The following is a 112,457-nucleotide window of genomic DNA, read 5'->3' on the forward strand; positions in this document are numbered from 1 at the left end:
CCCTCACCGCCCTCCTCATCGGCTCCGGCCTCCTCATGCTCTCCGCCTTCTGGACCTCGCTGCGGCGGGTGGTGGTGGGGCGGCTTCCGGCCGATTTGCAGGCGCGACTGCCGGCGTTGGATCGGCCACTGGTGGTGCGGCCGGCGTAAGTTCTCGTGCTGACGGAACGGGTGGAAGTGGTAGATTCCGGACGTTGCATAACAGCTCTTGTGCTGCTCTGATCCTCCCCTGGAAGGGGAGGGGGACCGCCGCCGCAGGCGGTGGTGGAGGGGTAGCGCGCCGCATGCTGCACGGTCCGAAGATCACGCAAAAGCGTGCAGCGGTGCTCCGCCGCACCATGACCTTGCCAGAGGTTCTTTTGTGGCAGGCATTGCGTGGACGACCGGCCGCTTTGCGGTTCCGGCGTCAGCATCCGGCAGGACGCTATGTTCTGGATTTCTACTGCCCAACCGTTCGCCTGTGCGTCGAAGTGGATGGCGAGGCGCATGGCCGGGGCGATCAGCCCACCCGAGACAAGGAGCGCGATGCGTGGTTGCGATCACAGTCCGTTCGCGTCCTTCGTATTCCTGCATCCCACGTGCTGCGGGATGTTGATACCTGCGTGCTTCACATCGTGCGCGTCGCTCGTGGAGACTACCCCTCCACCGCCTTCGGCGGTCCCCCTCCCCCTCCGGGGGAGGAATAGAAGCGTCCGCAACTGGGCGATTGCGCCGCGCGCACTCCCGTCATCCAAGACTTGACTCGGGATCCAGTCGCGCTCGCTTGTAGATCGAAGCGTAGCGCCGAATGGACCCTGACTTTCGTCAGATGACGGCGAGACAGTTCGCGCTGTCCTACACCCCTCCGCCTGCGATACATGGCCGGTCCCCTGATCGGAGGACATCGTGCGGCCGCGACACCATCGCAACTTAACGACTCTGCATGTGCATGGCCAGGCAGCCGCAACTTATGCCGCGCGCGGACCCGCTGCGAGCCGCAACTTACGCAACTTAGCGGTCTGCGATCATCCTCCCCCGCAAGGGGGAGGTGGCAGGCGCAGCCTGACGGAGGGGGAGGATGGGGCTTCCTTCGTATGGAGAGGGCACCGCCGTCCTCCCCCTCCGACGCCTTCGGCGCCACCTCCCCCTGGCGGGGGAGGATGGAAAGAGGTCGCCACCCTTCACCAGCCGCAACTTCCGCAACTTTACATTTCTGCAATCAGGCCTCAGCCGCCCACTCCGCCTTCGGAACCCCCATCGCGTACAACAGCACCGACAAATCCCCCGCGTCGATCCGCGCCGCCGCCGCCTCGGCCGTCTTCGGCTTGGCATGATAGGCCACGCCCAGCCCCGCCTCGCGGATCATCGGGATGTCGTTTGCCCCGTCGCCGATCGCAATCGTAGCGGCGCGCGGCACCGCGCCCCTCGCCATCTCCTCCAGCAGCACCTGCCGCTTGGTCTCGGCCCCGACGATCGGCCGCGCCACCGTGCCGGTCAGCGTGCCACCTGCGATCCCCAGCGTGTTGGACAGCGCCCGGTCGAACCCGATCTCGGCCGCGACCTTGTCTGCGAAGACGGTGAACCCGCCCGACACCAGCACGCAGCGTCCACCCCGCGCCTTCACCGTCCGCACCAGGGCCTTGGCACCCGGCATGATCCGCACCCGCTCCTTCAAACAGCGGTCGATCGCGCCCTCCTCCAGCCCCTTCAGCAGCGCGACCCGCGCATCCAGCGCCGCCTCGAAATCCAGCTCGCCGCGCATCGCCCGCTCGGTCACCTCGGCGATCTCCGCCTTGATGCCGGCGTAGTCGGCCAGCTCGTCGATGCACTCGACGGTGATCATGGTGGAATCCATGTCGGCGACCAGCAGGCGCTTGGCGCGATCCGCCTCACGCTGCACGACAACGTCGATGCCGGCATTCAGCGGCTCCAGCGCCGCCCGCGCCACGACGGCGTGACCGTCGAAGCAGAGGTCGCTCGCCTTTCCCGCCTCGACATCGCGTACCGTGGCGGACAGCCCCGCGTCCGACAACGCATCGAGCGCCGCCGAAATGTCGGACGGGTTGAGCCGATCGGCTGCTATCAGCGTGGCGATGAACACAGGAACCCCCTCGAAATCGCCAGAGAAACCGGCGGTCGCGCTTATTGCCGGGCCGACCGCATCGGGCAAGTCGGCGCTGGCGCTGGCGATCGCCGAGCGGACCGGCGGCGTGATCGTCAATGCCGATGCCAGCCAGGTCTATGCCGACCTCCGCATCCTCACCGCCCGCCCCGCGCCCGAGGAAGAGGCTCGCGCCGAGCACCGCCTGTTCGGCCATGTCGACGGCGCCACCGCCTGCTCGGCGGCGGACTGGGCGGAAGAGGCCAGGGCGGTCGTCGCGCAGGTGACGGCGGCGGGGCGCCTGCCGATCCTCGTCGGCGGCACGGGCCTCTATATCCGCACCCTGCTCGACGGTATCGCGCCCATACCGGACATCGACCCTGATATCCGCGCCTTCGTCCGTGCCTTGCCCCTGCCAGAGGCGCGAGCCCTGCTGGAGGCGGCGGACCCGGAGGCGGCGGCACGGCTCAACCCCAACGACACCACCCGCACACAGCGCGCGCTGGAGGTCGTGCGCGCGACGGGCCGCACCCTCGCCGCCTGGCAGGCGGACCGCGGCGGCGGCATCGGCGGGCAGATCGACCTCCGCCCGATCGTCATCACCCCTCCCCGCGACCTGCTCTACGCCCGCTGCGACGCCCGCGTCGGCCAGATGATCGAAACAGGCGCAGTGGAGGAGGTCGCGCAACTCCGCGCCCGCCACCTCGACCCCGCACTTCCTGTCATGCGCGCCATCGGCGTACGGCCGATCATGGCCCATCTCGACGGCACGCTCACCCTCTCGGAAGCCGCCGATCAGATCAGGGCCGAAACGAGGAAATATGCCAAGCGACAGGTGACCTGGTCCCGCCACCAGTTCAACGCGGCATGGCCGAGATACGAGGACATCGAAGAAGCGTTAACCGCGTTCTTTCAGAACCCTCTAACCATCTCTGGCCACGGTTAGTTTCCGATCCGCAACGTAAATACCTGCCGTTCTTTGAGGATACGGCGATGAAGGCAGCTTCTCTCACGTTCACGATCGCTCTTGCGCTGACCGCGGGCGCGGCGCGTGCCGCCACGACCTTCGACTACAATCTCTTCGTCCTCGGCGACATGACCGCGAGCGGCAGCGACGTGGAGGGCCGTGTCGCCGTCCGGGGCAACGCCAATCTCGGAGGCTACAGCGTCGGGCTGAAGGCGCCGGCCGGCGACAACCTGGTCGTCGGCAGGAACTTCACCGCGATCGGCGGATCGACCAGCGGCAACGTCGTCGCGGGCGGCTCGATCAACACCTGGAGCTACGGCTTCGGCGGCAGCAAGACGGCGAACGCCACGACCCTGCCCGTCGACTTCGCTGCCGAATCCACCCGCCTGTCCAACCTTTCGACCACGCTGAAGGGCTACAGCGCCAACGGCAGCACCGAATACAAGTGGGGCCAGCTTTTCTTCACCGGCACCAGCGACACGCTGAACGTCTTCACCGTCACCGCCGATCAGATGCGGAACAGCAATACCTTCCACGTCAACGTGAAGAACGGCTCGCAGGTCCTGTTCAACATCAGCGGCGCCAATGCGGCGATGCAGTACGCCGGCTTCGATCTCGTCGGCGTCGATGCCAGCAAGATCCTCTACAACTTCCATGACGCGACCAGCCTGTCGTTCAGCGGCATCGGCGTCCAGGGCAGCGTCCTCGCCACCAAGGCGGCTTATAATGGCGGCTATGGCAATGTGGACGGCCAGATGATCGTCGGCAGCTTCAACGGTCCGACGCAGATCAACTACAAACTCTATAGCGGCACGCTGCTGAACTACGCGCCCGCCACGCCGACGCCCCCGGGAGCAGGCGCGATCCCGGAGGCGTCTACCTGGGCGCAGATGATCGCCGGCTTCGGCTTGCTCGGCGGCGCGCTCAGGCGGCGCCGGTCCGCGCTGCGGACGGCCTGATCGGCTGAATGGAAAGGAAGGACCGGCGGCGCGCGCCGGCCCCCCGGTTACGCCAAGCTACATACGATGGAGCGGTTACGCTCGCGGCGTGTTATAGGAGGGAGATGCCGGCCGTCCTTGTCGAATGGCAACTTGGGTCGTCTTCGTTGCGTATCGGCTAGGACGCGGTAGCCTTCAGGAACGCGATGCCAGATGCGACGCCCTTCGGTGATGTCTCGCCAGAGACCTCGGCATTGCTCGGGGGTGTGTGCGTACGCCGCCGCTTCGCGCGGGGGGAGACGCTCTACGATCAGGGTTGCCCCGCCCACGAACTGATGATGATCGAAACCGGGCGGGTGAAGGTCACCCGTCTCACCGAAGCCGGCGATGCCCACACCCTCATCGTGGTCGGCGCGGGGGAGGTCATCGGCAGCATCGCGGTCGTGCAGGACAAGCCGCACCGCATCTCCGCCGTCGCCGCAACTGCGGTCACCGCTCTCGGCTGGAACGCGCGGGTGGTCCGGCAGGCGCTGGTCCAGGATCGCGCTATCTCCGCCCAATTCCTTCAGTTCGTCTCCCGCCGCTCCGACGAATTGATCGAACTGCTCGACGAAACGGTCTCCCTCTCGGTCGAGGAACGGCTGGCCCGCGCCCTGCTCCGCCTCGCGGGGAAGTTCGGACGGCACACCGAGGAGTTGTCCATCGCGGTGGCGGTCGGACAAGCCGATCTGGCGGAGATGGTGCGCACCACCGTGCCGACGATCAGCCGGATCATCACCCGCTGGCGACACGACCAGATCGTCGGCGGCAGACGGGGCGAGGTCGTGATCCGCGACATCGCTCGGCTCGCTGAACGGGGCCGGCTGGTACTCGACTGAAGATCGTCACAAAATAATTCTCGATCGGCCTGACGCGGAATAATGTTTTTGCGAGCTATCATTTGTTGTTATTTAAGTACGATCTTGTCGTTGACTCCAGCAACGTCGCTCGGTAAGGCCGCCGCCTCATCAAGGACGAAGATGATGCAGAGCGAGACGAGCGGCGCGGAAATCCTGGTTCAGGCCCTGGTTGATTGCGGGGTCGAGGTCGTGTTCGGCTATCCCGGCGGGGCGGTGCTGCCGATCTACGATGCGATCTTCCGCTCCAAGGCGATCCGCCACATCCTCGTCCGGCAGGAGGGTGGCGCTGCCCATGCGGCGGAGGGCTATGCCCGCGCCACGGGCAAGCCGGGCGTCATCCTTGTCACCTCCGGCCCCGGTGCCACCAACGTCGTTACCGGCATCGCCGACGCGATGATGGACTCGATCCCGCTCGTTATCCTGACGGGACAGGTCCCCACCAACCTGATCGGCAGCGACGCGTTCCAGGAATGCGACACGGTCGGCATCACGCGGCATTGTTCGAAGCACAATTACCTGGTGAAGGACCCCGCAAAGCTCGGCGACATCGTCCACGAGGCGTTCCACATCGCGACCTCAGGTCGGCCCGGGCCCGTTGTCATCAACCTGCCCAAGGACGTGCAGGTCGCAAAGGCACGCTACACGGGCAAGCCTACCGAGATCAGGCACAAGAGCTACCAGCCGCAGACCAAGGCCGACCCTAAGCTGATCGAGGCCGCGGTCGAGATGCTGGCGGCGGCGGAGCGACCGATCCTCTACACCGGCGGCGGCATCATCAACTCCGGCCCTCACGCGACGGCGGCGTTGCGGGAACTGGCGGCGCTGACCGGCGCGCCGGTCACCTCGACGCTGATGGGTCTCGGCGCCTACCCCGCCTCCGGCCCGCAATGGCTCGGCATGCTCGGCATGCACGGCACCTATGAGGCGAACCACGCCATGCACGGCGCGGACCTGATCCTCGCGCTCGGCAGCCGCTTCGACGATCGCGTGACGGGGCGGCTCGACGCCTTCAGCCCGAAGTCGAAGAAGATCCACGTCGATATCGACCGCTCCTCGATCAACAAGACCGTTCGCGCTGACCTCGGCATCGTCGCCGATGTCGGCTCCGCCATCGAGGACATCATCGCGCTGTGGAAGGCGCGCGGCTACGGCAAGCAGAACCTGCAGGAATGGTGGGCGCGGATCGACGGCTGGCGCGCGGTCGACTGCCTCGCCTTCACGCAGGCGGGCAGCGAGATCATGCCGCAGCACGCGATCAAGGCGCTGTACGAGGCAACGAAGCATCGCGCGCCAATCATCTCGACCGAGGTGGGGCAGCACCAGATGTGGGCGGCCCAGCATTTCGGCTTTGAAGCGCCGAACAAGTGGCTGACGTCGGGCGGTCTCGGCACGATGGGCTACGGCCTGCCCGCCGCGATCGGCGCGCAGCTGGCGTTCCCCGACGAACTGGTCATCGACATCGCGGGCGAGGCCTCGATCCAGATGAACATCCAGGAGCTGGGAACGGCGGTGCAGTACCGCCTGCCGGTCAAGATCTTCATCCTCAACAACGAGTATATGGGCATGGTCCGCCAGTGGCAGGAACTGACCTATGCCAGCCGCTATGCGGAAAGCTATTCGGACGCCCTGCCCGATTTCGTGAAACTGGCGGAGGCCTATGGCTGGAAGGGCATCCGCATCGAGACTGCGGGCGAGCTGGAGGACGGAATTGCCGCCATGCTGGCTCATGACGGGCCGGTGATGGTCGACTGTCGCGTGACGAAGCTCGCCAATTGCTTCCCGATGATCCCGAGCGGTGCCGCCCATACCGACATGATCCTGCAGGCGAACGAGGTCTCCGGCGAGATGGATGATGAGGCGAAGGCGCTCGTCTGATGGCGCGGCTGGCGTTGCGCATCCATGTCAGTGAGCCCTGGACGTTCGAGCGGGAGAACGAGAGCGCGGATCTGACCGGCTGGACGGCCGATCACCGCTTCCTCGACAAGCCCGACTGGCTCGTCCATCTCGACAAGCCGATCACAATCGCCAAAGAGGCGTTCGGGGCGGTACAGATCTCGCCCCGCTATGTCGGCGAGGATTTCTGGGCGGTGATGGACAACCCGTTGGTCAACCTGACCGTGAACATCGTGCCGCACGATCCCGAAAGGCCGCGCGACGACGATCGCCCGTCACCCCTGGTGGGGCTGGTGGCGCAAGGCTTCGCCGATCAACCCTCTTCCAGGCAGTAGTTTCATGCAGATCAAGCAGCAGGCGACCGAGCGGCACACGCTCTCGGTCACGGTCGAGAACGAGCCCGGCATCCTTGCCCGTATAGCCGGCATGTTTTCGGCACGCGGGTACAATATCGAGAGCCTGACGGTCGCCGACGTGACGGCTGACGAGTCGATCAGCCGCATCACCATCGTCACCAACGGCACGCCGCAGGTGATCGAGCAGGTGGTGGCGCAGCTCGACCGGCTGGTGCCCGTTCACAAGGTCATCGACCTGACCGCGCTCGGCCCGCATGTCGAGCGGGAACTGGCGTTGGTGAAGGTCGCCGGCACCGGCGATCACCGCATCGAGGCGCTGCGCCTCGCCGAGGTCTACCGCGCCCGCGTGGTCGATGCGACCATCGGCAGCTTCGTCTTCGAGGTGACCGGCGGCACCGAGAAGATCGACAAGTTTATCGAACTGATGCGCGAAGTCGGCCTCGTCGAGATCGCCCGCACCGGAGTCGCCGCCATCGCCCGGGGGCATGAGGCGGTCTGAGTTTCCACCAAGTCTCGTCACCCCAGCGAAGATCGGAGTCGCTCCGACTTTGAGCGATGCCAGCCTTCGCTGACATGACGGAAAGTTCGAAAGGAAGATCAATGCGCGTTTATTACGATCGTGACGCCGATATCGGCCTGATCAAGACCAAGAAGATCGCCATCATCGGCTATGGCAGCCAGGGCCACGCCCATGCCCAGAACCTGCGCGACAGCGGTGTGGCGGAGGTTGCGATCGCGCTCCGCTCCGGCTCCGCCACCGCGAAGAAGGCCGAGGACGCCGGCTTCAAGGTGCTGTCGAATGCCGAGGCGGCGAAATGGGCCGACATCATCATGATCCTGGCGCCCGACGAGCATCAGGCAGCGATCTACAACGACGACCTCGCGCCCAACCTCAAGCAGGGGGCCGCCCTCGCCTTCGCTCACGGCCTGAACGTGCATTTCGGCCTGATCGAGCCGCGGGCCGACCTGGACGTGTTCATGATCGCGCCGAAGGGGCCGGGCCACACCGTACGCTCCGAGTACCAGCGCGGCGGCGGCGTTCCCTGCCTGATCGCCATCGCACAGGACGCGTCCGGCAACGCGCATGACGTCGCCCTTTCCTATGCCAGCGCGGTCGGCGGCGGCCGTTCGGGCGTGATCGAGACGACCTTCAAGGAAGAGTGCGAGACCGACCTGTTCGGCGAGCAGGTCGTGCTCTGCGGCGGCGTGACCCACCTGATCCAGGCGGGCTTCGAGACACTGGTCGAGGCCGGCTATGCGCCGGAAATGGCCTATTTCGAGTGCCTGCACGAGACCAAGTTGATCGTCGATCTGCTGTATGAGGGCGGCATCGCCAATATGCGCTACTCGATCAGCAACACCGCCGAATATGGCGACATCACCATCGGGCCGCGCATCATCACCGAAGAGACCAAGAAGGAGATGAAGCGCGTGCTCGCCGACATCCAGTCGGGTCGCTTCGTCAAGAACTTCGTCCTCGACAACCGCGCCGGCCAGCCCGAGCTGAAGGCAGCCCGGAAAGCGGCGGCCGCGCACCAGATCGAGCAGGTCGGCGGCGAACTCCGCGCGATGATGCCATGGATCGCCAAGAACAAGCTGGTGGACAAGGCGAAGAACTAGGCTCCGTTGTCGTCGCCTCGGAGCCGATCCGGGGCGACGACCACCTCTTTTCAATTCCCTCGAACAGCCCCTTCGATGCTATGCGTGTAGACGGAGAGGTGTGACCGATCGAAGGTCCGCCGTCCGTCAACAAGGAGACGATCCTGATGCGCGCAGCCTTCCTCGCTCTTGGCATTGCAATCGCCAGCCCCCTCCCCGCTCTCGCCCAGATGCCGACGGAGGCGCCCGGCAAGGCGGATCCGGCGCGTGTCGAGGCCGGGACTTACAAGGTCGACCCGCATCACACGCAGGTGATCTGGAAGGTCGACCATATGGGGGTCAGCCCGCTCTGGGGCGCGTTCGGCGATCCCGCGGGCAGCCTGACGCTCGACCCGAAGAACCCGGCGGCGGCGAAGCTGTCGCTGACCTTCCCGCTGACCGGCCTGACCGTCACCTCCGCGCCGTTCCTGAAGCACCTGTCCGGCACCGACTTCTTCGACGTGGCGAAGTTCCCCCAGGCGACCTTCGTCTCCACCTCGGTCAAGGCGAGCGGAACGAAGGCGACGGTGACCGGCAACCTGACGATCAAGGGGATCACCAAGCCCGTCGTGATCGAGGCCGAGTTCTACGGTGCCGGGCCGAACCCGATGTCGAAGAAGCTGAACATCGGCTTCAAGGGCATGGCGAAGGTGAAGCGCAGCGACTTCGGCCTGGGTTACGGCGTGCCGATGGTGGGCGACGAGGTCGAACTCAAGATCGCGGGCGCCTTCGAGAAGGAGTGAGGCTGCACATCCTCCCCATCTTTGATGGGGAGGATGTTTTATGCCGCGTGACGCACCCTTGCGAAGCTTCTGAAGCGTTCGCGGGCGGTCGCGTTGGGGACCTCGGCGGTGAGGGCGTCCACCAGTTCCGGGATGGTATCGTGGTCCGTGGCAGCGACCGCGCTGTCGGACGCCATCGCCCAGGGGCCGAATTCCCGTTCCTCCACCTGGCGGCGGGAGAGGATGACCACGGCGCGGTGGCGGCCGTCCTCCACGATGCGGTCGAAGGTGGTCTCCACCTCCTCCTGCTCCCCCTCGAGCGCCTGGAGGAAGCGCTTGCCGTCATGAACCAGAAGGCCGGTGATCCCGCGCTCGGCATTGTTCCGGCGGGAGGTCGCCAGGATGCCGTCCACCGCATCCGCTGGGAGGTCGTAGGCCGCGGTACTGATGTAAGTTAGTTGAAACACTGACTTTTCTCCACCGAAACGAATTTCCCTACCCTCTGGACGCGAACGCTTGAGACAAGGTAAAGGCGAGCGCGTGACACACGGTCGTTCCTTCGCGGTTCTCCTCCTTCGACTTACGCGCCCTTAGGCGCGCGGTTCGGCTTGCCCGGTTTCCGGGCGGACAGTCACGGCGCCTAAGGGCCTCTTCGAAACACCCGAGAGCCAAGGCCTTCGACTGGAACATCACGATGCCGATGCTGAAAGACCCCTCCACCAAGTACCGCCCCTTCCCGCAGATCGACCTGCCCGACCGGCAATGGCCGTCGCGGACGATCACGAGGGCGCCACGCTGGCTGTCCACCGACATGCGCGACGGCAACCAGGCGCTGATCGACCCGATGGACAGCGAGAAAAAGCAGCGATTCTTCGACCTCCTGTGCAAGGTCGGCGTCAAGGAGATCGAGGTCGGTTTTCCCTCCGCCGGGGCGACCGAGTTCGACTTCATTCGTGGGCTGGTCGACAATGGCCGCATTCCCGACGGCGTGATGATCCAGGGGCTGACCCAGTCCCGCCGCGACCTGATCGAGAAGACGTTCGAGAGCATGGCGGGGGCGAAGACCGCCTGCGTCCACGTCTACAATGCCGTGTCGCCCGCCTGGCGCCGCATCGTGTTCGGCATGGACAAGGCGGAGATCCGACAGATCGCCATCGAGGGCGCGAAGCTGCTGGCCGAACAGGCGGCGCGCTTCCCGGAGACCGACTGGCGCTTCCAATACTCGCCGGAGACCTTCTCGACCGCCGAGCTGGATTTCAGCCTGGACGTCTGCGAGGCGGTGATCGAGGTGCTGCGCCCGACGCCGGAGAAGCCGCTGATCCTCAACCTGCCGGCGACGGTGGAAGCGGCGACCCCGAACATCTACGCCGACCAGATCGAATGGTTCTGCCGCCACATCTCCGACCGGGAGAGCGTGGTCATCTCTCTGCACACGCATAACGACCGGGGCACCGGCGTCGCGGCGGCGGAGCTGGGCCTGATGGCGGGCGCGGACCGGGTCGAAGGCTGCCTGCTCGGCAATGGCGAGCGGACGGGGAACTGCGACCTCGTGACCGTGGCGCTGAACATGTACACACAGGGGGTCGACCCGGAACTCGACCTGTCGGACATCGACGCGGTGGTGAAGACGGTCGAATACTGCACCAACATCCCGGTCCACCCGCGCACCGCCTATGCCGGCGACCTGGTGTTCACGGCGTTCTCCGGCAGCCATCAGGATGCGATCAAAAAGGGCTTCGCGGCGCAGGCGCAGCGCAACGACCAGTTCTGGGACGTGCCTTACCTGCCGATCGACCCCGCCGATCTCGGCCGCAGCTATGAGGCGGTGATCCGCGTCAATTCGCAGTCGGGCAAAGGCGGCGTCGCCTGGGTGCTGGAACAGGACAAGGGCCTGAAGCTGCCGAAGCGGATGCAGGCCGATTTCAGCCGCCATGTGCAGGCGATGGCCGACCGGACGAGCCGCGAGCTGAACGCCGCCGACATCTGGGGCGCGTTCGAGGCGGCCTATCACCTCGACGGCGAAGGGCGGTTCACCCTGGTCGACTATCACGAGAGCGCGTCACCCGGCGGCGGGGCGGAGCGGCGCTTCGCCGGGCGGATCGGGGTGGACGGACAGGTCCGGTCGGTCGGCGGCAAGGGCAACGGCCTGCTCTCCTCGGTGCTCGCCGCCTTGCGCGAGGAACTGGGCGTCGAGATGGACATCGCCGATTATCAGGAACATGCGATCGGCACCGGCGGCGACGTGCAGGCGGCCGCCTATGTCGAGGCGCGGACGGAGGATGGTCGCACCGTCTTCGGTGTCGGCATCGACAGCGACGTGGCGACCGCCTCGGTGCGCGCGCTCCTCAGCGCCGCAAACGGGCTGGGGAGCGTGGCGGCATGAGGCCGGCCGCGCTCATCATGGCGGCAGCGGCGGGCCTCGCGCTCGCCGGCTGCGTCCGGACGGTGGCGAACGTCGTCACCGCGCCGGTGCGCGCCGGATCGCAGGTGGTGGACTGGACCACGACCAGCCAGGACGAGGCCGACCGCAACCGGGGCCGCAAGATCCGCAAGCAGGAAGAGCGCGAGGCCAAGGAGCGCCGCAAGCGCGAGAAGGAAGAGCGCCGCCGCTGGGAGCGGGAGAACGGCTGACCGGCCGCCGATCGCGCCGGAAAGTCGCAAAGGTCTTCCCTCAACGCGCGAGCGCACGCACGCCCACATGCGTGCGCGCGAGATCGGATTATAAACGAATCAAAGAGCCGACCTTTGGCTCGCAAATATTTTCCTACATTGGAAGCGTGATCGACGATCGGGCGCTGATGCCCGCCCTGCCGGAACCGGTCTGCTGGACGATGCCCGTCGCGGGCTTCGGCCTGACCGGTGCCGTGGCAGGTGCGGCCTCGATGCCGCGCCTGCCGCTCGCGCTCACACCTGCGCTTGGCCGCCGTCCACGAACACCTCGCTGCCGGTCATGAAGCTGCTGTCGCCGGAGGCCAGGAACGCCGCCACCGCCGCCGTCTCCGCCGGATCGCCCAGCCGGCCCAGGGGCGTAAGCGCGCCGAAGGCCTCGAACTCTTCGCGTCCGATCGCATCCACCGCCAATTCCGTCAGGGTTGGCCCCGGCGACAGCACGTTCACGCGAATGCCCGTGCCCCGCAGATCCTGCGCCCAGCTTCGCGCCAGGTTCCGCACCGCCGCCTTGCTGGCGCTATAGACGCTGAAGCTCGGTGTGCCGACTTCGCCCGTGGTCGATCCCGTCAGGATGATCGATCCGCCCGCTGCCATCAGTTTCAGACCCTTCTGCACGGTGAAGATCAGGCCTTTCACGTTGACGTCGAAGGTGTCGGCATAATGCTCGTCGGTGATCTCGCCCAGCGGCACCAGCGCGCCGGTGCCGGCATTGGCGAAGAGGATGTCGATGCTGCCCCGCTCCGCCTTCACCGTGTCGAACAGCCGGTCGAGGTCGGCAGGATCGGCGACCGATCCGGCCACCGCACGCGCGTTCGGGCCGAGTTCCGCCAGCGCTTCATCCAGCCGCACCTGCCGCCGACCGAAGATGTAGACGAACGCACCTTCTTCTATGAACCTCTTGGCCGAGGCGAGGCCGATACCCGTGCCGCCGCCCGTCACCACCGCCGTCTTGCCGTCCAGTCTCTTCACGATAACCTCCATGTGCGATTGCCCATTGTCTGGTTGCGGAAAGCTGGCCCGGCACCCACCTATCGACAAGTATGCACCTTTTGGTAAGTATCAAAAATGAGCGCACACCCGTCGCCTTCACCCACTCGCTCGGCTGCCTGCGACGCGGCCTTCACCTGCGGCCTCGATGCCACGCTCCGCGTCATCGCCGGCAAGTGGAAGCCGCTGATCATCTACTTCCTGTCGCAGGAACCCAATCGCTACGGCGCCCTCAAGCGCGCGATCCGTGGCGTCAGCGACAAGGTCCTGATCCAGCAGCTGAAGGAGCTGGAGGCCGACGGCATCGTCATCCGCCGCGACTACAAGGAGGTCCCGCCCCGCGTGGACTACAGCCTCACGCCCCTGGGTCGCGGCCTGGCGGAGGCGCTCATTCCGCTCTGCACCTGGGGTACCACGAACATGGCCAAGGTCCGCGATCTGATGGATCAGCGCGCGGCATAGCGATCCTCCCCCAGAGGGGAGGTGGCAGCCCACGCGAAAGCGGGGGCTGACGGACGGGTAGGTGCCGCAAGGACCACCGCCTGCTCCTGCGGCACCTACCCCTCCACCGCCTTCGGCGGTCCCCCTCCCCTTCCAGGGGAGGATAAGCGTGTCACCCCCGCGCGACGAAGGCGCGCCAGCTGCCGAGCGCGGTGATATCCTCCGCCCCCACGATCGCCCGCGGCTCCGCGACGAAGCCCTTCACGCTTGTGCCGTCCGCAAGCGTCACCGTCCCGATCGCCAGCGGCGCGGGCACGTCCACGACGAAGCTGCCGAAGGCCGCGACGTCCAGCTCATAGACCTCGACCTTGATCGCCGCGCCGTTATCACCGCTGTGGATCAAGGCGGGCTTCGGCGGCACGCTGTCCGCCATCGCATAGAGGCGGTAGGCAGGCGCGGTCTCCGTTGCCTCCACGAACACCGCGTCGCGGCTGGTCAGCTGCCAGTGGAGCGGCATGTCCTTCAGATGCGCGCCGACGACGGCCAGCTTAACAGTCTGCACTCGACCCTCCATGTCCAGAGATGGCGGCGGCGGCAGGTCCGCCGCGCCCAGATAGTTCTCGGCGATCCCGATCAGCGCCCGGTCGGTATCGGCAGGACCGATCAGGGTGATGCCGAACCCCGTTCCGTTCGCCCGCACGCCCGCCGGCACGGCGATCGCCGCCATGTCGAGCAGGTTCACGAAGTTGGTGTAGAAGCCGAGATTGCTGTTCAGCGCCACAGGAGCCGCCAGCATCTCCCTGACCCGGTATGTCGTGCCGGTGGTCGGGAAGGCGAGCAGGTCCACCCCCTCCCACATCAAATCCGCCTCTCGCTTCAGCGCGGCCATGCGGTAGATGCCGTTCCACAGCGCCACCGCGCCGATCCCCAGCCCCGGCTCGATCACCGCCCGCACGGTCGCGTCGATGGCGTCCGGATTGCTGGCCAGCAGGTCCGCGACAGCAGCCGTCCGCTCCGCCACCCAAGGTCCGCCGTAGAGCAGCTGCGCGGCCTCCAATAGCGGCGCGATGTCGATTTCCACGATCTCCGCCGTTGCCGCCAGCCGCTCGACTGCGCGGTCGTAGAGGAACTCGGCCTCGCCATCGCCGAACCAGACCCGCTGATCCCGGCGCGGCACCCCGATCCGCCGCGCCTGCACCGGGCGATCAGCCAGCGGCTTGGAGAACGGATCGCCCGCATCGAACCCGGCGATCACCCCGTCGACCAGCGCCGCATCGCCGGTCTCGCCGGTGAACACCGTGATGCAGTCGATCGAACGGCATGCGGGGACAAGGCCGCTGGTGCTCCAGCGCCCCTTGCTCGGCTTGAACCCGATCAGGTGGTTGAACGCGGCCGGCACACGCCCCGACCCTGCCGTGTCGGTGCCGAGCGCGAAGCCCACCAGCCCCGCCGCCACGGCCACAGCCGACCCCGAACTCGATCCCCCGCTGACATAGCCGAGGTTGTAGGCGTTGCGCGGGATGCCATAGGGGCTCCGCGTCCCGTTCAGCCCGGTCGCGAACTGGTCGAGATTGGTCTTGCCGACGCACAAAGCCCCCGCCGCCAGCAGCCGTTCGACCACATTGGCCGAGGCATCCGGCTGGTATGCAAAGGCCGGGCAAGCCGCTGTCGTCTCGAACCCGGCGACATCGATATTGTCCTTCACCGCAAAGGGCACGCCCGCCAGCGGCAGGCTCTCCCCCGCCGCGACCCGCGCATCCACCGCCCGCGCCGCCGCCCGCAGATCGTCGGGCGACGCCCGGCTGATCCAGACCTGCGGCTGCACCCGGTCATAGGCGGCAGCCCTCGCGATCGTCTCCTCGGCCACGGTCAGCGCGCTGGTCTCGCCCGCATTGACGGCAGCTGCGATCGCCCCAGCGCTGAGCCGGTCCAGCGCCGTCACGCGGCGGGCTTCAGCGCCAGGATCGGCGAGCCCGGCTGCACCGACTGCCGCTCCTGAATGTAGAGCTGCGCGATCGTCCCGTCGCCGGGGCTCTCCAGCGGGCACTCCATCTTCATCGCCTCGATCACCGCGATGACATCGCCCGCCTTCACCGCGTCGCCCGGCGAGACCAGCAGCTTCCACACGCTGCCCCCGAACGGCGCCTCGATCAGGTCCGCGCCCTCGGGGACCTCAACCGCGACCTCGGCCGCGCCGCCGCCCGCCTCTTCGGTCAAGCTCGACACGCGGTCGAACTCACCCGAGCGCTGCCACTCCGCGCGCTCCTCGTCGAAGGCCGCGCCCCGGCTCGCCTGGAAGGCCGCGATCAATTCCGCATTCTCGGCCAGGAACTTGCGGTAATCCGAAAGCCGGAACTCCGACTCCTCGACCTCGATCGACCGCCGCCCGCTCGGGAAGTCGCGCCGCCAGTCCGCCAGCTCCTCCGCGCTCACCTTGAAGAAGCGAATCTGGTCGAAGAAGCGCAGCAGCCACGGCTTGCCGTCCACGAAGGCGTCGGTCTGGCGGTGGGTGTTCCACACCTGGATGGTGCGCCCGAACAGCTGGTAGCCGCCCGGCCCCTCCATGCCGTAGATGCACATATACGCGCCGCCGATCCCGACCACATTCGGCGGCGTCCAGGTCCTCGCCGGGTTGTACTTGGTGGTAACCAGCCGGTGCCGGGGGTCGACCGGCGTCGCGACCGGCGCGCCGAGATAGACGTCGCCGAGGCCGAGCACGAGGTAGCTCGCGTCGAAGATCACCTCCTCGACCGCGCCGGCATCGGGCAAGCCGTTGATGCGTCGGATGAACTCGATATTGTCCGGGCACCAGGGCGCGTCGTCGCGGACGGCGGCCATATACTTCTCGATCGTCTCGATCGTCGCCGGGTCGCGCCAGCTGAGCGGCAGGTGGACGATGCGGGAGGGAGCGACGAACTCCTCGAGGTCGCCCAGCCGCTCCTCGGCAGCGGTCAGCGCCGCCAGCGCTCCGGCTTGATCCAGCACACGTCCGTCGAAGTGGAGCTGCAGTGAGCGAATGCCGGGCACGATGTCGATCACGCCGGGCAGCGCCATCCGCTCCAGCTCGGTCATCAGCGCATGGACGCGGATGCGCAGCTCGATGTCGAGGACGATCGGTCCGTATTCGACCAGGATGTTGCGGTCGCCCTGCTGCCGATAAACCGCGCGCGGCCGCAGGCCCTGTGCGGGCAGGTCGGCCAGGATCGGCGACAGGTCCGCGATCTTGCGCGCCTGGTGCTCCACCAGCGGCGTCGCATCGGCCGCTGCCGCATCCTCGGCCGTCACCGGCACGAAGCGCAGCCGGTCACCCGGAGAAAGCTGGCCGATCTTCCACCGGTCGGCGGCGATGATCACGAACGGACACACGAACCCGCCTAGCGATGGTCCATCGGGGCCGAGAATGATCGGCATGTCCCCGGTGAAATCCACCGCACCGATCGCATAGGGATTGTCGTGGATGTTCGACGGGTGCAGCCCCGCCTCGCCCCCATCCGTCCGCGCCCAATGCGGCTTCGGCCCGATCAGGCGGACGCCGGTGCGGTTGCTGTTGTAGTGCACCTGCCAGTCGGCCGCGACGATCTCCTCGATGTCGCCGGCCGTGAAGAAGTCCGGCGCGCCATGCGGCCCATAGAGCACCCGGATCGTCCAGCTGGTGCCGAGCGAAGGCAGCGCTTCGGGCACCACCGCCGTGCCGGTCTCCGCACCGCCGAGATGGAGCGTGTCACCCGCCAGCAGCCGCCGCGCGGCATGGCCGCCGAACTGACCCAGTTCGAACGTGCTATGGCTGCCCAGATAGGGCGCGATGTCGAGTCCACCCGCGAACAGGATATACCCGCGCATCCCGCCGCCCGAAACGCGACCGAGCGCCAGCGTCTGCCCCGCCGCCACGTCGATCGGCACGCCGCGCTCGACTGCCACGCCGTCCAGCTTCGCCCCGAAATCCGCGCCCATCAGGCACAGCCGCGCGGGCGCGTTGAAGGAGAGCGTGGGCCCGGTGACGGTGACCTCTAGGCCCGCCGTCCCCTCCGGGTTGCCGAGCAGCAGATTGCCCAGCCGGAAGGATCGGTCGTCCATCGGCCCGGACGGCGGCACGCCGATCGCCCAAAGGCCCTGACGCCCCGGCCAGTCCTGCACCGTCGTCGCGGTGCCGCCGGCGACCACGCGGATGCTCTTGGGATGATAGGCGATCGTGTCGAGCAGCTTGGTCGAGACCTCGCCGCTCGCGAACCCCTCGTTCCGCACCACCTCGCGCAGCCAGCGCAGGTTGGTCTCGATCCCGTCCACGCGGGCCTCGTCCAGCGCCGCCTGCATGGCCGCGATCCCCGCCTCGCGCGTGTCGGCATGGACGATCAGCTTGGCCAGCATCGGGTCGTACCAGGCGCTGACCGTACTGCCCGCCATCACCCAGGTCTCGGCGCGGATGTCCTCCGGGAAGGTGACGCCGGTCAGCGTGCCTGAGGTGGGCCGGTAATCCAGCGCCGGGTCCTCGGCATAGAGCCGCACCTGCACCGAATGGCCCTTCGGCGCGGATGGCGCGGCATCGAGGAACGCGAAGTCGCCCGCCGCACCCCGGATCATCCACTCGACCAGATCGACGCCCATCACCTCTTCGGTGACGCCATGCTCGACCTGCAGCCGGGTGTTCACCTCCAGGAAGAAGAACTCCCGCCGCTCGGCATCGTAGAGATACTCGACCGTGCCGGCGGACCGGTAACCCGCCGCCTCGCCCAGCCGCACCGCCGATGCGATCAGCTCGGCCCGCACCTCGGCCGGCAGCAACGGCGCGGGTGCCTCCTCGACGACCTTCTGGTTGCGCCGCTGGAGCGAGCAATCGCGCTCGCCCAGCGCCACCACCCGACCCTTCCCGTCACCGAAGATCTGCACCTCGACATGCCGGGCGCGGCCGACATAGCGTTCCAGGAACACGCCCGCGTCGCCGAAATTGCTGCCACCCAGCCGGGCCACTCCGGCGAAGCCCTCGCGCACCGCCGCCTCGTCGGCGCAGATGCGCATGCCGATCCCGCCGCCGCCGGCGGTCGCCTTCAGGATGACCGGATAGCCGATCTCCCCCGCCGCTTTTGCCGCTTCCTCTTCGTCGGTCAGCAGCTCGGTGCCGGGCGCCAGCGGCACACCGTTCGCCGCCGCCAGCGCGCGGGCGCTGTGCTTCAACCCGAAGGCGCGCATGTTCTGCGGCGTCGGCCCGATGAACACGACGCCCGCCGCCGCGCAGGCCTCGGCAAATTCAGCGTTCTCCGCCAGGAACCCGTAGCCGGGGTGGATCGCGCCCGCCCCGGTGTCCGCCGCTGCCTTCAGGATTGCGGCGACGTTCAGGTAGCTTTCGGTCGCGGGTGCCGCGCCGATGCACACCGCCACATCGGCCTGCGCGACATGAAGCGAGTCCACGTCGGCCTCCGAATAGACCGCGACGGAGCGCAGCCCCATCTTGCGGAGGGTGCGGATGATCCGGGTGGCGATCGCCCCGCGATTGGCGACCAGGACTGTGTCGAAGCTCATGCCGACACGATCATCCGGACCGGCGTCGGGTTGAACGCGTTGCAGGGATTGTTGATCTGCGGGCAGTTGGACACGACCACCACCACGTCCATCTCGGCGCGCAGATCCACGGTCAGGCCGGGCGCGGAGATGCCGTCCACGATGCCCAACGATCCGTCCGCCTCGACCGGCACGTTCATGAAGAAGTTGATGTTGGACACCATGTCCCGCTTGCCGCGACCCTCGGTCAGGTTCGCCTCAAGGAAGTTGTCGACGCAGGCGTGCTGCGCCTTGGTGTGGTGGCCGTAGCGGAGCGTGTTGCTCTCGCAGGAGCACGCCCCGCCGATCGTGTCGTGATATTCGACCGAGGTGCCGGTGATCGTCATCATCGGCCGTCCCTCGTTGGACCGCAGCACGCTGCCCTGTCGCAGGAACAGATTGCCCTGCGCCGAGACGGTGTCCTGCGCGCTGTACCGCTCGGCATCGTCGGCGGCGGAATAGATCAGGAAGTCGACGGCCTGGTTCCCTTCCAGATCGACGATGCGAAGCGTCTGCCCGGCCGCGACATGATGCAGCCAGGGTGCGCGCGCGGGCACCACCTCGTCATGGACGATCGCGCCGGGCAAGCCGGTAACGTGCGGATCAGCAGTCATTCGCCCCCTCTTCGGTTCTTATCGGCGGTAGTAGTCTTCGACGTTCTGGAAGGCGCGCAGTCCCTCCGGCGTCGCATTGCGGATGGGATCATCCTCGGGCGTCACGTCTCCGCGCCAGGCGGTCGCGCGGAGCGGCGTCACCGTCCACGCTTCGCGCGGATCGAGAACATGCGGGACGTTCGCGATCACCACGATCACGTCCATCTCGGCGCGCAGCACGATCTGCCGCCCGCCCTCGAACGGCCCGACGATCGGCGTGATCGTCCCGTCCTCTTCGATCCGCGCGCCCTTGAACAGGTTGACGCAGGGGTGGACGTCGCGGCGGACGAGCCCGTGCTTGGACGCACCCAGAAGCAGCCGGTCGCGTCCGTTCGGGTAAGGGCCGCTGTTCCGTCCCTCCCCGTATTTGGCGAGGTTGGTGGACGCGTTCGACGTGCCGCAGAACGTGTCGTTGGTCCCGCCCGCATCCTCCAGGATGCTCATCAGCACCCGACCCATATCCGACAGCAGGAACTTGCCCGCGCCGAGATAGCCGTTCCACTGGATCTTAACCGTGTCGGCGACATTCAGCCGCTCGGTCGGCATCTCCGCATTGAAGATTAGGAGGGAGGCGCAGGCGTCCCCCTCCAGGTCGATCAGCCGCAGCCGCGACCCGCGTGACAGCCGGCGACTGGCATAACCGCCCGCCGCGATCGTCTCCTCCCACAGCAGTTCGCCTGCGCCTTCGGGCAAGTCGTCCGCGACCGGGGGCACCTTCGGCATCGCCTCCACGACGGTCCCCGCCATTGCCCGCGCATGATCCCGCGCGGCGGATGGGTTGGCGAGTGCGCCGCTCATGCCGCATCCTTGCCGGATGCAGGCGCCGTCTCATGCCCGTCCTGTTCGTGCAGCGGCGGCAGCAGCGCGGTGGTGGTGACGAGCTGGAGCTGCTGAACCCCGCGGATGCCGCGCAGCGCGTCGCAGAGATCCTTCAGCCGTACCGCTGGGCCCTGAACCAGCAGGACCTCCATCAACTGGTCGTCCTCCAGGAAGACGTGCTGGGAGGAGATGACCTCCTTCAGGTAATCCGCCTGCGTCTGTGCCAGCTGCTGTCGAACCCGCCCGCGATCGCCCCGGTAGACGAGCGTGACCGTGCCCGCGAGCAGGTCCTCCGGCCGGGTCAGTGCCTCATGCTCGGCAAGCGCATGGCGGATCAGCTCGGCGATCAGCTGGGAGCGGGAAGGCAGGCCCCGCTCCTCCACCATCACGTCCAGCTGGCGGAACAGTTCGGCGGGCAGGCTCATGCTCAGCCGGGCGAGGGTCGTCGGTTCGGAACTCATCATTCAGACCTGTCAATTATTACGAACAGCGTCAAGTGTAACACTCATCTGACGCGCCTCGCGGGTGCGGCGGGCGAGCGGGAGGTCGTAGACCGCCGTCGCGCCGTAGCGATGGGGCGCCTGCGGATCGCGGCGGCGTTTGTCCAAGGTCAGCACGCGGGTGCCGAGGGAAAACGCCTCCTTGATGTCGTGCGTCACCATCAGGATGGTGAGGTTGTAGTCCTCCCATAGCCGCGTGATGAGGACATGCATGTCGGCGCGGATGCCTGGATCAAGCGCGCCGAAAGGCTCGTCGAGAAGGAGGATGCGCGGCCGCTTCACGAGCGCCTGCGCGATCGCCAGACGCTGCTGCATCCCGCCCGACATCTGCGCCGGATAGAGGTGCATGCTGTCGCCCAGCCCGACCGCGTTCAACATCTCCGCCGCCTCCGCCATCGCGGCCCGGCGTGCCGAGCCGAACAGACGGGCGGTGAAGGGTGCCTGCGCACATTCAAAGCCGAACATGGTGTTGCGGAGAGCCGAGAGGTGCGGGAACACGGAATAGCGCTGGAACACCACGCCGCGATCCGGCCCGCATTCGGGGGCGAGCGGCGTGCCGTCCAGGAGGATCTGGCCGCGCGTCGGCACCTCCTGCCCCAGGACGACGCGCAACAGGCTGCTCTTGCCGGCGCCGGAAGGTCCTACGATCGAGACGAAGGAGCCCTCCGCGATGTCGAGATCGACACGTTCCAGCACAACCTTGTCGCCGTATTCGACCCAGACATTCTGGAGGCTGAGGAGTACGCTCAATGCTGCCCCCCATGCGCCCAGGGGAAGCCGCGCCGACTCGCCCAGGCGAGCGCCGCGTCCATCATCACCGCCAGCACCGCGATCCACGCGACATAGGGGATGATGATGTCCATCGACAGATAGCGGCGGACGAGGAAGATGCGGTAGCCGAGCCCGACATCGGCGGCGATCGCCTCCGCCGAAATCAGGAACACCCAGGCCGGGCCGAGCGACAGCCGCACCGCCTGGATGAGGCGCGGCATTGCCTGCGGCAGCGCGACGCGGAGCATCAACTGCCAGCTGTTCGCGCCCAAGGTCTGCGCCTTGATCATCTGTTCGCGCGGAAGGGCGGCGATATGGCCGGCGACGTCGCGGATCATGAAGGGTGCGATGCCGATCACGATCAGGGCAACCTTCGCGGTCTCGCCGAGCCCGAAGGCGATGAAGAGGATCGGCAAGAGGGCGATCGGAGGGATCACCGCGATGCCCGTCACCAGGGGCCCGAACGTCGCCCGAACGGGCGGCAATACGCCGAGCACGAGGCCGACGAGCAGGGTCGAGAGCGTCGAGATCGCTACACCGATGGCCAGCCGCTGCAGGCTGGCGAGCGTGTCGGCCCAGAACACGAGTTGGCCGGACAGCGGGTCCGCCTCGAACAGCAGCGCCGACATCGCCTCCACCATGCCGCCGGGCAGCGGCAGGATCTTGTCGCTGGGGTTCGCCGCGTGCCGTCCGGCCGCGATCACGATGTAGACGATCAGCAGGAGCACGATCGGCAGCGCACCCAGCAGGATGCCGTTCCCGCGTCCGATCCTTCGGTTTACCAGGCGCATGTCCGGCGCGGCTCAGAGCTTACCGTCCGCCGCCATCTGCATGTAGCTGGCGTCGAAGCGGAGGGTGACGTGGGCGGCGTCGCCCAGCGTCTTGTTGCCGGGGAACGAAATGCCCACCGCATCGGCGGTCTTGGCACCCTGCCCGAACAGGCCCTTGGAGAAGCTGAAGTCGCGGACGCGGGTCATGGTGGTGACGAGCGCTGGATCGGAGGTCGCGGCCACCGCAGCCTTCGGATCGGCATAGAGATGGGTGGTGGTCAGCTGGCTGTCGAACATGGCGGGCGTCGCACCCGAAAGCTTCGCCATGGCCGCCCGCGCCGCCTTCCCCTCGGCATCCTGCCGCTGCATCAGCGCCACCGTCTCGTACCAGATGCCCGCCAGCGCCTTGCCGAGATTGGGATTGGCCTTCAGCGTGGCGGTATCGACCACCAGCAGGTCGAGGATCTCGCCCGGAATCTCGTGGCTGCTGAACACCTGCTTCGCGCCCGGCGTCTGCTTCATGACGGTCAGCTGCGGGTTCCAGGTGACGGCCGCGTTGACGGAAGGCGTGGCGAAGGCGCCGACGATGTCAGCGTCCGACGTGTTGACCGTCTTCACGTCGCTCATCTTCAGCCCGGCCTTCTCCAGCCCGCGCGCGAGGAGGTAGTGGGAGACCGAGAGCTCGACGAGATAAACCTGCCGCCCCTTGATCGCGGCAAGGCTGTCGGCGCCCTTCAGCACCACGCCGTCATTGCCGTCGGAATAGTCGCCGACGATGATCGCACTGGTGTCCTTGCCGCCGGCCGCCGGGATGGTCAGCGCGTCCATATTGGCGACCGTCACGCCATCGAACTTGCCCGCTGTGTACTGGTTCACCGACTCGACATAGTCGTTCACCTGCACGACGTTGATCTTGATGCCGTACTTGTCGGCCCATTTCTTCACGATGCCGGCCTGCTGCGCATAGGGCCAGGGCATCCAGCCGGCATAGATCGACCAGCCGATGCTGAACTCCTTCTTCGGCTCCGGCGCGGAGATCGAGGATGGCGAGCAGGAAGCGAAGGTAAAGGCCACGCTTGTCGCGGCGATCATCCCTGCGCGGCGGAGCTGATGAAGCATTTGATTCGTCCCCTTTGCAGTGCAGCATTGCCGCAAAGTTTTCGGATGTCCACGGGTCATTATTATTATTGCCTCGATTGGTAATATCGTTCTAGGCTGCTGTATCGCGGCGGAATCCTCGTCGGTCCGCAAGACGATAGTACCGGGGGGTATGCATCGAAAGACGTTCAGCCAACCGCGCCTCGCCGCGCGGCGATCGGGAGTTTTCGATGGCGCAAAGCTTGACCCAGACCACCACCCCGCCGGCACCGATCCCCGGATCGGCATGGGTCAATCCGAACGGCAACCCGGACCTCGACTACAATCCCCCGGGCGTGAAGAACACCGACAGTGCGCTCCCGCTGCACCGCAAGGGGATGGTCTACCACGACTACGACTGCGTCGGCCCGGCGCCCGGCACGATCGCTTTCCCGTGGATCCACGGGTCTGAGGTTGCCGCCAAGAACCGCGACCCGCGCGTTCAGGTGGTGCAGTACAACGAAGACACGTTCATCATGCGCCAGAATGTCTGCGTACACTGGCAGGCGCCGTTCACCTACCTCCTCTTCGGCAACAAGGGCGCGCTGCTGATCGACAGCGGTGCCACGGCCGAGCCCGAATACTATCCGCTGCGCGAGACGGTCGATGCGATCATCACCCGCTGGGCGCAGGCGCGCGGCCGGCGCACCGTTCCGCTGACGGTCGCGCTCACCTCCGGCGAGAACCTCGCGCAGAACCAGGGTCTCGGCCAGTTCGCCGGTCGGCCGGATACGGTGATCGTGCCCAAGCCTCTCGAGGTGATGAAACGGCATTACGGCCTGTCGGGCAACTGGCCGTCGGGCGTCGGCAAGATCGACCTGGGCGACCGCGTGGTGGAGGTGATCCCCACCCCCGGCGCGCACAAGGACGGGGTCAGCTTCTACGATCCCTATTGCGACATCCTGTTCACCGGCGACCTGATCTTCCCCGGGCGCATCAACATCGGCAACGATCGCGATTTCGTCGCCTCGCTGGAGCGGCTGAAGAGCTACACCGCCAGCCATCCGGTCCAATGGATACTGGGCGGCCATATCGACATGCTGTTCGTGCCGGGGAAGGCGTTCCGCCGGTTCACCACCTTCAAACCTTACGAACGCATTCTGGAACTGCCGGTCACAGCGCTCGACGAGGCGATCCAGTACGGGCGCGAGGTGCGGGGCAAGGACATGGTGCTGATCCGGCCCGACTTCATCCTGTTCAACGGGGTCAGTCCCGATCAGCGGACCAAGGTCTGGCCGGAAGGCGTGCCCGACATCCAGCCGCCCTTCTTCTTCTGAGATCCGGGAGACACGCCTTGGACCGCCGCACCTTCCTCACCTACAACGCCGCCGCCGCCGCGATCCCGTTGGCGGGCGGGGGCCTTTCCAGCCTCGCCCAAGCCGCGACCCGGCCGGCACCCATCGACTTCAAAAGCAACCTGCCCGCACCCGGCACCTTCCCGGCCAAGTGGATCTGCGGATCGAAGTCGGCGATGGACAACACCGATCCGCCCGTTCACGTCCACTGGTACAACCCGCACACCGCGATCCTGCGGCAGAACAAGGCGTACAGTTACGAGGCGCCGTTCGCCCCGCTCTACTTCGGCAACGATCGGGTGCTTCTGCTCGACGAGGGCTACACCCAGCTTCGCAACGACTGGGACCTGCGCGGTGTGGTCGACCAGTGCATCGAGGAATGGTGCGCAAGGAACGGCCGCGATCCGGCCAGCATGGAGCTGATCGTCGCGTTCAGCCACCTGCACGACGATCACTATTTCGCGGTCAACCAGTTCGCAGGCCGGCCGCACACCCGTTATATGGGCCAGACCCATGAAGAGATGGTCGGTTTCTGGGGAATGACCAACTTCCCGGAACAACGCGTATCCCTCGACTTGGGCGGGCGCGAGATCCTGATCTGGGGGTCGCCGGGACATGTCGTCTCGGAATTCGCCTATTACGACAGCTATACGCAGATCCTCTACACCGGCGACATGTTCTACCGGGGCCGGTGTTACATTAGTTTCTGGCAGCCCTGGTTCGACAGCATGAAACGGCTGATCGACTTCGTCGACACCCATCCGGTCAGCCATGTGATGGGTTGCCATGTCGAGATCAGCAAGGATGGCGAGGACTATCCCTACGGCGTCACATGGCAGCCGGACGAGGCGCCGGTGCAGATGACGGTGCAGCAGCTTCGCGAGGCTTGGGCGATGGCGCAGACCATCAAGGAACCGGGGATCTACTTCACCGGCACCGTCTTCCTCTGCAACCAGACGCGCGGCCTGACGACGATCGACAAGAACCCGTATCGCTATGCTTGAGGGGACGACCATGAAGCGCGCGCTTGTCTTGATGCTGATGCCTGCCACCGCCTTCGCGGCACAGCCGGAGCCGTCCGCCCTTCGCGAGAAGGAGATCAGCGTGCCGGGCTTCGCCGATTTCCTGGCGGTGGACGGCGATACGGTGTGGACGACCAATGACGGCCGGGTGGAGCAATGGTCCACCTCGGCCAAGAAGGCCGAGGTGGCGGTGCCACGCCCCTGCGGCGCGATGACGATGGCCTTTGGCTCGCTCTGGGTGGCGAACTGCAAGGGCGGCGAGGTCTACCGCATCGATCCGAAAGCCGCGAAGCTGTTGGCGAAGATCCCCGCCGGCATCGGGCCAAGCGGCGAGTTGAACGTGGTGGCTGGCGCGGGATCGATCTGGGCGCCGAGCCAGACGGCGGGCAAGATCGTCCGCATCGACCCCGCCACCGACAAGGTGGTGGCGACCATCGATGCAGCCCCCGACACCTCGTACATGGCCTTCGGCTTCAACGCGCTGTGGGCGGCGAGCGGCAAGGCGGAGACGCTGCAGCGCATCGATCCCAAGACCGATGCCGTTTCGCATACGGTGAAGCTCGGCAAGCAGCCCGGCTTCCTCGCGGCGGGCGAAGGTGGCGTCTGGGTGCAGGAACAGGGCGACGGCACGGTGGCGCGGATCGACCCGGCGACGGTCATGGTCACTGCCCGCGTGAAGGTCGGCAAGACGCTGACCTATGGCGACATCGACACGGGTGGCGGGTTTGTCTGGCTGCGGACGACCGAGGACCAGACCTTCGCCGCGATCGATGCCAAGTCGCTTGCGGTCGTCACCCGCGCGGGCAAGCCGGCGGGCAGCGGCGCGCTGCGCTATACCCCCGCCGGCATCTGGACGACCGCGCATGATGTCCACACGCTTTCGTGGTGGAGCGCACCGTAAGGGTGGAGCAGAACCCACGAATCGCCCAATTTCTTTGCAGGTACCAAGTGCACCTGCCGCTTTTCTGAGCGTAGTCGGCAAGTGACTGATTAACTTCGGATTTTATCGACAGTTTGCAGGCACTTCGGGGTTAATAATACCCTTGACGGGTTTCGTAATATCGATAGCGTGCAGTGTTACAGAACGACGTAACCGAGAGAGGATCAGGAAAGACGGGCCGGGGAACCGGCCGTTTGCGGTGGAGATTGCCGATGGACCAGTCATTGCCGGGCAATTCCGCTCCCTCGGGGGGCGCCGCCACGGTCTATACTTCGTTGACGACCCAACTGGTCAACCTCATCCCGCCGATGATGGTTCTTGCTGCCATTCTGTTCTGGTGGTTGGCACCCCTGTCGATCGCCGAGAACCCGTCCACGTTGCTCGCGACCGGCGCGGTGTCTATCTGCATCATTCAGGCGCTTGAATTCGTCTTCGAGCGCCACCCAGGCTGGCGGATCAACTGGCGCGAGTTCGCGACGGATCTGTTCTACGTCGTGCTCGGCTACACCGCGATCGCCTGGGCGACGGAGGCGCTCGCCGAAACGCCGCTGAAGGCGGTGAAGGCCTCGCTCGGCATCGCCACCCCATGGGTCACGCAATTGCCGTTTCTGGTGCAGGCGGCGCTCGTCATCTTCCTTATCGAGGTCGGCCAGTATTGGATGCATCGGCTGATGCACAATACGGCCCCGTTCTGGGCGACCCATGCGCCGCATCACCACATCACCCAGCTGAACGCGTGGAAGGGTTATGTCGGCAATCCGATCGAGCTGTTCCTGATCAGCCTGAGCGTGGTCGCCCTGTTCGACTTCGCCACGGCGCCGGTGTTCTGTGCGGTCAGCGTGCTCGGCATCGTTTCCGGCTTCGCCCATGCCAATGTTCGCGCCAATCCGCCGCTGTTCTACTCGTTCGTCTTCACGACGATCCGGCACCACAGCCTGCATCATTCGACCGGTTTTGATGAGACGCGCTGCAATTACGCCAATTCGCTGATCCTGCTCGACCGGATCTTCGGCACTTATCGCGAGGGCGAGGCGTCGGTCGTGGGGCAGGACGAGCGCAAGCGGCTGTCGATCGCCGAGCAGTTCCTGTTTCCGTTCCAGCCCGCGATCGCCGCCGTGAAGGCGCGGCGGCAGGGGTCGGGAATGCCCGCTTAAATATTCCGACGCACCGGACGCCGGCAAGCGGCGACGGCGGACCGTAAGGTTCAAGACAAGGCCGGAGAGACCCGCAAAAGGGCCGACCGGTATCGGGAGAGGGAGGACAAGAACGAAAAGGGGGTCACCGAATGTCGTATCGTGCCAAGTTGAAATTGGGCCTGTTGTCCGCAACCGTCCTCACCGCCGCCGGTCTCGCCAAGCCCGCCTGGGCGGCGGAGGCCGAAGCGGCGGCGGCAGCACCGGCGGCTGAAGATGACATCAACGACATCGTCGTGACCGGCTCCCGCCGCGCCACCACGATCATGGACACGCCGATCAACATCGCCGCGATCGGCGCGGAAGAACTCGCTCGCCAGCGCGTCGACGACATTCGCGACATCGCCGACTTCACGCCCGGCATCACCATCTCCGACACGGGCCCACGCTCGACCGGCTCGATCGTGCTGCGGGGCCTGAGCGCTTCGGACACGGAGGCCAGCGGCGCCACCTATGACAATGCGATGGGCATCTATTTGGGCGAGGTCCCGCTCTATTACGACTTCAAGCTGATCGACATCGCGCGGGTCGAAACGCTGCTCGGGCCGCAGGGCACACTCTACGGCCTGGGCACGCTCGCCGGCGCGATCCGCTACATCCCGAACCGGCCAAACGTCACCGACTTCGAAGGCGAGGCGCATGGCCGCTTCTACGGCAAGAACCACGGCAGCAAGGCGGGCTATCAGGCCGACGGGATGATCAACATCCCGCTCGTGCGCGATCACGTCGCGTTCCGCACGGCGACAGGCTATTACTACGACCCCGGCTTCATCGACTATCCGCTGATCGTGAAGGAACCCGGCGTCTCCCTGCCGCAGCCGGACGGGCCGGACAGCATCAGCGATGCGGGGTATGACGCGAACCTCCGCCGCGCGAAGGACCTCAACTACGAGAAGACCTTCACCACTCGCAACCAGCTTCTCCTGCAGACCAGCGAAGACCTGAAGCTCACGCTCACCTACGCCTATCAGCAGACCAAGACCGGCGGCGTGCAGTCGAACAGCGCCGGCGTTCTCGGCACCGGCAAATATGAGAGCGCCGGTCGTTATGAAGAGCCGACGAAGCGGCGCGCCCATCTGGTCAGCGCGGAAATCAACGCCAACATCGCGGATATCGCGGATCTGGTGTCGACGACGGCCTATACGAACGTCCGCACCGAAGGCGTGGGCGACAATACCGACCTGCTTCTCGATCTCGACTATGATTACGAGCTGTTCCCGGCTTTCACGAGCTGGAACGAGCGGGACAACCGTCGCAAGCAGTTCAACCAGGAGGTCCGCCTCGTTTCCCGCCATGGCGGCCCGTTCAGCTGGGTGCTCGGCGGCTTCTACAACGAGCAGAAGCTGAAGAGCGATTATTCCGAGCACCTGCCCGGGCATCCGTGGGTCGATCTCGCCACCAACCCGGAAGAGCTTGAGTACGTCTCCTACACGAACTCAAAGGTCACGGAAAAGGCGGTGTTCGGCGAAGGCTCGTTTCACGTCACGCCGGAGTTCCAGGTGACCGGCGGTGCGCGGTACTTCAAGTATACGTCCGAAGTCGCGGGCGCGGCGACCTTGCCGCTGCTTAACCAGCCTCTCGACCCGCGCGACCTGCCGGTCAACGGCGGCAAGTCTTCGAAGGACGGCTGGGTGTGGAAGTTCAACAGCTCCTATAACTTCAGCCGCGACCTGATGATCTACGCGACCTACAGCAAGGGATATCGTATCGGCGGCCCGAACACGGTCGCGCCGTGCCAGCTTCCGCTGCCGCCCGGCCAGAACATCTGCGCCCTGCCCGACGAGCTGCAGTTCGGGCCGGACAGCACGAAAAACATTGAGGTCGGCGTTCGTACCCAGCTGTTCGACCGCAGGCTGAGCTTCAACTTCAACGTCTTCCACATCAAGTGGAGCGGCATCCAGCTTGCGTCCGCAACCCTGAACGGCATCGCCGGGATCACGGTGAACGGCGGGTCGGCCAAGTCGAAGGGGTTCGAGACGTCATTCCAGCTCCGGCCCGTGCCGCGGGTGAGCATCCAGGGCAGCTACTCCTACACCGACGCGCAGCTGACCAGCAACGTGCTGTCGATCACGCCGGTCAACGATCCGGTGGGCTATCCGAGCGACCCGATCCGGCTCGACGCGTTCGACGGAGACCGCCTGCCGGGCTCCGCCAAGAATTCCGGCAGCCTGGGTGCCACCTACACGATGCCGTTCAAGGAAGGCGAGTTGATCGCCGACTGGACGGCAACCTATCGGGGTAACGTCATCTCCCGCCTGGGCTGGGAACGGACCTATGGCGACAAGATCCCCAGCTTCGTGCTGCATCGCGCGTCGGTGATGTACGAGACCGACGGCTACAGCTTCGGCCTGTTCGCCAACAACATCTTCGACAAATATGCAGTGTCGTCGGTGGAGCAGGACCGTTCGCGCATCGGTGTGAACGATGGGGTGCGGGTACGTTACTACAAGCGCGCTGTCGTGAACCCGCGCACCTTCGGCATCGAGGCGCGGATCAAGTACTGATCGGGTCAAGGGGCGCTCTCGCGGGAGGGCGCCCACTCCCTATTTTCGAGTTGAGATCCCCTGCCCGTCCAGCCAGGCGCGCGCCTCCTCCATCGCCGCCGCGTTCGCCCGCCATTTGCCGATGGCATCGGCGTTGATCGGGCGGCGGACCTGGGCGGCGCTGGGGGTGGCGACGGCGGCCTTGTTCTCGTGGAACGAGAGGCACGCCGGGTTCCAGCCCAGCCCGCAATGGGCAAGGAGGGCGCGGGTCTCCCCCTCCTGATCGGCGACCAGCCCCTCATAGGACAGTTGAAGCACGCGGCCGGGGAACAGGCGGTTCCAGAGCGCCATCAACCGATCGAAGCGTGCGTAATAGCGGGCCGTGTCCATCAGGTCGTAGGAATAGGCGTAATAGGCCGACTGGCTTGCGAACAGGTTCTTGTAGTTGCTCCAGATCGTGTCCATCGGATCGCGGCGGAGGCAGACGATCCGCGCGTTCGGCAGCGCGCGGGCGATATGGCCGATATAAAGAAAGTTCGCCGGCAGCTTGTCGATGAAGCGCGGCACGCCGGTCGGCAGATGATGCGCCGCCCGCGCGAGAAAGGCGGCACCGATCGCCGCCGGATCCACACCGCCGCTCGCGCGGATGGTCTCCGGATCGACGACGGTGCGTGACGGTGTGCCGGCCAATTGCTTGACGGCGAGCGGCATGGCCTGAAGCTCCCCCGCCGAACCGACCTCGGGGTGCGAGGAGAGGATGCGATCGACCAGCGTCGTGCCCGTGCGCGGCATTCCGACGACAAAGATCGGCGCGGGATCGGGATCGCCTGCACCCTCCGCCAGCCGCCCGCCATCGAACAGCGCCTCGATCGCGTCGAAGATCGCGGCATCCTGCGCGAAGTCGTAGCCGAGCGCCCGCTTCTGCGCAGCATTGGCCTGGGCGAGGTGGTGGAATGCCTCCTGCCCCTCGCCAATGTCCTCCAGCTCCTTGGCGAGGGCATAGCGGATACGGAGCGCGTCGCCGGGTTTGTCCGCAGACGCAAGGGCGGTACGAAGACGCGGGACGTGGTTGGCACCCGCCGCCTGGCGCGAGAGGATGGCAAGCGCGTAATGCGCGCGAGCATTGCCGGGATCGGCCGCGATGATCGCCTCGTAATGGCCGCGCGCCTCCTCGACCCTCCCGGTGAACCCGCTCGCCGCCGCGAGATTGTAGCGGTAGTCGAGGTTGCCCGGCTCCGCCGCCACCGCCGCCGAGAAGGGGGCGACCGTCGCCTCATGGTCGCCGAGCCTGGCCAGCACGCAGCCGGCGGTGTCGAGGGTGAGTGCGTCCGCGGGGCCGAGCGCCAGTGCGGCGCGCGCCGCCTCACCCGCCTCGCCATCGCGGCGCAGAAGGATCAGCAGGCGGGCGAGTTGCGCCAGATGCTCGGCGCGTGGCCCACGCTCCACCGCGGCCTCGATCAGCGGGACCGCCTTGGCGGGCTGCCCCGCCTGGGCTGCGGCCATGCCGAGGAGGAAGAAGCCCGTGGGGTCGTCGGGGTGCTGCTCGACCAGCGTGCGCGCGGCGCCGACAGCGGCTTGCAGGTCGCCGCGCCTGAGGGCGGCGCGGGCTTCGGTTTCCGTGAGTGGCGTCACTTTACGGCTCGGTACCGGGCCAAAGCCATCTAGCAATCCTCGTTCGCGAGCGGGTCGCTTATTCGGTCTCAGGGTCAAAGGAGTGGCAAGGATTTCCCGACAATTGAAGCGCAATCTTGTGCCGTCGCCAAGGTTACAGCGGCTGCTTGGAATTGAGAGCGATGGATCCCCGCCTTCGCGGGGATGACGGGGGGCGCGGAGCGCGGGTTCCGATCCTTCAATTCCGTAGGAGACATCTCGCAGCTCGGATAAACGTGTCGCGCGCCGCAAACCGCCCCCTTGATCGATACCGCCGATGGTCCCAATTGAGCTACATGCTGATCGAGACGGAAGCCACGCCCAACCCCGCCACGCTGAAGTTCAATCCGGGCCGCCCGGTGATGAGCGCGGGGAGCCGCGACTTCGCCGATCCCGAGGAGGCGGAAAGCTCGCCGCTCGCCTCGGCCCTGTTCAGCCTGGGGGACGTCGAGGGCGTGTTCTTCGGCTCCGACTTCATCTCGGTCACGGCGGCGCCCGGCGTCGAATGGCGCGACCTTAAGCCGCAGGTCCTCTCCGTCCTGCTCGACCATTTCTCCTCCAACGCGCCCCTGTTTACCGGCGGCGGTGCCGACGGCATCGACATCGCTGATGACGGGACCTTCCCGGAGGACCCGGAGGATGCCGAGATCGTCGCGCAGATCCGCGAGATCATCGACACACGGGTACGCCCGGCGGTGGCGCGCGATGGCGGCGACATCGTCTATCGCGGCTTCGACAAGGGCGTCGTCTACCTGGCGATGCACGGCGCCTGCGCAGGCTGCCCTTCTTCGACCGCGACGCTGAAGCAGGGCATCGAGAGCCTGCTGAAGCATTACGTGCCGGAAGTGGTGGACGTCCGCGCCGCCTGATCCGTTCTTCAAATCGGGGGATTTATGACCGCAGCCTTGAACGACGCCGCGCTTGACCAGCTGTTCCGCACGGCGCGCAGCTACAACGGCTATCTCGACAAGCCCGTGAGCGAGGCGCAGATCCACGCCATCTGGGACCTGATGAAGTTCGGGCCGACCTCCGCCAACCTGCTGCCCGCGCGCTTCGTCTGGTGCACCTCGACGGAAGCGAAGGAGAAGCTGGCCGGGTTCGCCAGCAGCACCAATGCGGACAAGATCCGCAAGGCGCCGGTGACCGTCATCGTCGGCATGGACATGGAGTTCTACGAACACGCGCCGCGCCTCTTCCCCCATGCCGATGCGGCATCCTGGTTCCGCGGCAATACCGCGATGGTGGAGGCGACCGCGGTCCGCAACAGTGCGCTGCAGGGCGCCTATCTGATCATGGCGGCCCGGGCGCTTGGGCTCGATACCGGGCCGATGTCGGGCTTCGACAATGCGAAGGTGGACGAGGCGTTCTTCGGTGGGACGACCGTGCGCTCGAACTTCATCTCGACCCTCGGCTATGGCGATCCCGCAACGATCTTCGACCGCCTGCCCCGCCCGCCTTTCGAAGAGTTCAACCGGGTGGCCTGATGGCGGTGCTGGTCATCGACACGGCGACCGCCGCCTGCTCGATCGCCCTGATCGAGGACGGCCGCTGCCTTGGCGAGGCGCATGAGGTGGTCGGGCGCGGCCATGCCGAGCGGTTGCTGCCAATGATCCGCGACCTGCTGGGCGACAGGGTGCCGAGCGAAGTGCTGGTCGATTGCGGGCCGGGGAGCTTCACCGGCATCCGCGTCGGGATCGCCGCGGCGCGCGCCTTCGGCCTTGCCTGGGGTGTGCCGGTGCGCGGCTATTCCTCTCTGACCCTCATCGCGGCCGGCCATGCCGCAGGCGGGGCGGCGGCAGTCGCCATCATCGGCGGCCATGGCGAGCTGTTCGTCCAACGCTTCTCCGCCGCGCCGCGCCGCGCGGTGACCGAGCTTGCCTCGCTTCGCCCGGAGGCGGCGGCGGAGGTGGTGCCGGAGTTTCGTGTCCTCGGATCGGGGGCGGCCGATCTGGTGGCCGCGCGGGGCTTCGGCGAGGCGGTGGATGCGCTGCCCCGTGCCGCCGACGCGACCCTGCTGTCCGAGGACGAGACCGCACTGCCCCCACGCCCGCTCTACGGCCGTGCGCCGGATGCGAAGGCGGCGGCGTGAGCGAGGCGCTGCGCATCCTGCCCGGCACCGTCGCGGACCTGAACGAGGTGATGGTCACCATGGCCGAGGCGTTCGATCCGCGCTTCGGCGAGGCATGGACCGCCGCGCAATGCCGGGGGATGCTGGGGACGCCGGGCCTCTGGCTAATCCTCGCCCGCCATGGCGATGAGCCGGCGGGCTTCGCCTTGGCCCGCGTCGTGGTGGACGAGGCGGAACTCCTCCTGATCGCGGTTCGGCCCTCCGCACGGCGGCTGGGCACGGGGTCGGCACTGGTCGGGGAGATCGCGCGCATTGCGGCGGCCAACGGCGCGCGGCGGCTGATGCTCGAAATGCGCGACGGCAATCCGGCGGCGCGGCTCTATTCAGCGGCGGGCTTTGCCGAGATCGGGCGTCGGCCGGGCTATTACACCGGACGCGAGAAGGAACGATTCGACGCGATCACCCTAGGACGATCGTTGGATAATTGACCGTGTTTCACCATTGCTCGGGTTGCAATGACAGCCTTGTCTGACTAGTGCGGCCCTTGCGCGGCTAAACGCGCGCGTTTGTGTAGCTTACTCCGAGGATTCTTCTCCCAAATGACAGATCAGCTTGATGCGACGGAAGCGCTGGTGGCGCTAACCGCGGACATTGTCTCGGCCCATGTCAGCAACAATTCGGTCGCGATCGGCGATCTTCCTAATTTGATACAGTCGGTTCACAAGGCGCTCACCGGTCTCGGCACCGCGCCGGAGCCTGAGGCGCCTGCCCGGCCTGAGCCGGCAGTGTCGATCCGCTCGTCGATCAAGCCCGACTACATCGTCTGCCTTGAAGACGGAAAGAAGCTGAAGATGATGAAGCGTCACCTGATGACGCACTTCAACCTGACGCCGCAGCAGTATCGCGAGAAGTGGGGCCTGCCCGCCGATTATCCGATGGTCGCGCCGAACTATGCCGACCGCCGCCGTGTGCTGGCGAAGGAAATCGGGCTCGGCCGAAAGGGCTGATCCGTTCCCGGTGGCCGTCCCCCCATTGCGCGGGGGCGGTCCACCGCCTAGTCTCTCCCGATGCACCGCAAGATCGACATCGAGGCGCTTTGCGCTGAAAAGGGCCTCCGCATCACGGAGCAGCGGCGGGTGATCGCCAAGGTTCTGTCCGAGGCGCAGGACCATCCGGATGTCGAGGCGCTGCACGAGCGCGCCGCCGAGATCGATCCCGGCATCTCGATCGCCACCGTCTACCGCACCGTCCGCCTGTTCGAAGAGGCGGGCATTCTTGAGCGGCACGAATTCGGCGATGGCCGCTCCCGCTACGAGGCGGCGGCGGAGGAGCATCACGACCATCTGATCGACGTCGAGACGGGCAAGGTGATCGAGTTCACCGACCCCGAGCTTGAAGAACTGCAGCGCAAGATCGCCGAGAAGCTCGGCTTCCGCCTGGTCGATCACCGCATGGAACTCTACGGCGTCGATCTCAGCCGCGAGGGCTGACGCCTCCGCCGGCACCCGAAGGGCGGATGGAGCGGGCGACGGGAATCGAACCCGCATCACAAGCTTGGAAGGCTAGTGCTCTACCATTGAGCTACGCCCGCCCGGACCGCGCCGTGGCGTGTGACGGCTCCCTGCCACCGCCCTCGCGCCGCCGTCAACCGGAACTGGCCTGCGCGTCATAGGAGTGGCATGATCGTCCCCGAAATAGGGGGACATCCATGAAGATCGCAGCACGCCTGATCCTGCCGCTTATCCTTGCCGCAACGCCGCTTGCCGCAGCACCGGGCGACGAGGCGGCGGTGCGCGATGCGATCGGGCGGCAGGTGGCGGCGTGGAACGCGCGGGATGGGGCCGCGTACGCCTCGCTGCTCGCCGAGGATGTCGTGCTCGTCACCGACACGGGCAAGATGCTGCGCGGGCGGGATGCTGCGGTGGCGGAGCTTGGGGCCGATGCGCCGCAGGTGCGGATCGGGGACATGTCGGTCAGCTTCCCCACCGAGGATCTGGCGCTGGCGCATGTTCGCTACGCCGTGCCGCCCGTCGAGGTGGCCGAGACCCAGCTGCTCCGTCGCGCGCCATCGGGATGGATTGCCGTGTCGCAGCAGATGACCGTCGTACAGGCGGCAGGTGCGCCAGTGGCCGTTGCCGCTCCGCCAGCTGCTCCCGCCAAGCCGAAGCGCTGCATTCTGGCGACGAAGAGCGGCGATTGCTGGCTGTCCGGCAAGTCGAAGTAAGGCGACGGGCGCTTCCGCACCCCCGCTGCCGCCGCTAGAGACCAACCAGCAAGCGAAGGGCGGACCTGATTCAATGAACGTCACCGGGGTACTGGAACCCTTCTATCTCGGCACGATCCGCGGCTGGGCACCGCGCAACACTGCGATCACCGTGACGCTGGACGGCGCGCCGCTGGCCGAGGTCGTCGCCGCTGCGCCCCGCCTGTTCGTCGGCGACATGGCGGCGGCGGGCTATGCCGGGTTCGAAATCGCGGCACCGCCCACGCTTTCCGACGGGCAGCCGCATGTCCTGCGCGCCTACGAGACCGAGAGCGGGCGGGACCTGGATTTCAGCCCGATGACGATCCGCGCGGGCGGCTGGGGCGGCGGGGTGACCGGCGTCGAGGGGCGGAGCATCCGGGGTCATGCCGTCGATTGGCTGGCGGTGGACAGGCCGGTGCTGGTCGCGGCCATCGCCGGGTCGGACATCCTCGCCACCGCCCTCGCCCGTCCAGCCGGCGACGGCCCGGTGCGCGACGGCCATCCGTTCACCCTGACCCTTCCGCCTGAAGTGGAGACCAGCGGCGCGGCGGTCGTCCATGTCGTCATCGTCGGGGCGGACCGGTCGCTGTCCGGCAGCCCGGTGATCGTCGCGCAGAAGCCGCGTGCGCCCGCCGCGGCCCTGCAGCGCCGCGCCGCGCAGCCGCTCAGCATGGCGATCCAGGTCTCCGCGCCCAACATCCGCGTTGCGCATGAATGGGGCGACTATCATTACGCGCAGCAGCTCGGCCGCTCGCTCGACAAGCTGGGCGTCTATGCCCGCACCCAGTGCCATGACGAATGGACGTCGGAAGGGTTCGACATCGTCCTCAACCTGCGCGGACGGCAACGCTTCATTCCCGATCCCGCCAAGATCAACCTGCTCTGGGTGATCAGCCATCCCGACCGGCTGGGCGTCGGCGAGATGGACCAGTTCGACCACATCTTCGTGGCGGCCGCACCCCATGCGCAGGTGCTGGCGAAGGACACGCATCGACCCGTCACCGTGCTCCACCAGGCGACCGACCCTGAGGTGTTCCACCCGGTCGAGGGCGAGGACGACCTTCCCTCCCCCGCCGTGCTGTTCGTCGGCAATTCGCGCCGCGAGTATCGCACAATGGTGAAGTGGTGCGTGGAGCAGGACATCAACGTCACCGTCTTCGGCTCGCTGTGGAAGGACGTGATCCCGCCCAAGTACATCGCGGGCGACCATCTGCCGAACGACGAGGTCCATCGCTGGTACGGTAGCGCCGAGGTGCTGCTGAACGACCATTGGCAGACGATGCTGAGCGGCGGGTTCCTGTCCAACCGGCTGTTCGACGGATCGGCGGCGGGCGCGTTCATCATCACCGATCCGGTGGCGGGCCTTGCCGAGGTGTTCGGCGACAGCATCGAGACTGCGGAAACGCCCGAGGAACTGAAGGCAAAGATCGACCATTACCGCGCCCATCCGGAGGAGCGTCGCGCCAAGGCCGAGGCGGCGCGCGCGATCGTGCTGGCGCAGCACACCTTCGATCATCGCGCGGCGACGATCCTTGAGGTGGTCGAGGCGCTCCGCAACAAGCCGCGCCTGATCGATGCGGCCTGAGGTGGAGGCGGTGTCCGGCGCCAGCACGCGCCGCATCCTGATCGCGAGTCTGGTCGGCACCACGATCGAATTCTACGATTTCTACATCTACGCGACCGCTGCCAGCCTGGTGTTCGGCCAGCTGTTCTTCCCGGCGGAGTCCAAATCCGCCCAAATCCTGTTCGCCTTCGCCTCGATCTCGCTGGCCTTCTTCGCCCGCCCGCTCGGCGCGATCGCCTTCGGGCATTTCGGCGACCGGATCGGGCGCAAGTCGACGCTGGTCGCCTCGCTCCTGCTGATGGGCGGATCGACCGCGCTGATCGCGATCCTGCCGACCTACGAGACGGCGGGCGCGCTCGCCCCGCTGCTGCTGTGCATCCTGCGATTTGGCCAGGGCTTCGGCCTCGGCGGCGAATGGGGTGGCGCGGCGCTTCTGGCGGTGGAGAACGCGCCACCCGGCTGGCGCGGTCGTTTCGGTATGGTGCCGCAATTGGGCGCACCCCTCGGCTTTATTTGCGCCAACGGCCTGTTCCTGTTGATCGGTCTTGCCCTCACGCCCGAACAGTTCACCGCCTGGGGCTGGCGCCTACCCTTCGCCACCAGCATCGCGCTCGTCTTCCTCGGCCTGTGGATTCGGCTGAAGCTGCACGAAACGCCTGCGTTCAAGGCAGCGATGGCGCATGAGGCACCGCCGAAGGTGCCGCTCGCCACACTGTTCCGCGATCATCTCGGCCCGACACTCGCGGGGACGCTGGGCGTCGTCGCCTGCTTCGCGCTGTTCTACATCGCTACCGCCTTCGCGCTCAGCTTCGGCACCAACGAGCTTGGCTACTCCCGCACCGCCTTCCTGCAGATTCAGCTGGGCGCGATCCTGTTCATGGCGCTCGGCATCGTGATCTCCGGCTGGTGGTCGGATATGGCCAGCCCGCGCCTCGTGCTGATCGCGGGGAGCGCGGCGACGATCGGGGTCGGCGCACTGATCGGCCCGGTCTTCGGCGCGGGTGCGGCCGGTGCCTTCGCCTTCCTCGCTCTGGCACTGCTCGTCATGGGCTTTGTCTACGGGCCGCTCGGCGCCTGGCTGCCCGGCCTGTTCCCCGCGCATGTCCGCTACACCGGCGCGTCGCTCGCCTTCAACGTCGGCGGCATCATCGGCGGGGGCGGCGCGCCGATCGCGGCAAAGGCGCTGGCGGATGCCGGCGGGCTCGGTCTGGTCGGTCTCTATCTCGGCGGCGCAGGCCTGCTCAGCCTGGTCGGGCTGTTCGCGTCCAGATCGGCACGGGACGACCTTACGGCATAGCGCATTGTTCCGGTTGCGAACGTAAACCATTGTGATGCCACCGGTCTGATCCTTGCCACCTCCTCTCGCTTCACGAAAGGAAGCGTTCGGGGAGGATTGGCGTGTTCAACCGAGTTCTGCATTGTGTGAGCCATCAGCATGACTGGCGGCTTCTGGTTCTAGCCGCGTTCATCTGCGGCGTTTCCTGCGCGGCGGCATGCCTCATCATGCGACACAGCGCATCGAGGCAGGGCCCCGGGCGGCTGAGCTGGCTGGCGGTCGCGGGCGTCGCCACCGGGTTCGGGATCTGGGCGACGCATTTCGTGGCGATGCTCGGCTATGACCTCGGCATCCCAGTCGGCTACGATCTGCGGCTGACGATCCTGTCGCTGCTGATCTCGATCGGTCTCACCACTGCGGCCTTCGCAGCCTGGGGCGCCCGACCGGGCCAGCCCCGGCCGATGCTCTGCGCGATCATCTCGGCGGGCGGGATCGTCGCGATGCATTATACCGGCATGTACGCCATGCAATTTGGCGGCCGGCTGGTCTGGTCTCCCGGTCTGGTCGCGACATCCGTCGTTGTGTGTCTGGCGCTCACCGCCTGTTCCTCCCACAGCAGTCTCGGCGCGGGCGCCCGTCCTGCCGCGCTCGGCGTCGGCTTCTTCATGGCGGCGATCCTGTCCCTCCACCTGCTCGGCATGGCCGCCTTCTCTTTCGTGCCCGACGCCGGCGCCGCAGCGCTCGGCCCGGGCGAGGTGATCCTCTCGCCGCTCGGCCTGGGCGCAGTGCTCGGCGCGGTTGCGCTGGCGGTGCTGGTGATCTGTTCCATCGCCTCCATCGTCGACGGCGCGGCCCGCAGCGCGATCCACGCGCGGGAGCGGGAATTCCGCGCGCTGGTACAAGGCATCACTGACTGCGCGCTCTACATGCTCGATACCAACGGCCGGGTGGCCAGCTGGAACGCCGGGGCGGAGCGGCTGAAGGGCTATGCCGAGGCGGAGGCGATCGGCCTGCCGCTCGGCGCCTTCTATTCGCTCGCCGATGTGGAGGCTGGTGTGCCGGCGCGCGCGCTTGCTGCGGCCGGCCACACGGGCAAGTTCACGGCGGAGGACTGGCGCTACCGAAAGGACGGCAGCCGGTTCTGGGCGCATGTCACCATCGAGCCGGTGCGCGACGGCGGCGGGCGGTTCTGCGGCTATGCCAAGATCACGCGCGACATGACCCGGTTCAAGGAGGATCGCGACCGGGTCGACACGCTGACCGGCAAGCTCGACGCCGCATTGTCGAACATGCATCACGGCCTGTGCCTGTTCGACGCGGAGGAGCGCCTCCAGCTCGTCAACTGCCGCTTCTACGAGATTTTCGGCACGACGCGCGAAGCAATCCGCCTCGGCATGACCTTCGACGAGGTCGTGCTGGCGAACACCCGCCTGCGGACCGGCAAGCCCGTCGATCCGGATTACCTGCCGCAGGTGCGCGCCCGCCTGCGCAACTTCACATCGCCCGATGCCGCGAACAGCCTTACCCTGGAGTTCGACGACGGCACCGTCATCGACATCGTTCACCGCCGGCTGGAGGATGGCGGCTTCGTCGTCACCTATGAGGACGCGCGCGAACGGCGCCGGGTGGAGGCGGAGATGGCGCATATGGCGCTTCACGACGGCCTCACCGGCCTCCCCAACCGCCTGCATTTCAACGCCAAGCTGGACGAGGCGATCGCCCGCGCCGGCCGGACGGGCGCGCAGGTGGGCGTCATCGCCATCGACCTTGACCGGTTCAAGGAGATCAACGACCGGCGCGGCCATGGGGTGGGCGATCGGGTGCTGACCGTCATTGCCGGACGGCTGCGCGCGTTGACGCCGGACGACGCGTTCAGCGGCCGCTTCGGCGGGGACGAGTTCGCCGCCTTCATCGTCTATCGCGAGCGGGCCGATCTGACCGCCTTTGTGGCGGCGCTGGACGGCGCGCTGAACGCTGCGGTCGCGCTGGATGACATGCTGCTCCCCTGCGGGGCGAGCCTGGGCATCGCGGTCTATCCGGAGGATGGCGGCAGCCGGGACCAGCTGTCCAACAACGCGGACCTCGCCATGTACCGCGCGAAATCAACGATCGGCCTGACCAGCTGCTATTACGAATACGGCATGGACGAGCGCGCGCGCCAGCGTCGCATCCTGACGCAGGATCTGCGCGAGGCAGTGGCGCGCGACGAGCTGTCGATCGCCTATCAAGTCCAGCGCCGCGTTTCCGATCGCGCGATCACCGGCTACGAGGCGCTGCTCCGCTGGGAACATGGGCGCAAGGGCACGATCTCTCCGGCGGACTTCATCACCCTGGCCGAGGATAGCGGCGACATCCTGCCGATCGGGGAATGGGTGCTGCGCCAGGCCTGCGCCGAGGCGGCGGAATGGGCGGTGCCGCACAAGATCGCGGTGAACCTTTCGCCCGTCCAGCTAACCGACCGCAACCTCGTCGCGACCCTGATCGACATCCTGGATGAGACCGGCCTGCCGCCCCACCGGCTGGAGCTGGAGATCACAGAGAGCGCGATCATCGCCGATAAGGCGCAGGCACTCCGTGTCCTGCGCGCGATCAAGGCGCTGGGCGTCACCATCGCGCTCGACGATTTCGGGACGGGCTATTCCTCGCTCGACACGCTCCACTCCTTCCCATTCGACAAGATCAAGATCGACCGGTCCTTCCTGCACAATTCGGGCAAGAGCGAACATGCGCTCGCCATCGTTCGCGCGGTCCTCGCGCTCGGCCGCAGCCTCGGCGTCCCGGTGCTGGCGGAAGGAGTGGAGACCAAGGATCAACTGATGATGCTCTGCGCCGAACGGTGCAGCGAGGCGCAGGGCTTCTTCTTCGGCATGCCGAAAGAAGGAATGCCCGCGTTCGACGTGACGGCCGAAGCCGCCTAAGCGTCACGGCATGACCGACCGCAACGCCGATATCGCCGCCTTCGTGCGCACCGTGCCGGACTATCCCCGGCCGGGTGTCCTGTTCCGCGACCTGACACCGCTGATCGCCGAAGGCCGGGCGTTCCGGCTCACCATCGACCGGCTGGCGGAGATGCTCGGCGACGTACCGTTCGACCGGATCGCCGCGGTCGAGGCGCGCGGGTTCATCTTCGCGGCGGCACTCGCCTACCGCATGGGTGTCGGCACCGTGATCCTACGCAAGCCCGGCAAGCTGCCGCCCATCGTCCACGCGATCGACTATGCGCTGGAATACGGGACCGACCGGCTGGAGATGCGGGCCGACGCCTGTGCCGCCGGCGACCGCGTCGTGCTGATCGACGATCTGATCGCGACGGGCGGTACCGCTCTTGCCGCCGTATCCCTCCTCCGCCGCCTCGGCGCGGAGGTCGCGGCGGCGGCCTTCGTCATCGACCTGCCGGCGCTCGGCGGGTCGGCGGCGCTGACGGAGGCCGGGGTTGGCGTGCGATCGCTGCTGACCGCCTGACCGCACGCCTTGGAGCGGGGTTCAGCCGAAGAACACCGCGTTGAGGGCGTCGTCGGTCACGCCGCCATTTCCGGCCACGTTGCCGCCGTTGAGCAGATAGTTGGTTCCGAGCGGATCGTCGTCATTGACGAGGTTCTCCACCAGGCTGCCCGGCCCGACCAGATCGTTGACCACGTTCCGGGTTCCGCCGCCCAGCAAATCGGCGACGACACCGCTCGTGCCGAAGAGGTTCCCGAGCAGCGTGGTCTGATCCGCTATACTCGCGCTGATGCCGGTGGGATCATTGCCGCTGTTCAGATCGGATGAAAGATTATCAAGGAGGCCGCCTTTCCCGGCGACGTCCTTGAGGACCGGCGAGAGGTTGACGTGAAGCGCACCAAATTTCAGGGCCATGACTGTCTCTCCATTGTTCACCGATCCTTTGACAGGATGAGCAAAAAACAGCCCCAGCTTTACTCGGCTCCGAATGGAATATCCTTGTTTTACTTGCGCAATATTTCGGAGCCGAACAGTTTAGCTCGCTTACTCCGATCGGAGCGACTACCTTAATCTGACGCCCAAGCGTCCTAGCTCAGCGCCGATCCGCATCTCGATGGCGGCACGGTCGGCCGCGACATCGGGCAGGCTCGGGTTCCAGTCGATCTCGCCCGCCCGATCCGGTGTGTAGACCGGCATCTTCTCCGCCAGATAGGTAAACCGCGGATCGAGGTCTCGGCGGAACAGGATCACGGGAATGCCCATGCCGATGCAGGGCGAGGCGACGTGCAGCAGCGAGGTGAGCACCAGAGCCGCCGTGTCGCGGTAGCGCGCCAGCATCGCCGCCTCGATGGTGTCGAGTGCGTCCCTGCCACTCCGTGAAACCGGAAGCTCGCTGACCGGGCTTCGGTGAAAGATCGTTTCCGCTCCGGCCGCGAGGTGCGTCGGAATATGGTCGTGTATCTCGGGCGGCAACACGCCCGCCCCCGCACCGTGGACGATCAGCAGGCGGCCGTCGGCAGGCGCATAGGCGCGCGTGGGAAGCGTCATGGTCACGCACCCGGTGACGTCGGCGGCGATGCCGTGCGCGCGCAGATGGTCCGCGGTCGCCACGTCGCGGCAGCCGATCGTCCCCTGCCCGGCCAGCCAGCCGCGGTGCCGGCGTACGACCGCCTCCGCCGCGTTGAAGCCCACGAACACGGGGTGGACCTGCGGCGGCATCGGCAGGCTGCGTTCCCAGAAAACGCCGTTAGTGATGAGGGCCACCGGCTCCCCGTCATAATCCGCCAGCGTATCACGATCGACGCCGACGATATCGTCCTCCGCCACGCCGAGGCGCTTTAGCAGGGCGCGCGCGGCGATCGTCTGCGCATTGTCGCCCAGATTGGCGGTGAAATGGCCCTCCCGCTCGATCTGCCGCGCGAAGCCGGCCGTTCCCGCATAGCTGAAGGTCAGGACACCGGCCTTCATGGCAGCGGCGGAAGGCCATCGATTACGGGCAGGAGCCGGCGCGCCCAGACCGGCCCGGCAGTGAGCGGATCGAGATGATGATCCCTGATGTCGAAATGGCGAAAGCGCTCCGAGATGAGGCCGGTGGCGGGGTCGATGAGGTCGGGGGTGAGATCGACGAAGTGGCAACCCGCGTCCCTGACCCGCAGCGCCAGCTCGGCATTGTAGCGCAGGGTCAAGTTGGTGCGGGTCCGGTGGTCGGCCTCCACCTCCCGCCTGAGATGCGCGACCTCCCCGTCCAGTTCGCCGTCCCGGATCGTCGGCAGGATGGCACTGGTGACGATCACGTCGCGATAGCCCATCGCCCGCACCTCGACGAGGAACGCGACATAGGCGTCCAGCGATGCGGTGAGTTGCGCCTCGACGCTTTCGCCATGACGCTGCGCGCGGACCCAGATGACGAAGCCGCAATCGACCTCGCCAAGCTGGAAGATGGGCACGATCGCCGGATCGACCTTCGCCAACCGGCCTCTGAAGTAAGGCAGCGCCTGTGTCTTGGAGGTCGGGTGCCGCAATCCGACGGCCGTCGCGCCGGGTACCTTCTTGCTCCTGCACTGGTATGGCACGAAGAGCCCGGCCTCGATCGCATGCTCGATCGCGTTCAGGTGACTGTCGCCGAGGAACTGGAGGATGCGGGGCATGGCCCCCGTTCCTTAAGGTCCGATCCCGTTCCGGGGAAGCGCTGGGGATCGGAGGCCGATCGGCGGCGGTGGTGGACAGGGCTGGATTCGAACCAGCGTACGCTTTCACGGGCAGATTTACAGTCTGCTGCCTTTAACCACTCGGCCACCTGTCCAGTGCGCGGAGCCGCCCTTTCGGGCGAAGGCGCGTCCAATGGCGAAGGGCTGCCTGCCTGTCAACGCCGTCGCTTGCGTGGGCGCGCGGCGGATTGCAAAAGCGGCCCATGAAAAAAGGTCATCGCCCCTCCGCGCCCGCAAGCGGCCGCCCGCGTCTCTGGGGCAAGCACGCCGTCACGGCAGCACTCGCCAACCCCGAGCGGACGATCCGCCATGTCTGGGGCACCCGCGATGCGCTCGCCGCGCTCGATCTGCCGCCCGTCGTCCCCATCACCCGCGCCGAGGTCGCCGATCTCGGCCGGCTCGTGCCGAATGACGCGCCGCATCAGGGCATCGTCATCGAAGTCGATCCACTGGAGGACATCTGGCTCGGCGATCTGCTCGAACAGGGGCGCGACGACCGCCGTCCGCTGCTGGTACTCGATCAGGTGACCGACCCGCATAATGTCGGCGCGATGCTGCGGTCTGCCGCCGCCTTCGACGCGCTCGGCATCGTCACGCAGGATCGGCATTCCCCGCCCGAATCCGGCACCGTGGCTCGAGCAGCCTCCGGCGCACTGGAGTTCGTGCCCTGGGTTCGCGTGGTAAACCTCGCCCGCGCCCTGGACGAGATCGGTGAGGCCGGGTTCTGGCGCATCGGCCTGACCGGCACCGCGAAGAAGACGCTGGCGGAAACGCTCGGGCAGACCCGCCCCTGCCTGGTCATGGGCGCGGAAGGCGAAGGGATGCGCCAGAACACCGAGGCGCATTGCGACGAACTGGCGAAGCTGCCGATCAGCCCGCGTATCGAGAGCCTCAACGTCTCCAACGCCGCCGCCATCGCACTCTACGCGGCGCAGGTACGCGGCTGATGGGTATCCCGGCCGATCGGCTGCGCGCTTCGATCGAGGCGCTCGCGGCGATCGAGCCGGGCTTCGCCGCCGGCCTCGCCCGCTTCGGCCATCCCGAACCGCGGATCAGCGAGCGCGGCTATGAAAGCCTGCTGCGCACCATGGTCGGCCAGCAGGTGAGCGTCGCTGCCGCCCGGTCGATCTGGGCCAAGCTGGATGCAGCCGTGGGCGGCGCGGGCAACCCCGACAACCTCCTCGCCGCCTCCGACGAGACTTTACGCGGGGCAGGCCTGTCACGCCAGAAGATCGGCTATGCCCGCTCCTTCGCGGAGGAGGTCGCGACCGGCCGCCTGCCCCTCGACAACCTGCCGGAAGACGATGAGGAGGCGATCGCCGCGATGACCCGCGTCAAGGGGATCGGCCGTTGGTCGGCGGAAATCTACCTGCTGTTCGCCGAGGGTCGGGCGGATGTCTGGCCGGCGGGCGACCTCGCGGTGCAGGTCGAGATCGGCCATCTGCTCGGCTATGAGGCTCGCCCGAGCGAAAAGGCGATCCGCGCGCTTTCGGAACCCTGGCGGCCCCATCGCGGCGCGCTCGCGATCTTCGCCTGGCACCATTACGGCCATCGTCGCGCGCTGAAGGGCGCGGACGCGGCGCCTTTGTAGAAGATCATCCTCCCCCGCCAGGGGGAGGTGGCGCCGTGAGGCGACGGAGGGGGCGGTCGGCGATGTCCTCGGCCTTCCTTTCCTCCCCCTCCGTCAGGCTGCGCCTGCCACCTCCTCCTGGCGGGGGAGGATCTTAGGCCGCGTGCAATCTCATGCGTCCCAATCGCCTTCCGCGCGTTCCCGCAGCGCAACAGGGAGGTGAGGAATGGCGACACATCCGGGGCGGCGCGCGGAGGACAGGCGCGGTCTTCAGGCGGACAGCCCGTTGGAGATGCCGCCTCTCGCCTGGCGAGAGATCGCGGTGCGCGTGTGGAACGCGACCGGCGACAACAACATCGCCATCCTGGCCGCAGGCGTCGCGTTCTACGCCTTCCTTGCCTTCGTGCCACTGCTCGGCGCGATGATCATGACCTACGGTCTCGTCGCCGATCCCGCGACCGTCGCCGACCACATGCGCACGATCATCGATCTCGTCCCGCGCGACGCCGCCAAGCTGATCTACGACCAGTTGCTCAGCGTCACCACCACGGCGGCGGAGAAGACCGGCTTCGGTCTCGTCTTCGCGCTGCTCATCTCGATCTACGGCGCGATGCGCGCGGCGAGCGGGATCATGGTCGCGCTGAACGTAATTTACGACCAGCATGAGCATCGCAACCTGCTCGTCACCACCGGCATCTCTGCGCTGATCACGGTCGGCGCGGTGTTCGTTGGCGTCACCGGCGTGCTCTCCGCCTCGATCCTCGGCTATCTTCAGGATCTCGTCAGCGGCCTTGGCCCGGTCGCCGCGACGATGATCAAGCTCGTCACCTGGGTGATCGCGGGCGGGCTCGCCAGCATCGGCATCGCCGTCACCTATCGCATCGGGCCGGATCGCGCCGACGCCAAATGGCGGTGGCTGACCCTCGGGTCGATGCTCGCGACCCTGATGTGGCTGGTGGCGACGATCGGCTTCGGCTTCTACGCCGCGCGCTTCGGCGACTACAACGCGACCTACGGCTCGCTCGGCGCGGTCGTGGTGCTCTTGATGTGGCTGTTCGTCTCCGCCTACGCCATCCTGCTCGGCGCGGCGGTCAATGCGGAGGTCGAGCGGCAGACCTTGCGCGACAGCACGACCGGGCGGGAGCGCCCGATCGGAAAGCGGGGCGCGACGGTGGCCGATACGGGCCCGCCGGGGCGCTGATGTCCCATAACGGAACGGCTCCCAACGCGAAACCCTAACGGCGGCGAAACTATTCCAGACAACTGGCGTTACACCCATTAACACGCATATAAGCGGGAAATGCCTTTCCTTTGTGGACTTTGGCGCTAACCGTGCGTAGCTGAGTGAATGGGGGCTAGGGCTTTTCGATGATTCGATCTCTTCTGGCGAGCAAGACGACAAAGCTGGTTGCGGCATGCGTGTGCCCGGTGGCGGGCACTGGTGCGCTCACCGTCGCCGTTCCGCAGGTCCGGCAGGCCGTGCACAAGGCCACCGCGCCACGCGCCTATGCCGCGCCGAAGACGCGCGTTCGTCCGGCCGCTGCGCCCTGCATCGAGACTCCTGCTCCGATCGCGCAAGTGCTGCAGCCGCCGCTCGCCCTCGTAGCGCCGCGCGAAGTTGCGCCGACGCCGGATACGACGACCGAGCGTACGCCTGAGCTGGCGACCAATAACCCGATCACCAATCGTCCTCCGGACGTGCCGATTATCGGTATTCAGAACCCCGACGTGCCGGCCGTCCCCGAGCCCGCAAGCTGGGCGCAGATGATCGCCGGCTTCGGCCTGATCGGCGGCGCCATCCGCCTCCGCAACAGGGCAGCGCGCTCCGTCACCAACGCCTGAGGCGCCACGAGCACCGATACAGAAGAGGCAGCGCTCGATTGGGACGCGGCCTTTTTGTTGTGCTGTGCGCCGGCGACGGTGGACGGTGGATGAGGTCTCCGTTGGCAGTTGCAGACTGCCTGCCGAGCTTCGCGTAGCGGCCCGTCATTCCCGCGAAAGTAGGAATCCGGCTCTAGCCTGCGAACCGGTTTCCGCTTTCGGGGGACGACAATGCGGCGCGATGCACGTTCAATGTCGCAGCTGCAGCTTAGCCTCGAACATAGCGCTCGGCTTCGCGACCGGAGCGTACAACCACCGAAAAGCCCCGGCCTTCAATACGGCACTTCGCCGATGACGTTGCCGCCCTCGCTGTAGCGGCAGACCAGGAAGTCGTCCTGCGTGCCGCGCGCCATGGCGCAGCCGACCTTGCGGCTCGAACGCCAGACGATCTGGGTATAGTGGCCGACATCCTCCAGCTCACCCGTGCGGCTGTTGGTCGGGAAGACGCCGGGGCGGAAGTTCTTCCGTTCCGCGTTCCACAGGCCGACCATCTCCTCCGGCCCGTAATAGCCCTTGGTGCCGGCCCAGAGGTTCTCGCCCTGCGGATCGGGATCGTTCGCGTCGCCCTCCGAGTGGACGAGATGGCCGACGCGGGTCAGCTGCCGCGCATAGGCGGCGGCATCGGCGGCGAGCCGCGCATCCCAGGCCATCGGCGGCAGGCCGAGCGACGCCCGCTCCCGGTTATGGCTCGCGAGCAGGCGCTGGTCGAAGCTGAGCGGCGCCTGGTTGGCCTGCAGCGCCGGCATCGCCGCCGAGAGGGCCGCCACCGCTGCGGTCTTCTTCCACCGGCCCATGATCGGCCTCCGTCTTCGTTACGGACGGATGGTTACCGGGCGGCGGGTTCACCGTAGTTTGCCGGGAATGGTGAAGGGCGCGTTTACGGTAAAGGCGTCGAGATCCTCCTCCGGAAGGGGAAGATCAGAAAGGCCGCTCCCCAATGACATTCCCCGCCTCCTTGTAGCGGCAGACGAGGAAGTCATCCTCCTCCCCTTCCGCGATCGCACAGCCGACCCTGGTGCTCGATCGCCAGACCACCTGGGTGTAGTGCGCCACGTCCGCGACGTTGCCGGATCTGCTGTTGTCCGGGAAGCGGCCGGGGACGAAGAACAGCTTCTCCTCGGTCCACAGGCCGATCATCTCCTCGGGCGTATAGGCGCCGTGGGTGCCGGCCCAGAGGTTCTCTCCCTCTGGATCGCCGGTCTGGTCGTCCTCGGGGGAATGGACCAGCGATCCGATGGCGAGCAGGTATCCGGCCCATTCGGCAGCATGGGCGGCAAGGGTTTCGTCCCATTCCATGAGGGGTACGCCGACGGCGGCGCGCTCCTGGTTATGCACGTCGAGGGCGCGGCTGGCGAAACTGCCCGGCGGAGGCGGAGCGGCCAGGGCAGGCAGCGCAGCCGCCACGGACAGGAGCAACGCCCCCGCCGCGCCCCAGCGCCGCCAGATCCGACCTTCCTGCAAAACCGGCACACCTCTTGTGGTCCGGTTTCAAACCGGTAGTGCCGAAGTTCTAAGAAACGGTCAGCGTCGCGCGCCGCGCACGACCTAATACGCGTTTTTGTCGACGGCGATGCGGAATACCGTCTCCGCGATGATACGAAGATCGAAAGCGACGCTCCAGTTGTTAATGTAATATAGGTCGTATTCGATGCGCTTGCGGGCGCGTTCTTCGGTGTCGATCTCCCCGCGCAGGCCGCGCACCTGCGCAAGGCCCGTAATTCCCGGCTTGACGCGGTGCCGCGCGGCGTAACCCTTCACCGCATCCCCGTAATACTTGTCGCCGACGCGCATCTCGACGGCGTGCGGGCGGGGTCCGACGATCGACATCTCGCCGCGCAGCACGTTGAAGAGCTGCGGCAGCTCGTCGATGCTGCTGCGGCGGATGAAGCGGCCGATCGGCGTCACGCGGGGATCGCGCTTGGTGGTGCGCGCGGCACCCGTCACGTCCTGCCGGTTGATGTACATCGATCGGAACTTGAAGACATGCACCGGCTCGTTGTTGAAGCCGAAGCGGCGCTGCTTGAACAGGATGGGGCCAGGACTGGTGAACTTCACCAGCAGGGCGATGATCAGCAGCAGCGGCGAGAGCACGATCAGCGCGGGGATGGTGATCGCGAGATCCTCCAACCGCTTCGACAGGCCGTGGAAGTCGCGCATCGGCCGGCGCCACAGGTAGAACATCGGCGTCGATCCGATGAACTGCACGCGGAAATCGGCTTGCAGGCGCAGCGCCTCCGTCGGCATCAGACAGACATCCACCGCGACGTTGCTCAGCCGGTCGACGAAGAAGTCGAGCCGCTCCTGCGAGACCTTCGGTGTGGCGATGATGACCTGATCCACCTCGCCCCGGCGCGCCAGGTCGATGATCGCGTTGAACCCGCCGAGCAGCGGCTGCCCCGCGATGACGGTGTCCACCCGCGTGTTGCGCTCGTCGGCAACGCCGATCACGGTCAGGTGCGGCAGGTTCTCCAGCTCCAGCCGGCGCAGCGCCTGCCCTGCCGTATCGCTGTCCGCGCCGTAGAGCACGACGCGCTGCCCGATCCGCTCGGACCGCACCAGCCAGTGCACGATGACGCGGATCACCAGCCTGCTGACCAGCAGGATGACGCCCGTGGACATTAGGAACAGGCCGAAAAGCCGCATCGGGATCGCGGCCGCATTGCCAAGCGTCCAGACCGTCACCGTGACCAGCACGACGGCGAGGAGGAAGTCCAGCACCACGCCGATATCCGCGTCCGGCCGCCGGCCGAGCGGGGAGTTATAGGCGTCGTGGGTCAGGCGCAGCAGGTAGAAGTTGATGCCGATGATCAGCACCAGGCCGCTGTACATCGCCTCCCCGCTGGTGCTGCCGCCACCATAGGCGCTGAGGAGCAGCCCCGCGCCCCAGCCGCTCAGCAAGGCGAGCGCATCGGCGACAATTGAGATGCCGCCGACGATGTTCGAGGTGAAGCGCACGCGCGCACGACGGCGGGTAGCGATGGTGTCGGCCATGACGGTGGGGGGCGCCACGTCCACCGTCACAGCGCAGCCACCCGCTGGCGGGATGCGGCCGCGGCCCGAGCCCCTGCATCGGCGGCAAGGCGGCGCCGCGCGCGGGCGGCGCAGACGTCGTCCTCCGCCTTGGTACAAAGCTCCAGCTGCCGCACCCAGCCGGTTCGGATGCGCGGGTTGGCGAGGGTGAAATCTTGCGCCGCATCCGCCGCGGCATCGATGTCGCCGCGCGCTGTCAGATAGTCGGTGAACGCGATCATCACCGGCACGCTGTCCTTGAGTTCCTGAGCGGCGGAGCGGAATACCGACTCCTCCAGCACCGGCTCCCGCCGCAGCTTGTGGACGCGGGCGAGCAAGATGCGCGCGGCGGCATCCTCGCGATAGGCGCTGACCAGCAGGCGAGCGAGACCGAGCGCCTTTTCGAAGTCGCGGTCGGCCAGCGCGATGTTAATGCGCGCGGTCAGCGCACGGCGGTTGACGCTGTCCACCGCGAGCACGGCATCGGCCCGGCGGCGGGCGGCGGCGCGGTCCCCCACCGCCAGTTCCGCCGCCGCGAGCACGGCCTGACCGTCGCTGTTGGAGAGGTTCGGCGCCGCATCGGCAAGGGACCGCAGCATCGCGCGGGCGCCCGCCGCATCACCGGCGTCGAGCAGGAAGCCGGCATAGGCCTGACGCACCGCATCCGTGGCGCCGGGCGCGGCGGCGCGGATGTCGGCGCTGGCCGCGGCATTGCCCTTCGCGGCCGCGATCGCGCGCACGATCGCAAGGTTCACCGGCACGCTGCTGCCATGCGCGGTCCGCAGACGCTTGAACATCCCCACGGCTTCACCTTCCCTGCCCCGGTTCAGCATCACCCGGCCGTACTGAAATTGATAGTCCGGGTTGTCGGGGTGCAGGCGATAAAGGCGGAGATATGTGTCGTCCACGCCACGCTTGTCGCCCGCCTCGCCGTAGAGCTGGAGGAGTTGCTGGAGGAACGGCTCCTTCTGCTCGATGACCGGCATCTTGCTTTCGATAAAGGCCGCGCCCGCGCCCGGCGCATCGCGACGCTGAAGGATGCGCGCCTTCAGCGTGATCGCCTCCTGCATCGAACGGAATGTCGGCCAGCAAGGCGTTCACCTTCCTCAACGCATCGTCATACTGTCTCTGGTTCATCGCCAGCGTCGCCTCCGCGACACGTCCACTGGCATCATTGGGTGACAGGATGGCGAGCGTGTCGAGCGACCGCCGCGCCTGCTGCGCCTGGTTGGCGGTGGCGGCGAACTGGGCGACGATCTGCAGCGCCTGGACGTTGTTCGGATCGACATCCAGCAACTGCTGGAACGCGACATAGGCCTGCGGCAGGCTGCCGGTCGCCAGTTCCAGCTGGCCGCGCCTGGCGATCACGCCAGGGTCGTCGGGCCGCGCCTCGCTGGCCCGCATGATCGCCTGCCGCGCGACGAAATAGTTCTTCGCGGCCATCGCCTGGTCGAATTGCGCGATCGCCGTACCGGCCCGTTCTTCGGGTGAGGAACAGGCCACAAGCAGACCGACCGCGCAAAACACCGGCAAAAAACGCCTCATCATTCGCGGTCCCGCACTGCCTTTCGCCGCGCGTAGGATGCGGCCATTAACGTATCGTAACCTTTGTGCATCGCATCAACCCTAAACGGGGCTACCAAACCGGGGCTTTTGAGGTAGGAGTGCGTTAACGGTGTCTTGGGACGGATGCTGTATCGCACCGCCCATGCTGGGACAGGTTGATAAGGGGTACATCGTGAACTTCTCTCTGATCCGTGCCGTGACACTTGCCGCGGTGGCGGCGGGCAGTGCCGCCGCCGCGCAAACGCCTCCGGCCGCGACGCCGCCCTCCGGCGGCAGCGCGCCAGCCGCGGGATCGACGGTCGCGCCGATCGAGCCGGTGCCGACCGCCACCCGCGCGCCCTCCGGCATCCCCGCCGATCGCGCCTATCGCATCAATCCCGGCGACGAGATCGAGATCTACGTCTGGGGCGACGAGCGGCTGCAGCGGACCCTGCGCGTCCTGCCGGACGGCAGCTTCGCCTTCCCGCTGGTCGGCACGGTGAAGGCGGAGGGCCGCACCACCAGCGACCTGGAGACCGAGCTGGGTCAGCGCCTCGCCTCCCAATACCGCAACGCGCCGCCGCAGGTGACGGTGTCCGTGAAGGCGCCGTCAGGCCTGCAGATCTCCGTCATCGGCAAGGTCCGCGGGCCCGGCAGCTTCACGCCCGGCCGCTACGTCACCCTGGTCGAGGCGCTGGCCCTCGCCGGTGGCCCGGCCGATTTCGCGGCGGTGGACGGCATCGTCATCATCCGCAGCAAGGGCGGGCAGAGCCAGGTTATCCGTGGCGATGTCGGCGGCATCCTGAAGGGCAAGCCGACCTCGCGCGACCTTGCCCCGGGCGGCATCCCGCTGCTTCAGCCCGGTGACACGGTGGTCGTCCCTTGAGGCGCCTCGCCTTCGCCGCAAGCGCGGTGCTGATCGCATCCCCCGCCGGGGCCGCGCTCGACAGCAGCTACTGGATGGACGTTCAGGCCGATGTCGGCGTAGACACCAACCCCTATCTCGATGAGGACAGCAAGACCACCGGCACCGCCTCCATCACCCTTCTGCCGGCGGTGAACTTTTCGGGCGCGCGCAGCAGCACCACCGTGTCCGGCCGTTACATGCGGGAAGAGTATTTCAGCCGCTACGACGCCAGTCAGGACATCGGGGTCAACCTCGATCACTCCCATCGCTTGAGCGAGCGTCTCGACGCGAAGTTCGGTGCCGGCTTCAGCCACAGCACGAACGCGCTTCTCAATACCGACATCGATGACGATCTCGCCACACAGGGCAACCAGAAGCGGCGCAGCTACGACGCCAACGGATCGCTCACCTACCGGATCAGCGACCGTTCGACGTTCACCGGCACCGGATATTACCAGCGGGCGGAATATCCCGGCAACGAGATCAACAGCATCGGTGACTACACCACCTATGGCGGCACGGTCGGATATAGCCGGGTTCTCAACAGCCGCACCTCGCTCGGCCTATCGCTGGGTGCAAGCGAGACCCGCAGCGTCACCAACCCGGATTCGACCAGCTACCAGCCGCAGGTGACGTTCGAGCATCGCTTCAGCCAGGCCTGGACCATCAACGGATCGGTCGGCGTGATCTTCCAGAAGACGAAGTTCCTGGGCCGGAGCGAGAACTCGACGAACCTGGGCGCGCAACTGAACCTCTGCGGCACCTATCCGCGCGATAGCATCTGCATCTTCGGATCGCGCGACTCCTCGGCCAGCGGCTATGGCGGGCCGCGCATCCGGACGTCCTTCGGCGCAAACTATTCGCGTCAGTTGAGCGAGCGCAGCCGCATCGCCGCGAGCGGCACCTACACGCGCGACAAGTCGCAGGACTTCGGCTTCGTGGCGCGCAATGTCGACTATGCCTACGCGAACGCCTCCTACGAGCGTGATGTCAGCCAGCGGCTGACGGCGGGTGTGCGGGCGAACTACAGCTGGCGTAAGTTTTCCGGCTTCAGCACCGTCGATTCGGTCGGCGGCAGCGTGTTCGTCAGGTATCGGCTCGGGCGCGTGAACAGATGAGTGACATAAGCCAGGACATCGAACCGCAGGGCGGGTTCGCGATTGATCCGAAGTCGCTGCCCGCGATCCTCTGGGCGCGGCGCTGGCTGATCATCGCACCGGCGGTGCTCGTTTCGGCGGGCGGCGTCGCGGCGGCCTTCCTGCTGCCGCCGAAGTACGAATCGCGGGCGACGATCCTCATCGAATCGGCGCAGCTTCCCGCCAATCTCGTCAAGTCGAGCGTAACGGATGCGGTGGAGGAGCGGATCGAGCGCATCCGCCAGCGCGTGCTCAGCCGTGGCGACCTCATACAGCTGATCCGCGCCAACGGCCTCTATCCGGCGGAGCAACGGTCGATGCCGCTCTCCGCGATCGTCAGCAAGATGCGCGAGAGCGTGAAGCTGGAGGCGGTCAGCGCGGACATCGGCGCGCGCGGCATCAACTTCGGCGGCGGGTCGAGCACCGTCGCCTTCACGGTCTCATTCGAATATCCGCAGCCCGCGCCCGCGCAGGCGGTGGTGCAGCAACTGGTTAACCGCTTCCTCGAACTCGACGCCAGCAACCAGACCGAGCAGGCGACCGGCGCCGCCAACTTCATCGGCGAGCAGGCCGAACAGCTGCAGCAGCGCATCCGCGAGATCGAGAACCGCATCACCGAGATCAAGACGAAGAACGGCGCAATCATCACCCTCGGGCAGATGTCGCAGGTCGGCGGCGGCAGCAGCGCTGTCGCCCAGATCGATGCAGAGATCGACAGCCTGATGGCGCAGAACGCCATGCTCGCCGCCAACCCGACGTCCACAGGGAACGGCGACCTCGCCAGCCTTCGCGCCCAGCTGCGCAGCGCAGAGGCGCGGCTGTCATCCTCGCATCCCGACGTGCTCGCTTTGCGCAGCCAGGTCGCGGCGGCCGAAGCGGCCGGCGCCGGCCCCACCGTCAAATCCTCGGGCGAGATGCAGGCGGCCGTCAACCAGCAGCGGATCTCCGCCCTCCGCAACGCCCGCGCGCTCGCCGCCTCCCAGAACGCCGCATCGCAGAACGCCGCCGCCCGCGCGCCCGCGATCCTCGCGCAGATAGACCAGCTTGAGAAGCAGGCCGATTCACTGCGCCTCCAATACCAGAGCGTCGGCGGCACGCTGGTCACCGCCGAAACCTCGGCGCGCATGGAGAGCGAGCAGAAGGGCGAGCGCTTCTCCGTCGCCGATCCGCCCGTCGTCCCCGACGAGCCCGTTTCACCGAACCGGCCGAAGCTGATCCTCGGCGGCATCGCCGGCGGGATCGCTCTCGGCCTGGCGCTCGCCTTCTTGGTCGAGATGCTGCTGCGCCCGATCCGAGGCGTCGCCGCTCTGCGCGCGGCGACCGGTGTCGCACCGCTCATCATCATTCCCGAAATCGACGTGAAGACCGGTCGCATGCAGGCCATCGCGACACGCCTGCGGCGCATCTTCGTCCGCAAGAAGGTGAGCGCATGAACCCGCCCGTTTCGTTCGGCGGCGCGCTGCCCGCGATCGACCGCCTGAGAGTGGCCGAGGTTTCGGCCGACCACCTCCTCGAAAACCGCATTTTCTCGGTGCGCACCGGCGACATTCGCGCGCGGCCGTTCAAGATGCTGCGGTCGCAGCTGCGCAAGATCATGCAGGCGCGCGGTGCCAAGCTGATCGGCGTCACCTCCGCTTCGCCCGGCGTGGGCAAGTCCTTCGTCGCCGCCAATCTCGCTATCGCCATGGCGCGGGTAGCCGAGGCGAGCGTCTACCTGATCGACATCGATCTTCGCCGCCCCGCGCTCGGTCCGCGTTTCGGGGTGACCGATCATCCCGGTCTGCAGGACTATCTAACGGGGGTGACGCCCAATCTCGCCGACGTCGCGGTGCGGGTGAATGACGAGCAGCTGGCCCTCATCACCGCCCAGGACCGTGGCCTTGCCTCGGCAGAGCTTCTCGCCAGCCCGCAGGCGGACGCGCTCTTCGCCGCCGCTCGCGCTCTGCCGGAAGAGTCGGTGGCGATCTTCGACATGCCGCCGATCTTCGCCGACGACGACGCCGTCATCATTGCCGAACGGCTGGACGGCGTACTGGTCGTGGTCGAAGACGGCCTGACCACCCGCAAGCAGGTGCAGGAGACGATCCGCCTCCTCCAGCCGACACCCTGCCTCGGCACCGTGCTGAACCGCTACAAGGTCGGCATCCTCGACGACGAGTATGGCTATAATGGCGGATATGGCTACGGGGCCTATTACAGCAGTTGATCGCGCCCGAGGTCGGGCCAGCCAAGAAGCGGGGGCAATGAGAAAAGGGATCATTCTGGCGGGCGGCTCGGGCACCCGCCTCTATCCGCTGACGCGCGGCGCATCGAAGCAGCTGATGCCCGTCTACGACAAGCCGATGATCTATTATCCGCTGTCGACCCTGATGCTGGCCGGGATCCGCGACGTCCTCATCATCACCACGCCGGGTGATTCCGCCGCCTTCCGCAACCTCCTCGGCGACGGTTCGCAATGGGGCATGAACCTGGAATATGCGGTGCAGCCGAGCCCGGACGGCCTCGCCCAGGCTTACCACATCGGCGCGGATTTCGTGGGGGACAACCCATCCGCCCTCGTTCTCGGCGACAACCTCTTCTACGGCCACGGCCTGCCCGAACTGATGAAGGCGGCGGACGAGCGGGCGGAGGGTGCGAGCGTGTTCGGCACCTATGTCCAGCATCCCGAGGCCTATGGCGTCGTCTCCTTCGACGCGGACGGCAAGGCCGAGACGATCGAGGAGAAGCCGGCCAGTCCGAAGTCGAACTACGCCGTCACCGGCCTCTATTTCTACGACAAGGACGCCGTCCCCCTCGCCCGCGATCTGAAGCCCAGCCCTCGCGGCGAGCTGGAGATCACCGACCTCAACCGGCTCTATCTTGAGGCGGGCAAGCTCCACGTCAGCCTGATGGGGCGCGGCTTCGCCTGGCTCGACACCGGCACGCACAACGCGCTGCTCGACGCCGCCCAGTTCGTCCGCATCGTGGAGGAGCGTCAGGGCCTCAAGATCTGCTGCCCGGAGGAGATCGCCTGGCGGCAGGGTTTCATCGACGATGCTGGCTTGGCCGAAGTCGCCGGCCCGCTCGAAAAGAGCGGCTACGGCAAGTACCTTCTAGCCCTCCTCAACGGACCACGCGACCTGTGAACATCATCGAGACCGCACTTCCCGGCGTCCTCATCATCGAGCCGAAGGTGTTCGGCGACGATCGCGGCTTCTTCCTGGAAAGCTGGAACGCCAAGGCGTTCGCCGACGCCGGCCTCGAACTCACCTTCGTGCAGGACAACCATTCGAAATCCGCGAAGGGCGTGCTGCGCGGCATGCATTACCAGCTCAGCCGCCCACAGGGTAAGCTGGTCCGCGTGACGGCCGGCGGGGTCTACGACGCGGTGGTCGATCTCCGTCGCTCCTCCCCGACATTCGGCAAGTGGACCGGCGTCGAGCTTTCGGCAGCCAACAAGCGCATGTTCTGGGTGCCGCCCGGCTTCGCCCACGGCTTCGTCAGCCTGCAGGACGGGACCGAATTCCTCTACAAGTGCACCGACTTCTACGATCCGTCCGACGAGCATAGTCTGCTCTGGAACGACCCGGCGGTCGGCATCGACTGGCCGGTGGACTATCCCGTCCAGCTTTCCGCCAAGGACGCGGTCGGCAAGCGGCTGACTGAAGCGGAGACCTTCGCATGACGGTCGCGCTCATCACCGGCGCGGGCGGCCAGCTCGGCCGCACCCTCCTCGCAACCGTCCCCCAAGGCATCCAGGCGCAGGGCGTTGATCGCACAGCCCTCGACATCACCGACGCCGATGCAATCGCCGCCACCCTCGACGCGGTAAGCCCCGCCCTCCTCATCAACGCCGCCGCCTATACGGCAGTGGACAAGGCGGAGAGCGAGCGCGAGGCGGCGTTCGCCTGCAACGCGGTCGCCCCCGGCCTCCTCGCCGCCGCCTGCGCGGAACGTGGTATCCCGTTCGTCCATGTCTCGACCGACTTCGTTTTCGACGGCACCCGCTCCTCGCCCTACCCCGTCGATGCGCCCGTCGCCCCGCTCGGCGCCTATGGCCAGAGCAAGCTGGAGGGGGAGCAGGCCGTCGCGTCCGCGCACCCGGCCGCGCTTACCGTCCGCACCTCATGGGTCTACGCGGCGGAGGGCAAGAACTTCCTCCTCACCATGCTCCGCGTGATGAAGGAACGGGGCGCGGTCAGCGTCGTCGCCGATCAGGTCGGCACCCCAACGCACACGATCAGCCTCGCCAAGGCGCTGTGGAAGATGGCGGCAACCGACGCCTCCGGTATAGCTCATTACGCTGACGCCGGCACCGCCGCCTGGTACGACTTCGCCGTCGCCATCGCGGAAGAGGGCATTGCCGCTGGCCTGCTGCCCGCCACGGTCGAGGTCAAGCCGATCGCCACCGCCGACTATCCGACCCCCGCCGCGCGGCCCGCCTATAGCGTCTTCGACCGCTCGACCGGTTGGGCGCTCGCTGGGCAGGCGCGGCACTGGCGGGCGGAACTGCGCGATGCGATCGCGGCGGTGGCGGCCAGTACCTAAGCGCGTCATCCCGCCCCCGTCATCCCCGCCCCCCCGTCATCCCCGCGAAAGCGGGGATCGCTCCCCGCGAGCAAACCTGATCGAGCCTGCCCCCGCTGACAACGATCCCCGCTTTCGCGGGGATGACGATGTTTGTTAGGGCTGCGACTGTTACGACCGCCCGGAAAGACAAAGGACGCGCATAACGACATGCCCAACCTGCTCATCACCGGCGGCGCCGGCTTCATCGGCGCGAACTTCGTCCACCATTGGGCCAAGGCGAACCCCGCCGACACCCTCATCGTCCTCGACGCACTGACCTATGCCGGCAACCCCGCCAATCTCGACGGGCTGGAAGGTGTGGAGCTGGTGCACGGCGACATCCGCGACACCGATCTCGCCACCAACCTGCTGCGCGATCGCCAGATCGACCGCATCGTCCACTTCGCCGCCGAGAGCCATGTCGATCGCTCGATCGCCGGCCCTGACGCCTTCGTCGACACCAACGTCATCGGCACCCACAGCCTGCTGAAGGCAGCGCGCAAGGTCTGGCTGGACGAGGGCTCGGGCAGGGCGCATCGCTTCCACCACATTTCGACCGACGAGGTCTACGGCACGCTCAGCCTGACCGACCCCGCCTTCACCGAAGACACGCCCTATGCGCCCAACTCGCCCTATTCGGCGTCGAAGGCGGGTTCGGACCACCTCGTCCGCGCCTATCACCACACCTACGGACTCGACACGGTCACCACCAATTGCTCGAACAATTACGGGCCGTATCAATTCCCCGAAAAGCTGATCCCGCTGTTCATCATCAATGCGCTGCACGGCCGCCCGCTGCCGATCTACGGTGACGGGATGCAGATCCGGGACTGGCTCTATGTCGAGGATCACTGCACCGGCATCGCCCTTGCGCTGACCAAGGGTCGGGCGGGCGTAACCTACAACATCGGTGGCGGCGCGGAGCTGCCCAACCTGACCGTGATCGAGACGCTGTGCGCGGCGATCGACAAGGCCTTCGCCGCCGACGAGACGCTCGCCGCCCGCTTCCCCGACGCGCCCGCTGCGAAGGGCCAGCCGACCGCCACGCTCAAGACCCACGTCACCGACCGTCCCGGCCATGACCGCCGCTATGCGATCGACGAGACCAAGGCCCGCACCGAGCTCGGCTATCAGGCCGCTCACGGCTTCGAGGCCCGCTTCGCCGAGACGCTGCACTGGTATCTGAACAACGAAAGCTGGTGGCGAGCCGTCCTCAGCGGCGAATACCGCGACTGGATCGCCAAGCAGTACGGGTGAGCCGCTATCAATCCTCCCCCGCCAGGGGGAGGTGTCAGGCACCGCCTGACGGAGGGGGAGGACGGCGGCCCCCTCGATCCAGAGTGCGACGCCGCCCGCCCCCTCCGTCGCTTGGCAGCGACACCTCCCCCCGCCAGGGGGAGGATCGTGAGCGCCGTCCTTACTTCGCCGGCTTTGCCCCGGCCGCAGGCGCACCCGGCGCCGGCGGCGCATAGCCGGGCTGATAAGTGATCTTCGCCTTCGCCCGCTGCGCGTCGAGGGTCTGGGTCAGCGTCTTGCCCGCATTCTGCTGGCGCAGCGCATTGGCGGCGAGCTGCTGGGCGGCGGCCTGAGGCACCGCGATCGGCTGGCTGGCCTTCACCACGCTGACCGTGATGATCTGGCCGGTTGGGACCACGAACGGCATGCCCGCCGGCAGCTCCCTGATCCGCTTGGCGACCTCCGGCGGCAAGGTGCCGGCGTCGAGCTGCGCCGGGCCGCGCTCGAACTTGACGTTGTTCTTCGTCAGGATCGCCGCTACCTCGTCCAGCGTATTCGCCGGCTCCAGCTGCTTCACCAGGCTCGCGTCGGTCGGCCGTGCGAAGCGGATCTGCTCAAGGGCATAGCCCGTACGCTGCGCGAAGATGCTCGGGTTCTCACCCATGAACTTGTCGATATCGGCCTTGGTCGGCACGGCCAGCCCGCCAACCAGCTGCTTGGCGAGCAGCTCGGCCATCAGCAGCTCTTCCATGCGCCGCTTCTGCACCAGGAATTCGGGGCTTTTGTCGATGCCCTTCTCCTTGGCGACCTCGACCAGCAGCTTGCGGTCCACCACCTGCTTCACCAGCGCCGGCATGATCTGCTTCTTGTCGGCGTCGGCGGGCACGTTGGCGGCCTGCGCCTCCGCGTTCACCTCTGGCAGGGTCACTTCCTCGCCATCGACCGTCGCGACGACCTGACCTTCGGGCGCCTTGGGGCCGCAGGCGGCAAGCGCCAGGGCGGAAGCGCCGATCAGCGCCACCGCAAGGCTGCGCTTCATGGGACCGAACGGCATCGCAAACTCCTTCGTCAGATTTGGGGTGTAGATAGAGCCGAGCCGCCGGTGAGGCGAACGAATTTTCTTGGCGGGCTCCACGCCCTCGCATACCGCATGACAGTTAAAGGAGCCGTACTGTGGAAACCCCCTACGACTGGGTCACCGTCGCCATCTTCGCCGGGCTGATCGTTCTTTTCCTGCACCGCTCCGTAGGGCCGCAGCGGGACAACGACTCAATCTGGCAGTATCTCGGCGCCTCCGTCGGCTGCGCGGTCGCGAACTGGCTGGGCAACAAGGGCTGGGACGAGGGGAATGCGATGCTCCACGTGCTCGCCGTCGTCGTGATCCTCGCCACCCTCGGCTACACCTGGGTGTTCCTCCGCCCCTTCTCGCCACCGCGGTAATCGGGGCTAGGCCCCCGCGCGTGCATCTCCGAGCAGGAGCCGGCGTCCGAGCTTCGGCGAGGACGCGACCAGCATCTGGATGAACTTGGTCAGCGTCGCCTGTGCCTGTGCGGCGTCGTTCGTGATCGTCGACATGCGCACCAGCACACCGTCAGGGATCAATCCCTTGAGGTTGTCGGCCGCGAGGACCCAGCGCTGCTCCGCCCAGTCGCCGGGGAAGTGCTCCCCAATTCGCGTCCAGTACAGCACCTGCTCCGTCCGCTCGCGCGCCGCGCCGGTGAAGAACCGCCCCGGGATCGTGCCCCCGGTCGGCACGGGAACCGACAGCTTCTGCACGTCGCTAAGGCTGTATCCGCTCGCCGGATAGCAGGTTTCCGGTCGATGCAGCGTCAGCATGCCGTCCTGGCTGCCGCCATAGGCGATCAGCAGCATGATCGGCAGTTCGGTCACCGACTGATAGGTCCGGGTCATCACCTGATCGTACAACTGGTCGGCCAGCTGATCGGGCGGCGGCAGGACCAGGCCGGACTTGGTCTCGAACACCCAGGGGCCGATCTGGGTCGGGATGACGGTATCCACGTCGCTGGGGTCGATCAGCCGCGTCTCGGCATGGGGCATCCGCCACCAGGCAAGGCCCGCCGCGGCCAGCATCGTGCCCCCGAACAGCAGCTGCCGCCGGTTCATCTTCGCGCTCTCGCTCATGCCGCAGCTCCCCGCCCCAGCCGCTCACGGAGCGGACTGGCCAGCGCGTCCACGCCGAAGATGCCGAGCACCGCGACCGCGAACATCGTCACGCCGGCGAAGTTGTGGAGAAACCCCTGCGCCGCCGCGTCGCCGAAGTAGTACGTGATCAGGACGAGGAGGAGCACCCGCATGAAATTGGCGAGAACCGCGACAGGCACGATCGCGACCATCAGCAGCAGCGCGTAACGCCAGTTCGCATTGTGGCGAATGTAGACGTAGAACAGCCCGATCGCGGAAAGGCTGATCAGCGAGTTCAACCCCGCGCACGCCGCCGCGACGAGCAGCTCGTACCGATCGACCTGAATGGTCACGCCACTGCGCCCCACGGGATAGCCGAAGATGTCAAGCAGGTTCACGACGCCGGCGGAGATGCCCAGTTTGAGCGGCTGCGTCACCGCCCAGACCATCTGATCCGGCGGGGGAAAGAGGAACAGGAAATAGACCAGCGGAAACCACATGATGCGGAGCGACGTTCCGCCGATGAACGCGTAGAGCGTCGCCACAAGGGCTCCGTACATGACGAAGCCCTCGATCTCCAGGATGCCGGTGACTCGCGACAGGATGTAGAGGACCAGCATCGCCACCTGCCACAGGACGGCGATGGTGATATTGCCGGGCCGCGCCGACGCACGCGCATCGTCCCACAACAGCATGACCAGCCAGATGCCGGTGGCCAGCACGATCGGCCCATGCGCCCCCTGTTCGGTCGACCAGGAGATCCGCGCCACCGAGGAGAAGGTCGGTAGAGCCACGCACAGCGCGCCGAGCCAGACGAACCAGAACCGCCGGAAATGGCCGAGCAAGACGCCGGGATCGATCGACGGCAGCGCCGCCGCCCGGCCCACGATGTTGCCGCTCGCACGCGCGCCCGATGGCGCTTGATCGGCTTGGCTGGCGGGAGACATCGGCATCGTTCTCGCAAGTGGCGGTGGGCGCTATCGCTACTAAGGTGATCGCCCCGGATTGAACAGTCCGCGGCGATTGCCAATCTTTCGCGGCGCTTGGCACCTTATGCCCGCGAAGGGATTGAGAAAGAATGAGCGATCCGAAACGGCCCGGCGGCCACAAGCCCGAACCCTCCTTCGGCCCCGACGAGGAGGGCGAGGTTCCGCATGATCCGCCCGAAAAGGGCGACGGCAAGCCCGGCGCATGGGTTGAGAAGGACGACGAGGAGCGGCGCTAGGCACCCGCTTCATTCCCCGTTCATGCGGATTGCGTTCATCTCCTCCCGTCAGGGAGAGATGGCCGATGCGCCTTGGGTTGATCGTGATCGCCGCGATGCTCGTGCTCGCCGCCGCCTGCCACCCGCCCCGGCTCACCCTCGATTTCGCGCGGGAGGGCGACCCGCATTCCCGCCGCATCGAGGTGGCGGCAGAGGTCGCCGGGCTGGCCGCCGCCCTCGCTATCCGCTGGAGCAGCGCGAGATTCCGGTGAGGGTCGGGGACCCGAATCCCCTCGCCAAACCTCACCGCCTCGCTAGACTGCCCGGCGGGACCGAGGGAGAGACGCGATGCACAACCTGACCCGTCCGGACGGCACCGAGCCGGAGGACCTCCTCCTCAGCCGCCGCGCCGTCACCTCCATGTTCTTCGCGGGCTATGCCGTGACGGCCCTCTCGGCCGAGGCGGCGCCGATTGTCACCCCCGCCGACGGGCTGACGGGCGAGGAAGTACACATCTCGAACGGCACGCCGACCGGCTTGCCCGCCTTCGTCGCGCGTCCGACGGGCAAGTCCCGGCACGCCACGATCGTCGTGGTCAACGAGATCTTCGGCATCCACGACTATATCAAGGACATCTGCCGCCGCCTCGCGAGGCTCGGCTATGCGGCGGTCGCGCCGGACTTCTTCTACCGCTCCGGCGTCAACCTGCCGGCCCTGTCGGACATGGCGGAGATCCGCGCGATCGTCGCGCAGGCGGGTGAGGCGCAGGTCGATGGCGACCTTCGCGCGGCAACCGCCTGGATTGCCGCCCAGCGCTTCTCCAAGCCGAAGGCCATCGGCGTCACCGGCTTCTGCTGGGGCGGCCTCGTCACCTGGCGCGCGGCGATGACAAACCCCGACGTCCGTGCCGGCGTCGCCTGGTACGGCCAGCTCAAGACCGTCATCCCCCGCGCCGGCGAGCTGAAGGCCCCGGTCCTCGGCCTCTACGGCGGCAAGGACAAGGGCATCCCGGCGGAGGATGTCCGGGCGATGGGCGCCGCGCTCGATGCGACCGGCAAGACCGGCTCCTCGATCCACCTTTACCCTGGGGCCGAACACGGCTTCCACGCCGATTACCGTCCCAGCTACGACGCCGCTGCGGCGGCCGACGGCTGGGCACGCATGCTCGCCTTCTTCAAGTCCAACGGCGTCGCCTGATCCCGAAGGAACCGCACATGGCCGATCTCAAGCTCTACACGAACCCGATGTCGCGCGGCCGCATCGCCCGCTGGATGCTGGAGGAAATCGGCAAGCCCTACGAGGTCGAGATCGTCGCCTATGACGCGCCGAAGCCGCCCGCGCTCCTCGCCGCCAACCCGCTGGGCAAGGTGCCGACGCTGATCCACGGCGACGCCGTCGTCACGGAGTGCGCGGCGATCTGCGCCTATCTGGCGGATGTGTTTCCGGAGGCGGGGCTTGCCCCCTCCCCACCTCTCCGGCGCGTGCCGAATATCTTCGCTGGATGTTCTTCGCCGCCGGCCCGATCGAGGCGGCGGTGACGGACAAGGCGCTCGGGCTCGAGATCCCTGCCGATCGCAGCCGCATGGTCGGCTACGGCTCCTTCGACGCGGCGATGGACACGCTGGAACATGCGGTCACGGGGAAGAGCTTCGTCGCCGGCGATCGCTTCTCGGCAGCGGACGTCTATGTCGGCAGCCAGATCGGCTGGGGACTCATGTTCGGCTCGATCCCGGATCGCCCCGCTTTCCGGACCTATTGGGAAGGCTTGGAGAAGCGGCCGGCCCATGTCCGCGCGACCGAGCTAGACGACGCCCTGATGCCTGAACAGAAGGGCTGAAGCGGCGGCGGGGCGTACCCGCCTTACCCTCAATCCTTGGCGGGCGAGGTGGCCGGCGCGCGATAAAAACCCAGGCCGTCGAGCATGGCGAACCAGAAGAACTCGATCTGGCGCACGTAGCGCCACCAGAGCCGGCGCGGCTCCATCGCAAGGCGGAACAGCCATTCCAGGCCGACCATCCGCATGAAGCGGGGCGCGCGCTTCAGATTATGCGCCTCGAAATCGAGCGCCGCGCCCAGCGCCATGAAGACCTTCACGCCCGGCATGCGGTGCCGGTGACGGTTGATCCAGATCTCCTGCTTCGGCGCGCCGAGGCCAATGACCAGCGTGGTCGCGCCCGAGGCATTGACGCGGGCGATCGCCGCGTCGATCTCCGCTTCGTCGTTGACGAAGTTCATCGACGGGCCAAGCGCATCGACGACGATCTCCCGCCCGTGAAGCTCGTTCAGGTTCTGGCGCGCGGTCTCTGCCACGCCGTCCTGCGCGCCCAGCAGGAACATCTTGACGTCGGGGTTCGCGGCATGGCGCGCGCAATAGGCCGGCATCATGTCAGAGCCGGCGCCACGCTCACGAACGCGGCGCCCGAGGGCGGCCAGCGTCCACAGTACCCACATGCTGTCACAGGACACGTAAGTCGCGGAGCGATAGGCCGCCACGAAGTCCGGGTTCCGGCGCAGGTGCCAGAAGTGATCGGGGTTAATGGTGAAAAGCGTGCCCTCGTCCAGACGGTCGAGGATCTCGGGAATGGTGAGGTCGTCGATCCAAGTGCCGAGGACGCGTGATTGCTTCCACGAACGGAAGCCGAACCGATGTCTCTGACGGGTTTTGGCCAGCGCCGAGTCGTTGGCCGGACTTGTCACTGCACGAGTTGCCACGACAGACTATCCTCACTCACGCCCTGTACCCGACCGGTGCGATGAAGGGCCGGGACAGCCCTCTAACCCTTGGTCATAACACAAGCGAAACATCCTCGCGTGCGGCGCGAGCCTTCTGCTTGCAGGTCGCCACCGCCGCTGCGGCCCTGTCGGCTTGATATACGGCAAGCACTTGAAAAACTCTTAAGCAACGAAAGCGACTGGGCGTCAGGCATCTTCGATTACTACCCAAAGCCAGCGTACTGAATTCCGCCACCGCAATATCCATCCTTTCAGATGGAATTTGCGCCGTGCGGCCCCGTCGGAACGGCATAGTCCGGAAGAGGGGAAACGACAATTGCCCCCGCCGAGTCTGACAAACCTTTACAATCCTATTCGTTTCGGTGCGACGAAACTCTGGCGCGAAAAGAACGGTCAAACCGATCGCCCTGTGCCGAAACGAGAAAACGCCCGCCGGATCGCTCCGGCGGGCGTCTCGATCTTGGCCTTTCGGCTGAAAGCTTAGCGGCGGTCGCCGACCAGCTGCAGCAGGAAGGTGAACATGTTCACGAAGTCCAGGTAGAGGGTCAGCGCACCCATCACCACCGACTTGCCGACGAAATCGGTGCCGGACACCTGGAAGTACATGCTCTTGATCTTCTGCGTGTCATAGGCGGTGAGCCCGGCGAAGAGCAGCACGCCGAGCACGCTGATCGCCAGCTGCAGCATCGTCGACTGGATGAAGATGTTCGCGATCATAGCCACCAGGATGCCGACCACGCCCATGATGAGGAACGTGCCGAACGCCGACAGGTCACGCTTGGTGGTGTAGCCGTAGAGGCTGAGGCCGGCGAACGCCGCCGCCGTCGCGAAGAAGGTGGTCGCGATCGACTGCCCGGTGAAGACCAGGAAGATCGACGAGAGCGACAGACCCATCACCACCGCGAACGCCCAGAACAAGGCCTGCGCGGTCGACGTCTTCATCCGGTTGATGCCGAAGGACAGCGCCATGACGAAGCCGAGCGGCGCCAGCATGACGACCCACTTCAGCGGGGTGGTCAGCACCTGCACCGCCAGCCCGCTCTGCGCGAACAGCAGCGCGACAATGCCGGTCAGCAGAACGCCGGACGCCATGTAGTTGTAGATAGACAGCATGTAGGACCGCAGACCCGCATCGAATGCGGCCTCGCGCCCGACGCCGACAGTGCGGCCGGTCGCGGCGGTCGTTCGGGGATCGGACCAATTGGCCATGTTATTCTAAGCTCCTAAAGTCCGGCACCTATGGCCGGTCAGGGATGAATATCAGCTTCGGCAAGCGTATTTTCAAGCGAAACCGGGTTTCTGGGAGATTGCTGTGCACCGGTTGTTCGTCGCGATCCGCCCGCCCGCGGAAATCCGTCGCATCCTGCTCGACTCGATGGGCGGCGTGCCCGGCGCGCGCTTCCAGTCCGACGAGCAGCTTCACCTCACCTTGGCCTTTATCGGCGCGGTGGATCGGCACCGGGCGGAGGACGCGGCCGCAGCCCTCGGGGCCGTTCACCATCCTCGCTTCGAACTGAGCCTGAGGGGCGGCGGCAGCTTCGACCGGCGTGGCCGCATCGACACCGTCTGGGCAGGCATCGCCTCCAGCGACCCGCTCAAGACCCTCCAGGCCAAGGTCGCCCGCGCCCTCGACAGCGCCGGTGTGCCGCCCGAACGCCGCGCCTTCGTGCCGCACATCACCGTCGCGCGGCTCGGCGCTGGCACCGGCCCGCTCGAACCCCTCCTCGCCCGCCTCGCCGCGCTGAGCAGCCCGGCGTTCACGGTCGAGGACTTCCGGCTCTACGAAAGCCATCTCGGCCATGAGGGTTCGGTCTATGAGGTGGCGGAGCAATATCCTCTGGCCTGACCACCCTCCCCTTCTTCCCTTCCCTCTCCCCTTGTGGGAGAGGGCCAGGGTGAGGGGTTCGACCGAAGAGGCTCGACGCCTCTGAGGGCGACGTCGTCTCGTCCGGCATTGAGCCGGCCGATCCGATCCCCTCTCCCCACCCTCTCCCACAAGGGGAGAGGGCCTTGTCGGACAAGCGGATGCGCAAGGCCTACCCCCTCTACGTCCTCGCGCTCCTCACCCTTGTCTACGTCCTCAACTTCGTCGACCGACAGATCGTCAGCGTCCTCGGCCCCGCGCTGAAGGCGGCGTTCGCGGTCGGCGATGCGGAACTCGGCCTGCTCTTCGGCACCGCCTTCGCGCTGTGCTACGCGCTGTTCGCTTTGCCGCTCGCCCGGCTGGTGGACGGGTGGAACCGTGTGGCGACCCTCGCCCTCGGTCTCGCCGCCTGGTCGCTCGTTACCGCCCTATCGGCGTTGGCCGGCAACTTCGGCCAGCTCGCCGCGCTCCGCGCGCTCGTCGGCATCGGGGAGGCGAGCGCCGCCCCGGCCGCCTTTTCCCTCCTCCAGGACCACTTCCCTCCGGAGCGCCGTGCGACCGCGATCGCCGTCTACCAGTCAGGTATCTATATCGGCATCGGCGCGTCGATGGCGCTCGGCGGCTATGTCCTCGCCGGCTGGCCGGCTGCAGCGCCACCGTTCGGCCTGGCGGGCTGGCAGGCGTCGTACCTGATCGCCGGGCTCCCCGGTCTCGCCCTCGCGCTCCTCATCGCGCTGACCGTGCGCGAACCAGAACGGAACGGTGAAAGCGACGGGAGGTCGGCACTGGCCGGGATCCCCGCCGATCTCGCCATGTTCGTCCCCGGCCTCTCCAGCCTGACCCTCGCCGCCCAGGTCTCCGCCGGAGCCGCGCGCCGGCAGACGCTGGTACTCGCGGCAACCGTCGCTTTCACCGTCACCGTGATCGCGCTCACCGATCCGTTCCTCTCCGAAACCCGGCGCACCGCGCTTGCCAACCCCTTCGGCGTGCCGGTGACCACCAATGTCGTGCAATGGGTGGCGATCGGCTTAGGCATCCACGGCGCGGCGGGCTGGCTCGCCCTCCTTCGCCACCGCAACCCCGCCGCCTTTGCCGCGACGGCCGGCGCGCGCGCCTTCCGCCTGCTCGCGATCGGCGGCGGGGTGGTCAGCGTCGCCGGCTATGCGATGGCGGGCTTCACCTTCACCTACGGCAAACAGGCGCTCGGCCTCACCCCCGCCGATGCGCCGACGCTCGGCCTGATCGCCTGCGTGATGGGCGGCGCGGGCACGATCCTCGCGGGCCTCCTCGCCGACGCCGCGCATCGGCGCAGCGTGAAGGGGCGGATCTTCGTTGCGATCACCGTCCTGGCGCTCGCCGCCGCAGCCTGGGCCTGGATGCTGACCGCGCGCGACATGACCCAGTTCTACGCCGCCAACGCGGCCGCGAACCTGCTCCAGCCGATGTGGCTCGCCCCAATCTTCGCCGCCGCGCAGGACCGCGTCGCCCCCGACCAGCGCGGCACGGCGACGGCGCTACAGTTCCTCGGCACCAACCTGATCGGGCTGGGCCTGGGTCCGTATCTGGTCGGCCTCATTAGCGACGCGACCGGCGACCTGTGCCTAGCGATGCTGTTGGCGCTGGCGACGATCCCGCTCGCGATGGCGATGTTCTGGCGGGCGGGCCTTTCCGTCGCCCCAGCGAAGGCTGGGGTCCATGTCTCTGTAAGTTAGGGACAAAGTTCGGGAGCGAAGGTGCCGTCGGACGGAGGCGCTCGCGTTTGGACCAGCCATGGACCCCAGCCTTCGCTGGGGTGACGGGTCAAAAGCCCCGCTCACCCCGGCATCACCACGCCGCAAGCCATCCGCCCGCCGGCCGCGCCGGTCGGGTCCGTCCGGTAGTCATCCGCCTTCTCGTGGATCATCAGCGCCGCGCCGTCCGCGTCGAACAGCGGCATCGGCCCGGAGGCGAGCTTCCCGCCGGGCACGGTGTAGACCAGCTCGCCCGCGCCGTCGCCCTTCACCTCAAGGTTCGGCATGTCGCCCATATGCTGCCCGGCGGGATTGTCCTTGCCGTGCTGCTTCATTGTCGGGTTCCAATGCCCGCCCGCCGTTTCGAACTTCGGCGCGTCGCACTTGCCGGTGGTGTGGATGTGGAAGGCGTAGATGCCCGGCTCCATGCCCTCGGCATTCAGCCGCACGACCAGGCCATCCCGCGTCTCCTGGATGCTCGCCCGCCCCTTGATCTCACCGCTGGCGTTCGACAGCGCGGCATGTGCGACCTTGCCCGCCGCCGGCTTCTTCGTCCCGTCGGTCATGCAGCCGGCAAGCGCGAGGACGGAAACGGCCGCGACGGCGGCGATCTTGATACGCATGGCTGGCACTCCCTGAACATGTCGGCATTCGGTTCGCCGCAACAACGATCCTTCCAGCCGCAGGTTCAACCGGATTGCAAGCGGGGAGCGGCCTGCTAGGTGCGGCGGGAATGAACCAGAACAATCCGCCCCGCATCGTCGTCGTCGGCCTCGGCTATGTCGGCCTGCCTTTGGCGGTGGCACTCGCCCGTCATTTCCCGACGACCGGCCTCGACATCGACATCGCCCGCGTCACCGAACTGCGCGCCGGCCACGATCGCACCAACGAGATCACCGCCGACCAGCTCGCCGAAAGCAGCCTGACGCTCACCGCCTATGAGAGCGATGCCAAGGGCGCGGACGTCTACATCGTCACCGTCCCCACTCCCGTAGACCGCGCCAACCGCCCCGATCTCGGCCCCGTCCGCTCCGCCAGCCGCAGCGTCGGCCGCCTGATCGAACCGGGCAGCGGCGCGATCGTCGTGTACGAAAGCACCGTCTATCCGGGCGTGACCGAGGATGTCTGCGGCCCGATCATCGAGGATCAGGGGCCGAAGCGCGGCCGCGACTTCCTGCTCGGCTACTCGCCCGAGCGCATCAATCCCGGCGACCGCGAACACACCGTCGACCGCATCGTGAAGGTGGTCGCGGGGGAGACGCCCGAGGTTACCGAGCGGCTCGCCGAAATCTATTGCAAGGTCACCAGCGCGGGGGTGTTCCGCGCGGCCTCGATCCGCGCGGCGGAAGCGGCGAAGGTCATCGAGAACGCCCAGCGCGACATCAACATCGCTTTCATGAATGAGATCACCCGCATCTTCGCCGATGCGGACCTGTCGATCTGGGACGTGCTGGACGCTGCGGGCACCAAGTGGAACTTCCTGAACTTTCAGCCGGGCCTCGTCGGCGGCCACTGCATCGGCGTGGACCCCTTCTACCTCGCCCATCTCGCACAGGAACTGGGACACGAGCCGCGCGTGATCCTCTCCGGCCGCTCGATCAACGACGGCATGGGCGCCTGGGTGGCGGACCGCCTCCATGGGCGGCGCGGTGGAAAGGCGGGGTCCGTCCTCATCCTCGGCCTGACCTTCAAGGAGAACGTGCCCGACCTGCGCAACAGCCGCGTGGTCGACGTAGTCCGCCGGCTTGAGTGGCTGGGCCACAAGGTGACGGTCCACGATCCGCTGGCGAGCGCGGAAGAGGCGCGGCACGAGTATGGGATCGCGTTGGCGGCGGATGCGCTGGAGAGCCGCTACGATGTGGTCCTCGCCGCCGTGCCGCACGCCGAGTACCGAGACTTAGAGGACCCCGCAGCGCTGGTCGCGGACGGTGGCCTGCTCGCCGACCTGAAGGGCCTCTGGCGCCACCGCAACTTCGGCCCGCTGGACCGATGGACGCTGTAGAATAATCGACCCGTCGAGGGGCATCTACCTGCCCTTCGTGTAGATCTGGTCGAAGGTCGCGCCGTCGACGAAGTGCGCCTCTTGCGCGCGCCGCCAGCCGCCGAAATTGCGATCGATCGTGAACAGCTGGATCGGCCGGAACAGCGCGCGGTGGCGCTTCAATACCGCCGGGTCGCGCGGGCGGTAGAAATTGCGAGCGATGATCTCCTGCGCCTCCGGCGTATAGAGGAAGCGGAGATACGCCTCCGCGACCTTCGCCGTACCCTGACGCGCCACGTTCGCATCGACCACCGCGACCGAAGGCTCGGCGAGGATCGACACCGAGGGATAGACGATCTCGTACCCCCCGGCCCCGCTTTCCTTCTGGGCGAGCAGCGCCTCGTTCTCCCAGGTGAGCAGGACATCGCCTTGGCCTCGCTGCATGAAGGTGGTGGCGGAACCCCGCGCGCCGGAATCGAGCACCACGACATTGCCATAGAGCCGCTTCACGAAGTCGCGCGCCTTGGCATGGCCGAGGATCTTGGTGGCGTAGCCCCAGGCAGCGAGATAAGCCCAGCGCGGCGCGCCGCCGGTCTTCGGATTGGGCGTGACGACGCCGACCCCGGGCCGGACCAGATCGTTCCAGTCGTGGATGCCCTTAGGATTGCCCTTCCGCACCAGGAACACGATGGTCGAGTAATAGGGTGTCGAATTGAGCGGCAGCCGCTTCTGCCATGTCCGGGCGATAAGGCCCCGGGCCGCGATCTCGTCGATATCGTTGGCGAGCGCCAGGGTGACCACATCGGCCTTGAGACCGTCCATCACCGCTCGCGCCTGCTTGCCCGATCCGCCGTGGCTCATCTTGATCTCGACCGTCTTTCCGGTCCGCGCCTTCCACGCGCGCGCGAAGGCGGGGTTGATCGCCTGGTAAAGCTCCCGGGTCGGATCGTAGGAGACGTTCAGCAGGGTGACCGCGCTCAATGCGGGCGTGGCGGCGAGAACAGCCAAGGCGAAGGCGGCGAATATCTTGCGCATGGTTTCTCCAACGATCCCGCGTCGCTAACACCACTCGACCGGTGGAGAAGCAAAGACTTTCCCGCTTCGCGGCAAGCGCGGCTTGACCTCCGCCCGCGCGGAGGCGCACGGAGCGGGCATGAGCATCGACGCGAAACTCGCCGAACTCGGCCTCACCCTTCCCGAAGCCCCCCTGCCCGTGGCGGCCTATGTTCCCGTGGTGGAAGCGGGCGGGCTGCTCCACTTCTCCGGCCAGCTTCCGTTCCGCGATGGCATGCTGATGGCCGGCCGCCTTGGGCAGGATCGCGATGAAGCCTATGGCTATGAGGCGGCGAAGGCCTGCGGTCTCTCCATCCTGGCGCAGATCAAGAAGGCGGCGGGCTCGCTCGATCGGGTCGAGCGGATCGTCAAGCTCGGCGTGTTCGTCAGCTCGACGCCAGATTTCACCGCGCAGCCCAAGGTCGCGAACGGCGCGTCGGAGCTGATGGTCGAGCTGTTCGGAGAGGCCGGCCGCCATGCCCGCAGCGCTGTCGGCGTCGCCGTCCTGCCGCTGGGGGCCGCTGTCGAGATCGACGCCATCGTGGCGCTGAAGGCCTGAACGCATGCCCAAGGGCGGACAGGTCGTCCGCACCGGCGCGGGCATTGCGGCGCTCTCCCCCGATGCGTGGGACGCCTGCGCGGGCACTGCCAACCCCTTCCTCTCCCACGCTTTCCTAAGCGCGCTGGAAGAGTCCGGCAGCGCCACGTCCCGCAGCGGATGGCAGCCGCTGCCGATCCTGATCGACGGAGCGGACGGACGCCTCGCCGCCGCGATGCCGGCCTATGCGAAGAGCCACAGCCAGGGCGAATATGTCTTCGATCATGCATGGGCCGATGCCTGGCACCGCGCGGGCGGGGAGTATTACCCCAAGCTGCAGATCGCCGTGCCGTTCTCGCCCGTCCCCGGCCCGCGCCTGTTGACCCGTGACCCCGCGCTCGCGCCCGCTTTGATCGCCGGCGCGGAGGCGCTGGTCGAGCAGACCGGCATGTCCTCGGCTCACGCGACCTTCATCGATCCGGCGGAAGTGCCGATGTTCGAGGCGGCGGGCTGGCTGATCCGCACCGACCGCCAGTTCCACTGGCTCAATCGCGGCTATGCCAGCTTCGACGACTTCCTCGACGCCCTCTCCTCCCGCAAGCGCAAGACCATCCGCAAGGAGCGGGCCGCGGCGGTCGAGGGGCTGCGGATCGAGCATGTCACTGGCGCCGAGTTGACCGAGGCGCATTGGGACGCCTTCTGGCACTTCTACCAGGACACCGGATCGCGGAAATGGGGACGTCCCTATCTCTCTCGCCGGTTCTTCACGCTGCTGGGCGAGCATCTCGCCGACCGTGTCCTGCTGGTGCTGGCCTATCGCGGTGAGGAGCCGATCGCCGGCGCGCTCAACCTGATCGGCGCGGATACGCTCTACGGCCGCTATTGGGGCTGCACCGAGGACGTGCCGTTCCTCCATTTCGAGCTATGCTATTACCAGGCGATCGACGCCGCCATCGCGCGCGGGCTGTCGCGGGTGGAGGCGGGCGCGCAGGGCGAACACAAGCTCGCGCGCGGCTACGAACCAGCCGCGACCTATTCGGCGCACTTCATCCCCCATGCGGGCTTCCGCCGCGCCGTCGCTGATTATCTGGACGCGGAACGCCGCGCGATCGCCGAAAACATCGAGATGCTGGCCGAAATGACCCCGTTCAAGCGCGGCTGACACGGCCCATGTTCATCTGATCGCTCGTTTATCGGGAACGAGGCGATCCACGCTTTGTTCAGGCCACATGGCGCGCTCAACAGGAACGGAGCTTCGCGCCGCCTGCATTCGCTTAGGCTCGTGCCGTACGAACTCGATAAGTCAGGAGAGACGACATGAAGGCATTGCATCTGATGATCCCGGCGGCGCTGATGGTCGCCGCCCCCGCTCTCGCAGCCGCGCCGGCGCCGCTCGACTTCGTGAAGAAGGCGGGTGCCAGCGACCTCTACGAGCAGGAGTCGAGCAAGCTCGTGCTCGCGACCACGCAGGACCCGAAGGTGAAGTCCTTCGCCTCGATGATGGTGACCGATCACAGCAAGAGCACGGCCGACGTGAAGGCCGCCGCTGCCAAGGCGGGCGTGACGGCGCCCCCGCCCAAGCTGATGCCCGAGCAGGAAAAGATGATCGGCGAGCTGAAGGCCGCGACCGGCAAGCAGCGTGATGCCGCCTACATCGCCCAGCAGAAGCAGGCGCATATGAAGGCGTTGGCACTGCACAAGGGCTATGCGACCGAAGGCACCGCCGCCCCGCTGAAGGCCGCCGCCGCCAAGATCGCGCCGGTGGTGCAGCACCATATCGACATGCTGAAGAGCATGTAATCCGGCCGGCCCGCCTTTCTGCATTCCGGAATGGCGGGCCGTTCAGTTTCAGTTGAGCCGGTCGCGGCTATGACGCATTCAGCGACGCGTCATTTCGGCGTGTCTAGCCGATCCGCCCTCTCCCCGACGACCGGAGCCTTTCTTGACCGCCGAAGAGCCCGTTCTGCCGGCCCGTTCCCGCTATCGCAGCATCCTGCTGGTCGGCGCCGTCCTCGCGGCGATCGCGCTGGTCTTCTGGTACTTCATGTCCGGATCGTCCGAGAAGGAGGAACGGCGGCGTCCCCCGGCGACGGTCGGCCTGGCCAAAGCCGTGGCGAAGGACGTTCCGGTCACGCTGACCGCGATCGGCACCGTCCAGCCGGTGGTCGCGGCGACGGTCCGGACGCAGCTTTCGGGCGTGCTCTTGGCGATCAACTTCACCGAGGGGCAGGTGGTCAGCAAGGGCCAGAGCCTCGCCCAGATCGATCCGCGTCCCTATGAGAACGCGCTGCGCGAGGCGCAGGGCAACCTCGCCCAGAACCAGGCGCAGCTGGCGGTCGCGCGCACCAACCTGCAACGGTTCCGCACCCTCCTGTCGCAGGACTCCATCGCGAAGAGCGAGGTGGATAACCAGCAGGCGCTCGTCGGCCAGTATGAGGGCGCGGTTACCGCCAACCGTGCGTCGGTGGCGAACGCCAGGCTCAACCTCGGCTACACCCGCATCGTTGCCCCGGTCTCGGGCAAGATCGGCCTTCGTCAGGCGGACATCGGCAATTACCTGACGCCGTCCGACACCAACGGCATCGTCGTCATCACCCAGACCAGTCCGATCGACGTCAGCTTCGCGCTTCCGCAGCAGGAACTGCCCAAGCTGCAGAAGCGCCTCGCCGCCGATCCCTCGCTGGAGGTGGTGGCATTCGATCAGGCGGGCACGACCGAGCTCGCGCGCGGCCGCTTCCTGACGCTCGACAACCAGATCGACGCCGCGACCGGCACCGTCCGCGCCAAGGCCCGCTTCGCCAATCCCGGCGGCGCGCTGTTCCCCAACCAGTTCGTCAACGTCGTGATCCGCGCAGACACGCTGCGGGGCGCGATCACGCTCCCAGTCAACGCGATCCGCAACGGCAACAAGGGCAGCTTCGTCTTCATCGCCAAGGCCGATGGCACAGCCGAGATGCGCCCGGTCACCACCGGGCCGAGCACCGGCGGCACGACCGTCATCCTCTCTGGCGTAAAGGCGGGCGAGCAGGTCGTGAGCGAGGGCGCGGACAGCCTGGAGGATGGCGCCAAGATCACCTTGCCCGGTCAGGGCGCGCGCAGGGGCGACGGTCAGCGGCGTCGCCGGTCGCAGTGAGCGACGCGGTCGAATCCGTCCAGTCGCCGGGCGGTCTCAACCCCTCGCGGCCGTTCATCCGCCGGCCGGTCGCGACCACGCTCTTCATGCTGGCGATCCTGCTCGCCGGGCTGATCGGCTACCGCATGCTGCCGCTCTCGGCGCTGCCACAGGTCGACTATCCGACGATCCAGGTGCGCACCTCCTATCCGGGGGCAAGCGCCGACGTGATGGCGGTAACCGTCACCGGCCCGCTGGAGCGCCAGTTCGGCGAGATGGCCGGCCTGTCGCGGATGTCCTCGACCTCCTCGGCGGGTGCCTCGGTCATCACCCTGCAGTTCGAGCTGTCGCTGTCTCTGGATGTCGCCGAGCAGGAGGTTCAGGCGGCGATCAACGCGGCGGATTCGCTCCTGCCGGACGATCTCCCCGCGCCGCCGACCTACGCCAAGATCAACCCGGCCGACGTGGCGGTGCTCAGCCTCGGCTTCACCTCCGACACCCGGTCGATGCCGCAAGTCCAGAACCTGGTCGATCAGCGCATCGCCAACAAGGTCTCGCAGATCTCCGGCGTCGGCCTCGTCTCGCTCTCCGGCGGGCAGCGGCCCGCTGTCCGCATCCAGGCGAATGTGCAGGCGCTGGCGGCGCGCGGCCTGTCGCTCGAGTCCCTGCGCACCGCGATCTCCGCCGCCAATTCGAACGGCGCAAAGGGCAGCTTCGACGGGGAGACACGGAGCTGGTCGATCGAGTCCAACGATCAACTCGCCACCGCCGACGAATATCGCAGCCTGACGATCGGCTATGTCAACGATGCGCCCGTCCGCCTCTCCGACGTGGCAACAGTGGTGGACGGTGCGGAGAACGCTCGCGTTGCCGCCTGGATGAACAAGACGCCCGCGATCATCCTCGACGTGCAGCGTCAGCCGGGGGCGAACGTCATCGCCACGGTGGACGCGATCAAGGCGGCGCTGCCCGACCTTGCCGAGACCTTGCCCGCCGACGTCCACATGACGCTCCTGACCGACCGCACTTCCGGCATCCGCGCCTCGGTCCACGACGTGCAGATCGAACTGGTGTTCGCCGTCGTGCTGGTGACGATCGTCATCTTCCTGTTCATCGGCAGCCCGCAAGCGACGATCATCGCCAGCGTTGCCGTGCCGCTGTCGCTGATCGGGGCGTGCGCGGCGATGTACCTGCTGGGCTTCAGCCTCAACAACCTGACGCTGATGGCGCTGACCATCGCCTCCGGCTTCGTGGTGGACGACGCCATCGTGGTGATCGAGAACATCGCCCGCCATATCGAGGATGGCGACGATCCGATGACCGCCACGCTGAAGGGCGCGCAGGAGATCGGCTTCACCATCATCACGCTGACCGCCAGCCTGATCGCGGTGCTGATCCCGCTTCTCTTCATGGGCGACGTGGTCGGCCGGCTGTTCCGCGAGTTCGCGGTCAGCCTCGCCTGCACCATCCTGATTTCGGCGGTGGTGGCGCTGACGCTGACGCCCATGCTCGCCGCACGCTGGCTGAAGCCGGAACACGAGATGCGCATCCCCCGCATCGCCCGCGCCACGCAGGACTGGTTCGACCGCACCGCGCACCGCTATTCGCGCGGTCTCGAATGGGTGCTGGCGCGACAGGGACTGACCCTGCTCGCGTTCGCCGCGACGGTGGCGCTCACCGCCCTCCTGTTCATTGTCATTCCGAAGAACCTGTTCCCCGAACAGGACACCGGCCAGGTGCAGGCGGTGATCGCCACCGACCAGGCCGTCTCCTTTGCCGAGATGTCGCGCATCCAGCGCCGCGTCGCCGATGCCCTGCTCGCCAACCGGCAAGTGGAGAGCCTCAGTTCGAACGTCGGCGTCGACGGACAGAACCCGTCGATCAACCAGGGCCGGATGCTCATCAACCTTACGGCCAAGGAGGATCGCGGGGGACAGGCCGACATCCTCGCCGACCTGCGCGCGCGGGTGGCGGGCATACCCGGCGTCAGCCTCTACGTTCGGCCCGTGCAGGATCTGACGATCGACGCGGAGGGTGGGCCGACCACCTACCGCGTCTCGCTGCAAGGCGCGGATCAGGCGCTGGTCGAAAGCTGGGCGGGCAAGCTGGCCGCGGAACTCCGCAACGTGACCGCGCTCGGCCGCGTCACGTCCGACGTGCAGGACAAGGGCTCATCGGTGGTGATCTCGCTCAACCGGGACAGCGCCGCCCGGCTCGGCATCACCGCCGAGGATCTCGACAACGCGCTCTACAATGCATTCGGCCAGCGGATCATCTCGACCATCTTTACCGAGGCGGGGCAGTATCGCGTGATCCTCGAAGGCCAGCCGGGGATGCTGACGACGCCCGACGCCTTGCAGCGCCTCTATGTTCCGAACAGCGCGGGCACTGCCGTGCCCCTGCCCGCCATCGCCACCATCCGCACGGGCACCGCGCCTTTGCAGGTCACCCGCGTCGCCCAGTTCCCCGCCGCCACCATCGGCTTCGACCTGACGCCGGGCGTGTCGCTCGGCCACGCCGTGTCGGAGATCACCGCCGCTCAACAGCGGATCGGGATGCCGGAGACGGTGACCCTGCAGTTCCTGGGCGCCGCCGACGCCTTCCGCGCCTCGCTCCAGAACCAGATCTGGCTGATCCTTGCGGCCGTCATCACCGTCTACATCGTGCTCGGCGTGCTCTACGAAAGCTTCGTCCATCCGGTGACGATCCTCTCGACGCTCCCCTCGGCGGCGCTCGGCGCGCTGCTCGCCTTGTGGATCACCGGCACCGGCCTCGGCGTGATCGGGATCATCGGCATCGTCCTGCTGATCGGCATCGTCATGAAGAACGCCATCATGATGATCGACTTCGCCCTCGCCGCCCAGCGCGACGAGGGCAAGCTGCCGGAGGAGGCGATCACCCAGGCCGCCCGCCTTCGCTTTCGCCCCATCATGATGACCACCTTCGCCGCGCTCGCGGCCGCGGTGCCGCTGATCTTCGGCACCGGCATGGGCGCGGAACTCCGGCAGCCTCTCGGCCTCGCCATCGCCGGCGGCCTGATCGTCAGCCAGGCGCTGACCCTGTTCTCGACCCCGGTCGTCTATCTGGCGTTCGAACGGCTGGCGAAACGCTTCGTCAAGGCGGAGCGTGAGCCGGAGCTGCCGCTGGAGGGCGCGAAATGATCCTCCCCAAGCTTGCTTGGGGAGGGGGACCATGCGCAGCATGGTGGAGGGGCCGCCGCGAAGACGGCGGTTGCACCGCCGCCGCTCCACCATCCTTCGGATGGTCCCCCTCCCCATCTGCGATGGGGAGGATGCAGCGGTGAACCTCTCCGCACCGTTCATCCGCCGCCCGATCGGCACGCTCCTCCTCACCATCGGCCTGTTCCTGACCGGCGTGGCGGCGTTCTTCGTGCTGCCGGTCGCCGCCCTGCCGCAGGTCGACTTCCCGACGATCCAGGTGCAGGCATCCCTCCCCGGTGCCAGCCCGGAGACGATGGCGAACAGCGTCACCTCCCCCCTCGAACGCCGCCTTCGCACGATCGCGGGGGTTACGGAGCTGACCTCCTCCTCCAACGTCGGCTCCGCCCGTATCACCCTGCAGTTCGATCTCGACCGCAGCGTCGATGGCGCCGCGCGGGAGGTGCAGGCGGCGATCAACGCGGCGCGTGCCGATCTGCCCGCCACGCTCCGCACCAACCCCACCTATCGCAAGGTCAACCCGGCGGACTCGCCGATCATGATCCTCGCGCTCACCTCCGAGAACCGGACGCCGGCCGAGATCTACGACTCGGTCTCCAGCCTGATCAGCCAGCGCCTCGCCCAGGTGCCGGGCGTAGGTGAGGTGGAGCTGGGCGGCGGATCGCTCCCCGCCGTGCGCATCGACATGAACCCGCTGGCGCTCGCCCAATACGGCATCAGCCTGGAGGACGTCCGCACCGCGATCTCCTCGACCAGCGCCAACCGCCCGCGCGGCTTTGTCGAGAACACGAAGACGGCCTGGCAGATCGAGACCGACCCTGCCGGCCGCAAGGCGGCGGACTATCGCGGCATCGTCATCGCCTGGCGCGACGGCATCGCGGTCAAGCTGGCCGATGTGGCGACCGTGTGGGACGGGCCGGAGGACATCCGCACCACCGGCCTGTTCAACGGCCAGCGCGCCGTCACCGTCGTCATCCGGCGACAGCCCGGCGCTAACATCATCGCCGCCGTGGACGGCGTGAAGGAGCAGCTCCCCGTCCTTCAGGCGGCGATCCCCGCCGACGTGAAGCTGGAGGTCGCGTCCGACCGGACCAAGACGATCCGCGCCTCGCTGCACGAGGTCGAGCTGACCTTGGTCATCGCCGCTCTGCTGGTCGTCGCGGTGGTCAGCGTCTTCCTGCGATCGATCCGCGCCACCATCGTGCCCTTCGTCGCGGTGGTCGTCTCGATCTCCGGCACGCTCGCGGCGATGAGCCTCCTCGGCTTCAGCCTCAACAACCTGTCTCTCATGGCGCTGACCGTCGCCACCGGCTTCGTCGTGGACGACGCGATCGTCGTCCTCGAAAACATCATGCGCCATGTTGAAGAGGGCGTGCCCAAGCGTAAGGCGGCGTTCCTCGGCGCGAAGGAGGTTGGCTTCACCGTGATGTCGATCTCGGTCAGCCTCGTCGCGGTGTTCATCCCCCTCCTCTTCATGGGCGGGATCATCGGCCGGCTGTTCGGCGAGTTCGCCATCACGATGACCGTCGCGGTGATGATCAGCCTTGTCATCAGCCTGACGACCACGCCGATGCTGGCGGCGATCATCCTGCCCGATCAACCCAAGCCGAACCGCTTCACCGACTTTGCGGAACGGCAGTTCGACCGCCTCCACCGCGTCTACGAACGCAGCCTCGACTGGGCGCTCGCCAACCGCGCGGCGACGCTGCTCCTCTTCCTGGGTGCGATCGGACTGAACGTCGCCTTGTTCCTGAGCGTGCCGACCGGCTTCTTCCCGCAACAGGACACCGGCATGATGCAGGGTGGGCTACGCGCCGATCGCTCGATCAGCTTCGGCGCGATGCGCGACAAGCTCGGCCGCATCGTTGAGATCATCCGCAAGGACCCGGCTGTCGATACAGTGATCGCTTTTACCGGCGGTTCGCGTGCCGGTGGCGGGTACATGTTCCTGTCGCTGAAGCCCCGGTCGGAGCGAGAGGCGGCACAGGACGTCATCAAGCGCCTGCGCCCGCAACTCGCCAAGGTGACCGGCGTCTCGGTCTTCCTTAACCCCGTGCAGGACGTGCGGATCGGCGGGCGCAGCGGCAATGCCAGCTACCAATATACGCTGAAGGGCGAGAACATCGCCGTCCTTGACAGCGCCGGCACGAAGATGGCCGAGGCGATGAAGAAGGAGCGCATCCTGACCGACATCGACCTCGATCAGGAAGATGGCGGCGCGGAGGTCTTTCTGGATGTCGATCGCGACGCCGCCCGCCGCCTCGGCATCGACCAGCGGACGATCGATTCGATCCTCTACAACGGCTTCGGCCAGCGTCAGGTGGCGACGATCTACTCCGGCCTGAACCAGTACCGCGTCGTGCTCGGCGTCGATCGTCGCTTCCAGGGCGGGCCGGAGGCGCTGGCCCAGGTCTACCTGCCGACCGCCACCTCGGACGCGGCGAGCACCACCACCGAGACCGCCACGCCGCAGCGCGGCTCGGGCAGCGACGATCCGACCGGCGCGGCGGTGAGCGGCACGGCCCGTATCATGACCCCGCTCTCCTCGATCGCCCGCTGGGACATTCGCGCCACAGCGTCGCAGGTGAACCATCAGGACGGGGTGCCTGCCACCACCATCTCCTTCTCCACCGCGCCCGGCGTCTCGCTCGGTGAGGCCTCCACCCGCATCCGCGAGATCGCCGCGCAAGCGGGGCTGTCGGATCAGGTGGCCGGCAGCTTCGCGGGGACGGCCAAGGTGTTCAGCGAATCCACGGCGACCATGCCGCTCCTCATCGGCGCGGCGATCGTCGTCATCTACATCGTGCTCGGCATCCTCTACGAAAGCGCGATCCACCCGCTGACCGTGCTCTCCACCATCCCGGCCGCCGGCCTCGGTGCGCTCGCCGCGCTCGGCCTGTTCGGCATGGAGCTGGACCTCGTCGCGATCATCGGCCTGATCCTGCTGATCGGCATCGTGAAAAAGAACGCGATCATGATCATCGACTTCGCCCTCACCGCCGAACGCGATCGCGGCCTGTCGCCCTACGAGGCGATCCGCGAGGCCTCGCTTCTCCGCTTCCGGCCGATCCTGATGACGACGCTCGCCGCCGGGCTGGGCGCGCTTCCCCTCGCGATCGGCTTCGGCGACGGGGCGGAACTGCGCCGCCCGCTCGGCTTCACGATCATCGGCGGGCTGATCGCCAGCCAGTTCATCACGCTCCTCACCACCCCCGTCCTCTACCTCGTGCTCGACCGCTTCCGCCGTCGCCCCCGCACCCTTCCGGAACAGAAGCCCGCACTCGCATGAAGACCCGCGCCCTCCTCCCCCTGCTCCTGCTCGGTGCCTGTTCGATGGCACCGAAATACGAGCGGCCCGCAACCGTCGCGATCCCAGCCTCGTTCAAGGAGGCGCCCGGCTGGCAGCCTGCCTCGCCGCAGGACGCCGCCCTGCGCGGCGACTGGTGGACGCTCTTCGACGACCCGGTGCTCAGCGACCTGGAACAGCGCGTCGCCCGCAACAACCAGAACATCGCCGCCGCCGTCGCCGCCTATGATCAGGCCCGCGCGCTGGTGAAGGAGCAGCGGGCCGGCCTCTTCCCGACGCTCACCCTCAACACCGGCTACACCCAGGCGGGCACCTTCGGAGAAGGCGAGACCTCGATCGTCGGCGGCAGCGGCGTGGTGCGGAGCGGCGGGTCGAAGCGCTACGAGGCGTCGATCGGGGCAAGCTGGGAACCGGACCTTTGGGGCGCGGTCCGCTCCGCCGTGACCCAGGCGCGGGGGGAGGCCGAGGCGAGCCAGGCCGACATCGCGAACACCACCCTTTCCGCTCAGGGCGAGCTGGCGTTGAACTACGTCCAGCTCCGCGCGATCGACGCGCAGATCGACCTCCTCGACGCAACGACCAAGGCCTATCAGCGCGCGCTCACCATCACCACCAATCGCTACAATCAGGGCGTCGCCGGCCGCATCGACGTGCTGCAGGCCGAGACCCAGTTGCGCAGCGCGCGTGCCGACGCTGCCGATCTCGGCCGCCAGCGCGCCGTGCTCGAACACGCCATCGCCGTTCTGGTCGGCGAGAACCCGTCGACTTTCGTGCTCGCCAAGCAACCGAGATGGACGGTCACGGTGCCCGCCGTCCCCGCGATCCTGCCCGCGACCCTGCTGGAACGCCGGCCCGACATCGCCGCCGCCGAACGCCGGGTTGCCGCCGCCAATGCCGCGATCGGCATTCAGCGCGCAGCATTCTTCCCGACAATCGGTCTCAGCGGCGATGTCGGTTACCAGTCGAGCGCGCTGTCGGACCTGTTCAAGACCGCCAGCTCGATCTGGTCCTTCGGCCTGAACGGCGTGATGACCCTGCTCGATTTCGGCGCGCGCTCCGCCCGCGTGACCCAGGCCCGCGCCGCCCATGAACAGGCGGTTGCGACCTATCGCCAGACCGTCCTCACCGCCTTCCAGAATGTCGAGGACCAGCTCTCCGCCGCGTTCATCCTCGCACGCGTTGCCGAGGAACGGAGCGCGGCGGCGGTAGCGGCGGACCGCGCCGAGCAGATCAGCCAGAACCAGTATCTCGCCGGCCAGATCGGCTATGCCGACGTCATTCTGCAACAGACCACCGCCCTCTCCGCCCGCCGCACGGCGGTGACGGCGCAGCTCGATCGGCAGACTGCCGCCGTCGCCCTCATCCAGGCGATCGGCGGCGGCTGGACCGGCAGCCCGCCGCGCTAGACCTCAGTCGATCACCCCGACCTCGACGGCGAACGACCCCGCCTCCTCGTCGCGCTGCAGCTTGGATCTAAGCTGGCGCGACAGGCCCTCGAACACGCGGCCAAACCGCTCGCCGAGATAGTCGTGCAGTGCCTCGCTGGGGCGCAGGGCCGGGCTGGACATGGTCAGCAGCGCGCGCGCCGGCCCGATCTGGTGCATCTGGATGCGGATGGCGGCCGCGGGATCGATCAGCATCGCCAGCTCCGCCGCCTCGGTGAACAGGAAGGCGATCGCGACCGCATTGTCCTGCGAAGCGTGCAGCGTATCGATCTCCGCCTGGATCGACATGCGGCTGTGCCTGGGGCCGGCCGTCGCCCGCAAATTGGCAGCAAGCTCGCCGAGCAGGCCGCGCACCGCTACGCCCCGGCTTTCGTCCAGCGCGGCGTAATGATTGCGGTGGACGATCGCGAGCGCATCCACCCGCCGCAGGATCGAGGCATAGGCCTCGGCGGTTTCCTCGCTCAGCGCGCCCCGCGCGTGAAGGTGGATCAGGCTGGCGACGACCTGCAGGTTGTTCTTGACCCGGTGATGCACCTCGCGGGTCAGCCGCGTCTGCCGTGCCAGCCCCGCTTCCAGTTCCGCCTCATGCCGGGCAACCGTCGCCGTCAGATGCGAGAACGCCTGGGCAAGCTCGAGGATCTCGACCGATGGCGTCCATGCGGCCGGCGTCGCCACGCTTGCATCACCCGGCTGATAGGCGTTCACCGCCCGCTGCAATTGGCGGAGCGGCCGCAGGATGAAGCTGTTGACCACGATCCACCCGATCAACCCGGCGGACAGCCACATCAGGATCGGCAGGATCATCAGAACCAGCTCGATCGGCCGGATGGGTGGGCTGCTCACGATCAGTTCCAGCCGGAGCTGCTCGTCGAAGGCCGGTGCCGATCCGACGATCTGCTCGTCCAGCGCGCCGGCGCGCCCGACGGACGCGACCAGCATCGATCGCGTGCCCTCGATCAGGCGCACCTGATACGCGCCGGTCGCCTCGCGCGGCCGCGTCATCTCCACGATCGCCTCGCGCGGGAACTCGGCCACGACCTGCCCCGTGCCGGCGATGCCGGGAACCGACAGGCGGAGGCCGTCACCCTCGGGCGTGATGTGCGCGTCGAAATCGTCGTCGGCACTCGCAGCGCCCGGCGCCTCTGGTCTGAACTTGGGGCTGGCGCAGAGCAGCCGGCCGTCCTCGGCGAAGATCGCGAAGCGACCCCATTCGCTCTGCTCGGAATCGAATTGTGCGATCGTCCGCGCGCAGGTGCTGCGCCCCGCCCGGTTGAGCGACAGCGCCGTACCCGCCGCCCGCAGCGATGCGGCGCTCCTTGTCAGCGACGATGTCAGGGTTTCGGCACTCTTTTCGGCGCTCAGTTCGACCGCGTCGACGCGCGCCTCACGGCCCGTCTTGGCGGCATCGATCGAAGCGAAGATGGCGATGAGACCGAGCGGCAGCAGCGCCAGGGTTAGAAGGATGAGAAGTCGGATCGCCGTCGATGATCGTGCCCAGGCGACACGCGGGTGCGCCCATCCGCCGCCCCACCGTTCTGCCTCTACCGGCTCACTCCTGGTATCCGACACGTCCCGCTACCCCGCAACGCCGCTCACCGGCGCGGGCACTAGATACAGATCAAGACAATTTACCCAGCAGATCGAGCAGATCGGAGGGCACATCTTCGTTGACGGTCTGGTCATAAGCACTGCGAAGCGCCTGACCGACTTCCTTGTTCCCGGCCTTGCGCGCGGATTTCGGATTACGCGGCGGCGCCGGCTTTTCGTCCGAGCCGTTCTTGGAAACTGCCAATGCCGAAACCCCCATCAGAACCCTGCGCGTCCCACCGTCCGCCGCATAACCTGCGGCATGTTAAAGTCTGCGCTTAAAATGCGCGCGCGGGCATGGAAACAAAAAACTCGGCCGGTTGTTCCCTACCCGGTACATTTGAAACGAGGGCGTGGCGGGGACAGCAAAGTACCGGAGGTCTGGCTTGAAAAGCCGGGCCCACATCCTCACAACGCCGCATATCACCGACCAGGAGGTCACCTTACAGATGTCGCTCGGCCAGCAACTTGCTCCCCACCTTCCCTTCCTGCGCCGCTATGCCCGCGCCCTGACCGGCAGCCAGGCACATGGGGACACCTATGTCCGGGCCGCGCTGGAGGCGATCGTGGCCGCGCCGCAGGATTTCCCGCGCGACGTCGATCCCCGCCTGGGCCTGTACCGGACATTCCAGGTGATCTGGTCGTCGACCAGCGATGCTGAGGGTCGCGACGAGGCGGGATTCGAGGAAACCTCCGAGGGCATCGCCCAGGCGCGCTTGTCCCGCATCACGCCGCGTTCGCGCCAGGCGCTGCTGCTCACCGCCATGGAAGGCTTCACGCCGGAGGACGCTGCCTACCTGATCGGCACCGACGCCACCGAGATCGAGGAGCTGGTCGCCGAGGCGATGGCCGAGATCGAGCGGCAGACCCGCGCCGACGTCCTCATCATCGAGGATGAGCCGATCATCGCGATGGACCTCGAGACCATCGTCCGCGATCTCGGCCACAGCGTCACCGGCGTCGCCGTCACCCGCGACGAGGCGGTGGCGCAGGCGATGGCCAGCCGCCCGACCCTGGTCCTCGCCGACATCCAGCTTGCGGACGACAGCTCGGGCATCGACGCGGTGAAGGATATCCTGTCGCAGTTCAACGTGCCGGTGATCTTCATCACCGCCTTCCCGGAACGCCTGCTGACCGGCGAGCGGCCGGAGCCGACCTTCCTGATCACCAAGCCGTTCCAGCGCTCGACTGTGAAGGCGGCGATCAGCCAGGCTTTGTTCTTCGACGCACAGACGGTGCCTTCGGCTTAATCTTAGGATTTGCCTTCCACTCGGCCGTTCGCGCTGAGCCTGTCGAAGCGCCTGTGCCGGCCCTTCGACAAGCTCGGGGCGAACGGCGTTTTCGTATGCGAGTTCGCCGAGATCGAAAGGCTCTAAACTCCGGGTTCTGGTCAGGGAACCCGCACCCCAAGCCTTCGTTTGCATCCGTAACGACGCCGCAACGGTGGCCTTCAGGAGCACGGGGATGAACGACGATCCGCAGCATGTTGACAAGGTTGAGGCGCGGGCCGGCTCCACACCCGGCATTGTCCGCTATGTCCTTCTGATCTCACTCATCCTCGTTGTGATCGCGTTCGCGGTCGTGCTCGGATATTGGGCCTGATCGAATGGCCACGTCGTTTTCGGGTGGTCTCGCGGCGGACACGTCCCTATCTGTTACACAGCATCCGGCGCCGGGTGCGATTTTGCCCGGGGGCCTGATGGCGGATAACGACGACGAGTTCGAAGACGGCGCGACTGCCGCGCCGGTCGAACACGTTGCGCTCAGCGATGACGAGTTCAAGAAGCAGCTGGCACAGGTGATCCCGCATCTCCGCGCCTTCGGCCGCTCGCTGTCGGGCAATCGCGACCTTGCCGACGATCTCGTACAGGAAACCCTGCTGAAGGCATGGGCCGCGCGACAGCGTTTCCAGGCAGGCACCAACATGCGCGCATGGACCTTCATCATCCTGCGCAACCTGTTCCTCAGCCAGATGCGCCGCGCGCGCTTCAAGGGCGAGTGGGACGACGTGACCGCCAGCAAGATCCTCGCCGCGCCGGCCAGCCAGGATCGCCATGTCGAACTCGGCGACATGCAGCGCGCCCTCATGCACCTCCCCCAGCCGCAGCGGGAGGCGCTGATCCTGGTCGGCGCGGGCGGTTTCGCCTATGAGGAAGCGGCCGAGATCTGCGGCTGCGCCGTCGGCACGATCAAGAGCCGTGTGGCTCGTGGCCGCGTCGCGCTTGAGGCTTTGCTGTCGGAGGGCAAGCTGCCGTCCCGTCGCGAGCAGGTCACGTCGGACCAGACCGCACTCCAGACGATCATGGACGAAGTCGACGAACTCAGCCGCGATCGCTGAGCGGCCGGGCCGGGTTCAATGGAGCCGCGCCAGTAAGTCTCTGAACACGCGCTCCCCGCTCTCCGCAGGTCGGTACGCGTCGCGCAGCGCATTGCCGAGGCCGAGCGATGCCGCATACGCATCCTCAACCGCCTCGCGCGCCCGTGTCGGTGAAATATGTCGTCTCTCGTAAGCCATCATATTCATAAAACGGTTGACATTGGCGGATGTTTCGCGGGTGGGTCATGAATCTCGACTCATGCAACCGCCCGTGACGTCTCCGATTGCCGAAGCGCTCGAACGCGCACATCGTCACGCGCCATTTCTGGCCGGGTTGATCGATCGGCTCCCGACGGTTTCCGAAGCCCTCGGATTCGGGGGCGTGGCCGCCGCGCTGAAGGCAAGTGCCGGACTGGCCATGGAGGGAGCGGGCACAGCGCAGGCGCTCCGCCGAGAGCGTCAGGGTGTCGCGCTCGCAGTTGCTATCGGCGACGTCGCCGGCGTGCTCCCGCTCGAACAAGTCTGCGCTCACCTCACCGACTTCGCCGACCGGGCGCTCCATCGCGCAATCGAGACCGCGATCGCGGAGCGCACGCCGGACGCACAGCCCGCCGGCTTCGTGGCCATCGCGCTCGGCAAACAGGGCAGTCGGGAGCTGAACTATTCCTCCGATATCGACCCGATCCTGCTGTTCGATCCCGACACCCTGCCCCGCCGCCCGCGCGAGGAGCCGGAGGAAGCCGCTGTCCGCATCGCCCGCCGCGTGGTCGAGCTGCTGCAGACCCGCGACGCCGACGGATATGTCCTGCGCGTCGATCTCCGCCTCCGCCCCGCGCCCGAGGCGACGGGCCTCGCCGTGCCGGTCGGCGGTGCGATCAGCTACTATGAATCCCTTGCCCTCCCCTGGGAACGCGCGGCCTTCATCCGCGCCCGCGCGGCAGCGGGCGACGTCGCGCTCGGCGAACGCTTCCTCTCCGCCATCCGCCCCTTCGTCTGGCGCAAGGCGCTCGATTTCGGCGCGATGGGCGAGATCACCGCCATCTCGCAACGCATCCGCGACCATTATTCGCGTGGGCAGGCGCTCGGCCCCGGCTTCGACCTGAAGCGGGGGCGCGGCGGCATCCGCGAGGTCGAGTTCTTCGCCCAGATCCACCAGCTGATCCACGGCGGCCGCGACCCCTCGCTCCGCACGCCGGCAACGCTGGACGCGCTCGCCGCGCTTGCCGCCGCCGGCCGCATCGAACCGGGCGAAGCGGAGAGGCTCACGGGCGCCTACCGCCTCTACCGCACCATCGAGCACCGCCTGCAGATGGTCGACGATCGCCAGACGCACAGCCTGCCGGAAAGCGCCGAGGCGCTCGATAACGTCGCCCGCCTCCACGGTCTCGATAACGGCGCCGATCTCGTCACCCTGCTCACGCCCCATGTGGCGGAGGTTGGCCGCATCTACGATCGCCTCGACCCGCCCAAGGATGGCGCGGTGCCCCAGGACACCGAGGGTCTACACGCTTTTCTGACGGACCTCGGATTTCCCGACCCGGCCCATGCCGCTCGCCTGCTCACCGGCTGGCGCGCCGGCCGTTCCGCCGCCGCGCGCAGCCCGGCCGCACAGGCGGCGCTGGAGGCCGTCCTTCCCGACCTCCTGCCCGAACTCGGCCGCGCGCCCGATCCACAGGCGGCGATCAACCGCTTCGACGAGATGGTCGCCCGCCTGCCCGGCACCGTCAGCCTGTTTCGTCTGCTCGATGCACAGCCCGCCGTGCGCGAGATGCTCGCCGTCATCCTCAGCCAGGCACCCGCGCTTGCCGAGGACCTCGCCCGCCGCCCTGCTTTGCTCGATGGCCTCCTCGACGCGACCGCGCTCGATCTGCCCCCCTCCGTCCCTGATCTCGTTGCGAATTGGACACGCGGCGAACAGGGCGACGACTATCAGGCGACGCTCGACCGCATCCGCGTCGCGGTGGGTGAGGCACGCTTCGCCCTCGGTGCCCAGATCGTCACCACCACCCGTGATCCGATCGACGCGGGCGCGGGTTATTCGCGCGTCGCGGAGGCGGCCGTGGAGGTGCTCGCGACCGCCACCACCGTCGAGTTCGAGCGCACGCACGGGCGCGTGCCCGGCGGCGGCCTCGTCATCCTGGCGCTTGGGCGGCTCGGTGGCGGCATCCTCACCCACGCCTCGGACCTCGATCTGGTCTACCTCTTCACCGGCGACTTCGCGGCGGAATCGGACGGCGCGAAGCCGCTCGGCGCCACCCAATACTTCAACCGCCTCGCCCAGAGGGTCAGCGCCGCGCTCAGCGTGCCGACAGCCAGCGGACCGCTCTATTCGGTCGACACCCGCCTCCGCCCCTCGGGCAACCAGGGCCTGCTCGCCGTCTCGGTCGACAGCTTCGCCCGCTACCAGTCGGAAAGCGCCTGGACCTGGGAGCATATGGCCCTCACCCGCGCACGGGTCATCCACGGCCCACCCGCCGCCCGCACCGAGGTGGAGGCGGTGATCGGGGACACGCTGCGCCGCCCGCGTGACGAGACCGCGCTGATCGCCGACGCGGTGAAGATGCGGCGCGATGTCGCCACCCACAAACCCCATTCCGGCGATCTCGACGTCAAGCTCGTGCCCGGCGGCCTGGTCGATCTCGAATTCCGCACCCATGTCGAACAGCTGCGCAGCCGCAAGGGCCTGACGCCCAATCTGGAAGAGGCGCTCGCCGCCTTGATCGAGGAGGATCTCCTCCCTCCCACGACGATCGAGGACAACCGCCTCCTCACCCGTCTGCTGGTGACGCTCCGTCTCATTGCGCCGAAATCGGACGAGCCACCCGAAAGCGCCCGTGCGCTCGTCGCTCGCGCGTGCGGTGCGGCGGACTGGGCCAGCCTGCTTGCCGGCTATCACGCCGCGCGGCAGAGGGTGTCTGCGGAATGGCGGACGATCGTGGGAGAAGACGATGCTGAACGAAGGTGACCTGGCCCCGGACGTGACGCTGACCACGCCGGAGAGCGGCAAGCTGAGCCTCGCGGAACTGCGCGGCCGAGCGCTCGTCCTCTACTTCTACCCCAAGGACGACACCGCCGGCTGCACCCGCGAGGCGCAGGACTTCACCCATCTGAAGGCCGCGTTCGACATGGCCGACACCGGCATCCTCGGCGTGTCCAGGGACGACGAGAAGAAGCACGGAAAGTTCATCGCCAAATACGACCTCAAACACCCCCTCGCCTCCGATCTCGACGGCTCGGTCTGTGAGGCGTTCGGCACGTGGGTGGAAAAGAGCCTCTACGGCAAGAAGTACATGGGTATCGAACGCGCCACCTTCCTCATTGACAAGGACGGCCGCATCGCCCGCACCTGGCGCAAGGTAAAGGTCGCCGGTCATGCCGAGGCGGTGCTGGCGGCGGCGGAGTCGCTGAAGCATGCCTGACCATTCTCCCCGGCACGGGGAGGGGGACCAGCCGCAGGCTGGTGGAGGGGGCGCGCAGCAAGAGAGCCGCATGTTTGGCGGCGCCCCCCCTCCACCACCCGCCTTTGGCGAGCGGTCCCCCTCGCCGTGCCGGGAAGGATCAGTAGCCACCGCCGCCCACACGGTCCTCACCACCGCCGACCCGCGCGCCAAGGCGCTCGCCGCGCGCAAGGCCGCGCGCGAGTGGTTAGCCGGACGCCTCGCCTTCACCTTCGACCTCACCATGCCCGATCGCCCGGCACGACCCGAAGCGCCCGAACTCCTGCCCCCCAACCGGATGCCTAAGCGCGGCCGGCTCGGCTCCACGCGCGGGCAGATCGCGATGCTCCATGCCGTGGCCAATATCGAGTTCAACGCCATCGACCTCGCCTTCGACATCATCGGCCGCTTCGGCCACCAGTTCCCCCGCGCCTTCACCGACGACTGGCTGCGCGTCGGCGCCGAGGAGGCCGCCCATTTCGCGCTGGTCGCCCGCCGCCTGCGCGCGCTCGGTGCCGCCTATGGCGACCTCCCCGCCCATGACGGCCTCTGGGAGGCGGCGGAGGAGACGCGGCATGATGCTCTCGCCCGCCTCGCAATCGTCCCGATGGTGCTGGAGGCGCGTGGCCTCGACGTCACGCCAGCCATCCGCGACCGCTTCGCCGCCCTCGGCGACACGCGTTCGGCCACCGTCCTCGACCGCATTCTATCCGACGAGATCGGCCATGTCGCGACCGGCGTCCGCTGGTTCCGAACGGCCTGTGCAACCCAAGGATTCGAGCCGGAAGCGCTCTGGCACGACCTCGTCGCCCGCCACTTTCGCGGAGCGCTGAAGCCGCCGTTCAACGACTCAGCGCGCGACCAAGCCGGTTTGTCCCGCGATTTCTACGCGGTAGTTGCCCGGTAAGGATTGGGGCGGCAGGTTCACCCTGTCGCTGCGGGGAGGGCACCTTTTGGCGACTGAGTACCAGTCGCCGGCGTCTCAGCCGGTCAGTAAACCGGCAGGAGTCGCATGACAGCTCTCTCTTCTCGCGTGTTCAACGCGCTCACCGCGCGGCGGTTCCGATCGCTTTCGATCCTGTCGATGGTCCTCGCCGCTGCTGCGCCGCAGATCGCCTCCGCCGCCGAAGCCGCCGATCCGACCTTCCGCTCGCTCTTCCTCGACTGGAAGAAGATGGACGTGGTGGCACCCAAGCCGACCGTTTCGGTTCCTTCGGCACGCCCGGTCAATCTTGCGAAATTTACATCGGGCTACGGCGTCCGTTCCGACCCGTTCCGCCACTCCGCCGCCATGCACAAGGGCGTCGATCTTGCCGGGCCGCAGGGCACCGCGATCTACGCGACCGCCGACGGCTTCGTCGGCCGCGCCGAATGGGCTTCGGGCTATGGCAACCTGGTCGAGCTCGACCACGGCCAGTCGATCCAGACCCGCTACGGCCATCTTTCCAAGATCCTCGTCCGCCCCGGCCAGCGCGTGAAGCGCGGCGACATCATCGCGCTGATGGGCTCCACCGGCCGCTCGACCGGCAGCCACCTCCACTACGAGGTGCGCATCGACGGCGCGGCCGTGAACCCGATCCCCTATCTCGAAGGCACGCAGTACGCCGAAGCCGCGCAGAAGCGGATGACGGCCGAGGTCGCGGTCGGCGGTCCGGAGGACTGATCGTCGCCTTGCTGCGGATGGGCGCGCGCCCTATCTTCGCACCATGACCGATACCGCGATCGACCTGACGCCCTCCGCCGCCAAGCGCGTGGCGACGATCGCGGGCAAGCAGGGCAAGCCAGCCATCCTCCGCCTCGCCGTCGATGGCGGCGGCTGCGCTGGGTTCCAGTACAAGTTCGAGCTGGCTGAGGCTGTGGCGTCGGACGACGCGCGCGCCGATCGTGACGGCGTGACCCTGGTGGTCGATCCGATCAGCCTCGATCTCGTCCGCGGATCGGCCGTCGATTATGTCGAAAGCCTCGGCGGCGCCGCCTTTCGCGTGACCAATCCCAACGCCGCCTCAGGCTGCGGCTGCGGAACGAGCTTCTCGATCTAGCCTCACCCGGCTACCGTCGCGCCCATGAAGATCGCGACCTACAACGTCAACGGCATCACCGCCCGCCTCCCCCGCCTTGTCGAATGGCTGGAGGAGACGAAGCCCGACATCGTCTGCCTCCAGGAGCTGAAGGCTGACGACGACAAGTTCCCCAAGGCGGCGATCGAGGCGGCCGGCTATGGCGCGGTCTGGCACGGTCAGAAGGGGTTCAACGGCGTCGCCATCCTCGCCCGCGATGCGGAGCCGGTCGAGCGCCAGCGCGGCCTCGCCGACGATCCCGACGACACCCATAGCCGCTATATCGAGGCAGATGTGAATGGCCTCGTCGTCGCCTCCATCTACCTCCCCAACGGCAATCCGCAGCCGGGTCCGAAGTTCGACTACAAGCTGAAATGGATGGCGCGCCTCGCCGATCGCGCGGCGGCGCTGTTGGCGGAAGAGGTGCCGACGATCCTCGCCGGCGACTACAACGTCATCCCGAAGGACGAGGACACCTTCTCCGTCCGCGCCATGTCCACCGACGCGCTGATGCAGCCGGAAAGCCGCGCCGCCTTCCGCACCATCCTCAACCAAGGCTGGACCGACGCGATCCGCACCCGCCATCCGCGCGGGCCGGTGTGGACCTTCTGGGACTATCAGGCCGGTGCCTGGCCGCGCGACGCCGGCTTCCGCATCGACCACCTGCTGCTCAGCCCCACCGTCGCCGACCGGCTGGTCGATGCCGGCGTCGACAAGGAATATCGCGGGCGGGAAAAGGCCAGCGATCACGCACCTACCTGGGCGGTCATCCGCTAGCCGGATCGCCGCTGTCCTACAGGCTCCGACCTCGGATACATGGCCGGTCTCGCTTCTCGGAAAAAGGGACCGTCAGTGGCTTCAATCTACGTCAGGAACAGCAACCGCATCCGTGCCGAACCCGCCGGATGAGACGATTCCCGCGTTGACGTAGCGCAAACTTGGCAAACTTTGACCCATTTCGAGACATGTCAGGCGGCGTCCTCGAACTGCAGCGCCGCGAGCCTTGCGTAGAGGCCGCCGCGACCGACCAGCTGCGTATGCGTCCCCTCCTCCACGATGCGCCCCTGATCCATCACCACGATGCGGTCGGCGGCGCGCACGGTGGCGAGCCGATGGGCGATGACCATCGTCGTGCGCCCCTGCATCAGCCGGTCGAGCGCACGCTGCACCAGCCGCTCGCTCTCCGCGTCGAGCGCCGATGTCGCCTCGTCGAGCAGCAGCAGGGGGGCATCGCGCAGGATAGCGCGGGCAATCGCGATCCGCTGGCGCTGCCCGCCGGACAGCCGCGTGCCCGCCTCGCCCAGGAAAGTGTCCAGCCCGTCCGGCAGGTCACGAAGGAAAGTGGCGGCATTGGCGGCTTCAGCAGCAGCCCAGATCTCATCGTCGGTAGCGGTCCAGCGCCCGTAGCGCAGATTGTCGCGCGCGCTCGCCGCGAAGATCACCGTCTCTTGCGGCACCATCGCGATGCGGGCGCGGATGTCGGCGGGATCAGCCTCGCGCAGGTCCACGCCGTCCAGCGTTACGCGACCGGCATCGGGGTCGTAGAAGCGCTCGACCAGCTGGAACAGGGTCGACTTGCCCGCCCCAGAAGGGCCGACCACCGCCAGCATCTCTCCCGGCCGCACCGCAAGGTCGATGCCGTGCAGCGCGGGGAGATCGGGCCGCGTCGGATAGTGGAACGACACGCCCTCAAAGGTCAGCGCACCCTGCGACGGCTGCGGCAGGACGGCGGGGCTGGCGGGCGCGACGATGTCGGACTGCGCTGCGAGCAATTCGCCCAGCCGCTGCGCCGCCCCCGACGCCCGGAGCAGGTCACCATAGGTCTCGCTCAACGCCCCGAAAGCGCCCGCGACAAGCCCCCCGGTCAGCACGAAGGCCGCGATCGAACCGCCGCTCATCCGCCCGGCCGCGACATCGACCGTGCCTTCCCACAGCACCAGGGTCACCGCGCCGAACACAACGCCGATCACGACTGCCGTCATTACCGCCCGCATCGCGATCCGGCGCTTGGCGGTGGCGAACGTCGCGTCCACGACAGTGCCGAAACGCCCGGCCTCCCGCTCCTCCTGTCCGAAGGCCTGGACGATCCGCATCGCGCCGAGCGTCTCCGACACAATGCCACCGACATCGGCGATCCGGTCCTGCGACGCCCGCGACAGCGCCCTCACCCGCCGGCCGAAGATCATGATCGGCCCCATCGCGACGGGAATGCCGATCAGCAGCAGGGCGGCAAGCTTGGGCGAGAGGATGAAGAGGTAGATGATCCCGCCCGTGCCGACCACGAGGTTGCGGAGCGCGACCGAGACCGTGGTCCCGACCGTCTGCTCAATCACCGTCGTGTCGGCGGTCAGGCGGGAGGCGACCTCGGACGGCCGGTTCTCCTCGAAGAAGCGCGGCGCAAGCGTCAGGAGGTGGCGTTGCACAGCCTTGCGCAGATCGGCGACCACCCGCTCGCCCAGCCAGGACACGAAATAGAACCGCATCGCCGTTGCGGCGGCGAGCACGACGACGATCATCAGCAGATAGCGGAAGGCGCGGCTCACGCCTGCCAGGTCCGCCCCGTGCGCAAAGCCGAGATCGATGACCCGCTTGAACCCATAGGGGATCGCCAGCGTACCGGCGGAGGCAAGGAGGAGCGCCAGCCCCGCCGCCGCGATCTGCGCCGGATAGCGTCCCGCGATCCCCCAGATCAGCGTCAGGCTACGCACGCTGCGCCGCGACTCGGGCGGCGCATCCAGGGATTTTGGCTTGGCCATGGCGGCGGCGATTAGGGCGAAGCGCGCCTTGCCGCAATCCTGACGCCCGGGCAGCCATGCTGCACTGCAACAGCACATGCAGCCTTTGCAGTTACCCATGCGTTGAGGAAGTGACGAAATCCTCATATCTGAAGCCTACGGCAGTGCACCGCGCCGCCGCGGGGGGAGTACCGATGCTATACGACGCTTATGAGCTGCAACGCTCGTTCCTGGCCGGCGCAAGTGCGATGGCCAATTTCGGGGCCGAGTGGTTCGGGAACCCTGCCAATCCGTTCGCCTATGGCGGTGTCGGGTCGGTCATGGCCTCTGCGCTGGAGGTCTTCGCCCATGCCGCCGCGCCGCGCGGCAAGCCGGAATTCGGGTTCAAGTCGACCCTGATCGATGGTCGCGAGACGCGCGTCACCGAAGAGATCGAGTGCGAGAAGCCCTTTGGGCAGCTTCGCCATTTCGTGCGCGAGGGGCGTCAGGGCGACCCCCGACTGCTGATCGTGGCCCCGATGTCCGGCCATTACGCGACCTTGCTGCGCGGCACGGTGGAGCGGATGCTGCCGGGGCATGACGTCTGGATCACGGACTGGGCCGATGCGAAGCTGGTGCCGGTCGATGCCGGGCGCTTCGACCTCGAAGACTATATCGATTACGTCATCGCCTTCCTGGAGCATCTCGGGCCGAACACGCATGTGCTCGCGGTTTGCCAGCCCTCCGTGCCGGTCCTTGCCGCCACAGCGGTAATGGCGGCGGCGAACAACCCGGCGCGCCCGTCATCGCTCACCATGATGGGTGGGCCGATCGACACGCGCGAGGCACCGACTGCCGTCAACGAGCTCGCTACCCAGCGCGATTTCAGCTGGTTCGAGAACAACGTCATCGCCACCGTGCCCTTCACCTATCCGGGTGGCGGACGACGGGTCTATCCGGGCTTCCTCCAGCTCGCCGGCTTCATGACCATGAATCTCGGCAACCACCTGATGAGCCATTACGAGATGTTCAAGCACCTCGTTCAGGGCGACGAGGAATCGGCGGACGCGACCAAGCGCTTCTACGAGGAATACCGGTCGGTCTGCGACATGACGGCCGAGTTCTACCTGCAGACGATCGACGTCGTGTTCCAGCGCCATGCCCTGCCAAAGGGCGAGATGATCCACCGCGGCGTGCCGGTCGACCTCTCCGCGATCCGCGACACCGCGATCCTGGCGGTCGAGGGTGAGAAGGACGACATTTCCGGCCTCGGCCAGACCAAGGCGGCGCTCACCCTCGCGACCAACCTGCCGTACGAAAAGAAGAAGTATTACATGGCGCCGGGCGTCGGCCATTACGGCATCTTCAACGGCAGCCGTTGGCGCAACGTGATCGCCCCCGTCTTCGAGGACTGGATCGCGCGCCATAACGGATAATATTTAGTTCTTCCCTTCCGCCCCGCTCTGAGTAAGATCGGGAGCGGGGGAATACATCATGGCAGGGAAGACGCTGTGGCGCGCGATGGGGATCGCGGCGCTGCTTTCGATGACCAATCCGGTATTGGCACAGGAGAAGACGGGCAGTCGCGCCGGCTTCACCCTGCCGCCCGGCAGCGTGCGCGTCGTACTGATGCGGCCGAACATTCGCGTGGGCGAGCAATCGACGGGCGGCCTGGGCGAGCCGAACGCGGATTGGACCAATACCGCCCGTGCGAACATCTCCGAAGCACTGCGGGCGGTACAGGCCGGGCTCGGCAACAGTGTCGTCGAGTATGACGAAGGGATGAGCGGCGAAGGCGGCGTGATGACGCAATATTCGCAGCTGTTCAGCGCCGTCGCGGGTTCGGTCATCACCTACCAGTTCTTCCCCGGCAACCGCCTGCCGACCAAGAAGCGGAAGGGCAGCTTCGACTGGTCGATCGGGACCGACGTGGGCAAGCTCCGCTCGCTGGAGGGGGCCGACTACGCGCTTTTCATCACCACCAACGATCAGTTCGGATCGACCGGCCGCAAGGTCCTGCAGGTTTTCGCGATGATGGGCGGGATCAGCGTCACCTCCGGCGTCCATGCGGGTTACGCGGGGCTGGTTGACCTGCGCAGCGGCGAACTCGTCTGGCTGAACGCCGATCAGCAGATGGGCGGCGACGTCCGCACCGCCGAAGGTGCGGCCAAGCGGGTGAAGCAGTTGCTGGAAGGCTTCCCCGGCAAGCCGGTAGAGACGGCGGCGGCCGGTGGCGGGCAATAGGATGCGGCGTCTCGGCCTGCTCGCCGCCGCTCTGCTCGCCTCGGCCCAGTTGGCAACGGCCGCGGAGAGCGGCCTGGCCTTGCCGACTTACACACCCGGCTACGAACCCGCCACCGTCGACGAACGGGGCATGTGGATGGAGGCGGACGAGCGCGAGCGGATGCTGCGCGACAGCCCGCTACGGATCAACGACGGCAAGCTGGAACCCTATGTCCGCGCGGTCCTCTGCCGCGAGGTTGGGACCGAGCGTTGCCAGGGCGTCCGCGTCTATGTGATGGAGATCCCCGCGTTTAACGCCACTATGATGCCGAACGGCTGCATGGAGGTGTGGTCCGGGCTGCTGCTCCGCGCGCGAAGCGAGGCGGAGCTTGCCGCTGTCCTTGGCCACGAGTTCGGCCATTTCGAACTCCGCCACAGCCTGATGGGCTTCAAAAACCGGCGCGGGTCATCGGACGTGGCCGCTTGGATCGGCGTTCTCGGCGGCCTTTCCAATGTGAACACCGGCAGCCTTCAGGCGACGATCGTCGCGTCCACACATCGCTTCGATCGCGATCAGGAGACGTCCGCCGACCTGCTGGGTATGAAGTACATGGCCACGTCCGGCTACCCGTCAAAGGCATCGGCGGCCGTCTGGCGGCAGTTGATGGCGGAGCAGGACGCGACGGCGACAGGCCGCGGCCTCAAGCTGAAGCAGCAATATACTGCCGGCACCTTCGCAACCCATCCCACGAATCTCGCCCGCGCCACTTACCTCGCCGCGCAGGCGGAGAAGACGCCGGGCGGCACCGATGACCGAGCGGCGGAGTATCGTGCGGCGATCGCGCCCTACCTCCCGCGCCTGTTGGCCGCGCAGAACAAGATGAACGACTTTGGTGGATCCGACTTCATCATGGCCGCGATCGCCGAGCGGACCGGCTGGACGGGCGACCTACTCTTCGCCCGGGCCGAGCTTTACCGCGCGCGCGGCAATCCGCGCGACCTGCAGATGGCGAGCACCTGGTATCGCGAGGCGAAGATGGCCGGCTATGCCGCGCCGGACCTCGACCGCAATCTCGGCCTCGCCTTGCTCCGCAACGGGCAGGCCGAGGAGGGGCGGCAGGCGCTTGCCGCTTATCTCGCCGCCAATCCCGCCGCATCTGACGCCACCATGATCCAGACTCTGATGGCGAATTGAGGACACCGATGAATCCGACAGCTCTCATCATCGCGCTTTCCGTTGCGGTCGCGGCGCCTGCCTGCGCGAACTCACTGGTCGCGGCGGGGCCGCAGAGCGGCATCGCCAAGTCCCGCCTTGGCGCGAGGCCGGATGGCGAGTGGAACAGGCTGAGCCTCCGTCCCGGCAAGAACACCGAGGTCTGGACGATCGACGGCGACGCGCTGAACAAGGTGACCTTCTTCGGCGGGATCGCGCCCGGCCAGCCGCTGGTGCGGGAACTAAGCAAGAAGCAGCAGCCGCTGCCGAAGGTCGCGGCGAACATGCTGATCACCGACATTCCGGCGCTGCTCGAATCCACGTACCGCAGCCAGAACGCGGTCAATCAGATGAGCATCGACACGCAGGAGCCGGCGACCCTTTCGGGCCGCAAGGCTATCCGCTTCACCTACAGCTTCGTGCGCGGGGATGACGAGGTCCGTCGCCGAGGCGAGGCGATCGGCGCACTGATCGACGGCAAGCTGTACCTCGTGACCTATGAGGCGCCTGCCCTGCACTTCTTCGACAAGGACGTGGAGAAGTACCGGAGCCTCACCGCATCGATCAGCCTGTGAAAGGTCACGCGGTCGAATAGACCTCCCGCATCAGGCGGCGGGTATGGATCATGTATTGTTCCATCCCGTCCGCTGCGTCGTCGGACAGGGTGATGTAGACGCGGCGTCCGTCCATTGGGTCGGCGCGGCGCAGGAACAGGCCCGCGTCGGTCATCGTCTTGATCCAGCGGAGCGCTGTGGTGGGCGGGACGGCGGCGGCGATGCAGAGGCTGGAGACGGCCACCTGCTTGTCCTCCAGCCGCGCCGCCGTGAGGTCGAGCAGCATGTCCCAGGCGGGATCGGAGAAGAGTTCCGGATCGAAGATCTGGGATCGCAGGCGGCGGGCGCGGATCACGGCGCGGACCTGCTCCGCCTCGATCGGCTCGCCATCGTCGGCGAGCGGCGGGGTGTCGCGCGTGACACTCGGGCGACGCCTTCCCTCGTCCGACGACAAAGCGGACAGCGCTCGGGCGATGCGCGCAACCTCCTCGCTCAGCTGACGAAGGCGGGCGGCCCCGGCTTCCGCATCGATATCCGCCACCCGGCTCGGCGATCCGCCGATCGCCAGATGCAGGGCGGCAACGCGGTCGGCGGGCTCGGGATCAGCGATCAGCTGGATATTGTCGCCATCGAGCTGCGCATAAGCGTGGTCGATCAGTGCGGCGGGTACGCTTGCGACGACATTGTAGCGCCGGTCCTCCGACCCTTGGCGAAGTGCGTGGAACAGGTCATCGAGAGCGGGGTGGCCGGCACCGGCCTCGATCAGGATGGCGTCGGCGCCAGCCTGCGTCTCCAGCCGGTCAAGAGCGACGGCGATCGGCACCGGGCCGCTGAGGCGCGCCCCAAGCGCATTCACCGCATCGGCGGCAGCCCTTCCCGCCATTTCGTCGGCGGCGAAAACCAGCACGCCCGGTTGATCCCCGTAGAACACACCCGCCCCCCCGTTCGCCATCGACACCCCCTGCTGATCGCGTTCTGTTCCGGTCTGCATCCAAACTGGACGGCGGTCAGCCCCCTAAATCCCCGAATTCGACAAACAGGTTCCAAAAAGGTGACTTCTCGGGACGCGGTGAATGCCGGTCACTCCATTTCGGAGATAAGCCGAACTGGAAGCTTTCGCGAAGCTGACGGGCCGGTACTCGGGGCATTCAGATCGACTCTGCCATCTATGCCTTCGTCGCCGGCCGGAAGGTCGGCTGCATAAGGAGAGATCGAGATGCGTAAGCTTATCACCAGCCTGATGATCGGCGCCGTCGCCGTTCCGGCTTTCGCGACCGCGCAAAGCGCCGAGCTGCGCCATGACCGGCGCGAGATCCGGCAGGAGCAGCGCGACCTTCGCCATGCGCAGAACCACGGCAGCCGCCACGATGTCCGCGAGCAGCGGCGTGACGTGCGCGAGGCGAAGCGCGAATATCGTCAGGACTGGCGCGAATACCGGCGCGACCACCGCGAAGCCTATCGCCGCCCCGCCTATGTCGGCCCGCGCGGCTGGAGCTACCGGCCGGTGAACGTCGGCTATCGTCTGCAGCCGGTTTATTACGGCAACCGCTATGTCGTTTCCGACTACGGCCGCTACCGCCTGCCCGCCCCGGGTGCGAACCGCTGGGTGCGCTGGGGTAATGACGTCCTGCTGGTGAACGTGCGCACCGGTCGGGTGCTGCAGGTGAACCAGGGCTTCTTCTGGTAATTACTTCACAGCACCCAGAGGCAGCAGGGTCGCGGCGAGGGTTGCCGCGGCCTTGCCGTCATTGGCCCGCAAGGCGGGAAGCAGGCGGGCGGCGCGCTTCTGCATCTCGCGGTCGAGCGGAATGTTGACCTGGTCCTTCATCGCCGCTTCGACCAGGGCGCGCGTCGCCGCCACGTCCTTTGGCAGGGCGCGGGCGTGGAGGAGCGCGGCGAAGCCGGTGACGAGCGCCTGATCGCCGCTGGCCTTGACCGCGCGGGTGAGGAATCCCAGCCCCGCCTCGCGCTTGGCGCCGAGCACTGCGCTGCCGATCAAGGCGCCGACATCGGCGACGGTCTCGATATGCCAGCTCGCCAGGGCGATCAGGCCCTGCGGATCGTTCGGCCGCTCCCGCACCAATTGGGTGAAGATGTCGCGCGCCGCCTTCGCATCGCCAATGCTGCGGGTGAGCTTCGCCCGGTAGCCGAGGCCGATCCCGCGCTGCAGCCGCATGTCCCAGTTCTTCGGATCGGCGCGAAGAACCGCGTCGATCTCGGCCAGCGAGCTTTCGACAATGGCCTCCGCCGCCTTCTTGTCCGGGACCGAGAGAGCGGCCTGCGTCAGGCGATCACCAGGCGAGGCAGCGACGGCGGGAGCAGTTATCGCCAACAAAGCGAGGAATGCGAGAAAACGGGTCACCAAGGCTATCCAACCATCCTCCTCAACGGACTGTGGCCGCGCCGTGCGGAAGCATCGGCGCGGCCGATGGCGCACGAACGCGCGTCACCAGTCCGAAAGGGGATGGACCGAAACCCCTAACGCCTTTTCACGCCGCAGGTTGCGTCGGTGCGGCCGGAGACGCAGATTCAACTGCATCAAGCGTCTCGGCGATGAGTTTCCGGCTGTTTTCGAGGCCGTAGAGCGCGATGAAGCTGCCCATGCGCGGTCCCTGCTCCGAACCCAGCAGCGTCTCGTAGAGGGTGCGGAACCAGTCGCGCAGGCTCTCGAACGGATGCGCCTTGCCGGCTTCGTAGACCTCGTTCTGGAACGCCTCCGCGCCTGCTTCCGGGGCGAGCGCGGCGAGGCGCGCGTCGAGATCACGCAGCGCATCGGCCTCCATCGCGGTCGGCGGTCGGCGCTTGAGCGTCGGTGCCACGAAGTCGCGGCCATAGGCGACGGCATAGCCGATCAACTGGTCGAGCGCCGGGTTCTTCTCCGGGCTGGTATCCGGCGCATAGCGGCGGACGAAGCCCCACAGCGTCTCGGCATCGCCGACGCCCGGCAGACTCGCGAGGTTGAGGAGCAGGCCGAAGGTGACGGGCAGCGCCTCGTCCGGCACCTTGCCGTTGTGGACGTGGTGGACCGGATTGCCGAGCTTCTGCGGCCATTCCTGCCCCGCGTAATTTCCCCGGAACTGCCAGTATTCGTCAATTGCGCGCGGGATCACGCCCATGTGGAGCTGCTTGGCCTTCTTCGGCTCGCGATAGGCGTAGAAGGCGAGGCTCTCCTCGGTGCCATAAGTCAGCCATTGCTCCAGGCTGAGGCCGTTGCCCTTGGACTTGGAGATCTTCTCCCCCTTCTCGTCCAGGAACATTTCGTAGGTGAGCGTCTCCGGCGGGCGGTGGCCCAGCACACGGACGATCTTCGACGCCTGGGTGACCGAATCGATCAGGTCTTTGCCCGACATTTCGTAATCGACGTCGAGCGCGTACCAGCGCATCGCCCAGTCGACCTTCCACTGCAGCTTGGCACCCCCGGAAAGGATCGAATGCTCGATCCGCTCGCCCTCATCCTCGAAAGACACGATGCCGTTCTCGGCATCGATCACCGTGACGGGCACCTGCAGGACGATGCCGCTCTTCGGGCTGATCGGCAGGACGGGCGAATAGGTCGCCTGCCGCTCGGCACGGAGCGTCGGCAGCATCACGCCCATGATCGCGTCGTAGTTGCGCAGGATCGCCCTCAGCGCGTCATCGAAGCGGCCCGCGCGGTACTGCTCGGTCGAGGACATGAACTCGTACTCAAAACCGAAGCGGTCGAGGAAGTCGCGGAGCATCGCGTTGTTGTGATGCGCGAAGCTCTCGAACTTGCCGAAGGGGTCGGGGATGGCGGTGAGCGGCTTGCCGAGGTTGGCGGCCAGCATCTCCTTGTTCGGCACGTTGTCCGGCACCTTGCGGAGCCCGTCCATGTCGTCGCTGAACGCCACGAGGCGGGTGGGCACGTCCGACAGCGTCTCGAAGGCGCGGCGGACCATCGTCGTGCGCAGCACTTCGTTGAAGGTGCCGATATGCGGCAGGCCGGACGGGCCGTAGCCGGTTTCGAACAGGATATGGCCCTTGGGCGGCGCGCCGTTCGGATAGCGCTTCAAGAGCTTGCGCGCCTCCTCGAACGGCCAGGCCTTGGAGTCCATCGCGGCGGTGCGGAGATCGGTGGTCATGGTGCGGCAGGGACTAGCGCGCGGGGCGCGGGACGCAAGGGCAGGTGCTTGAGCAGCGTCCCGCTAAGTTGCGAAAGTTGCGGCTCGGACGAGGGTTTCTCCGGGGCTGCGGCAGGGAAGCGGCACCTGCGCGGCGGCGACGCGACACTTGCGCGGCAGCGACGCGGCGGAGGTGAGGTTAAGGACGGATTGCGCATCGGGCAGGGTGAAGCAGAAAACGGCCGTGTAGGACAGCGTGATGATGCGTGTGGGGGAGCAGGCTCTCGCGTGTCATCTTGGTTGGAGGAGACATGGACCCCAGCCTTCGCTGGGGTGACGTAAAGGGATGGGGTGATGTGTAGGAAAATCATCGTCATGCCAGCGAAGGCTGGCATCCATGTCTCGTGGCGCACACGCTGCCGCGTGTGAAACGTGGCTACGTCTACATCATGACCAATGGGCCGAGCGGTACATTGTACGTCGGTGTCACCAGCGCCATCGCCGCGCGGGTTGCGCAACATCGGGCGGGTGAGGGGTCCGAATTCTGCCGCCGTCACAGACTGACCCGGCTGGTGCATGTGGAGCGGTACGGGACGATCACCGAGGCGATCGCGCGGGAGAAGCAGTTGAAGGCTTGGCAGCGCGGGTGGAAGCTGAATTTGATCGGGCGGAGCAATCCGGAATGGGCGGATCTGTACCCAACCTTGCATCTCGATTGATGTCCGTACGGTTCCACTGATGTCCGCCATGCCAGCGGAGGCTGGCATCCATGGCTGTAGAAAATTCCGGCGGCACTCCGACCGCTGACAGAGATGGACCCCAGCCTTCGCTGGGGTGACGGTAGAAGGGGGGGGGTGACGGTAGAAGTGGGTTGCAAAGGTCCACTCTCCCGTTGCCGATCTGTTCTCCATCGGCGACAATGGGGGTGTGAGCCCCCTTCCCTACCCTGTCCTTCACGCGACGCATGGCGGCGTGTGGATCGAGAGCGGCGGCGATGTCCGTAGCGTCAGCCGGTCCGAGGCGATCGCGGCGGCGGCCGAGACGCCGATGATCCTGCTGAACGCGCCGGTGGTCGGCGCGCGGATCGGGCATCCTGATCTGTCCGGACTGGACCTGCTGGAGCTGTTCGCCTTCGTCCACCCGGCGCGGTTCGTGGTGCCGACGCCGAAGGGGCTGGCCCATGCGCTGGACCTGGCGCCGCCGGAGGGTGATGCCGAGACGCCGGGGTTCCTCCGCACCGTGGCCGAAAGCCTGCTTGGCCGGATCGAGGGTGACTGGCCGGAGCGGGAGGGGGCATGGTCCTCGGCGCAGGCGCTGGCCCGGCTGCGCTGGCCCTGGGCGGCGGCGGTGGTGATGCGGATCGGGAAGCCCGAGCGAGCCGAGCGCTGGCTGTTCTCCCGCCTGCCCGAATGGGATGAGGCGGCGCAGCGGCCGCCTGCCGCGAGCATCCGCCTGCCCGAGGCCGATACGCTCGACCGGCTCCGCCGCCTCGTCGGCGAGAGCGCGGAAGTTCGCGAGGGGCAGCGCGCCTATGCCTCGGCCGTCGCCCCGCTCTTCGGCCCGCGCGCCCGTGAGGGCCGGCCCGAGATGCTGCTGGCCGAGGCGGGGACGGGGATCGGCAAGACGCTCGGCTATCTCGCCCCCGCTTCGCTCTGGGCGGAGCGGGCGGGCGGGTCGGTCTGGGTGTCGACCTATACCAAGGCGCTGCAACGCCAGCTGGATGCCGAAACCGCGCGGATCTTCCCCGACCCGGCCGAGCGGCGCGAGAAGGTGGTGATCCGCAAGGGGCGCGAGAATTACCTCTGCCTGCTCAACCTGGAGGACGCGCTGCAGGGCGGGTTCCAGAACCGAGCGGCGATCCTCGCGCATCTCGTCGCGCGGTGGGCGGCCTATACCCGCGACGGCGACATGGTGGGCGGCGACCTGCCCGGCTGGCTGCCGGCTCTGTTCAAGCGCAACGGCACGACCGCGCTGACCGATCGGCGTGGCGAGTGCGTCTATGCCGGCTGCCCGCATTACCGGAAATGCTTCATCGAGCGGGCGGCGCGGGCCTCCGAAGGGGCGGACATCGTCATCGCCAACCATGCGCTCGTCATGCTGCTCGCCGATCGGGCGCGGACGCTCGGGCGCGGCCTCGGTCACATCGTATTCGACGAGGGCCACCATCTTCACGAGGCTGCGGACTCGACCTTCCGCGTGGCGCTGACCGGGCAGGAGGCGATCGAGATGCGCCGCTGGCTGATCGGACCTGAGGGAAAAAGTCGCGGGCGAAGGCGGGGGTTGGCGGCGCGGCTGGCCGACGTCGTCTCCTATGACGAGGCGGGGGCGGAAGCCTTGTCCGCCGTCACCGCCGCCGCGCAGAACCTGGTCGGCGACGGCTGGCTCGGCCGGATCGTCGAGCGGGCGCCGTTCGGGCCGATTGAGGCGCTGCTCTCCGCGGTGCGCGACACCGTCTATGCGCGGGCCGATGCGGCGGATGCGGGGTATGGGATCGAGACCGATGCGGCCGAGCTGGACGGCCATCTGGTCGAGGCGGCGACCATTGCCGCCCATGCTCTGGAGGCGCTGGGTGGGCCGCTCGTCCGCCTGCGGCAACGGCTGGAGGCGGTGATGGAGGACGCGCCCGACTGGCTGGACGGGCCGGCGCGGGCGCGGATTGAGGGAGCGATCAACGGGCTGATCCTGAGGAATCGCACGGTCGGGGCCTGGGTCGAGCTGCTGCTGCGCCTCGGCGGGCCGCCGGCCGAGCAGTTCGTCGACTGGCTGGCGGTCGACCGGGTGGACGGGCGCGAATACGACGTCGGCATCCGCCGCCACTGGCTCGACCCCGGCAAGCCGCTGGCCGAGACGGTGCTGAAGCCGGCACACGGCCTGATCGTCACCTCGGCGACGCTGAAGCGGGGCGGCGACTGGTCGAATGCCGAGCGGCTGACCGGCGCGCAGCACATGGAGGACGCGCCGAAGCACTTCGAGGCGGCGAGCCCGTTCGACTATACGGCGAACGCCCGCGTCCTGATCGTCACCGACATCAAGAAGGGCGACACCCCGCAACTGGCGATCGCCTATGCCCGGCTGGTCGAGGCGGCGCGGGGCGGGACGCTCGGGCTGTTCTCGGCGATTAGCCGGCTGAAGGCGGTGCATGCCCGGATCGCCGATCGTCTCGCCCGAAATGGCCTGCCGCTCTACGCGCAGCATGTCGATCCGATGGATACGGGCACGCTGGTCGACATCTTCCGCGACGATCCGCACGCCTCGCTGCTCGGCACCGATGCGCTCCGCGACGGGGTGGATGTTCCCGGCCATTCGCTGCGGCAGGTGGTGATGGAGGGCGTGCCCTGGCCGCGCCCGACCGTGCTCCACGCCGCGCGGCGGGCGGTCGAGGGGGGCAGCCGGTTTGACGACCAGGTGGTGCGCGCGCGGCTGGCCCAGGCGTTCGGGCGGCTGATCCGGCGCGCGGACGACCGGGGCGTGTTCGTTCTCCTCTCCGCCGCCACGCCCTCGCGCCTGCTCGATGCCTTTCCGCCCGGCGTGGCGGTGGAGCGGGTGACGCTCGACCAGGCTGTGGAAATCGTGCGTTCGCGTCTTTCCTCCGCCGATCGGTTGGGGCATCAGGACGCCGGTCAGGACGTGAACCACGCTTTTCCGGGGACGGCATGAAGAAGCTGACGCTGCTGCGCCATGCCAAGTCCAGCTGGGACGATTCGGTGCAGCGCGATTTCGACCGGCCGCTGAACGGCAAGGGCCGCAAGGCCGGCCATGCGATCGGCGCGTTCATGGCCGAGCGGGGCCTCAGCTTCGACCGGGTCGTCGCCTCACCTGCAACGCGGGTGATGGAGACGATCGCGGCGGTGGAGGGCGGCCTCGGCGCGGGCCTCGCCCCGGAATTCGACAAGCGCGCCTATCTCGCCGCACCCGACACCCTGCTCGACATCATCCACGAACAACCGGATGCGGCGGAGAGCATCCTGCTGATCGGCCATAATCCGGGACTGGAGGAACTCGTCCTCCTGCTGGTCGACGGCGGCGGATCGATGCGCGACGCGGTCGCGGCGAAGTATCCGACGGCCGCGCTGGCGGAGATCGCGTTCGACGTGGCGGGCTGGTCCGACGTGGCCGAAGGCACCGGCAAGCTCCTCACCTTCACCCGCCCCCGCGACCTCGATCCGGCGCTGGGGCCGGAGGACGATTGAGCGCCCGGCGAAGCGGGCAAAGGTAACGACTTTCCCTATACGTATGTGCGGCGCGTCGATGAACCGAGGCGGAGCGGCGGTGAAGCGCGCGGTTCTCGCGGTGAGGATGGGCGGGCGAGTCGGTCATCAGTGATGATGTGGCTGATTAGGCCGGCTGTAGGACAGGAGAAAAGGCCGGTGGCTGGTTGGAGTCGAGCGGCCGCAATCTCCATTTGCAGACTTTCTAATCCTCCCCCGGAGGGGGAGGGGGACCGCCGAAGGCGGTGGAGGGGTAGTCTCCACGAGCGATGCGCACGATGTGAAGCACACAGGCATCAACGTCCCGCAGCACGTCGGATGCAGGAATACGAAGGACGCAAACGGACTGCGATCGCAACCACGCATCTCGTTCCTTGTCTCGCGAAGACTGGTCACCCCGGCCATGCACCTCACCATCCACTTCGATGCAAGTCGAACGGCCGGACAGTAGAAATCCAGATTATAGCGTCCTGCCGGATGCTGACGCCGGAACCGCAAAGCGGCCGGTCGTCCACGCAATGCCTGCCTCAAGAGTACCTCTGGCAAGGTCATGGTCCGGCGGAGCCCTGCTGCACGCTTTTGCGTGATCTTCGGACCGTGCAGCATGCGGCGCGCTACCCCTCCACCACCGCCTGCGGCGGCGGTCCCCCTCCCCTTCCAGGGGAGGATCAGAGCAGCACAAGAGCTGCTATGCAACGATCGCTTTGCACCATTGAAGGCACTGTCGCGAAGAGCGGGGATCGGGGATCGGGGATCGGGGATCGGGGATCGGGGATCGGGGATCGGGGATCGGGGATCGGGGATCGGGGGATGTGCTCGCGCGAGGCGCGCGTGCAACCATCGGTTTGCCGGAGGGTTCTGGTGGCATGACGATCAAGCCTAAGCACAAGCTCACGCATCCGCCGGTTTCGCAGGAGCCCAAGCGGAAGAGGTCCTCCCTTAAGAAACGCGGGGCGATTGCGGCCGGGGCGGTGGCGGTTGTCGCTGCTGCCGCCGGGATCGCGACGGCCGTGCGGCATCGGGATGAGTTGAAGAAGGCTGTCGGTGCGGCGTAGCGGGGGGCTTCTAGTCGCTGATGAGAGCGTCCGGCGAGAGGTTCGGATCGCCCGACGTTCGTCCATTCGGGGAGCGCGAGTCCATGCCGGCGTGGTGAGGACAAATCTGCTCCGCCTTTCAGACCCGATAGCTGCTGCACGCTTTTGCTTTGATCTTGGGGCCGTGGCGGGTGCGGAGCCTACCCCTCCACCAGCCTGCGGCTGGTCCCCCTCCCCCTCCGGGGGAGGATCTAGTGGGTCAATGCGTCTGAGAGCAGGGTGCGGATCGCCTTGAGTTCGGCGGATGGGGACGTGGTGGTGACCACCGGCTCCTCTCCCCCGCCCTTTTGCCCCAACAGCTGCTGCACGCCGCGCACGGTATAGCCGGACTCGCTCAGCAGGCCCTTGATGCGGCGGGCGAGCGCCACGTCTTCCGGGCGGTAGTACCGGCGGTTGCCCGCGCGCTGGAGGGGTTTCAGCTGGGGGAACTTGGTTTCCCAGTAGCGCAGGATGTGCTGCGGCACGTCCAGCTGGGTCGAGACCTCGCTGATCGTCAGGAATGCCTTTTCGGACTTTCCCGACAAGGGAGGCCTCAGCCGCCCTTGACGATGCTGTCGCGCATCGTCTGGCTGGCGCGGAAGGTGAGGACGCGGCGGGGCGCGATCGGCACCTCGACACCCGTCTTCGGATTGCGGCCGACGCGTTCGCCCTTGTCGCGGAGGACGAAGCTGCCGAAGCCGGAGATCTTCACGTTCTCGCCCGTCGACAAAGCGTGGCACATATGGGCGAGGACACGTTCGACGATGTTCGCCGAATCGGCGCGGGACAGCCCGACCTCTTCATGGAGCCGGTCGGACAGGTCTGCCCGGGTCAATGTGTCGCTTTCGGCCATATTCCCCTCTCGCCAAACAGGCGCTGGAGGATCACCCTAACGCCGGAATTCAAAGGAGAAAACCCCTAGATCATAACGGATCAGTAACGGACGACTGCTGCACCCCAGGTGAAGCCACCGCCCATCGCCTCCAGCACCAGCAGGTCGCCGCGCTTGATGCGCCCGTCGCGCACCGCCTTGTCGAGCGCGAGCGGCACGGAGGCAGCGGAGGTGTTGGCGTGCTCGGCGACGGTGGTCACGACCTTCTCGGCCGGCAGACCAAGCTTGCGGGCGGTGGCGTCGAGGATGCGCTGATTGGCCTGATGGGGCACGACCCAATCCACGTCGGCGGGGGTGAGATCGCAGCCCTTCAGCGCCTCGTGGAGCACGGCGGCGAGGTTGGTCACCGCATGGCGGAACACCTCGGACCCCTTCATGCGCAGCTTGCCGACGGTCTGCGTGGTGGAGGGGCCGCCGTCGACGTACAGCAGTTCGTTATGGCGGCCATCGGCATGGAGCTTGGTGCCGAGGATGCCCTGAGGCTGGCTGGTGCCGTCGTTCTCCTCCGCCCGGAGGACGATCGCGCCGGCACCGTCGCCGAAGAGGACGCAGGTGGCGCGATCCTCCCAGTCGAGGATGCGGCTGAAGGTCTCCGCGCCGATCACCAGCGCCACGTCGGCCGCGCCGGTACGAACCATGCTGTCGGCCACGGAGACGGCGTAGAGGAAGCCGGAGCAGACCGCCGCCACGTCGAAGGCGATACAGTCGCCGGTGCCGAGCATTTCCTGCACGCGCGTGGCGGTCGCCGGGAAGGTCTGATCGGGGGTGGCGGTGGCGAGGACGATCAGGCCGACCTGGGTCGGATCGATCCCGGCGGCGGCGAGCGC

Annotated in this window: 108 protein-coding genes, 2 tRNA genes and 3 pseudogenes (2 of these 113 only partly in view); 75 read left to right on the top strand and 38 right to left on the bottom strand. The window is 67.2% G+C overall.

All coding sequences use genetic code 11. The features are described 5' to 3' along the window. Both ACM608_RS11495 and ACM608_RS11500 read left to right on the top strand, forming a co-directional pair. Window positions 1–149 carry the end of a hypothetical protein gene (locus ACM608_RS11495; RefSeq protein ID WP_419685183.1) on the top strand. It extends 952 nt beyond the left edge of the window, so 149 of the gene's 1,101 nt are visible here — the last part of the coding sequence; its start codon lies beyond the left edge, outside the window; its stop codon occupies window positions 147–149. A gap of 134 nt (window positions 150–283) precedes the next feature. Beyond that, window positions 284–685, top strand: coding sequence for an endonuclease domain-containing protein (locus ACM608_RS11500; protein ID WP_419683356.1), 402 nt, complete (start codon window positions 284–286; stop codon window positions 683–685). Between the two features lie 512 nt (window positions 686–1,197). Here ACM608_RS11500 and serB read toward each other — a convergent pair. Next, window positions 1,198–2,079, bottom strand: a complete 882-nt coding sequence (serB, locus tag ACM608_RS11505) for a phosphoserine phosphatase SerB (RefSeq protein WP_419683357.1) — start codon at window positions 2,077–2,079, stop codon at window positions 1,198–1,200. On the opposite strand from serB, the gene miaA reads away from it, so the two are divergent. The 8 genes from miaA to ACM608_RS11545 all read left to right on the top strand — a co-directional run bounded on the left by miaA (window position 2,072) and on the right by ACM608_RS11545 (window position 9,513). After that, window positions 2,072–3,025, top strand: a complete 954-nt coding sequence (gene miaA / locus ACM608_RS11510) for a tRNA (adenosine(37)-N6)-dimethylallyltransferase MiaA (RefSeq protein ID WP_419683358.1) — start codon at window positions 2,072–2,074, stop codon at window positions 3,023–3,025. The genes serB and miaA overlap by 8 nt on opposite strands. 47 nt (window positions 3,026–3,072) lie before the next feature. After that, entirely contained in the window at window positions 3,073–4,005 is a 933-nt protein-coding gene (locus tag ACM608_RS11515; RefSeq protein WP_419683359.1) for a choice-of-anchor A family protein, read from the top strand. Window positions 4,006–4,190: 185 nt separating this feature from the next. Continuing rightward, the gene (locus ACM608_RS11520) at window positions 4,191–4,862 is read left to right on the top strand and encodes a Crp/Fnr family transcriptional regulator (RefSeq protein WP_419683360.1); all 672 of its coding nucleotides are present in this window, start codon (window positions 4,191–4,193) and stop codon (window positions 4,860–4,862) included. Window positions 4,863–5,006: 144 nt separating this feature from the next. Beyond that, window positions 5,007–6,758 (top strand): acetolactate synthase 3 large subunit, encoded by a 1,752-nt coding sequence (locus ACM608_RS11525; RefSeq protein ID WP_419683361.1) that lies wholly within the window; start codon window positions 5,007–5,009, stop codon window positions 6,756–6,758. Next, entirely contained in the window at window positions 6,758–7,111 is a 354-nt protein-coding gene (locus ACM608_RS11530; protein WP_419683362.1) for a hypothetical protein, read from the top strand. The genes ACM608_RS11525 and ACM608_RS11530 overlap by 1 nt, the downstream gene beginning before the upstream one ends. Window positions 7,112–7,115: 4 nt before the next feature. After that, window positions 7,116–7,631 carry an acetolactate synthase small subunit gene (gene ilvN, locus ACM608_RS11535; protein ID WP_419683363.1) on the top strand — a complete coding sequence of 172 codons (516 nt, stop codon included), beginning with the start codon at window positions 7,116–7,118 and terminating at the stop codon, window positions 7,629–7,631. Between the two features lie 101 nt (window positions 7,632–7,732). After that, the gene (ilvC, locus tag ACM608_RS11540) at window positions 7,733–8,752 is read left to right on the top strand and encodes a ketol-acid reductoisomerase (RefSeq protein ID WP_419683364.1); all 1,020 of its coding nucleotides are present in this window, start codon (window positions 7,733–7,735) and stop codon (window positions 8,750–8,752) included. A gap of 146 nt (window positions 8,753–8,898) precedes the next feature. Then, window positions 8,899–9,513 carry a YceI family protein gene (locus tag ACM608_RS11545; RefSeq protein ID WP_419683365.1) on the top strand — a complete coding sequence of 205 codons (615 nt, stop codon included), beginning with the start codon at window positions 8,899–8,901 and terminating at the stop codon, window positions 9,511–9,513. Between the two features lie 38 nt (window positions 9,514–9,551). Here the strand turns inward: ACM608_RS11545 and ACM608_RS11550 are convergent, their stop codons facing one another. Then, complete coding sequence (locus tag ACM608_RS11550) at window positions 9,552–9,959, bottom strand: BLUF domain-containing protein (RefSeq protein WP_419683366.1); 408 nt, start codon at window positions 9,957–9,959, stop codon at window positions 9,552–9,554. 233 nt (window positions 9,960–10,192) lie between these two features. Between ACM608_RS11550 and leuA the strand changes: the two genes are divergently transcribed. Further along, a complete protein-coding gene (gene leuA / locus ACM608_RS11555) occupies window positions 10,193–11,875 on the top strand; it encodes a 2-isopropylmalate synthase (RefSeq protein ID WP_419685185.1) in 1,683 nt (560 codons plus the stop codon). Beyond that, a complete protein-coding gene (locus ACM608_RS11560; protein WP_419683367.1) occupies window positions 11,872–12,123 on the top strand; it encodes a hypothetical protein in 252 nt (83 codons plus the stop codon). Before leuA ends, ACM608_RS11560 begins: the two co-directional genes overlap by 4 nt. Before the next feature lie 273 nt (window positions 12,124–12,396). On the opposite strand, the gene ACM608_RS11565 is transcribed toward ACM608_RS11560, so the two are convergent. Further along, on the bottom strand, window positions 12,397–13,131 hold the full coding sequence (locus ACM608_RS11565; RefSeq protein WP_419683368.1) for an SDR family NAD(P)-dependent oxidoreductase: 735 nt from the start codon (window positions 13,129–13,131) through the stop codon (window positions 12,397–12,399). A 96-nt stretch (window positions 13,132–13,227) separates the two neighbouring features. On the opposite strand from ACM608_RS11565, the gene ACM608_RS11570 reads away from it, so the two are divergent. Next, entirely contained in the window at window positions 13,228–13,611 is a 384-nt protein-coding gene (locus ACM608_RS11570) for a winged helix-turn-helix transcriptional regulator (protein ID WP_419683369.1), read from the top strand. A gap of 151 nt (window positions 13,612–13,762) precedes the next feature. Here the strand turns inward: ACM608_RS11570 and atzF are convergent, their stop codons facing one another. The 8 genes from atzF to ACM608_RS11610 are packed head-to-tail and all read right to left on the bottom strand — an operon-like array spanning window position 13,763 to window position 23,754. Then, complete coding sequence (atzF, locus tag ACM608_RS11575) at window positions 13,763–15,532, bottom strand: allophanate hydrolase (RefSeq protein ID WP_419683370.1); 1,770 nt, start codon at window positions 15,530–15,532, stop codon at window positions 13,763–13,765. Next, window positions 15,529–19,104, bottom strand: a complete 3,576-nt coding sequence (gene uca, locus ACM608_RS11580) for an urea carboxylase (RefSeq protein WP_419683371.1) — start codon at window positions 19,102–19,104, stop codon at window positions 15,529–15,531. Before uca ends, atzF begins: the two co-directional genes overlap by 4 nt. Beyond that, on the bottom strand, window positions 19,101–19,736 hold the full coding sequence (locus ACM608_RS11585) for an urea amidolyase associated protein UAAP2 (protein ID WP_419683372.1): 636 nt from the start codon (window positions 19,734–19,736) through the stop codon (window positions 19,101–19,103). Before ACM608_RS11585 ends, uca begins: the two co-directional genes overlap by 4 nt. Before the next feature lie 18 nt (window positions 19,737–19,754). Beyond that, window positions 19,755–20,573 (bottom strand): urea amidolyase associated protein UAAP1, encoded by an 819-nt coding sequence (locus tag ACM608_RS11590; protein ID WP_419683373.1) that lies wholly within the window; start codon window positions 20,571–20,573, stop codon window positions 19,755–19,757. After that, entirely contained in the window at window positions 20,570–21,055 is a 486-nt protein-coding gene (locus tag ACM608_RS11595) for a CopG family ribbon-helix-helix protein (protein WP_419683374.1), read from the bottom strand. Before ACM608_RS11595 ends, ACM608_RS11590 begins: the two co-directional genes overlap by 4 nt. A gap of 12 nt (window positions 21,056–21,067) precedes the next feature. Next, window positions 21,068–21,844, bottom strand: coding sequence for an ATP-binding cassette domain-containing protein (locus ACM608_RS11600; protein WP_419683375.1), 777 nt, complete (start codon window positions 21,842–21,844; stop codon window positions 21,068–21,070). Beyond that, window positions 21,841–22,656 carry an ABC transporter permease gene (locus tag ACM608_RS11605; RefSeq protein WP_419683376.1) on the bottom strand — a complete coding sequence of 272 codons (816 nt, stop codon included), beginning with the start codon at window positions 22,654–22,656 and terminating at the stop codon, window positions 21,841–21,843. The genes ACM608_RS11600 and ACM608_RS11605 overlap by 4 nt, the downstream gene beginning before the upstream one ends. Window positions 22,657–22,668: 12 nt before the next feature. Next, window positions 22,669–23,754, bottom strand: a complete 1,086-nt coding sequence (locus tag ACM608_RS11610) for a putative urea ABC transporter substrate-binding protein (protein ID WP_419683377.1) — start codon at window positions 23,752–23,754, stop codon at window positions 22,669–22,671. 209 nt (window positions 23,755–23,963) lie between these two features. Here ACM608_RS11610 and ACM608_RS11615 point away from each other — a divergent pair, with 209 nt between their 5' ends. From ACM608_RS11615 to ACM608_RS11635, 5 genes are all read left to right on the top strand, one after another. After that, the gene (locus ACM608_RS11615) at window positions 23,964–25,049 is read left to right on the top strand and encodes an MBL fold metallo-hydrolase (protein ID WP_419683378.1); all 1,086 of its coding nucleotides are present in this window, start codon (window positions 23,964–23,966) and stop codon (window positions 25,047–25,049) included. Between the two features lie 17 nt (window positions 25,050–25,066). Further along, a complete protein-coding gene (locus ACM608_RS11620) occupies window positions 25,067–26,071 on the top strand; it encodes an MBL fold metallo-hydrolase (RefSeq protein WP_419683379.1) in 1,005 nt (334 codons plus the stop codon). A gap of 10 nt (window positions 26,072–26,081) precedes the next feature. Continuing rightward, complete coding sequence (locus tag ACM608_RS11625; RefSeq protein ID WP_419683380.1) at window positions 26,082–26,990, top strand: YncE family protein; 909 nt, start codon at window positions 26,082–26,084, stop codon at window positions 26,988–26,990. A 251-nt stretch (window positions 26,991–27,241) separates the two neighbouring features. Continuing rightward, window positions 27,242–28,183: a sterol desaturase family protein gene (locus ACM608_RS11630; protein ID WP_419683381.1), complete on the top strand. Its 942-nt coding sequence runs from the start codon at window positions 27,242–27,244 to the stop codon at window positions 28,181–28,183. A 131-nt stretch (window positions 28,184–28,314) separates the two neighbouring features. Then, window positions 28,315–30,726: a TonB-dependent receptor gene (locus tag ACM608_RS11635; RefSeq protein ID WP_419683382.1), complete on the top strand. Its 2,412-nt coding sequence runs from the start codon at window positions 28,315–28,317 to the stop codon at window positions 30,724–30,726. A gap of 39 nt (window positions 30,727–30,765) precedes the next feature. Here the strand turns inward: ACM608_RS11635 and ACM608_RS11640 are convergent, their stop codons facing one another. After that, complete coding sequence (locus ACM608_RS11640; RefSeq protein WP_419683383.1) at window positions 30,766–32,337, bottom strand: sulfotransferase; 1,572 nt, start codon at window positions 32,335–32,337, stop codon at window positions 30,766–30,768. Window positions 32,338–32,651: 314 nt separating this feature from the next. On the opposite strand from ACM608_RS11640, the gene ACM608_RS11645 reads away from it, so the two are divergent. The 6 genes from ACM608_RS11645 (at window position 32,652) to ACM608_RS11670 (ending at window position 35,913) form a co-directional block, all read left to right on the top strand. Beyond that, window positions 32,652–33,224: a NifU family protein gene (locus ACM608_RS11645; protein WP_419683384.1), complete on the top strand. Its 573-nt coding sequence runs from the start codon at window positions 32,652–32,654 to the stop codon at window positions 33,222–33,224. A 24-nt stretch (window positions 33,225–33,248) separates the two neighbouring features. Next, entirely contained in the window at window positions 33,249–33,839 is a 591-nt protein-coding gene (locus ACM608_RS11650; RefSeq protein WP_419683385.1) for a malonic semialdehyde reductase, read from the top strand. After that, window positions 33,839–34,444: a tRNA (adenosine(37)-N6)-threonylcarbamoyltransferase complex dimerization subunit type 1 TsaB gene (tsaB, locus tag ACM608_RS11655; protein WP_419683386.1), complete on the top strand. Its 606-nt coding sequence runs from the start codon at window positions 33,839–33,841 to the stop codon at window positions 34,442–34,444. The genes ACM608_RS11650 and tsaB overlap by 1 nt, the downstream gene beginning before the upstream one ends. Next, on the top strand, window positions 34,441–34,911 hold the full coding sequence (locus ACM608_RS11660; RefSeq protein ID WP_419683387.1) for a GNAT family N-acetyltransferase: 471 nt from the start codon (window positions 34,441–34,443) through the stop codon (window positions 34,909–34,911). The genes tsaB and ACM608_RS11660 overlap by 4 nt, the downstream gene beginning before the upstream one ends. A 111-nt stretch (window positions 34,912–35,022) precedes the next feature. Then, window positions 35,023–35,430, top strand: coding sequence for a MucR family transcriptional regulator (locus ACM608_RS11665; RefSeq protein WP_419683388.1), 408 nt, complete (start codon window positions 35,023–35,025; stop codon window positions 35,428–35,430). A 60-nt stretch (window positions 35,431–35,490) separates the two neighbouring features. Next, window positions 35,491–35,913 carry a Fur family transcriptional regulator gene (locus tag ACM608_RS11670; protein ID WP_419683389.1) on the top strand — a complete coding sequence of 141 codons (423 nt, stop codon included), beginning with the start codon at window positions 35,491–35,493 and terminating at the stop codon, window positions 35,911–35,913. 27 nt (window positions 35,914–35,940) lie between these two features. Here the strand turns inward: ACM608_RS11670 and ACM608_RS11675 are convergent. After that, window positions 35,941–36,014, bottom strand: a tRNA-Gly gene (locus tag ACM608_RS11675). A gap of 117 nt (window positions 36,015–36,131) precedes the next feature. Between ACM608_RS11675 and ACM608_RS11680 the strand changes: the two genes are divergently transcribed. From ACM608_RS11680 to ACM608_RS11700, 5 genes are all read left to right on the top strand, one after another. Next, the gene (locus ACM608_RS11680; protein ID WP_419683390.1) at window positions 36,132–36,647 is read left to right on the top strand and encodes a YybH family protein; all 516 of its coding nucleotides are present in this window, start codon (window positions 36,132–36,134) and stop codon (window positions 36,645–36,647) included. A gap of 73 nt (window positions 36,648–36,720) precedes the next feature. After that, window positions 36,721–38,253: a CgeB family protein gene (locus tag ACM608_RS11685; RefSeq protein WP_419683391.1), complete on the top strand. Its 1,533-nt coding sequence runs from the start codon at window positions 36,721–36,723 to the stop codon at window positions 38,251–38,253. A gap of 10 nt (window positions 38,254–38,263) precedes the next feature. Beyond that, window positions 38,264–39,529 carry an MFS transporter gene (locus ACM608_RS11690; protein ID WP_419683392.1) on the top strand — a complete coding sequence of 422 codons (1,266 nt, stop codon included), beginning with the start codon at window positions 38,264–38,266 and terminating at the stop codon, window positions 39,527–39,529. Between the two features lie 125 nt (window positions 39,530–39,654). Then, window positions 39,655–42,426, top strand: a complete 2,772-nt coding sequence (locus ACM608_RS11695; protein ID WP_419683393.1) for an EAL domain-containing protein — start codon at window positions 39,655–39,657, stop codon at window positions 42,424–42,426. Between the two features lie 10 nt (window positions 42,427–42,436). Further along, the gene (locus ACM608_RS11700) at window positions 42,437–42,970 is read left to right on the top strand and encodes an adenine phosphoribosyltransferase (protein WP_419683394.1); all 534 of its coding nucleotides are present in this window, start codon (window positions 42,437–42,439) and stop codon (window positions 42,968–42,970) included. 21 nt (window positions 42,971–42,991) lie between these two features. Here ACM608_RS11700 and ACM608_RS11705 read toward each other — a convergent pair whose 3' ends face one another. The 4 genes from ACM608_RS11705 to ACM608_RS11720 form a co-directional block, all read right to left on the bottom strand. Continuing rightward, window positions 42,992–43,363 (bottom strand): hypothetical protein, encoded by a 372-nt coding sequence (locus ACM608_RS11705; protein ID WP_419683395.1) that lies wholly within the window; start codon window positions 43,361–43,363, stop codon window positions 42,992–42,994. 147 nt (window positions 43,364–43,510) lie between these two features. Further along, window positions 43,511–44,416, bottom strand: coding sequence for a hypothetical protein (locus ACM608_RS11710; RefSeq protein ID WP_419683396.1), 906 nt, complete (start codon window positions 44,414–44,416; stop codon window positions 43,511–43,513). Next, the gene (locus ACM608_RS11715; RefSeq protein ID WP_419683397.1) at window positions 44,413–45,096 is read right to left on the bottom strand and encodes a hypothetical protein; all 684 of its coding nucleotides are present in this window, start codon (window positions 45,094–45,096) and stop codon (window positions 44,413–44,415) included. Before ACM608_RS11715 ends, ACM608_RS11710 begins: the two co-directional genes overlap by 4 nt. Before the next feature lie 69 nt (window positions 45,097–45,165). Further along, window positions 45,166–45,251 (bottom strand) — tRNA-Tyr (locus ACM608_RS11720). 108 nt (window positions 45,252–45,359) lie between these two features. On the opposite strand from ACM608_RS11720, the gene rlmB reads away from it, so the two are divergent. The 4 genes and pseudogenes from rlmB to ACM608_RS11740 all read left to right on the top strand — a co-directional run. After that, on the top strand, window positions 45,360–46,103 hold the full coding sequence (rlmB, locus tag ACM608_RS11725) for a 23S rRNA (guanosine(2251)-2'-O)-methyltransferase RlmB (protein WP_419683398.1): 744 nt from the start codon (window positions 45,360–45,362) through the stop codon (window positions 46,101–46,103). Next, window positions 46,103–46,747, top strand: coding sequence for a DNA-3-methyladenine glycosylase family protein (locus tag ACM608_RS11730; protein ID WP_419683399.1), 645 nt, complete (start codon window positions 46,103–46,105; stop codon window positions 46,745–46,747). Before rlmB ends, ACM608_RS11730 begins: the two co-directional genes overlap by 1 nt. 205 nt (window positions 46,748–46,952) lie before the next feature. Next, on the top strand, window positions 46,953–47,927 hold the full coding sequence (locus ACM608_RS11735) for a YihY/virulence factor BrkB family protein (protein ID WP_419683400.1): 975 nt from the start codon (window positions 46,953–46,955) through the stop codon (window positions 47,925–47,927). 527 nt (window positions 47,928–48,454) lie between these two features. Then, window positions 48,455–48,568, top strand: a pseudogene (locus tag ACM608_RS11740) (PEPxxWA-CTERM sorting domain-containing protein); the annotation flags it as partial. 311 nt (window positions 48,569–48,879) lie between these two features. Here ACM608_RS11740 and ACM608_RS11745 read toward each other — a convergent pair. From ACM608_RS11745 to ACM608_RS11760, 4 genes are all read right to left on the bottom strand, one after another. Beyond that, a complete protein-coding gene (locus tag ACM608_RS11745) occupies window positions 48,880–49,401 on the bottom strand; it encodes a CAP domain-containing protein (protein WP_419683401.1) in 522 nt (173 codons plus the stop codon). A gap of 124 nt (window positions 49,402–49,525) precedes the next feature. Further along, window positions 49,526–50,068, bottom strand: a complete 543-nt coding sequence (locus tag ACM608_RS11750; protein ID WP_419683402.1) for a CAP domain-containing protein — start codon at window positions 50,066–50,068, stop codon at window positions 49,526–49,528. A gap of 84 nt (window positions 50,069–50,152) precedes the next feature. Next, window positions 50,153–51,616 carry an undecaprenyl-phosphate glucose phosphotransferase gene (locus ACM608_RS11755; protein ID WP_419683403.1) on the bottom strand — a complete coding sequence of 488 codons (1,464 nt, stop codon included), beginning with the start codon at window positions 51,614–51,616 and terminating at the stop codon, window positions 50,153–50,155. Between the two features lie 8 nt (window positions 51,617–51,624). After that, entirely contained in the window at window positions 51,625–52,686 is a 1,062-nt protein-coding gene (locus ACM608_RS11760) for a hypothetical protein (RefSeq protein ID WP_419683404.1), read from the bottom strand. Window positions 52,687–52,694: 8 nt separating this feature from the next. On the opposite strand from ACM608_RS11760, the gene ACM608_RS11765 reads away from it, so the two are divergent. The 9 genes from ACM608_RS11765 to rfbB all read left to right on the top strand — a co-directional run bounded on the left by ACM608_RS11765 (window position 52,695) and on the right by rfbB (window position 61,009). Further along, window positions 52,695–52,931, top strand: a complete 237-nt coding sequence (locus ACM608_RS11765; protein ID WP_419683405.1) for a hypothetical protein — start codon at window positions 52,695–52,697, stop codon at window positions 52,929–52,931. Window positions 52,932–53,354: 423 nt separating this feature from the next. Then, entirely contained in the window at window positions 53,355–54,047 is a 693-nt protein-coding gene (locus ACM608_RS11770) for a polysaccharide biosynthesis/export family protein (protein WP_419683406.1), read from the top strand. Next, complete coding sequence (locus ACM608_RS11775) at window positions 54,044–55,186, top strand: hypothetical protein (RefSeq protein WP_419683407.1); 1,143 nt, start codon at window positions 54,044–54,046, stop codon at window positions 55,184–55,186. The genes ACM608_RS11770 and ACM608_RS11775 overlap by 4 nt, the downstream gene beginning before the upstream one ends. Further along, window positions 55,183–56,637: a Wzz/FepE/Etk N-terminal domain-containing protein gene (locus ACM608_RS11780; RefSeq protein ID WP_419683408.1), complete on the top strand. Its 1,455-nt coding sequence runs from the start codon at window positions 55,183–55,185 to the stop codon at window positions 56,635–56,637. Before ACM608_RS11775 ends, ACM608_RS11780 begins: the two co-directional genes overlap by 4 nt. Further along, window positions 56,634–57,410, top strand: coding sequence for a CpsD/CapB family tyrosine-protein kinase (locus tag ACM608_RS11785; protein WP_419683409.1), 777 nt, complete (start codon window positions 56,634–56,636; stop codon window positions 57,408–57,410). Before ACM608_RS11780 ends, ACM608_RS11785 begins: the two co-directional genes overlap by 4 nt. Window positions 57,411–57,447: 37 nt before the next feature. Further along, a complete protein-coding gene (gene rfbA / locus ACM608_RS11790) occupies window positions 57,448–58,329 on the top strand; it encodes a glucose-1-phosphate thymidylyltransferase RfbA (protein WP_419683410.1) in 882 nt (293 codons plus the stop codon). Further along, a complete protein-coding gene (gene rfbC / locus ACM608_RS11795) occupies window positions 58,326–58,868 on the top strand; it encodes a dTDP-4-dehydrorhamnose 3,5-epimerase (RefSeq protein WP_419683411.1) in 543 nt (180 codons plus the stop codon). The genes rfbA and rfbC overlap by 4 nt, the downstream gene beginning before the upstream one ends. After that, window positions 58,865–59,731, top strand: coding sequence for a dTDP-4-dehydrorhamnose reductase (gene rfbD, locus ACM608_RS11800; protein ID WP_419683412.1), 867 nt, complete (start codon window positions 58,865–58,867; stop codon window positions 59,729–59,731). Before rfbC ends, rfbD begins: the two co-directional genes overlap by 4 nt. 189 nt (window positions 59,732–59,920) lie before the next feature. Beyond that, window positions 59,921–61,009, top strand: a complete 1,089-nt coding sequence (gene rfbB, locus ACM608_RS11805; RefSeq protein WP_419683413.1) for a dTDP-glucose 4,6-dehydratase — start codon at window positions 59,921–59,923, stop codon at window positions 61,007–61,009. A gap of 160 nt (window positions 61,010–61,169) precedes the next feature. On the opposite strand, the gene ACM608_RS11810 is transcribed toward rfbB, so the two are convergent. Further along, complete coding sequence (locus ACM608_RS11810) at window positions 61,170–62,042, bottom strand: EpsD family peptidyl-prolyl cis-trans isomerase (protein WP_419683414.1); 873 nt, start codon at window positions 62,040–62,042, stop codon at window positions 61,170–61,172. Between the two features lie 119 nt (window positions 62,043–62,161). Between ACM608_RS11810 and ACM608_RS11815 the strand changes: the two genes are divergently transcribed. Beyond that, window positions 62,162–62,428 (top strand): XrtV sorting system accessory protein, encoded by a 267-nt coding sequence (locus ACM608_RS11815; RefSeq protein ID WP_419683415.1) that lies wholly within the window; start codon window positions 62,162–62,164, stop codon window positions 62,426–62,428. Window positions 62,429–62,434: 6 nt separating this feature from the next. Here the strand turns inward: ACM608_RS11815 and epsI are convergent, their stop codons facing one another. Together epsI and xrtV are read right to left on the bottom strand one after the other, a co-directional pair. Beyond that, window positions 62,435–63,130, bottom strand: a complete 696-nt coding sequence (epsI, locus tag ACM608_RS11820) for an exosortase-associated protein EpsI, V-type (RefSeq protein WP_419683416.1) — start codon at window positions 63,128–63,130, stop codon at window positions 62,435–62,437. Beyond that, a complete protein-coding gene (gene xrtV, locus ACM608_RS11825) occupies window positions 63,127–64,083 on the bottom strand; it encodes an exosortase V (protein WP_419683417.1) in 957 nt (318 codons plus the stop codon). Before xrtV ends, epsI begins: the two co-directional genes overlap by 4 nt. 125 nt (window positions 64,084–64,208) lie before the next feature. Here xrtV and ACM608_RS11830 point away from each other — a divergent pair, with 125 nt between their 5' ends. From ACM608_RS11830 to ACM608_RS11845, 4 genes and pseudogenes are all read left to right on the top strand, one after another. Then, on the top strand, window positions 64,209–64,355 hold the full coding sequence (locus ACM608_RS11830) for a hypothetical protein (protein ID WP_419683418.1): 147 nt from the start codon (window positions 64,209–64,211) through the stop codon (window positions 64,353–64,355). A gap of 65 nt (window positions 64,356–64,420) precedes the next feature. Next, entirely contained in the window at window positions 64,421–64,606 is a 186-nt protein-coding gene (locus ACM608_RS11835; RefSeq protein WP_419683419.1) for a hypothetical protein, read from the top strand. A 76-nt stretch (window positions 64,607–64,682) separates the two neighbouring features. Next, entirely contained in the window at window positions 64,683–65,531 is an 849-nt protein-coding gene (locus ACM608_RS11840) for a dienelactone hydrolase family protein (protein WP_419683420.1), read from the top strand. Window positions 65,532–65,548: 17 nt separating this feature from the next. Beyond that, a pseudogene (locus ACM608_RS11845) lies at window positions 65,549–66,171 on the top strand (glutathione S-transferase family protein). Between the two features lie 29 nt (window positions 66,172–66,200). Here ACM608_RS11845 and ACM608_RS11850 read toward each other — a convergent pair. Further along, window positions 66,201–67,046 (bottom strand): WecB/TagA/CpsF family glycosyltransferase, encoded by an 846-nt coding sequence (locus ACM608_RS11850; RefSeq protein WP_419683421.1) that lies wholly within the window; start codon window positions 67,044–67,046, stop codon window positions 66,201–66,203. 501 nt (window positions 67,047–67,547) lie between these two features. Next, the gene (locus tag ACM608_RS11855) at window positions 67,548–68,276 is read right to left on the bottom strand and encodes a Bax inhibitor-1/YccA family protein (RefSeq protein ID WP_419683422.1); all 729 of its coding nucleotides are present in this window, start codon (window positions 68,274–68,276) and stop codon (window positions 67,548–67,550) included. 103 nt (window positions 68,277–68,379) lie between these two features. Between ACM608_RS11855 and thpR the strand changes: the two genes are divergently transcribed. Together thpR and ACM608_RS11865 are read left to right on the top strand one after the other, a co-directional pair. Next, complete coding sequence (gene thpR / locus ACM608_RS11860; protein ID WP_419683423.1) at window positions 68,380–68,913, top strand: RNA 2',3'-cyclic phosphodiesterase; 534 nt, start codon at window positions 68,380–68,382, stop codon at window positions 68,911–68,913. 164 nt (window positions 68,914–69,077) lie between these two features. Continuing rightward, entirely contained in the window at window positions 69,078–70,643 is a 1,566-nt protein-coding gene (locus ACM608_RS11865) for an MFS transporter (protein ID WP_419683424.1), read from the top strand. 101 nt (window positions 70,644–70,744) lie between these two features. Here ACM608_RS11865 and ACM608_RS11870 read toward each other — a convergent pair whose 3' ends face one another. Further along, the gene (locus tag ACM608_RS11870) at window positions 70,745–71,284 is read right to left on the bottom strand and encodes a superoxide dismutase family protein (RefSeq protein ID WP_419683425.1); all 540 of its coding nucleotides are present in this window, start codon (window positions 71,282–71,284) and stop codon (window positions 70,745–70,747) included. 110 nt (window positions 71,285–71,394) lie between these two features. On the opposite strand from ACM608_RS11870, the gene ACM608_RS11875 reads away from it, so the two are divergent. Next, window positions 71,395–72,663, top strand: a complete 1,269-nt coding sequence (locus ACM608_RS11875) for a nucleotide sugar dehydrogenase (protein WP_419683426.1) — start codon at window positions 71,395–71,397, stop codon at window positions 72,661–72,663. A 24-nt stretch (window positions 72,664–72,687) separates the two neighbouring features. On the opposite strand, the gene ACM608_RS11880 is transcribed toward ACM608_RS11875, so the two are convergent. Next, a complete protein-coding gene (locus ACM608_RS11880; RefSeq protein WP_419683427.1) occupies window positions 72,688–73,677 on the bottom strand; it encodes a sulfate ABC transporter substrate-binding protein in 990 nt (329 codons plus the stop codon). 118 nt (window positions 73,678–73,795) lie between these two features. Between ACM608_RS11880 and ACM608_RS11885 the strand changes: the two genes are divergently transcribed. The 7 genes from ACM608_RS11885 to ACM608_RS11915 all read left to right on the top strand — a co-directional run bounded on the left by ACM608_RS11885 (window position 73,796) and on the right by ACM608_RS11915 (window position 85,237). Next, window positions 73,796–74,254: a RidA family protein gene (locus ACM608_RS11885; RefSeq protein WP_419683428.1), complete on the top strand. Its 459-nt coding sequence runs from the start codon at window positions 73,796–73,798 to the stop codon at window positions 74,252–74,254. A 4-nt stretch (window positions 74,255–74,258) separates the two neighbouring features. Then, window positions 74,259–75,395, top strand: coding sequence for a GNAT family N-acetyltransferase (locus tag ACM608_RS11890; protein WP_419683429.1), 1,137 nt, complete (start codon window positions 74,259–74,261; stop codon window positions 75,393–75,395). Between the two features lie 155 nt (window positions 75,396–75,550). Continuing rightward, on the top strand, window positions 75,551–76,033 hold the full coding sequence (locus ACM608_RS11895) for a DUF4142 domain-containing protein (RefSeq protein WP_419683430.1): 483 nt from the start codon (window positions 75,551–75,553) through the stop codon (window positions 76,031–76,033). 142 nt (window positions 76,034–76,175) lie between these two features. Beyond that, on the top strand, window positions 76,176–77,366 hold the full coding sequence (locus ACM608_RS11900) for an efflux RND transporter periplasmic adaptor subunit (protein WP_419683431.1): 1,191 nt from the start codon (window positions 76,176–76,178) through the stop codon (window positions 77,364–77,366). After that, window positions 77,363–80,506, top strand: coding sequence for an efflux RND transporter permease subunit (locus tag ACM608_RS11905; protein WP_419683432.1), 3,144 nt, complete (start codon window positions 77,363–77,365; stop codon window positions 80,504–80,506). Before ACM608_RS11900 ends, ACM608_RS11905 begins: the two co-directional genes overlap by 4 nt. A gap of 139 nt (window positions 80,507–80,645) precedes the next feature. Beyond that, on the top strand, window positions 80,646–83,813 hold the full coding sequence (locus ACM608_RS11910) for an efflux RND transporter permease subunit (protein ID WP_419685187.1): 3,168 nt from the start codon (window positions 80,646–80,648) through the stop codon (window positions 83,811–83,813). After that, on the top strand, window positions 83,810–85,237 hold the full coding sequence (locus ACM608_RS11915; protein WP_419683433.1) for an efflux transporter outer membrane subunit: 1,428 nt from the start codon (window positions 83,810–83,812) through the stop codon (window positions 85,235–85,237). Before ACM608_RS11910 ends, ACM608_RS11915 begins: the two co-directional genes overlap by 4 nt. Before the next feature lie 3 nt (window positions 85,238–85,240). Here ACM608_RS11915 and ACM608_RS11920 read toward each other — a convergent pair whose 3' ends face one another. Next, window positions 85,241–86,845: a sensor histidine kinase gene (locus tag ACM608_RS11920; protein ID WP_419683434.1), complete on the bottom strand. Its 1,605-nt coding sequence runs from the start codon at window positions 86,843–86,845 to the stop codon at window positions 85,241–85,243. A gap of 49 nt (window positions 86,846–86,894) precedes the next feature. Beyond that, entirely contained in the window at window positions 86,895–87,083 is a 189-nt protein-coding gene (locus ACM608_RS11925) for a NepR family anti-sigma factor (protein WP_419683435.1), read from the bottom strand. 229 nt (window positions 87,084–87,312) lie between these two features. Between ACM608_RS11925 and ACM608_RS11930 the strand changes: the two genes are divergently transcribed. The 9 genes from ACM608_RS11930 to xth all read left to right on the top strand — a co-directional run bounded on the left by ACM608_RS11930 (window position 87,313) and on the right by xth (window position 95,451). Further along, entirely contained in the window at window positions 87,313–88,113 is an 801-nt protein-coding gene (locus ACM608_RS11930; RefSeq protein WP_419685188.1) for a response regulator, read from the top strand. A 214-nt stretch (window positions 88,114–88,327) separates the two neighbouring features. Beyond that, window positions 88,328–88,465: a hypothetical protein gene (locus ACM608_RS11935; protein ID WP_419683436.1), complete on the top strand. Its 138-nt coding sequence runs from the start codon at window positions 88,328–88,330 to the stop codon at window positions 88,463–88,465. A gap of 97 nt (window positions 88,466–88,562) precedes the next feature. Continuing rightward, entirely contained in the window at window positions 88,563–89,201 is a 639-nt protein-coding gene (locus ACM608_RS11940) for a sigma-70 family RNA polymerase sigma factor (RefSeq protein ID WP_419683437.1), read from the top strand. A 238-nt stretch (window positions 89,202–89,439) separates the two neighbouring features. Beyond that, complete coding sequence (locus ACM608_RS11945) at window positions 89,440–92,145, top strand: bifunctional [glutamine synthetase] adenylyltransferase/[glutamine synthetase]-adenylyl-L-tyrosine phosphorylase (RefSeq protein ID WP_419683438.1); 2,706 nt, start codon at window positions 89,440–89,442, stop codon at window positions 92,143–92,145. Beyond that, a complete protein-coding gene (locus ACM608_RS11950; RefSeq protein WP_419683439.1) occupies window positions 92,129–92,599 on the top strand; it encodes a peroxiredoxin in 471 nt (156 codons plus the stop codon). The genes ACM608_RS11945 and ACM608_RS11950 overlap by 17 nt, the downstream gene beginning before the upstream one ends. A 70-nt stretch (window positions 92,600–92,669) precedes the next feature. Next, window positions 92,670–93,524 (top strand): ferritin-like domain-containing protein, encoded by an 855-nt coding sequence (locus ACM608_RS11955; RefSeq protein ID WP_419683440.1) that lies wholly within the window; start codon window positions 92,670–92,672, stop codon window positions 93,522–93,524. A gap of 105 nt (window positions 93,525–93,629) precedes the next feature. Continuing rightward, window positions 93,630–94,280 carry a M23 family metallopeptidase gene (locus ACM608_RS11960; protein ID WP_419683441.1) on the top strand — a complete coding sequence of 217 codons (651 nt, stop codon included), beginning with the start codon at window positions 93,630–93,632 and terminating at the stop codon, window positions 94,278–94,280. A 43-nt stretch (window positions 94,281–94,323) separates the two neighbouring features. Continuing rightward, window positions 94,324–94,656, top strand: a complete 333-nt coding sequence (gene erpA, locus ACM608_RS11965) for an iron-sulfur cluster insertion protein ErpA (RefSeq protein WP_419683442.1) — start codon at window positions 94,324–94,326, stop codon at window positions 94,654–94,656. A 24-nt stretch (window positions 94,657–94,680) separates the two neighbouring features. Beyond that, window positions 94,681–95,451 carry an exodeoxyribonuclease III gene (gene xth / locus ACM608_RS11970; RefSeq protein ID WP_419683443.1) on the top strand — a complete coding sequence of 257 codons (771 nt, stop codon included), beginning with the start codon at window positions 94,681–94,683 and terminating at the stop codon, window positions 95,449–95,451. Window positions 95,452–95,642: 191 nt separating this feature from the next. Here the strand turns inward: xth and ACM608_RS11975 are convergent, their stop codons facing one another. Continuing rightward, window positions 95,643–97,430: an ABC transporter transmembrane domain-containing protein gene (locus ACM608_RS11975; RefSeq protein WP_419683444.1), complete on the bottom strand. Its 1,788-nt coding sequence runs from the start codon at window positions 97,428–97,430 to the stop codon at window positions 95,643–95,645. Between the two features lie 173 nt (window positions 97,431–97,603). Here ACM608_RS11975 and ACM608_RS11980 point away from each other — a divergent pair, with 173 nt between their 5' ends. Genes ACM608_RS11980 through ACM608_RS11995 form a run of 4 tightly spaced genes read left to right on the top strand, consistent with a single transcriptional unit; the run spans window position 97,604 to window position 101,399 of the window. Continuing rightward, the gene (locus tag ACM608_RS11980; protein WP_419683445.1) at window positions 97,604–98,824 is read left to right on the top strand and encodes a polyhydroxyalkanoate depolymerase; all 1,221 of its coding nucleotides are present in this window, start codon (window positions 97,604–97,606) and stop codon (window positions 98,822–98,824) included. A gap of 58 nt (window positions 98,825–98,882) precedes the next feature. Continuing rightward, the gene (locus ACM608_RS11985; RefSeq protein ID WP_419683446.1) at window positions 98,883–99,632 is read left to right on the top strand and encodes a hypothetical protein; all 750 of its coding nucleotides are present in this window, start codon (window positions 98,883–98,885) and stop codon (window positions 99,630–99,632) included. After that, window positions 99,619–100,806, top strand: a complete 1,188-nt coding sequence (locus tag ACM608_RS11990) for a M48 family metallopeptidase (protein ID WP_419683447.1) — start codon at window positions 99,619–99,621, stop codon at window positions 100,804–100,806. Before ACM608_RS11985 ends, ACM608_RS11990 begins: the two co-directional genes overlap by 14 nt. Before the next feature lie 8 nt (window positions 100,807–100,814). Beyond that, window positions 100,815–101,399, top strand: coding sequence for a hypothetical protein (locus tag ACM608_RS11995; protein ID WP_419683448.1), 585 nt, complete (start codon window positions 100,815–100,817; stop codon window positions 101,397–101,399). Window positions 101,400–101,403: 4 nt separating this feature from the next. On the opposite strand, the gene ACM608_RS12000 is transcribed toward ACM608_RS11995, so the two are convergent. Then, window positions 101,404–102,330: a MarR family transcriptional regulator gene (locus ACM608_RS12000; protein WP_419683449.1), complete on the bottom strand. Its 927-nt coding sequence runs from the start codon at window positions 102,328–102,330 to the stop codon at window positions 101,404–101,406. Window positions 102,331–102,594: 264 nt separating this feature from the next. On the opposite strand from ACM608_RS12000, the gene ACM608_RS12005 reads away from it, so the two are divergent. Beyond that, window positions 102,595–103,065 (top strand): RcnB family protein, encoded by a 471-nt coding sequence (locus tag ACM608_RS12005; protein WP_419683450.1) that lies wholly within the window; start codon window positions 102,595–102,597, stop codon window positions 103,063–103,065. On the opposite strand, the gene ACM608_RS12010 is transcribed toward ACM608_RS12005, so the two are convergent. Both ACM608_RS12010 and ACM608_RS12015 read right to left on the bottom strand, forming a co-directional pair. Next, window positions 103,066–103,740, bottom strand: coding sequence for a hypothetical protein (locus tag ACM608_RS12010; protein WP_419683451.1), 675 nt, complete (start codon window positions 103,738–103,740; stop codon window positions 103,066–103,068). Between the two features lie 127 nt (window positions 103,741–103,867). After that, window positions 103,868–105,478, bottom strand: coding sequence for a lysine--tRNA ligase (locus ACM608_RS12015; protein WP_419683452.1), 1,611 nt, complete (start codon window positions 105,476–105,478; stop codon window positions 103,868–103,870). A 383-nt stretch (window positions 105,479–105,861) separates the two neighbouring features. Here ACM608_RS12015 and ACM608_RS12020 point away from each other — a divergent pair, with 383 nt between their 5' ends. From ACM608_RS12020 to ACM608_RS12030, 3 genes are all read left to right on the top strand, one after another. Beyond that, window positions 105,862–106,176 (top strand): GIY-YIG nuclease family protein, encoded by a 315-nt coding sequence (locus tag ACM608_RS12020; protein WP_419683453.1) that lies wholly within the window; start codon window positions 105,862–105,864, stop codon window positions 106,174–106,176. Window positions 106,177–106,384: 208 nt separating this feature from the next. Further along, window positions 106,385–109,114 carry an ATP-dependent DNA helicase gene (locus tag ACM608_RS12025; protein WP_419683454.1) on the top strand — a complete coding sequence of 910 codons (2,730 nt, stop codon included), beginning with the start codon at window positions 106,385–106,387 and terminating at the stop codon, window positions 109,112–109,114. Continuing rightward, window positions 109,111–109,647 (top strand): SixA phosphatase family protein, encoded by a 537-nt coding sequence (locus tag ACM608_RS12030; RefSeq protein ID WP_419683455.1) that lies wholly within the window; start codon window positions 109,111–109,113, stop codon window positions 109,645–109,647. The genes ACM608_RS12025 and ACM608_RS12030 overlap by 4 nt, the downstream gene beginning before the upstream one ends. Window positions 109,648–109,870: 223 nt before the next feature. Here the strand turns inward: ACM608_RS12030 and ACM608_RS12035 are convergent. Beyond that, window positions 109,871–110,271: pseudogene (locus tag ACM608_RS12035) on the bottom strand (endonuclease domain-containing protein). A gap of 260 nt (window positions 110,272–110,531) precedes the next feature. On the opposite strand from ACM608_RS12035, the gene ACM608_RS12040 reads away from it, so the two are divergent. Then, a complete protein-coding gene (locus ACM608_RS12040) occupies window positions 110,532–110,720 on the top strand; it encodes a hypothetical protein (protein WP_419683456.1) in 189 nt (62 codons plus the stop codon). A gap of 230 nt (window positions 110,721–110,950) precedes the next feature. Here the strand turns inward: ACM608_RS12040 and ACM608_RS12045 are convergent, their stop codons facing one another. From ACM608_RS12045 to ACM608_RS12055, 3 genes are all read right to left on the bottom strand, one after another. Then, window positions 110,951–111,283 carry a MerR family transcriptional regulator gene (locus ACM608_RS12045; protein ID WP_419683457.1) on the bottom strand — a complete coding sequence of 111 codons (333 nt, stop codon included), beginning with the start codon at window positions 111,281–111,283 and terminating at the stop codon, window positions 110,951–110,953. Between the two features lie 8 nt (window positions 111,284–111,291). Next, window positions 111,292–111,591, bottom strand: a complete 300-nt coding sequence (locus ACM608_RS12050) for an integration host factor subunit alpha (protein WP_419683458.1) — start codon at window positions 111,589–111,591, stop codon at window positions 111,292–111,294. An 80-nt stretch (window positions 111,592–111,671) separates the two neighbouring features. Beyond that, window positions 111,672–112,457 carry the 3' portion of a beta-ketoacyl-ACP synthase III gene (locus ACM608_RS12055; RefSeq protein ID WP_419685190.1) on the bottom strand. Its footprint extends 174 nt past the window's final position, so the window shows 786 of its 960 coding nt (coding positions 175–960); its start codon lies off the right edge, out of view — the gene reads right to left on this strand; it ends in the stop codon at window positions 111,672–111,674.

The organism is Sphingomonas sp. ID0503, assembly GCF_048565625.1.
Classification (GTDB): Bacteria; Pseudomonadota; Alphaproteobacteria; order Sphingomonadales; family Sphingomonadaceae; genus JBLZUR01.

What these genes read in the sequence shown, in the direction of transcription:
- ACM608_RS12050 (WP_419683458.1), bottom strand. Translation starts at nt 111,591, where the DNA reads ATGGCCGAAAGCGACACATTGACCCGGGCAGACCTGTCCGACCGGCTC.
- ACM608_RS11645 (WP_419683384.1), top strand. Translation starts at nt 32,652, where the DNA reads ATGCTGATCGAGACGGAAGCCACGCCCAACCCCGCCACGCTGAAGTTC.
- ACM608_RS11730 (WP_419683399.1), top strand. Translation starts at nt 46,103, where the DNA reads ATGGGTATCCCGGCCGATCGGCTGCGCGCTTCGATCGAGGCGCTCGCG.
- ACM608_RS11935 (WP_419683436.1), top strand. Translation starts at nt 88,328, where the DNA reads ATGAACGACGATCCGCAGCATGTTGACAAGGTTGAGGCGCGGGCCGGC.
- ACM608_RS11515 (WP_419683359.1), top strand. Translation starts at nt 3,073, where the DNA reads ATGAAGGCAGCTTCTCTCACGTTCACGATCGCTCTTGCGCTGACCGCG.
- ACM608_RS11685 (WP_419683391.1), top strand. Translation starts at nt 36,721, where the DNA reads ATGAACGTCACCGGGGTACTGGAACCCTTCTATCTCGGCACGATCCGC.
- ACM608_RS11520 (WP_419683360.1), top strand. Translation starts at nt 4,191, where the DNA reads ATGCCAGATGCGACGCCCTTCGGTGATGTCTCGCCAGAGACCTCGGCA.
- ilvC (WP_419683364.1), top strand. Translation starts at nt 7,733, where the DNA reads ATGCGCGTTTATTACGATCGTGACGCCGATATCGGCCTGATCAAGACC.
- ACM608_RS11960 (WP_419683441.1), top strand. Translation starts at nt 93,630, where the DNA reads ATGACAGCTCTCTCTTCTCGCGTGTTCAACGCGCTCACCGCGCGGCGG.
- rfbD (WP_419683412.1), top strand. Translation starts at nt 58,865, where the DNA reads ATGACGGTCGCGCTCATCACCGGCGCGGGCGGCCAGCTCGGCCGCACC.
- tsaB (WP_419683386.1), top strand. Translation starts at nt 33,839, where the DNA reads ATGGCGGTGCTGGTCATCGACACGGCGACCGCCGCCTGCTCGATCGCC.
- ACM608_RS11610 (WP_419683377.1), bottom strand. Translation starts at nt 23,754, where the DNA reads ATGCTTCATCAGCTCCGCCGCGCAGGGATGATCGCCGCGACAAGCGTG.
- ACM608_RS12000 (WP_419683449.1), bottom strand. Translation starts at nt 102,330, where the DNA reads ATGGCGAACGGGGGGGCGGGTGTGTTCTACGGGGATCAACCGGGCGTG.
- ACM608_RS11835 (WP_419683419.1), top strand. Translation starts at nt 64,421, where the DNA reads ATGCGCCTTGGGTTGATCGTGATCGCCGCGATGCTCGTGCTCGCCGCC.
- ACM608_RS11855 (WP_419683422.1), bottom strand. Translation starts at nt 68,276, where the DNA reads ATGGCCAATTGGTCCGATCCCCGAACGACCGCCGCGACCGGCCGCACT.
- ACM608_RS12030 (WP_419683455.1), top strand. Translation starts at nt 109,111, where the DNA reads ATGAAGAAGCTGACGCTGCTGCGCCATGCCAAGTCCAGCTGGGACGAT.
- ACM608_RS11875 (WP_419683426.1), top strand. Translation starts at nt 71,395, where the DNA reads ATGAACCAGAACAATCCGCCCCGCATCGTCGTCGTCGGCCTCGGCTAT.
- ACM608_RS11525 (WP_419683361.1), top strand. Translation starts at nt 5,007, where the DNA reads ATGCAGAGCGAGACGAGCGGCGCGGAAATCCTGGTTCAGGCCCTGGTT.
- ACM608_RS11570 (WP_419683369.1), top strand. Translation starts at nt 13,228, where the DNA reads ATGAGCGCACACCCGTCGCCTTCACCCACTCGCTCGGCTGCCTGCGAC.
- ACM608_RS11945 (WP_419683438.1), top strand. Translation starts at nt 89,440, where the DNA reads ATGCAACCGCCCGTGACGTCTCCGATTGCCGAAGCGCTCGAACGCGCA.
- ACM608_RS11810 (WP_419683414.1), bottom strand. Translation starts at nt 62,042, where the DNA reads ATGCCGTTCGGTCCCATGAAGCGCAGCCTTGCGGTGGCGCTGATCGGC.
- ACM608_RS11765 (WP_419683405.1), top strand. Translation starts at nt 52,695, where the DNA reads ATGTCGGCCAGCAAGGCGTTCACCTTCCTCAACGCATCGTCATACTGT.
- ACM608_RS11885 (WP_419683428.1), top strand. Translation starts at nt 73,796, where the DNA reads ATGAGCATCGACGCGAAACTCGCCGAACTCGGCCTCACCCTTCCCGAA.
- ACM608_RS11735 (WP_419683400.1), top strand. Translation starts at nt 46,953, where the DNA reads ATGGCGACACATCCGGGGCGGCGCGCGGAGGACAGGCGCGGTCTTCAG.
- ACM608_RS11840 (WP_419683420.1), top strand. Translation starts at nt 64,683, where the DNA reads ATGCACAACCTGACCCGTCCGGACGGCACCGAGCCGGAGGACCTCCTC.
- ACM608_RS12015 (WP_419683452.1), bottom strand. Translation starts at nt 105,478, where the DNA reads ATGACCACCGATCTCCGCACCGCCGCGATGGACTCCAAGGCCTGGCCG.
- ACM608_RS11545 (WP_419683365.1), top strand. Translation starts at nt 8,899, where the DNA reads ATGCGCGCAGCCTTCCTCGCTCTTGGCATTGCAATCGCCAGCCCCCTC.
- xrtV (WP_419683417.1), bottom strand. Translation starts at nt 64,083, where the DNA reads ATGCCGATGTCTCCCGCCAGCCAAGCCGATCAAGCGCCATCGGGCGCG.
- ACM608_RS11585 (WP_419683372.1), bottom strand. Translation starts at nt 19,736, where the DNA reads ATGACTGCTGATCCGCACGTTACCGGCTTGCCCGGCGCGATCGTCCAT.
- ACM608_RS12005 (WP_419683450.1), top strand. Translation starts at nt 102,595, where the DNA reads ATGCGTAAGCTTATCACCAGCCTGATGATCGGCGCCGTCGCCGTTCCG.
- erpA (WP_419683442.1), top strand. Translation starts at nt 94,324, where the DNA reads ATGACCGATACCGCGATCGACCTGACGCCCTCCGCCGCCAAGCGCGTG.
- ACM608_RS11665 (WP_419683388.1), top strand. Translation starts at nt 35,023, where the DNA reads ATGACAGATCAGCTTGATGCGACGGAAGCGCTGGTGGCGCTAACCGCG.
- ACM608_RS11595 (WP_419683374.1), bottom strand. Translation starts at nt 21,055, where the DNA reads ATGAGTTCCGAACCGACGACCCTCGCCCGGCTGAGCATGAGCCTGCCC.
- ACM608_RS11880 (WP_419683427.1), bottom strand. Translation starts at nt 73,677, where the DNA reads ATGCGCAAGATATTCGCCGCCTTCGCCTTGGCTGTTCTCGCCGCCACG.
- ACM608_RS11950 (WP_419683439.1), top strand. Translation starts at nt 92,129, where the DNA reads ATGCTGAACGAAGGTGACCTGGCCCCGGACGTGACGCTGACCACGCCG.
- ilvN (WP_419683363.1), top strand. Translation starts at nt 7,116, where the DNA reads ATGCAGATCAAGCAGCAGGCGACCGAGCGGCACACGCTCTCGGTCACG.
- ACM608_RS11530 (WP_419683362.1), top strand. Translation starts at nt 6,758, where the DNA reads ATGGCGCGGCTGGCGTTGCGCATCCATGTCAGTGAGCCCTGGACGTTC.
- ACM608_RS11785 (WP_419683409.1), top strand. Translation starts at nt 56,634, where the DNA reads ATGAACCCGCCCGTTTCGTTCGGCGGCGCGCTGCCCGCGATCGACCGC.
- ACM608_RS11830 (WP_419683418.1), top strand. Translation starts at nt 64,209, where the DNA reads ATGAGCGATCCGAAACGGCCCGGCGGCCACAAGCCCGAACCCTCCTTC.
- ACM608_RS11915 (WP_419683433.1), top strand. Translation starts at nt 83,810, where the DNA reads ATGAAGACCCGCGCCCTCCTCCCCCTGCTCCTGCTCGGTGCCTGTTCG.
- ACM608_RS11745 (WP_419683401.1), bottom strand. Translation starts at nt 49,401, where the DNA reads ATGGGCCGGTGGAAGAAGACCGCAGCGGTGGCGGCCCTCTCGGCGGCG.
- ACM608_RS11560 (WP_419683367.1), top strand. Translation starts at nt 11,872, where the DNA reads ATGAGGCCGGCCGCGCTCATCATGGCGGCAGCGGCGGGCCTCGCGCTC.
- xth (WP_419683443.1), top strand. Translation starts at nt 94,681, where the DNA reads ATGAAGATCGCGACCTACAACGTCAACGGCATCACCGCCCGCCTCCCC.
- epsI (WP_419683416.1), bottom strand. Translation starts at nt 63,130, where the DNA reads ATGAGCGAGAGCGCGAAGATGAACCGGCGGCAGCTGCTGTTCGGGGGC.
- ACM608_RS11925 (WP_419683435.1), bottom strand. Translation starts at nt 87,083, where the DNA reads ATGGGGGTTTCGGCATTGGCAGTTTCCAAGAACGGCTCGGACGAAAAG.
- rfbB (WP_419683413.1), top strand. Translation starts at nt 59,921, where the DNA reads ATGCCCAACCTGCTCATCACCGGCGGCGCCGGCTTCATCGGCGCGAAC.
- rlmB (WP_419683398.1), top strand. Translation starts at nt 45,360, where the DNA reads ATGAAAAAAGGTCATCGCCCCTCCGCGCCCGCAAGCGGCCGCCCGCGT.
- ACM608_RS11985 (WP_419683446.1), top strand. Translation starts at nt 98,883, where the DNA reads ATGGCAGGGAAGACGCTGTGGCGCGCGATGGGGATCGCGGCGCTGCTT.
- ACM608_RS11605 (WP_419683376.1), bottom strand. Translation starts at nt 22,656, where the DNA reads ATGCGCCTGGTAAACCGAAGGATCGGACGCGGGAACGGCATCCTGCTG.
- ACM608_RS11710 (WP_419683396.1), bottom strand. Translation starts at nt 44,416, where the DNA reads ATGAAGGCCGGTGTCCTGACCTTCAGCTATGCGGGAACGGCCGGCTTC.
- ACM608_RS11590 (WP_419683373.1), bottom strand. Translation starts at nt 20,573, where the DNA reads ATGAGCGGCGCACTCGCCAACCCATCCGCCGCGCGGGATCATGCGCGG.
- ACM608_RS11870 (WP_419683425.1), bottom strand. Translation starts at nt 71,284, where the DNA reads ATGCGTATCAAGATCGCCGCCGTCGCGGCCGTTTCCGTCCTCGCGCTT.
- ACM608_RS11680 (WP_419683390.1), top strand. Translation starts at nt 36,132, where the DNA reads ATGAAGATCGCAGCACGCCTGATCCTGCCGCTTATCCTTGCCGCAACG.
- ACM608_RS11930 (WP_419685188.1), top strand. Translation starts at nt 87,313, where the DNA reads ATGTCGCTCGGCCAGCAACTTGCTCCCCACCTTCCCTTCCTGCGCCGC.
- ACM608_RS11955 (WP_419683440.1), top strand. Translation starts at nt 92,670, where the DNA reads ATGTTTGGCGGCGCCCCCCCTCCACCACCCGCCTTTGGCGAGCGGTCC.
- rfbA (WP_419683410.1), top strand. Translation starts at nt 57,448, where the DNA reads ATGAGAAAAGGGATCATTCTGGCGGGCGGCTCGGGCACCCGCCTCTAT.
- ACM608_RS11940 (WP_419683437.1), top strand. Translation starts at nt 88,563, where the DNA reads ATGGCGGATAACGACGACGAGTTCGAAGACGGCGCGACTGCCGCGCCG.
- miaA (WP_419683358.1), top strand. Translation starts at nt 2,072, where the DNA reads ATGAACACAGGAACCCCCTCGAAATCGCCAGAGAAACCGGCGGTCGCG.
- ACM608_RS11980 (WP_419683445.1), top strand. Translation starts at nt 97,604, where the DNA reads ATGCTATACGACGCTTATGAGCTGCAACGCTCGTTCCTGGCCGGCGCA.
- ACM608_RS11705 (WP_419683395.1), bottom strand. Translation starts at nt 43,363, where the DNA reads ATGGCCCTGAAATTTGGTGCGCTTCACGTCAACCTCTCGCCGGTCCTC.
- ACM608_RS11975 (WP_419683444.1), bottom strand. Translation starts at nt 97,430, where the DNA reads ATGGCCAAGCCAAAATCCCTGGATGCGCCGCCCGAGTCGCGGCGCAGC.
- ACM608_RS11650 (WP_419683385.1), top strand. Translation starts at nt 33,249, where the DNA reads ATGACCGCAGCCTTGAACGACGCCGCGCTTGACCAGCTGTTCCGCACG.
- ACM608_RS11625 (WP_419683380.1), top strand. Translation starts at nt 26,082, where the DNA reads ATGAAGCGCGCGCTTGTCTTGATGCTGATGCCTGCCACCGCCTTCGCG.
- ACM608_RS11780 (WP_419683408.1), top strand. Translation starts at nt 55,183, where the DNA reads ATGAGTGACATAAGCCAGGACATCGAACCGCAGGGCGGGTTCGCGATT.
- ACM608_RS11630 (WP_419683381.1), top strand. Translation starts at nt 27,242, where the DNA reads ATGGACCAGTCATTGCCGGGCAATTCCGCTCCCTCGGGGGGCGCCGCC.
- ACM608_RS11895 (WP_419683430.1), top strand. Translation starts at nt 75,551, where the DNA reads ATGAAGGCATTGCATCTGATGATCCCGGCGGCGCTGATGGTCGCCGCC.
- ACM608_RS11670 (WP_419683389.1), top strand. Translation starts at nt 35,491, where the DNA reads ATGCACCGCAAGATCGACATCGAGGCGCTTTGCGCTGAAAAGGGCCTC.
- ACM608_RS11995 (WP_419683448.1), top strand. Translation starts at nt 100,815, where the DNA reads ATGAATCCGACAGCTCTCATCATCGCGCTTTCCGTTGCGGTCGCGGCG.
- ACM608_RS11615 (WP_419683378.1), top strand. Translation starts at nt 23,964, where the DNA reads ATGGCGCAAAGCTTGACCCAGACCACCACCCCGCCGGCACCGATCCCC.
- ACM608_RS12040 (WP_419683456.1), top strand. Translation starts at nt 110,532, where the DNA reads ATGACGATCAAGCCTAAGCACAAGCTCACGCATCCGCCGGTTTCGCAG.
- uca (WP_419683371.1), bottom strand. Translation starts at nt 19,104, where the DNA reads ATGAGCTTCGACACAGTCCTGGTCGCCAATCGCGGGGCGATCGCCACC.
- ACM608_RS11700 (WP_419683394.1), top strand. Translation starts at nt 42,437, where the DNA reads ATGACCGACCGCAACGCCGATATCGCCGCCTTCGTGCGCACCGTGCCG.
- leuA (WP_419685185.1), top strand. Translation starts at nt 10,193, where the DNA reads ATGCTGAAAGACCCCTCCACCAAGTACCGCCCCTTCCCGCAGATCGAC.
- ACM608_RS11500 (WP_419683356.1), top strand. Translation starts at nt 284, where the DNA reads ATGCTGCACGGTCCGAAGATCACGCAAAAGCGTGCAGCGGTGCTCCGC.
- ACM608_RS11890 (WP_419683429.1), top strand. Translation starts at nt 74,259, where the DNA reads ATGCCCAAGGGCGGACAGGTCGTCCGCACCGGCGCGGGCATTGCGGCG.
- ACM608_RS11715 (WP_419683397.1), bottom strand. Translation starts at nt 45,096, where the DNA reads ATGCCCCGCATCCTCCAGTTCCTCGGCGACAGTCACCTGAACGCGATC.
- ACM608_RS11760 (WP_419683404.1), bottom strand. Translation starts at nt 52,686, where the DNA reads ATGCAGGAGGCGATCACGCTGAAGGCGCGCATCCTTCAGCGTCGCGAT.
- ACM608_RS11635 (WP_419683382.1), top strand. Translation starts at nt 28,315, where the DNA reads ATGTCGTATCGTGCCAAGTTGAAATTGGGCCTGTTGTCCGCAACCGTC.